This window comes from Aquamicrobium sp. LC103, assembly GCF_001014615.2.
Taxonomy (GTDB): domain Bacteria; phylum Pseudomonadota; class Alphaproteobacteria; order Rhizobiales; family Rhizobiaceae; genus LBCQ02.
The window spans coordinates 230687-344832 of sequence record NZ_LBCQ02000005.1 but is presented as its reverse complement, the minus strand read 5'-3'; the positions used below and the strand labels follow the sequence as shown (position 1 = coordinate 344832).

Below are 114146 nucleotides of genomic sequence, written 5' to 3'. Positions count from 1 at the left end.
GGTATGTCCAGCGATGCAGAGGATGTTCCAGAGTCAGTCCCATGGCTCCCATGAACTGGTGAAGATCGTAGACTACCCGCGTCGAGGCTTCCTGCACGTGACCGAGCGCGATTGCCGTGTCGATCGGATCGAGGCTCTGAGCGGCCTTGAGCGTGAGCCAGTAGCTGGCCTCCACCTTGGTCGCCGCGCCGGCAAGGCGGTGCTGGATGGCCTGGAAGCTTCCGAGCGGGCGGCCGAACTGATGGCGATCGCGGACATGGGCAACGACGGCGTCCAGGCCGCCCTTCAGCGTTCCCGCCATCTCGGCGGCAAGGGCTACGCGCCATGTGTTTCGGACCACAGCTGGATCGGCATCGATCGGCCGCATCGCGACCTCCCTTTCCCCCAGCACTCCCATCGGATAGGCGAAGATGCTCTCGACCGTCTCGACCACGCCCTCCTCCAGAAGCACACCGCGAACGCTTTCGTCCGAAACGAGGATTGCCGAGCGCGCCACCGGCAGGAAGGGGACGGGCCGGCCCCGCTCCTCGATCACCGCGATCGGCCGGGGCAGATCCGGGGCGTAGAGCGAGCGGAGCATGGAGGACGCGGCGCATTCCACAAGCACGGGCAGGCCCGCGATCCGATAGGTCAGCATCGCCGCCGTGACGAGGCCGAGCGTCTCCTCCGCGGCGCAGTCGAAGAAGCCGTTTTCGTCCAGGAGCATGTCCAGTTCCGGAGACCAGTCGAAGCGCGCCCATTCAGGTGCGGCCTTCCATGCGGCCTGCGGTGCCTGCGCAAGCTGGTCGAGCACGGCCAGAAAGGCAGTCTGGTCCTCGTTGGGATAAAAACGCATCAGGAAGCTTCCCTGGGAAGATCGAGCCAATTGCGAGCGATCAACCCGAGCTGGATTTCGGCCGCGCCGGCGGCGATGCTGGTGACGATGGCACGTTCGTGATGCGCCAGGTGGATCGGATGATCCATGCCGGTGAAGGTGTCCGACAGGAAATCGAGCCCGAAATCCGTGACCACGTTGTCGGCCTCGGCCACGGCGATGCGCGCGAGGCTCGCCTCGGAACCCACCGCCTCGCCGCGCGCGCGCTTGTCGACGGCGCGATAGACCAGAAGGCGCGCGGCCTCGCAGGCGGCCGACGCGGCACCGGCGCGCGCCTGCACGAGCGGATCGGAAAAGGCCTGGCGGACGCGCAGTTCCTCGACCATTCGATCGAGGACGCGGGCGGCGAATTCGTAGCGGGGTATACCGATCCGCTCGTTTGCGAGCGAGTAGCTGATGATCGACCAGGCCTGTCCCTCCTCGCCGAGACGGGCCGAAACCGGCACCCTGACATCGGTGAAGAAGGTCTCGTGGATGTCGCCGTGACCGATAAGGCTCGGAATCGCCCGCACCTCTATGCCGGGCGTGGACATCGGAACGAGGAAGATGGCGATGCCCGCCTTGCCCTGCGATGCCTCGCCGGTGCGGGCAAGCAAAAAGCAATGCTGCGCCATCGCGGCATAGGACGTCCAGATCTTCGAGCCGTTGATGACATATTCGTCGCCGGTTCGGACGGCCCGGGTTCGCAGACTACCGAGATCCGAGCCGGCATTGGGTTCCGAGAAGCCCTGGCACCAGACGGCCTTGCCGGCCGCCATCTCCGGAATGTAGCGGTGCCGCTGCTCCTCGGTGCCGAAACGCATCAAGGTGGGCCCGATCCAGTTGACGTTCATATATTGCGCGCCGCGCGGCTCGCCCGCCGCCCACATCTCCTCGCCGAGAATGAAGTGCTCCCATGTCGGCCGGTCTGCCCCGCCCCATTGGGCGGGCCAATGTGGGACGAGCAGGCCCGCCGCCGCCAGCTTTGGGCAGAACTCCAGACTGAACTCGGTCTGCGCGCGCGACCCCGGACCGTGACGGGATATCTCGCTCCAGTCCGCCGGCAGTTCCCGCTCCAGAAAGGCACGCACCCGCGCCCGATAGGCCCGATCCTCGTCGGTCCATTCAAAATCCATTCCAGGGCCTCCCGAGCGTCCATTATGTGGGACTTCATATCCCAACGCTCCCGCTGAAACTGATCAGCTCCTACACAAATGTCAACAAAGAATTCCGAATTTATAGTTGAACAATTCCAAAATTGCCTGATACTGTTGGCGAGAGGAAAAGAAGGGGTATTTCCACATATACCCATATATTGGGACATTAATCAGGGAGGACGGAATGCGTGTATCGGTCGTCACCGGATGCACCGGCGGCATGGGCCGCGCCATCACCGCCGAGCTCAAAACGGCCGGCGACCGCGTGATCGGTCTCGACCGGGCAGCGGCCGCCGCGAGCGAAGATGAAGCGGTGCCGGACGAATTTATCGCCTGCGATCTTTCCGATATGGAGGACGTGCGTCGAACCTTGCGCGTGCTTTCTCAAGAGAGCGCAATTGGCTGCCTGGTGAATTGCGCCGGCCTTTACGAAAGGAAAGCGGTCTTCGAGCTGACGCTGGAAGACTTCGACCGCGTGCTCACGGTCAATCTTCGCGCCCCCTTTCTTCTCAGCCAGGGACTGGCGCGCGGCATGGCGGAACGAGGCGGCGGGTCATCGTGAACATCGCCTCGATCAACGGAAAGCTCGGCAGCCCGATCGTCCCTTATGGAACGTCGAAGGCCGGGCTGATCGGCCTGACACGCAGCCTCGCGCGCACCCTCGCCCCATACAACATCCGCGTCAACGCGATCGCTCCCGGCACCATCGACACGCCGATGGCGGCCGGCGTCGACCCTGTCCAGATGGAGCGCCAGATGTTCAACGTGGCGATGGAAAGAGTGGGCGCGCCACGGGAGATCGCGACGGTGGTACGTTTTCTGGCAAGCGACGAAGCAAGCTATATGACCGGCAGCATCGTCGACGTGGCCGGCGGATGGATGTCATGAGCAAGAGATGCGGCTGAATTTCACGAAAGACGACGAGGCGTTCCGCCATCGGGCGCGCGACTGGCTGATCGCCAACGTCCCCCGAGAGCGCGCCCCGCACGAAGGCATGCCGGCCCGTCGTTTCTCGCTGGACTGGCTTTCCAGCTGCCACGAAGGCGGCTGGGCGGGCATAGGCTGGCCCGCGGAGTATGGCGGACAAGGATTGCCACCGGATCGGCTCGTGCTGTGGTACGAGGAATATGTCCGCGCGCGGGCGCCTTCCATTCTCGACTGCACCTTCGTGGCGCTGAACCATGCCGGGCCGACGCTGATTGCCTGCGGGACGGAAGAGCAGAAAGCTTTCCACCTTCCGTTGATCCTCTCGGGCCGCTCGATCTGGTGCCAGGGCTTTTCCGAACCCGGTTCGGGATCCGACCTCGCCTCGCTCTCCACCACAGGAACAATCGACGGCGACCACCTCGTCGTCAACGGTCAGAAGATTTGGACGAGCTTCGCCGATATTGCCGACTATCAGGAATTGCTCATCCGCACCGACCCCGGCTCGAAACGTCACAAAGGCCTCTCATGGGTCATATGCGACATGACGAGCCCCGGAATCACGGTGCGGCCGATTGAAAACATGGCTGGCGTCAGCCATTTCGCGGAAGTCTTCTATGACGACGTCTGCATCCCGCTTTCCAATGTCGTCGGCGCGCTGCATGACGGCTGGAGCGTGGCGATGACCACCTTGGCCTTCGAACGCAAGACCGCAGCGATGGGCTTGCAGCTCGAGCTTTCCATTCGTATCGAGGACCTGATTGCCCTCGCCGAGCCGCTGCCGGGAACAGCCACCTACGAGCGTTTGTCGGATCTGCGGGCGGAGACTGCGGCGCTGCGTGCGATGACCTATCGCACGTTGTTCCGCGAGCCTCGAACCGCCTCCGACGGCTCACTCGTGCGCCTCTACTTCGCCGAGCTCGCGCAGCGCATCCACCGGGCGACAATGGACGTGCTCGGTCCGGCAGCCCTGGTCGACAGCGCCTGGACACACGACTACCTCGAATCCTACAGCGAGACGATCGCGGGAGGAGCAGCCGAAATCCAGCGCAACATCATTGCAGAACGAATTCTCGGCCTGCCGCGGGAGTAGCGACAATGGGATGCGATCTCAACCACGGCGAGGAGCAGCGCCAGATACTCGATGCAGCTAGCGCCATGCTTACGCAGAGTTTTCCCGTTTCGCGCCTGCGCGAGCGCAGACGCGACGATCTCGATGAGATATCGGTCTTCGGGGCTTTCTCACTTTCCCTGCCGGAAAACGAGGGCGGGGCCGGCTTCACCCTCGTCGAGGAGGTGCTGCTTCATGTTGCCTTCGGCCGCCATGTGATCACCAGCCGTGTGCTGGCGACGGCGGTTGCGGCAAGGCTCGCAAGGTCCGTTTTCGATGCCGGCTTGGCACGGCAACTTGAAGAAGGCACCATCGCGGCATGCGCGGCAGTGCCCGACGGAGACTCCATCCTGTTCATCGACGGCGAGGACGCCGGCCCGGCCGTTCTGTTCGACGGGCGACGGCTTGCGCTCCTCGATCGCGGCGACGGGCGAGGCGAACACCTCAAAGGCTTGGGTCACAGCCTGGCATTGACCCGGATGCCGAAGAATGCCGTGGGTGTTCTCGGCGAAACGTATAACGACACCATCCTCGCCGTCTCGGATCTGCTCGTCTGCGCGCAACTGCTCGGCATCGCGGAAGCCACGCGCGACCTGGCCGTCGCCTACGCACAGCTGCGTCGCCAGTTCGGGCGGCCCATCGGCTCGTTCCAGGCGGTCAAGCATCATTGCGCCAACATGGCCGTTGCCGTGGAAGCAGCGTCGAGCCTCCTCGATTTCGCGGCCGTCGCGGCACGTGATGCGCGCGCCGATGCGCCATTCCAGCTTGCGGCGCTGCGCCGTCTGGCAACGGGAGCAGCTCTTGGCAATGCCCGCACCTGCATCCAGATCCACGGCGGCATCGGTTTCTCGGCCGAAGCCGACGCCCATCACTTCCTGAAGCATGCGCATCTGCTGGCCCGCCTCGGCGGTACCGCCGGGATGCTCGATCTTCCGGCGCCGCTCGCGCCTCACCAGACGATCACGGAAAGGAACTGAACATGCGGGTTGCCCTTATCACCGGCGCTTCGAGCGGCATCGGGCTTGCGACGGCCCGGCTATTTCTGGCCAATGGCGTTGCGGTGGTGGGGATCGCCCGCGATGCCGGGAAGCTCGCCGCCATGAAACGCACTCTTTCAGGGAGCGAAGCGCCGCTGGAAACACTCGCGGTGGACGCCACCGAGGAGGACGCGCCGCGCCGTGCCGTCGACCTGGCGCTTCAATCGTTCGGCAGGCTGGACCACCTCGTCAACAATGCGGGGATCGGCAGTCCGAAGCCGGTGCACGAGACCGACGACGAGACGCTCGATTATTTTCTCGACCTCATGCTGCGCGCACCCTTCCGCTTCTGCCGCCAAGCGCTGACGGCGTTCGGAGCCGAGGCGACCATCGTCAACGTCAGCTCGACCTATTCCCTGCTTGGCGGCTTGCGCGGCGGAGCTTATTCAGCGGCCAAGGGCGGCATCAACGCCCTGACCACGCATCTTGCCTGCCAGTACGGCAGTTCCGGCGTGCGCGCCAGCACGGTCGCCCCCGGCGTGATCCCAACGCCGATGACACAGCACCGGCTGCAGGACGAAGGCTTCCGTCGCATGAACTACGACATGACTCCGGCGGCCCGCATGGGCACGGTCGAGGACGTCGCGCACGCCATCCACTTCCTCTCCTCCCCGGCCTCCGGTTGGATCAATGGCCAGGTCCTGGCTGTCGACGGCGGTTGGAGCTCGACCAAGTTCCTGACCGAGGACGCACTGACGGCGGAGCGGCGCATGGTGGCGCCGGGCTTTTCCCATTCCGGCAAGCCGCGGCCGGCGGAGTGACCTCACGGCTGTTCCGAGAACGTGGCATGGCTTGCATCGAGCACGACCACGCCACGCTCCCGCACGCGGCAACGGAAATCGGCACGTGATCCCTGCCGCCATATCTCGGTGACGATCGTGTCGCCCGGAAAGACGGGAGCCGTGAAACGGACATGGATGTCCCGCAAGCGGCCGGGGTCGTCGTCGCAGCAGGCCCGCAGGATCGCGCGGGCAGCGACCCCCATCGTGCACAGGCCATGCAGGATCGGCGAGGGAAAGCCGGCCCGCGCGGCCACGGTCGGATCGACATGCAGCGGATTCAGGTCACCCGACAGGCGATAGATAAGCGCGGACTGCGGAAGCGTCTCGCTCGATACGACGATGTCGGGGTGGCGGTCCGGAAGAGCGGAGCGCTGCGCCGGCCGGCGCGCGGACGTTTCCGTCTTCCCGTCGCCGCGCAGGATCACGGTGGCACCCAGGCTGGCGATGGGAGTGCCCGCGTTCCGATCGTGAATCGAACGCGACAGGTAGACGAAGACGCCGTGTCGGGGTCCCCTGTCAATGACCGCCTCCACACGATTGCGCGCCACTATGGCGCCCTCCGGAGGCAATGGCGCATGCAGCACGATCGACTGCTCGCCGTGGACTATCTTGCGCCAGTCCGCGCCCAGCGTCGGATCGCGGAGCCAGAAGCCCGGATCGCCGAGGACAGTTGCCATGGACGGCAGAGCGACGAGACCGTCCTCATAGACGAAGCGAAGATCCTCCGGCCTTCCGCCGCAACCCACCCCCAGGGCGTAGAGCATGGTGTCCCGCCTGGTGTATTCGCGGACCTGCTCGTCGAAAACCCAGTTCGCCAGTCGCTCCTGATCAAGCGGCATTGCCGGCCCTCCGGTTATCGACCCGCCAGCGCCCTTGCAATCACGATGCGCTGGATGTCGCTCGTTCCCTCGTAAATCTGGCAAACGCGCACGTCGCGATAGATTCGCTCGACTGGAAAATCTCGCGTATAGCCATAGCCTCCCAATGTCTGGATGGCGTCCGAGCAGACGCGCTCGGCGATCTCCGAAGCGAAGAGCTTGGCCATCGACGCCTCCTTCAATGCCGGCCTGTCGGCATCCTTCAGACTGGCGGCATGCAGCACCATCTGGCGCGCGGCCTCTATCCGCGTCGCCATGTCCGCCAGCCTGAACGCGACTGCCTGGTGATCGATCAGCTTCCGGCCCATGCTCTCGCGCTCCTGCGCGTAGGCAAGCGCTGCGTCGAGCGCGGCGCGCGCCATGCCGACTGATTGCGCCGCGATGCCGATGCGTCCGCCTTCCAGATTGGACAATGCGATACGATACCCCTCGCCTCTTTCGCCGAGTAGATTGTCAGCCGGAATTTCCATATCCTCGAATACGACCTGCGCGGTGTCCGACAGCGCCTGTCCCAGCTTGTGCTCCAGCGATGCGACACGATAGCCGGGAGTCGCCGTCGGAACGATGAAGGCCGAAATGCCCTTCTTGCCGGCGTCGGGATCCGTGACGGCAAACACGATTGCCGTATCGGCGTTCTTCCCGGAAGTGATGAACTGCTTGGTGCCGTTGAGCACCCACCCCTTATCGCTCGGCACCGCCCGCGTGCGAAGGGCCGAGGCATCGGATCCGGCTTGCGGCTCGGTCAGGCAGAAGGCACCGAGATGCTCGCCACGGGCCATGGGGCGCAGGAAACGATCCTTCTGCTCCCTGGTCCCGTAGCGCAGGACCGGCACGCATCCGACCGAATTGTGCACCGACATGATGGTCGAGATCGCCCCATTGCCGGCGGCGATCTCCTCCAACGCCGCGGCATAGGCGACATGGTCGGTCTTGGACCCTTCCCACTCCTCGGGCACGAGCATGCCCATGAAACCAAGCGCACCCATTTCAGCCAGCTCGGCTTTCGGGAATTCATGCGTGCGGTCCCATTCGGCGGATTTGGGCGCAAGCCTTTCCGACGCGAAACGTCGCGCGGTATCACGGATCAGTTCCTGCTCTTCGTTCAGGATCATCGGGGCCTCGCAAACGGGGTCAACCATCTTCTTGTTTCTTGCCCCGGCACCGGAAGCGAACACGCGCCGGGATCACGTCGACAAGATGCCCCTTACCAATGGCTGTTTTCGACCGATCGTACAACGGCCTCCGGTCCGCAAGGTCAAAAACTCAGGTGAACCTTCATCGACCGGCTGCGATCGGTCGCCGCCTCGAATGCCTGAACCGCATTTTCAATCGGGTATATGGCGGAGAGCAAGGGGCGTAAATCCACGCGACGTTGGTTGATCAGGTCGACGGCCAGGCCGAACTCGTCATGGAACCGGAAGGTGCCCTTCATCTCGATTTCCTTTGCGACGACCATGTTCTGCGGGATCGAGACGTCGCCACCGAGCCCCAGTTGGATCAGCGTGGCGCGCGGTTTAAGGACTTCCAGGCCGGCCCTTACGGCGCTTTCATTGCCTGAGGCTTCAAACTGCACGTCGAAATAGCCCTTGTTTGCAGAGTAAGCCGCGAGTTCCCCCGGATCGCTCGCTACATTGACGACCCGGTCGGCGCCCATGTCGAACGCCTTTTCAAGGACCGCATCCATCACGTCCGTCGCCACGATCTCACGAGCCCCGTGCACGCGGGCGGCGACGATCGCAAGCACGCCGATCGGACCGCAGCCGGTCACCAGCACGCGCTTTCCGATGAGGGACCCGGCGCGGGCAACCGCATGCAGCGTGACGGCAAACGGCTCAGCCATCGCCGCTTCGTTGATCGAGACGCCAGCGGCAATCTTATGGCATTGCCATTGTTGGGCGACGAGATGCTTGCGAAACGCTCCCTGGATATGGGGCATCGGCATTGCGCTGCCATAGAAGCGCATGTTCATGCAGTGGTTCTGCTGGCCCTTGAGGCAATAGTCGCACGCGTTGCAGGGACGGCTTGGCGACACAGCGACCCGATCGCCGACGGCGAGGCGCGACACCTCTTGACCGAGGGCCTTCACCGTGCCGGCCACCTCGTGCCCGAGGATCATGGGTTCGCGAATGCGGACCGTGCCGAAGCCGCCATGGTTGTAGTAGTGAAGGTCGGAGCCACAGATGCCGCCGGCTTCGATCTCAATTTCGACCTGGCCGGGGCCCGGTTTCTCCGCATCCCGTTCCTCGATCCGCAGATCCTTGGCGGCATGAATGACGACGGCTTTCATTGCATGACCTCAGGCGACCGGAGTGATGAGAGGAGCGCCGGCGAAATGCGCGGCGAGATTGTCGCGAACGAGCTTGCCCATCGCCTGCCGGGTCTCAACCGTGCCCGACGCATGGTGAGGCTGTAGCACCACGTTTTCGAGGGTGATCAGACGGGCATCGATGTTGGGCTCGTTCCAGAAGACGTCGAGGCCCGCGGCCTTGATGGTGCGCCGCTCCAGCGCATCGATCAGCGCGGTCTCGTCGACCGTGGAACCGCGCGAGATGTTGACGACAATCCCTTCTGCTCCGAGCGCTTCCAGGACTTTGGCGTCGATGACGCCTTTCGTGGAGTCCCCGCCGGCCAGCGTCACCACCATGAACTCCGACTGGCGCGCGAGTTCCACGAGATCGGAGATGAAGGCGTAAGGCAGGTTCTCGCGTCGCGCCAGATCGAAATAAGCAATCTCGCAATCAAAGGCCGCAAGCCGCCTGGCGACCGCGGCACCGACCCGCCCCATGCCGACGATGCCGACCTTCTTGCCACAGACGCGGGTGACGAGCCCCATATTTCCCTTGGACCAACTGCCGTTGCGGACATAGGCGTCGGCCTGCGTAACCCGCCGAGCAGCCGCCAGGAGCAGGGCCACTCCGAGATCGGCGACGTCGGCGGTGAGCACGTCGGGCGTGTTGGTCACGCGGATGCCGTTTTCCCGAGCATGCGAAAGGTCGATCGCATCGGTACCGACACCGTAGCACGAGACGATCTCGAGCCGGGGCAGCGCCTTCATGACCTCGGCGGATGCACCGAGTTCGCCGCGCGTAGCGATCGCCCGAATGTTCGGCGCATGCATTGTCAGGAAGGCATCGCGATCTGGGGCGGCATAGATCTTGTGAACGACATAGCGCTCTTCAAGGTCGCTGAGGTCCCAGTCCGGATACGGGCCCATCAGCAGGATTTCCGGCTTCGTCATCATGCGCTCCCTTGGCTTGAGCTTGATTTCGGCGCAGCGCGTGCGCGCTCGGCGAGATTCGTCATCGCCAGTCCGACGATGGTCTCAAGCGGTTGATCGATTTCTATGGTGACCACGTCCCTCTCCGCCATCGGCGGCTCAAGAGTGGCCAGTTGACTGTCCAGGAGCGAGGGCGGCATGTAGTGCCCTCGCCGCTCCTGCATGCGCGCGGCGATCAGCGCGCGCGTCCCCCGAAGAAAGACGAACGTGACCGGCCTGCCCGCGAGATTTCGGAGGCGGTCACGATAGGAACGCTTGAGCGCGGAGCACGAGATCACCACACGCCCCTCCTCACCCAGCCTGCGGCCGAGCAAGTCCAACCAGGGCCAGCGATCGGCATCGTCGAGGGGCATGCCCGCTTCCATTTTCCTTACATTCGCCGCCGGATGCAAACCGTCGCCCTCCACGAAGGGGCAATCCAAGCGGTCCGCCAGCCGTTCGCCGACCGTCGATTTGCCGCAACCCGACACGCCCATCACGATGACCGGGCCGTGACCCGCTTCATCCTCAGAGGCAGGTTGTGATGCCGCCGTCGACATAGAGTGTGTGTCCATTGACGAAGGAGGACGCCGCGCTCGAGAGGAAGACTGCCGCACCGACGAGTTCTTCGACATTTCCCCAACGGGCCGCGGGCGTTCGCTTCTCAAGCCATGATGAGAATTCCTCGCTGTCGACCAGCGCCTGATTCAAGGGCGTCTTGAAATATCCGGGTGCGATGGCATTGATCTGCAGGCCATGCTTCGCCCAATCTGCGCACATGCCGCGCGTCAGGTTCTTAACCGCGCCCTTGGTGGCGGTATAGGGCGCGATTCCAGGCCGCGCGAGCTCGCTCTGCACCGAAGCGATGTTGACGATCTTGCCGCGCCTGCGTCCGATCATGTGGCGGGCCACCGCCTGCCCCACAAAGAACACGCTGGACACGTTGGTCTTCAGCAATTGCTCCCAGCGATCGGCGGGAAAATCCTCGAGCGGTGTCCGGAACTGCATGCCGGCATTGTTGATCAGGATGTCGATCGCTCCGACGTCGCGCTCGATCGAGTCGACACCCCGCCTGACGGCATCCGCGTCCGTGACATCGAAATCGGAGACGGACACTTCGTGTCCGTCGTGCCGCAGCGACGTGGCCGCACCCTCGAGCTTGTCGCGATCGCGTCCGTTCAGCACTATTCCTGCGCCGTGCTGCGCCAGACCGCGTGCGAGCGCCAGGCCAATTCCCTGCGAGGAGCCGGTTATCAGCGCCCGCCTTCCGCTAAGGTCAAACAAGGGATAACTCATCGGCAACTCCATTCGAAAGGGCAGCCGCTCCGCGCCGGCGCCTGCTCATCCACCGTGAGCCAGATTTCATCAAAGGTCGACGACCAATCCCTTGGCCTTGAGCACCGGCTCCAGATTGCTCACCTCGACCACCGACTTCCCTTGCTTGTAAGCGGCTATGTAACCGGCTTCGGCATCCTCGCGGGCCTGCGACGATTTCGCGACCTCCTGCGCTTCCTGCCTGCGGACGACCACCAACCCGTCGGCATCGCCGATGATGATGTCGCCCGGATTGATCAGCTCGCCGCCGACGATTACCGGGTCATTGGTCGTTCCCAGCGTCTCCTTCACCGTTCCCTTTATGCAAGCGCTCAAGGAAAAGACCGGAAAGCCCAGCTCCCTGAGCTGGAGAGTGTCGCGGACGCCGGTGTCGGTGACAAGCCCGCCTATTCCCTTGGCGAGGCATGCATTCGCCAGCACATCGCCGAACGAACCCGCCTCCTCGTATTCTCCCGCCGAGACCACGATGATGTCGCCCGGCTGGGCATAGTTGATCGCAAGCTGCAGCATTATGTTGTCGCGTGGAGCGCATCTGACCGTGAAGGCCGGCCCGCAGAGCTTCATGCGATAGTCCACCGGCTTGAGGCGTGAGGAGAGCGCGCCACGGCGTCCCTGGGCCTCGTGAATGGTCGCCGGCGAGAATTTCGAAAGAGCTTTCAGATCGTCCCGGGACGGTCTTTCGGCGATGTCCTTTATATGAACCATAACAAACCTCACATGCTGGCGGCGGGCCTTCCCGCCGCCCAATCTCGTCCTGATGGTAGTCGTGCGAAGCGAAACCCGGCGGGTCCGATGATTACGGAATCGGGTCGAACTCGAGTTCGGTCAGCGGCACCACTTTGTCGGTGCGGGTCATCTTGTACTCGGTGCCCTGACCGAGCCATTTCTCCCAGATCTTGTTGATTTCACCGGAAGTATCGAGCTTGTGGAGCACCTCGTTGACCTTGGCGGTAAGTGCCGGCTGATCCTTGGACATGCCGATCCCGATGGGCTGGAACAGCATGGGCTCCTCGATCATCCGCATCTCTTTTCCGCGGGTCTTCGATTCGTTGACGAATTTCGTGGTCGTCATGGTGTTCGCCACCATCCCGCGAGCCTTGCCTTGCTGGACGGCCAGGTAGGCCGAAGCTGTATCCTGGAAGGTCAAAGGCTGTGATTCATTCAGCCTGATCGACAATTCGGAGGTGGAGCCCTTCGCGGAGGCGATCCTTTCGCCGACGAAGTCGGCCTTGCCGGTGCCCGGATCGGCGGCCGGAACGATGAGCATCTCCTTCGCCAGATAGTATGGATCGCTGAACTGGATCTGCTCGGCGCGGCTCAAAGTGTAGGCGAGGTTCGCAACCGTGATGTCGACGCGGCCCAACCTTACCTCGGGCACGCGGGCCTCGACCGAAACCGGCTTGACCTCGGCCTTTACTCCCATCTCCCTGGCAATGGCATTGCAGAGATCGACGTCGAAACCGACCATTTCGCGCGTCTTCGGATCGGGCGCGGCGAACGGCGGAACATCCGCAAACGTCGCGCACCGCAACGTCCCCGCCGACATGATGTTTTCGAGCTGATCCGCGTTCGCCGGCAAAGCCGCGCCCGCGCCGGCCATGGCGATAGCCAGGGTAAAGCATTTCCAGTTCATTGCCGTTCTCCTCTCTTGTTATGATAAATTCAGTGCCGCAGATCCGCGAGGAAACGCTGAGCGCGCGGATGGCGTGGATTCTTGAAGAATTCTTCGGGAGGTGCCGTTTCGAGGATCTGCCCCGCATCGATGAACCAGACGCGATCCGCGACATCGCGGGCGAAGCCCATTTCGTGGGTAACGCAAAGCATGGTCATGCCCTCGGCTGCCAGGCTTTTCATGACACTCAGCACCTCGCCGACCATTTCCGGATCGAGCGCGCTCGTCGGCTCGTCAAACAGCATCACCGGGGGCTCCATGGCGAGCGCGCGGGCAATGGCGACACGCTGTTGCTGTCCGCCGGACAGTTGCGCGGGATATGCCTCGGCCTTTTCGGAAAGTCCGACGCGGTCGAGGAGCGCCAGCGCCTTTTCATGCGCGACAGCGGCCGGAATCCCTTTCACACGGATTGGCGACATCGAAATGTTGTCGACCACCGAAAGGTGCGGAAAGAGATTGAAACTCTGAAACACGAAACCGATCCGGCTGCGAAGAAGATTGAGTTCCTTCATGCGCATCGGGGCATGAATGTTCTGGCCATCGAAGGTGATCGAACCGCTGTTTATCTCCTCGAGGCGATTTATCGTGCGGATCAACGTGGACTTGCCGGAACCGGACGGCCCACAGATGACCACGACTTCTCCGCGAGCCACCTCGGCATCGATGTCCTTCAGTGCCTGATAGTCGCCATAGCTTTTACAGACCTGCGAAAGCCGGACGGTCTGCAACTCCTGCGGCAGTGAAACTGACGCGGTCATGGCTGCTCCGATATGATTTTGGGCGGCGCGGCTACGGCGGCGGCGCGAATGTTGGAGAGACCGGCGCGACGACGTGCGATGCGTCGCTCCACGCGATTGGCGACATGAGTCAGGCTCCAGCAGATTACGTAGTAGACGATCGCGAGGATAAGGAAGACCTGGAAGGGTTGGGTCAGGAGCTGGTTGTTGACCTGGCTCGCCGCGAAAGTGAGATCCGGCACATTGATCACGTATCCGAGCGTCGTGTCCTTGATCGTCGACACGAACGTGGAAATGATGCTCGGGATCATGTTGTAGAGCGCCTGCGGCAGGATGACGTAACGCATCGCGCCGAGATAGCTGTGTCCGAGCGCGCGGGCCGCATCCATCTGGCCCGGTCCAAGCGCGACGATGCCCGCGCGAACCACCTCGCTCAGAAAGGCTCCCTGATAGACGACCAGGGTCGTCAGCATGATGACGAAACTCGGTACATCCGCGCCGGTCCACAGAGGAATCAAGAAGTAGCACCACAGTATGAGCATCAACAAAGGCACGCCGCGGGTGACATAGACGAGCGCGGTCACCGGCCAGCGCAGCAGCGGCCATTTCGACAGCCGGGCCAATGCGAAAATGATGCTGACGGGGAAGGCGAGAGCGATGCTCAGGGCCGAAAGGATCAGCGTGTTGGCAAGACCGCCCAGCGGACCGTTCGGGTACTGACCGATCAGCAGCAGCAACCAGTAGTCCCTGACGATTGCGATGATGTCATTGATCATGCACGTGCCGCCCTCGCCGGGTCGGCGCGCATCGAGATGTAAGCGCCAACCATCATGATCAGGAGCGAGAAGAAGAGGTAGAGAACCGTTCCGATCAGGTAGATCTCGAAAGTCCTGAAGCTGAGGTTCTCGACCTCCTTAACCGCGTGCGTCAGTTCCGGCGCCCCGATGATGAGAGCGAGGCTGCTGTTCTTGAACAGGGAAACGCTGTGGTTGACGAGCGGCGGCAGCGCATTGCGGATGCCCTGCGGCATGATCACGAACCGCATCGCCGAAACATAGCTGTGCCCGAGAGCCTGCGCGGCCTCCATCTGCCCCGGACTGACGGAACGCAGACCCGAACGAAGGTCCTCGCTGAAATAGGCCGCCTGGCAAAGTCCCAGTCCGATAATGGCGAATATCGTTTCGGCGTTGTGGTTCGCCAGCCAGCTCGCCAATCCCTCCGGCATCAGCGTGAATATGCCGAAATACCAAAGCATGAGCTGCACGAGGGTCGGAACGTTCCGGTGATAGGAGACGTAGGCGGCGACCAACGGATTTCCGAAGCGCAGCGGCGAAAAACGGAGCCCAAGGAGCAGGATGGCGAGCGTCATCGCCAAGAGCCATGAGCCTATGAAGATGACGAACGTGATCTCGATGCCATGCAGAAGCATCGCGGCATATTCCGGATTGCCCAGGATCGCCGAGAGATCGAACCCGCTCACGGCTTGGTGTTCCTGGGCCGGGCCGTCTGCAACCCGCCCATCACCTGGAGCGTTGGCGTGATCTCCATATGCCCGATATTGACGGCCACGGGCGCGGCGATGGCAAAGGCGATCGCCTCCGCTATGTCGGCAGCCTGCGGCAGCTCGAAACCGTCGATGAACCTTTCCCGGACTGCCGGGTCGTCACCGTGAACGTGCGCAAAGATGTCGGTCGCAACCCGGCCGGGACAGATTTCCGTCACCCGCACCCGCTTGCCGAACGCGTCGATGCGCAACTGGTTCGACAGCATGCTCACGCCAGCCTTGGTCGCGTGATAGGTCGAGTTGCCCCCGAAATTGTAGGCGCCCGCTATGGAGGAGATGTTGACGACATGACCGCGATCTCGCGCCACCATGCCCGGGACGACCATCCGGCACAGATGCAGCACCGCGCGCAGATTGATATCGACGAGCAGATCGATATCCGCCTCGTCCGCCTCCAGGAACTTCTTCGGGCGATCGACACCGGCATTGTTGACGAGAATGTCGAAATCGACGCGGCTCGTGAGTTCTCCAAGCGCCTGACGGTCGCTCACGTCGATGGCGTGCACCAGGCAACCGGTGCGCTCGGCCAATTGCCGCAACGGCTCGGCGCTGCGCGCCACCGCGTGGACCTCGATGCCTTCGCGACGAAGCCGCTCCACCACGGCCGCACCGATACCGGAGGATGCGCCAGTCACCAGGGCGGTCTTGTAGTCGGAGAATGGCATCTGTGCTCCCCTTTGTTTTTCGAGACACTAGCGAAGCTTTGAAGCCTTGCCTAAGACCGATTATCTTTGGAGCAATAAGGAAGGCTTATGGTGCGGGCTCGTGCATGCTTCGACCTTCACGCGCGCGCGAATTGCGGCGCGCGCACCTCGGAGAAGACACAAGTTCGCGCGGCATATCGTTCGCTTGCATAAGGTCGATCGCTCGGTAAACATGCCCCTCACGCATACGAAAAAGTTTCCAAACACTCATGGACACAAGGCGCCTCAAATCATTCATCGTGATCGTGGATAGCGGCAGCATCACGCGCGCGGCCGATATTCTCCACGTCGCCCAACCGGCCCTGAGCCAACAATTGGCGGCGTTGGAGGAGTATTTCGGCCAGAAATTGCTGATCCGCAGCCAGCAGGGCGTCAGCATGACGGATGCCGGGCATGCGGTCTATCGTCACGCCCAGATCATCCTGCGGCAGATGGAGCAGGCGCAAGCCGACGCGTCGGCCGCGGGCAACTCCCTGGCCGGGCGCGTCTCGGTGGGGCTGGTGCCCTTCAGCAGCGCCGCGACACTGTCCGCGGATCTGCTTGCCGAGACAAGAAAGCGCCATCCGGGCATACTCCTGCATCTAACCGAGAGCGTCGGTCAGACCTACAGCCAGATGATCATGAACGGGCGCCTGGAAATGGCGCTCATCCACGGAACCGGGCCGATAAAAGGGGTACGTTTCGAACCGCTGCTAAGGGAGGAGTTCTTCCTCGTCGCGCACCGAGATTTTGCGATAGAGGCGGATAACAAGCCCGTTCCGATCACCGCTCTGGACGGGATGCCGTTCCTGTTGCCTCCGGCCTACAATTTCGTTCGGCGCGCGGTGGATACGGCGTTCACACGCACGCGCACCAATCTCAAGGTGGTCGGCGAGATCGAGATCGTGCGGACCCTTACGCGCGCCGTCAGCGACGGCCTCGGGGCAACCATCATGCCGAAAGCCGTCGCCGATCGCATCGTCACGGAAGCAAGCGAGCCGTTGATATGCCGTGTCGTCTCGCCAAGAATAGACGAAACGCTATCGCTTTGCGTTTCCGACCAGACCCCGCTGCCCGAACCAGCGGTTGCCGTGAAGGAAATCCTGCTTGAGCTCACCGCCAGGCTGAAACCATAGCCGGGGTTTCCGAGGCGTGAGGCGACCGCTGGCGGGCTGATTGTCGGCTTACCGCATCTCCTTGCAGAACTGGGCGATCCGGGCACATCCTTCGGCCAGTTGCTCCATGCTCGTCGCATAGGAAATGCGGAAGAAGGGGCTCATGCCGTAGGCGGCGCCTTGAACCGTCGCGACGTGATGCTCGTCCACGAGAGCCATGACGAAATCCACGTCTGTCTCGATTTTACGCCCGCCCTTGCTGGTCTTGCCGATAAGCCCGGAAATGTTCGGGAAGATATAAAACGCGCCTTCCGGCCGATGACAGCGCAGTCCTTCGATCTCGGCCAATCTTCCCAGGACGAAATCACGCCTCTCCCTGTAGATGGCGGCACGTTCCTCGAGAAGATCCTGAGCACCTTCCAGTACCGCGACGGCCGCTGCCTGCGTGACCGTGGTGATGCCGCCGCCATTTTGTCCGTTGACGTTGCTGACGGCCGCGATCAGGTCCCTGGGACCGCCGCAGAAACCAAGCCGCCAACCGGTCATGGCATAAGCCTTGGACACTCCGTTCATGGTCAGGACGCGATCGTAGAGCCGAGGCTCGACCTCGGCGATCGTGCAGAATTCGAAGTCGTCATAGACCAGATGCTCATAAATATCGTCGGTCAGTATCCAGACATGCGGATGCCGCAGCATCACTTCCGCGATCGCGGCCATCTCGGCGCGCGAACAGGCCGCTCCCGTCGGATTGTTTGGAAAATTCAGGAAAAGCCATTTGGTGCGTGGAGTGAGGGCGGCCTCCAAATCCTCGGCGCGCAGCTTGAAACCCGCCTGCTCGGGGCACGGGACGGCAACCGGAATCCCGTCTGCCAGCCTCACGATGTCGGCATAGCTGACCCAGGAGGGAGCGGGAATGACGACTTCGTCGCCCGGATCGCAGGTGGCGAGAACCGCATTGAAGATCACCTGCTTGCCACCCCCGGACACGACGATCTGGCTGGCGTCATAGTCGAGATTGTTGTCCCGTTTGAACTTGCGGGCGATGGCCGCCTTCAAGGCCCGGGTTCCGTCCATTGGAGGATATTTCGTATCGCCGGCCAGAGCGGCGGCATGCGCCGCGTCGATTGCATGGGCGGGGGTGGGAAAATCCGGCTCGCCGGATGACAGGCTGACCACCTTCACTCCATTGGCGGCAAGGTCGCGCGCCCGCTGCGTCATCGCGGCGGAGGCGGATATCGAGACGTTCTTCAGTCGGTCGGCTATCGCGGGCATGTTTGTGAACTTTCAGAGTTGGAATGGAGCGGGGCGGCAGTCCGCAAGGTCTCCCATCAACCGACTATCTCGTCGACGGGAGCTATCGTCGAACCCGTGGCCTCGATTTCACTGCGGACCAAGCGCGCGAGTTCGAGCGCGCCAGGCGTATCGCTGTGGACGAGGATGGATCGCGCAGGCATGGCGATCGTCACGCCCTCGATCGTCTCGATGGTCCCGTGGAGCAGAAACTGTCGTACGCGCTCGCGGACCGCATTTTCTTCCTTGACGAGGGCGCCGGGCAGCCCGCGGGCAACCAAGTGGCCGTCTGAATCATAGGCCCTATCGGCAAGGAAAAGCGCATGCGTCCTCAACCCTGCCCGCTTCGCGGCCCTTTCTATCTCGCTGTCGGGCATCGCGAACACGATGAGGTTCGGGACCACCGTGCCGATGGCATCCATCATGAGATCTGCGAGCACGGGGTCCCGGCTGATCATGTTTCCCATCGCCGCGTGGAAGCTGATGTGGGAAACGCGTACGCGCTCGGCCCCTGAGATCGCCGTCAAGGCCCCCAACTGGTAAAGCATCTGCTGACGGAGTTCATCGGCCTGGAACGGCATCTCGCGACGCCCGAAACCCAGTCGATCGGGCAGCCCCGGATGCGCGCCGACGCTGACGCCGTTCGCCTTGGCAAGTCGCACCATGCGCGCCATGGTATCCGGATCGCCGCCATGGAAGCCGCAGGCGATATTTGCCGACGAAACGATCTTCATCATCGCCTCGTCGTCGCATAGCCGGTAGGGACCAAATCCTTCACCCATGTCGGAATTCAGATCGATCTTCATCGGTTCCTCCTGTTGAGTGCGCGATGGGCGCTACGCCATTGCCTTCAGCGCCCGTTTCACCATCTGCGATGTGTTGCGCACGTCTTCGACGTAGCCCGCGACTGCTTTTTCCACCGCGAGTGCCTCTGAATGCGTGGTTCGGACGAACTGCAACCGGCTGCCGATACGGGCTTGGCCGAGCCTCCACAGATCAGCTTCGATCACCCCCGCGATCTTCGGGTATCCGCCGGCGGTATTCGCATCGCTCATTTGCACGATGGGCTCGCCGCTGGGGGGAACCTGAATAACCCCCGGCACGACGCCGTGGGAACGCATTTCTACCGGTGCGGTCGGCTTGATCGGATCGCCGGACAGGCGATAGCCTGTCCGATCGCTCTGGGCGGAGATCTTCCACGTTTGCTCCCAGAAACGCTCGGCATCGGCTCCGAAAAGTTCGTGCTCTCCGGCCGGCAGGGCACGAATGGGCAGTAGCCCGTCCGAGGACGGTGGAAACATCTCGGACAGGGCAAGCCCAGGGTCGATGACCGCAAGGCCGTCCTTGGGCCACGCGGCATCCACTATCTCGCCCAGGCCGATTACATCGCCTGCGGCCAGGGAACGACCCGCATTTCCTCCGAAACCGCCTCGCAACGACGTGCTTCGCGAGCCCATCACTGACGGGACATCAACACCTCCTTGCGCACAAAGATAGGCCCGCGTGGCTGCTCGTGGCTGCGCCAGGTCGAGAACCTGCCCCATCTCGGCTGCGTAGGTGCACCATGGCAGGAGTTCCACGCCATCGAGGGTCGCGCCGCAATCGGCCCCGGTCAGCGCGAAAACGACCCTGCCGGAGAAACGAGCCCGAAAGGGAAAGGTCTGGATCTCGACCGCCGCGGCACCTTCGTCGTTGCCGACGATCATGTTACCGATCTTCAGGGCCAGCGAATCCATCGCCCCGCTCGCCGTGACGCCAATATTCCGATAGCCGGGTCGCCCCAGATCCTGAACCGTGTTGAAGGGGCCGGTATGGACGATCTCGATCATAGCTCGATCCTCTCCGGCACGAAGCGGACCGTGTCGCCCGGCGCCATGATCGCCGGCGTCGACGACAGGGGATCGAACATCTGAAGTTCCGCGTAGCCTATGGAGTTCCAGCCATTGGGTCCGGTGAGCACGGCGACACCGGTCTGCATTCCGCCGATCGTCACGCAGCCCCTGGCCATATTCAGCGACGGCACGGTTTTCCGTGGCATGTAGATTCTTGGATCGAGCCCATGGAGATAGCCGAAACCGGGTGCGCTGCCCAAGGCGAACACCCTGTAGGTGGCCTCGTAGTGAATCCTGACGACCTCGCGGTCGCTGAACCCCGAAAGGTTGCATAGCGCCGGAAGGTCGGCGGCATGTTCGCCGCCATATTGAACCGCGATCTCGATCGTCTTCCCATGCAGATCGATGCTCCGGGCACACTCCCAAGCCTCGACCAGGCGAGCCACGACAGTATCCGGATCTCCTGGCGTCTGCCTGAATATGGCCAGGAGGTTGGTCATCCCCGGGACTATCTCGGATAGGTCTTCCCATTCTCGCAGAGACCTGGAAAGCGCCCATATCCGTCGCTGCGAAGCGAGATCGAAGTCACCGGGGGCTTCGAGCAGGAAAGCCCTCGATCCGATCGCGGAAATACGAGGACGGCCAGATGTCGCCGGAACGATTTCACGCTGCGGCGCATGCAGATCGGACGCAGTCATGAATGAGGCTCGATTTCAAAAAGAGAATCGCCGAACCCGACCATCGCATCATGTTCGGCAACGCATTTTTCCACGCGGCCCGAAACGGCGGTTCTCAAGGGAAGCAGGATGGGGCCGACGCGAATGAAGCCCAGGACGTCCATTCGCGTTACAGGCCGTGGATAGTTTCGAGCGGTGGCGGGCCACGACGGGTGGTGAACCCAGAACCGACCCGCCATCGGCGCCCTTATGACCATGGTCGCGGCACGGCCGCCAGGCTTCGAACCACCGCTTACGAAAGGACGGCTGCCCTTGGCAAGCAAGATGCGCAGCCCGCTCGCCGGCTGCTCGATCTCGACCCCGTCGACCCCGGCGGCCTCGAGGGCGGAAGTCAGCAATGCGATCGTCGCGGGATCACTGAAATCCACGTCGCTCATGCAGCACTCCGCTGCTTCAGCCACTGTTCGAGGTAATGAATGTCTGTTTCGCCGCGGATGAACGCGTCGTCTTCGAACAATGCGCGCAGGAGCGGGATGTTGGTGGAGATTCCATCCAGGCGAATCCTCGCCAGGACGTCGCGCATCTTCGCCATCGCTTCGGCGCGTGTCGCGCCATGGACGATCAGCTTGGCAATCAGGGAATCATAATGCGGCGAGACCTTGTAACCGGCATGGATGTGGGTATCGACGCGAATGCCGGGACCGCTTGGTAGATCAAGCGCGGTGATGATGCCTGCCGAAGGCATGAACGAGACGGGGTCCTCGGCATTGATGCGGCATTCGATCGAGTGGCCCTCGCATTCCACCTCGTCCTGGGAGATTTCCAGAACTTCGCCCTGAGCCACCTTAATCTGGGCCTGGACGATGTCGAAGCCGCTCGTCATTTCCGTGACCGGGTGCTCGACTTGAAGCCGGGTGTTCATTTCGATGAAATAGAACGCGCCGTTTTCATAAAGGAACTCGAATGTGCCGGCACCGCGATAGCCGATCTGGCGGCAGGCCTCGACACAGGCTGCGCCGACCGGCGCAATGGTCTGCCGTGGGATGCCCGGCGCGGGAGCTTCCTCGGCCACCTTCTGGTGGCGACGCTGCATCGAGCAATCCCGATGTCCGAGCCAGACCGCGTTGCCATGATTGTCGCAAAGGACCTGGATTTCGACATGCCGCGGACGCTGGAGGAACTTCTCCATATACAGGGAAGACGAACCGAACGCCTTGCGGGCCTCCTCGCGGGTGAGCGCCACCGTCTCCTGCAACGCATCCGCATTCGGTACCACCCGCATCCCCCGGCCACCGCCGCCGCCGGCCGCCTTGACGATCACCGGATAACCGATCTGCGCGGCAATCTGATCGATGACCGCCGGATCGTTCGGCAGCTCCTTATCCGGTCCGGGAACACATGGCACGCCCGCCGCCATCATTGCGCTCTTGGCCGAAATCTTGTCGCCCATTGTCGCGATAGATGACGGTTCAGGCCCAATGAAAACCAGGCCGGCTTCTTCCACCGCCGCCGCGAACGCGGCGTTTTCCGAGAGGAACCCGTAGCCTGGATGAACCGCGCCGGCCTCCGACAGCCGCGCAGCGAGAAGAAGAGCGTCCTGATTGAGATAGCTCTTCGCCGCACTGGAAGGGCCGATACACAAGGACATGTCGGAGGCCTTGCCATAGGCAGCATCGCGATCAGCCTCCGAGCACACCGTGACGGTCGCCAAGCCGAGTTCCCGGCATGCCCTTTGAATCCTCACTGCGATCTCGCCGCGATTCGCGATCAGTACCGTCTCGAAGCGACGCGCCGGCTGCACGGTTCTGCTCCGCATCTTCCGCATTCACGCAATCTCCGCAAGCATTTCACCCGCCTCCACCTCGCTGCCGTCCATATCGCTCAGGCGGGTGATGCGGCCGGCACGGGGTGCGCTGATCTTGTTGAAGACCTTCATCGCCTCGATGATGAAAAGCGTTTGGCCCTCCCGCACCTCATCGCCCAGCTTGACGAAGGCATTCTCTCCCGGCGCGGGCGCGGCATGAAGCACGCCAAAAATGGGGGCTGTCACCGCGATGACGGATGCCGTCCGTGATCCCGCGGACGCGTTTCGCACGTCGAGGTCAGGCGTGGACGTCTGAACGGCTTCGCGAGCCGCAGCAGCAGGCGGAACCTCAAGACTTGAAGAGTGTGAACGAAAGATCCGGACCGTCGTGCCCTTCTCCGTGACGGTGAGCTCCGCAATGTTCGATCGACCGACAAACTCGATCAGCGTCTTGATTTTCGAAAGTTCCATCAACCCACTCGGTATTCAGAGCGCCCTGTCGCGGGGCTGCGCGATGCAAAGCTGCGATCAGGTTGGCATCTTTCGTAACATGAGGCGCGGACCGATGGGGTCAGACGAAGTTTTGATGGACGGTGCGGCCTCATCGACGGCAGCGCCCAGGGCGACGGGCAGGAGTACATGTTGCTGGCGCGCGCATGCGCATTTCCCGCCGAATCTAGCTTCGATGCGGCTCCAACGCGGATTTGATGGCGTTGGCGAACGAATTGTGATGGTTTGTCATTTCAAGATCGAGCGCGATCCGATATGCGGCGGGCACCATATCGAGCCCGTATGAGGCCTTCTGCCGCCTCGACCGGAGCGGTCGGCAGGCGTTCGCTCGCAAGTAAAGTTGTCACAATCCCAAAGATTATCGAGCAGCGCCTTTCAAGGCAAAGTGCTCTGAAGTCTCCCTTACCACGGCGCTTCAGCCGATGGAGGAGATGTGCAAGGCATAGGTCTTCAGAGCCGCCCCAAATTCCATGAGGTTCCGGCGCAGTTCGGCATAGTCGGCCGTGCGTTCGCGGGTAGCTTCATCCATGTAAAGCCGTCTGTTCAGCTCGATTTGAATGCTGTTGCGCTTTCGCGAGGGATCCGAATAGGCCGAAATCAGCTCGGCGCCCTTGAAGGGAACGTTCAGCGCCACCGAATAGCCGAAGCCCTTCAGTGTTTCCGCGGCGAGCGCCACGAAGCCGGGCTCGCAGCTTGTCCCCTCATAGTCGCCGATCACCATGTCGGCACGAACCGTGCCGGCAGGATCGGGCGACAGCTTGTGGCCGATCGCCGGCATCGAATGGCAATTGATGTGATAGACGCAGCCGAAGGCGGCGTGGTTCGCATCGAGAAGCTCGACGAGCGCCCCGTGATAAGGTCGCCAATAGCGGTCGATCCGGGCCTCCAGTTCGGCCACGCTCATGGGGTGCTCATACATCGGCACGTCGCCCCAGGCGTACCGCCAGACGAGACCCATGCCGCGCCTGGCCGAAGGGCTGTCACGGACCGGATGCGGCCATTGGCCGTTCACGAGCTCCAGATCCACGTCCTTCAGCGAACGGTTCACGTCGAGGAAGCTGCGGGGGAACTGGGCGATCAACAGCGGAGCGCCGAGGTCGGGGGCGAAGCCGAAGAGATCGTCCACATGCGTGTCGGAGGCGATCCTGACCATCTCGGCGGAAACGGCCGGCCTGAAGTCGGCCGGCAGCGACAGGCCGCTATGCGGGCTGTCGAAGACAAGCGGAACGGGCGCGGCGCGAGGCGGAACGACGGAAAGAACGCCGTCGATGTCGAGGGCTTGAATTTCGAGAGACATGTTCGCTTGGTTCACTGCATGTGGGGAATGGCGGCGAAGGCTGCCGGATAGGTGGTATCTGCCATGCCGACGAAGGCCTTGCCGCGCCGCCCGATGGCGCCCGGTGCGGCAAAGGGACGTGGATAGACCGCCCGCTGGAATGGTTTCAGCGGAGCCAGCGCTTCAAGCGCGGCAAGCTGGTCCTCCGGCATGTCGACATCCACCGTGATGTCCCGTGTCGGCCCCGTGCTCATGCGCGGCAGGTTGAGCGCCTCCTCCACGTCCAGCCCGGCATGGATCAGCATGCCGACGAGTTGCGCCATGCACGGCACGATCTGGTTGCCGCCGGCAGCTCCAAGCACGGCGAAGGAGCCATTCTGGTCGGTGATGGCGACGGGGCACATATTGCTTGGCGCATAAACCCCGGGCCTAAGACTGTTGGCGCGTTCCGGACGCGGATCGAACCAGGACATGCCGTTGTTGAGCAGGATTCCGGTGGAAGGAGAAAGCGCGCGCGCGCCGAAACGGTTGAGAAGCGTGAAGGTGATCGTGACCATCCGGCCTTCGCGGTCGACGGCATTGACCTGCGTCGTGCTCGACTTCGGGTTGGTCTCGGCCGGATTGAGACGGCCGCGATGAGCGGCGAAGGCGTCCCAACATGCATCAGCCATGGCCGCAAAGAAACCCGCATCGACCGGTCCCCTGCCGCGATGCTCGTCGAAATGAGCGAGCGCATCGAACAGGCGCTGGCCGCCGCTGGTCTCGCCGGCCACGTGGACCCTTTTTCCGGCGATGCGGATGGAGCGCGCCTCGTAAAGGAGCGGTTCATAGGCGGCGAGATCGTCCAGTGTGACCGGACTACCGCCATGTGCGAGATCCGCGCAGAGCCTCTCTCCGATCGGGCCGGCATAGAGGGCATTTGGCCCGCTCGCGGCAAGCTGCTCCAGGGTTTCGGAAAGAGCATTCAGCGGAAGCCACGTGCCGGGTTCGGGCGGAGCGCCATCGGGCAGGAAGATCGCGCGCGCGCCGGGATCCTCGCGCAGGTCGCCCTCGGCGAGCGCAATCGCCAGCGTCGTGTGCCAGTCGACGAAGAGGCCGCGGCGGGCACGCTCGATGGCTGGAGCCAGAGCCCGGTCGAAGCCGATCGTGCCATAACGATCGAGCGCCGTGGCGAAACCGCGTACGCAACCCGGGACGACGGCGGCGGTGAAGCCCTTGACGTTGGCTTCTTTGACCGAAGCGGGATGGCCGATGAAGGTCTTGATGGCCGGGTCGGGCCTGTAGGTTTCCGGATCGAAGTGCCCCGGTACGCGTCCCGTGAACTCAACCACCTCCACCTTGCCATCCGGCTGGTTCACCATGAGGTAGCCGCAGGCCGCGAGGCTCGTCATCCATGGTTCGACCGTCTGCAGCGTGAAGGCGGCGGTGACGGCTGCATCGACCGCATTGCCGCCGGCGGCAAGCACAGCGGCCCCCGCCTCGGCTGCGACGTAGTGCTGGGAGGTGACGACACCGAACTCGCTGACGCCCGCCGTCTTTCTGGTGATCCAGCGTTCGGCGCGAAGCGCGTCGTGGTTCCGGTCAGCCATTCGCCTTCTCCTCGAGGGCGGCGGCAACGAGGCGGCTTGCGCCGGAGAGGTCGCCGAGCTTTTCGCCCGCCTCGATGCGGCCTCTGTTGCGGCCGGCGCGCGCCTGGCGCGTGAGTGCCTCTTCCGCGACCTCCGCGGCTTCATCCGCCGGGATGACAAGCACGCCCGTCGCGTCCGCCATGACGAAATCGCCCGGCAGAACCGGAACATTGCCGCAGGAAACAGGGACATTGATCGCGCCGCCGAGATCGTTGAGGCGGGTCGTGATCGAGGAGACGCCGCGGCACCAGACCGGGAGGCCCGTCTCCAGTATCTCGTCCGGATCGGTGCACGGACCGTCGATCACGACCCCGATCGCGCCAGCCATCCTGGCGGCGAAGGCAACGCCGCCGCCGAGGCAGGCGTGACGGTCATCGCCGAGCCGGTCGACGATCAGGAAGTCACCAGGACGCACGACGGAGAGCACATGGTGGAGAAGCGTGGAATCGGTTGCCGGGATGGCGACCGTGACCGCGGTACCGACGAGCGTGCCATGGACCTCTTGAATCGGCGCGATCGAGCGGTGGACGAAACCACGATGACGGAAATGGCCGATGGTCGCGAGCTCGACGCTTGCCAGCTTTTCCGCCAGCCCGGGATCGATCTGCGGCGGCGGATTTCCGATGCGGTACTTCTTCATGACTCTGCCCTTGCTTTGGTTTGTCCAGGCGGCGCGGTTTGCCAGTCGCGACCGGGCACCGCGGCGAGGAGTTCGCGCGTGTAGGGATCCTGGGGGTTATCGAAGAGAGTGGCCGGCTCGCCCTCCTCGACGATCCTGCCGGCGCGCATGACGGCGATGCGGTCGCAAATGCGGCTTGCGACGCGCAGGTCATGGGTGATGAACAGCATGCCGAAGCCGAGCCGACGCTGCATGTCGGCGAGCAGGTCGAGAATCTGCGCCTGGATCGATACGTCGAGTGCTGAAACGGATTCGTCCGCGATCAACAGATCGGGCTCGACGGCGAGCGCACGGGCGATGCAGATGCGCTGGCGCTGCCCGCCCGAAAATTCGTGCGGAAATCGGTCGGCGGACGCACGATCGAGCCCCACAGCATCGAGAAGGTCGAAGGCCCGCTGCATCGCCTCACCGGCAGAAACTCCATGAACGCGCGGCCCTTCGGCGATGGCGGCACCGATCTTCTGTCGCGGATCGAGCGCGGTATAGGGATCCTGAAACACGATCTGGACGCGGCGGCGGGCGTCGCGAAGCGCACTTCCTCTCAGACCGGTGAAGGCCCCGCCGGAGATGATCACCTCGCCGTTGTCCGGCTCGACCAGGCGGATGACGCATTGGGCGAGCGTCGACTTTCCAGAACCTGATTCGCCGACGAGGCCGATCGTCTCGCCCTGGCGAATGGTGACGTCCACGGCATCGACCGCCTTGACGCTCCGGCCGCGTCCGAAGAGGCCGTTCCCGGAGAACGTCTTGACGATCTTCCTGGCCAGGAGGACCGGCTTGCCCAGATCGGTGCGGGAAATGCGAGGGTCCAGCGTCGGAACCGCGGCCAGCAGGCGGCGGGTGTAGTCGGCCTTGGGAGCGTGCAAGACTTCCTCGCGCGTCCCGATCTCGACGAGACGGCCCTGCTGCATCACCGCCACGCGATCGGCGATTTCGGCGACCACACCGAAATCGTGGGTGATGAAGACGATACCGGCGCCGTGGCGCTGACGAAGCTCCAGCATCAGCCGCAATATCTGCGCCTGGGTGGTCACGTCGAGCGCGGTGGTAGGCTCGTCGGCGATCAGTACCGCCGGATCCAGGGCGAGCGCGGTCGCGATCATGACGCGCTGGCACTGACCCCCGGAGAGCTGGTGCGGATAGGAATGGACGATCTGCTCGGGATTCGGCAGCCGCACCTCGCGAAAGAGATCGACCACGCGATCGCGGATTTCCGCCGCGGACAGATCGGTGTGCAGACGGAACGTCTCGGCCACCTGCTCGCCGACCCGGTAGACCGGGTTGAGCGCCGCGGTCGGCTCCTGAAAGATCATGGCGATGCGCCGGCCGGTGATGTCGCTGCGCCTGCGCTCGTCCAGGCCGAGAAGATCGGTCCCTTCGAAAACGACCCGACCCGTGGGCTTTGGGAGATTGCGTGGCAGCAGCCCCATCGCGGCAAGCGCGGTCATCGACTTGCCGGAGCCGGATTCGCCGACGATGCAGAGTATCTCGCCTTTCTCGAGCGTCAGCGACAAGCCTTCGACCGCGTGGCTGCGGTCGCTGCCCCGTGGTAGCCGCACGTTGAGATCTTCGATGGCGAGAAGCGGTCCGGTCACGAGGGTTCGACCTCCCTGGCAGGAGAGAACGTGACGTCGCGCGGGTCGCAATGCTGGAAATGTTCGACGAAGCGGGCGGCAAAGCCGACGATGTGGTCGACGATCTCGCGACCGATCTCCGCGGAGGCGAGCGTAGCGTCTCCGCCCAGCATGCCATCCGCATTGATCTCCGTCGCATCGAGCGGCAGTTGCACGGGAATGCCCTCGAACTGTACGCCGGCAACGCCGCCGGTGGGGAGGCCGAGCGCCCGGGAACGGACGGAGGGACGGATAAGATCGGGACGCAGCAGGTTCGGGAACAGGTGCATGTAGACCGATGTGATCGGATCACCGCCATGGCCGCGGGCGCGCGCCGCCTCGCTTCCATGAAGCTTCTTCCACAACGCATCGGGAATCGACTGCCAGATGTTGATCGAGGCGACCGCAACCCCCCGTTCGCGGCGGATGCGGCGCACGGTCTGGTCGATGAGGGAGGCATTCGTCGTGTGCCCGTTGAGAATGACGAGGCGCTCCACGCGATGATCGAGAAAGGCGCCGACCATATCCTCGACAAGCGCGGTGAAGGTCGAGGCGCGCAACTGGACGCCGCCCGGAACCGTGCGGAAGAAATCGGCATAGCCGAAAGGAATCGTCGGCGCAGCCACAGCCCCCGAGGCCTCCGCCACGCGCAGAGCGATGGCTTCGGTCAGCATGAAATCTCCCATCGGCGCGTGCGGTCCCTGCTCCTCCTGGCTGCCAAACGGAAGCAGGACGACGAGATCCTCGGAAAGACGCTCGCGGAACTCCGCGAACGTCATGTCCTTGAGAGCATGCTTCGACCGCATCCCGGTCACGACAGCTTCAGATAGTCGCCGAACATCCGCATCTCGCCGTCGGCGCGCGGCTTCCATTCGATGTCGTCCCGGTGGGCCCAGTTGTAGACGCTCTTCCACATGTAGTAACCGGGCGTCACCCGCTGCCATTCGGCGGAAAGATCCTGGTAGGCCTTCTTGCGAGCCTCGAATTCCGTTTGCCGCTCGAATATATTGCCGAGCTCAATAAACTTCTCGGTTGGATCCCAAGTCTTCCAGGACGCGGTCGAGCGGGAGGCGGTCGGTCCCCAGTCCAGCCAAAGCGGCTGATAGGGATCGCCGGGAATGAAATCCGTCGACATGGACATGTTCATGAGATGGAAGGGTCGGCGATAAACGAGCTCGAAATTGTCGAGCACGATCGCCTGCACGTTGATACCGACCTCGCGCCATTGCTCGATCATGATCTCGGCGGCGGCCTCGTAGTTGGGGTAGAACTGACGGGTTATGTGCCAGCGCAGGGGCCGCCCGTCATAACCGCTTTTCTGGACGAGCTCTTTCGCCTTGACGGGATCGTAAGGCAGCAGCGGCTTGAGAGCCGGATCGTAGAACCGGCCATATTCGGGGAAATTGAACGGCACGGCCGGATGAAAGGTCGCCTCGCCGAAAAGCGCCTGGACGATCGTGTCCATGTCTATCGCCTGCACCATCGCGTAGCGGAGATTGGCATCGACGAGCGGATTGTCTTCCGGATCGGGGCGGGTGTTGAACGCGAAGGCGGGATAGTTGCTGGCGGTGGCGCGAATGAGCTTGACCTTGTCGTAGCCCTCGAGCGTCGCCTCCTGATCGGTCGGTATGTTGACGATGAAGTCGAACTCTCCCGAGACGAGCCCCGCCATGCGGCCGGAGAATTCCGGCACGATCTTCCAGATGACTTGCTTGGCCGGCGGCGCGCCGTCCCAATAGTCGTCGAATGCATCGAGCACCATGACCTCGCCGGAACGGAAGGTCGTGACCTTGTAGGGGCCGGTGCCGACGGGCGCCTGGCCGAAACCGTCGACGCCCTTCTCGAGATAATATTTCTTCGGGACCACAAGGCCCATATAGCCGGTGAGCTTGCCCGGGATGTAGGGATCGGGCCGTTCCGTCTCGATCTCGAACGTGTACTTGCCGGTTGCCTCGACGCGCTTGAAGCCATCGGTGAAAGTCTTGCCACGAGGCTCGAAGGGCTTCGGACCCCAAAGGCGATCGGCAGAGAGGGTAAACGCCGCGTCTTCTGCGGTCATTTCCGTACCGTCGTGGAAGAGAACGCCCTGGCGCAGCTCGAAGGACCAGACATTTCCGTTCTGCTCCCAGCTCGTGGCGAGCTTGGGGGCAAGGATGAGGCCGTTCTCGTCGTTGATGTAGTCGCGGTCGACCAGGCCGTCGTAGAAATTGGGGAAGATTCGCCGCGACGTGGTCGATATCCCGTTGATGGTCGCCATGTTCTGCCAAAGATTGTCGACGGCGATGGTCAGCGTCGGCCGATCCTGAGCGCTCGCGAGCTTGAAGGGCGTGGCGAGCGAAACCGCGCCGGCACCGATGACGAGCTTTCCAATGTCGCGTCTGGTAAACATTTCCATCTCCTGACTTGTTTCCGTGCCTTACGACGTTCTGCTCTTGAGCATCGGGTCGAGGCGGTCGCGCAACCAGTCACCGACGATGCTCATGGAAAGTGTGATGATGAAGATCAGCGCCCCGGGCAGAACCGATATCCACCAGGCGGTCGAGAGATAGTCACGCCCGTCGCCGAGGATCTGGCCGAGGCTCGTCATCGGCGGCTGTATGCCCAGTCCGAGGAAGGAGAGCGACGTCTCCAGCAGGATGATCTGCGGGAAGGTGAGCGTGATCTGGACGATGAGCGCACTCGCCACGTTGGGCAGGATATGGCGGGTGTAGAGCCGCCACGGTCCGGCGCCCAACGCCACGATCGCCTTCGAATAGGGCTGGCTCGTCGCGGAGAGAACCACGCCCCGCGCCAATCGGGCATAGGTCTCCCAGCCGAACAGGCCCATCAGGATCACGAAGAGCGTCATGCTGTTGCCGAAGAAGGCGAGTAGCGTCAGCGCGATGAGAATGAAGGGCAGCGATGCCTGGAAGTCCACCAGCATCATCAGCACCTCCTCTGCCCAGCCGCGCAGATGCGCGGCGATGAAGCCGACGAGCGCGCCGACGACGGCTCCGATCAAGGTGCCGGCCAGCGCCACCGAAAGCGACATGCGCAGGCCCGAGATCAGACGGGCCACCATGTCGCGACCGATCCTGTCGGTGCCGAGCGGATAGTTCGGATCGCCACCGAGGAAGGCGGGAGGCTTCAGACGGGCGAGGAGGTTCTGCTGGGTGACGCCGTGCGGCGTGAAGACGTTGCCGATGATCGCGACGACCACCACGGCGGCAAGGACAACGAGGGCAGCGGAGAGGATAAGCGGCGGACGGCGCATGCTCAAACCTCAGCGTGCGACGCGAATGCGCGGATCGAGAAGCCCGTACAGGAGATCGACCAGCAGATTTGCCACGACCATGGTGGCCGCTATGACGAGAACCAGTGCCTGCACCACCGCAAGATCGCGCGACGAAACCGCTGTGACGAGCAGCCGGCCGACGCCCGGCCAGGCGAACACCGTCTCGACCACGATGGCGCCGGCGATGAGCTGGCCGAGATTGAGGCCGATGATGGTGACGATCGGGATCGCCGCATTGGGAAGTGCGTGCAGCAGGATCCGCTTCCAATGCGGCACGCCCTTGGCGGCCGCGGCGCGCATATACAGCCTGTCGAGGACCTCCAGCATGGCGGAACGGGTGAAGCGCGCGAGCGTGCCCGCGGTGAATGTGCCGAGCGTTATCGCGGGCATCAGGAAGTGCCAGATCGTGCCTGTTCCGGAACTGGGAAGCCATTGCAGGGTCAACGAGAACAGCAGGATCATCAAAATGCCGAGGAAGAAGTTCGGCAAGGCGAAACCGAAAACGGCGAAAGTCATGATCAGCCGGTCGAGCGTGGAACCGCGCTTGAGCGCTGCCAGTATACCCGCCGGAATACCGACGAGAGCGGCAATCAGGTAGGCGACGAGTCCGAGAAGCAGCGTCCAGGGAACGCGCTCGGCTATGATGTCGATGACCTGGCGTCCGTCGCGGTAGGAGATGCCGAACTGGCCGGTCGCCATCTGCGCGATGTAGCGGGCGTACTGCTCGTAGAGCGGGCGGTCGAGGCCCCATTGGCTGCGGAATTGGGCAACTTCGTCGGGCCTCGCATCCGCACCGAGAAGCGCGACGACGGGATCGCCGGAGGTGCGGAGCACGATGAAGGCGAAGGTGAGGACGAACCACAAGGTGAGAAGGGTTCGAACGATCTTCACCAGCCAAAAGCGGGTCATCGGTGGCGCTTCCCCATGCATCGTCCCTCTTGGAGGCGCATCTCGAGCGTGCACCTTCTGCTGAGAGATGTAGACAATCACGGGGATAAATCTTAATCAATACATTAATAGCCGGTATATTTATATGTTCTGTATATGAAACACGGCATCGAGCTGCGCCACATCGCCTATTTCGCCTGCCTGGCGGAGGAGCTTCATTTCGGCCGCGCCGCTGAGCGGCTCGGCATTGCCCAGGCCCCGCTCAGCCAGCAGATCAAGCAGCTCGAGGGACGCCTGGGAACCAAGCTCTTCCACCGCACCACGCGGCGGGTAAGGCTGACCTCGGCGGGAGAGACATTCCTGTGGCACGCGCAGGAGGTGCTCAACAATGTCGATCGGGCGGTGTCGCATACGCGCGCCATTTCCGGCGAGCAGACGGGCAGGATCGTGGTCGGCGGCGTGCACATCGCCATGTCGCACTTCCTGCCGCCGATAATAGCTGCCTTTCGAAGATCCTATCCCGCGGTCATCGTCGACGTGATGCCGCTTGGCACGGCGGAGCAATTGCGCACGCTCGAAAGCGGAAAGATCAATATCGCCTTCATCCGCCCGACCAGCGAAACCGGCTTCATGCAGATGGAAGTCCTGGCGAATGAGGGCTTTGTCGCAGTCCTGCCGCGCTCGCACCCGCTCGCCGCGAAGGCGGATCTTTCACTGAGGGATTTCGCGGGCGAGTCCATGGTCGCCTATGCGCCAATTCTTGGGGCCAGCTACAACAGCGTGGTGATGGAGGCGTTGCGCGCGGCGGGCGTCCATCCGATGATCGTGCAGGAAGGCTTGCATACGCTGTCGGTGACGACTCTCGTCGCCGCCGGTGTCGGGATCGCGGTCGTGCCGTCCTGGGTACAGCACATGGTTTCGCCATACCTGGTGTATCGGCCGCTCGTGGAACTGCCGAAGACGGTGGAACTTGCCGTCGCATGGCCGGCCGGGGAAACATCCGCCGTCGTCCTCGACTTCATCTCGACGTCACGCCGGGTGGTAAAGGAGCTGACCCAACAGCCGGCGAAATGAAGCACAGTTGCTAGTGCGTGGCTGCTTCCCGTTTCGCGGAGCTGCGGTCCGGCCATGCGAGGATGGCGTTCATAATGTGGTCGACCAAGGCGCGCGCCTCCACGCCGACGGCGACGTGGCAATTGTTGCTCGAGCGCGAGCGGATGTTCTCGAGCTTCGCCGATGTCAGGTTACGGAAGTCGCATACGGTCATGCCGCGGGTGATACCGTCGCCGAGCTCGACTTCCACCGGACAGTTCGCATAGGTGATCAGCTCCGGATCGATGAACGGGACCAGAGCGCACGGATCGTGCAGCGACGCAGTGGTCAGCCCGTGAATCTCGTTCAGCCTCTGGCGGAAGAAGGTGAACAGTCCGCCATATGTGCGCGCCACTGCGTTGCCCGCGTTCAGACGGGCGATATCGTCTTCGGTAATACCGACCTGCCGGGTAACGTTCAGCCCCACCATCCACATCGGCACGCCGCTGCGAAAAACGATGTCGGCGGCTTCCGGATCGCACCAGATGTTGAATTCGGCGACGGGCGTCGTGTTCCCGATCTGCGTCGTTCCGCCCATGCAGCTGATGCCGCGCAGCCATTTCGCCAGACGCGGCTCCTTGCGCAGCGCGAGCGCGACATTGGTGAAAGGTCCGATCGGGCACAAGACGAGTTCGTCGCGATATCTGCCCGCCATCTCGATGATGAAATCGACCGCGTGGGCATCGACGGCCTGTCGGCTGGGCACCGGCAGTTCCGCGCCGTCGATGCCGGTCTTGCCATGAACGTCGCCGCCGTGCCGGAACGTACGGATCAACGGCTGCTCGCAGCCGCGCGCGACAGGCACGTCGAGCCCCAGAAGATCCGACAGGGAAAGGGCGTTGGTCGTGGTCTTGTCGACCGACTGATTTCCGTAGACCGTGCTGATCCCGACAAGTTCGAGATGGCGCGCCGCATAGAGGATGGCGGTCGCGTCGTCATGTCCGGGATCGCAGTCGATCAACACTTTGGTCATATCGTTTCCTAAGCCGATTGTATTCGGGTTGAGCCGCGCTCGACGAGATACGGCTTTATGGTGTGGCGCTTGGGCGGCGTGTCGGAGGCGATGACGATCGCGTGCGCCGTCTCGACGGTGAGCGACGTCATTTCCTCGAGGTTCTGGTCGACCGACGTCAGGTCATAGATGGGCCAGGACGCAAGCGCGGAATTGTCATAGCCGACGATCAGCGGCGAAACGGCAGCGGCTGGCGACTGGCGGACCGCATCGATCAGTGCGAAAGCCAGCGTGTCGTTGGCGCAAAAGACGGCCTGCGCGCCGCTGGACAAGAGTTCTGGCGCCACCTTGAGCGCGTGAGCATGGCTATAGCGGCTCGAAACGCGTGCCGACAATGCAAATCCGTTTTCGTTGAGGCGCTTGACGAAACCGGTCTCGCGATCGAGGCTGATCGTGGTGCTGTCTTCACCGGCGAAATAGGCGAATGTCCGCGCACCTTGCCCAACCAGGTGATCTGCGACCATGGCGCCGGCCGAGATGCTGTCGCCGCAGATGACGTTGACCGTCTCGTCCCCGTCGTAGCGATTCATGAGGACCAGCGGCTTGCGACCGGCCTTGCAGGCACGGACGATCTGGCTGCTGAAAGGCGCGGCAAGCGCAATGACGGCATCGACCTGGTAGCTCATCAGCCGCTCGATCGCACTTTCGGCCCCTTCCGCCGTATCGCCGACGAAGACGAGCGGGGCGAGCCTGCGCGCGCCGAGCTTTTCGATGAGAAGTTGCAGCGCGTGGGCGTGATAGGGATTGTTGAGGTCGGTTACGACCACTCCCACGATTCCGGTGCTTTGGTTCTTGAGACCGCGTGCGATGAGATTGGGCTGGTAGCCCAGTTCGGCAGCCGCGGCGAGCACGCGCTCGCGGGTGTCTTCGGAAATACGCGGGTCTCCCGCCAGCGCGCGGGACACGGTCGAACGCGAAATTTGCGCCAGCTCGGCAACTTCGAAGGAACGGATCTTCTTCTTTTCCCTGTCCAAATTCCGTTCTCCCGAAAGTCGAAAGCAGCTGCGCTCCGTTTCGACCAAAACTTCCCTCTTGACTAGTCGTTGCGGTTAATATGCATTATTCACACGTGTGCACAACCGGGAAACAGCGGCTGGCGCAGCCACAATGGGTCCGAAACTCGAATGGGGAACTCGATGCAGATCGGAAGACGTCAATTCATGGCCGGGGCCGCCAGCATGGCCTTCGCCGGTTCGCTGGGGCGCGCGGCCGCCCAATCCGTGACCCTGTCGGCGCCATGGATGGGCTGGCCTGAAAACCAGGTCACACCGCTTATGACCGCCTTCGAAAAGGAAAGCGGAATTCGCATTTCCGCCGAGCGACTGCCGATTGCGGAGCTGTTCCGCACGCTGGAGGTGCGGCTTCAGGCGCGCAACGAACTTCCCGACGTCTATCTTGTCGACGGCCCGCTGACCGCTTCCTACGCGGCACGCGGGCACCTCCTCGCGCTCGACGAGATGCTCGCTGCCGACCGTGATCGTTTCGTGCCGACCACGCTGGTGCAGGGTACCTACGACGACAAGCTCTACGCCATGCCTCTGGGCGCGTCCTCGCAGCTCCTTTTCTACAACAAGAAGCTCTTCGCCGAAGCCGGCATCGCCGAGCCGGCGTCCGCCCCCGATCAGCGCCTGACGTGGGAAGACCTGTTGCCGATCGCGCAACAGCTCACCAAGCCGGAGATCTCGCAATTCGGCTTCGCGTTCGAGAATACCAATCCCTATCAGCTCCTTCCCGTGCCGCTGAGCCGCGGCGCGGAAGTCATCGGACCCGACGGGCTGACGGCCTCCGGGTATGTCGACGGCGAGGGCATGATCGAGGCGATGACGTGGTATCAGGAGCTCTTCCAGACTCACAAGGTAGGTCCGGTTGGGACGTTCCAGACCGGCGTCACCCAAGAAATGTTCGGGTCTGGCAAGCTCGCCATGATCATCGGGGGCACCTGGAATCTCGTGGGATTCGAAAAGTTCGAAGGCCTCGAATTCGGCGTGGCGCCACATCCCTATTTCGCCGGCGGCAAGCAGGTCACGCCGACCGGAAGCTGGCATATCGGCATCAATCCGCGCACCGCTTTCATGGACGAGGCCCAGGCCTTCGTGAAATGGCTTTCTACCCGCGACGCGATGAATTTGTGGTTTGATTTGCGGCAATACCCGCCCTCGCTCGAGGAAGTCTGGGAGGAGCGGGCCGGCACCACCTTCGTCGATCCGGCCTGGGAGATCGTCCGCTACGAGCTCGCGAACACCGCTACTCCGCGCCCCGCCACGCCTGCCTACCGGGAATATGAGGATTTCCTACGCACCGCGATGCAGGACATCCAGACGGGTTCGGACGTTTCAGGCGCACTGACGCAAGCTGCCCAGAACATCGACCGCGAGATGCGTAAGTATCGCTGACCGGCTGACGTCCTCGTCACGTCGATTTGCGGAATGCGGGGCGAAATCGTCGCCCCGCCATGCCACGAGTGAGCCCATGATGTCCTCCCGCTGGACCCCGTTTTTGTTTCTCGCGCCGGCGCTTGCCGGCCTCCTAATCTTCCGGCTCGTTCCCATCGGGGTTGCCGTTGGCGGGAGTTTGACCGGCGTGTCGCTCATGGGCGACCTGCGTTTCGTTGGCGCCGAAAATTTCGAGTACCTCCTGACCGACCCGCAATTCTGGTCATCCTTGAAGATCACCCTCTTCTTCAACGTCATCATCAACCCGCTTCAGCTTGCCGTCGCCTTCGCGCTCGCCATGCTGGTGTTCCGGCCGCTGCCGGGCCTATGGCTCTACCGCACTCTCCTGGTCTTGCCCATGGCGGTTTCCACCGGCATAAGCGCGGTTCTCTTCGGCCTCTTTCTCGATGGCAATCTCGGACCGTTGAACGGCTTTCTGGAGTGGATCGGCGTCGGCGCCCAGCCCTTCCACCGCGGCCAGGACCAGGCACTCTATACACTGATCGGCATCGCCACCTGGAAGGGAGCCGGCTACTGGATGCTGTTCCTGCTCGCCGGGCTCTATTCGATCCCCTCCACCGTCTACGAAGCCGCGACCATTGACGGCGCCTCCGCGTGGCAACGCTTCCGATACGTCACGCTTCCCTTGATGCGCAAGCCGATGGCATTCGTGCTGGTGGCCGACACGGCGATCAATTTCTTGTTCTTTGCGCCGGTTTACATCCTCACCTCCGGAGGTCCCGGCGGAGCGACGTCATTGTTGATGTTCGAAGCCTATCGCTCCGCCTTCACCTTTTCCGACATCGGACGCTCCCTCGCGATTTCGACGATCCTTCTCGGCATCATCCTCGTCATCGTCGTCCTGGAGTTCCGGCTCCTGCGATCACCCGAGGAACGCGCTTGATGGAAGCCCAGTTCAAGAACCCGCATGCACTGATGTTGCGTTACGGGCTGCTGTCGATCCTCGCCTTCATCGTGGTGTGTCCGCTTGCCTGGCTGGCGCTTGCATCGCTCCGTCCACAAAGCGAGATATTCCAGCCGGTATCGGAATTCGGCTGGAGCACCTTCTTTCCCTCGCGGCTGACATTTGACAACTATCGCGCGCTTTGGGCGAGCGATTTTCCGCTGGCGGTTAAGAACTCCACCTTCGTCGCCGTTACCACGGTGATCTTCGGCATCGTCGTGAATGCGCTCGCGGGTTTCGCCTTCGCAGCCTTCGACTTTCGGGGCAAGAACCTTTTGTTCCTGTTGGTGATCGCGAGCTTCATGATGCCCTTCGAGGCGATCGTGCTGCCGCTTTACGTCATGATCCGCGCCTTCGGATGGGCCAACAGCTATCAGGCCCTGATCGTGCCGGAAATCGCCAACGGCATGGTGATCTTCCTGTTCCGGCAGTTTTTTGCCTCCATACCACGCGATTTCTACGAGGCCGCACGGGTCGACGGCGCGTCGTGGCTCTATATCTTCACCCGCATCGCCATGCCGCTGTCCTGGCCCACGATCGCCACGTCAGGGCTCATGCTGTTTCTTTCACAGTGGGATTCATTCTTCTGGCCGGTGGTGGCCGCGAGCAATCCCGACTATGCCGTCGTCCAGGTGGCAATCGCCCGCAACATCAATTTCGAGCAGAGCGACTGGGGCGGCCTCTTCGCCTCCACGAACCTCGCCATCCTGCTCGGCACGATCCCGTTCCTGCTGGTTCAGCGCTTTTATGTCCGAACTCTTATCTCGGGCGGGATCAAGTGACCGATCAAACGTCCCACGGAATCCACCCATGTCCACGATGAACATTGAGAACCTCCGCAAATCCTTTGGCGAAACGGAGATATTGCGCGGTATCGACCTTGACGTCGGTGACGGCGAGTTCGTGGCCCTGGTTGGACCCTCGGGCTGCGGAAAATCAACGCTTCTCCGCCTGATCGCCGGCCTTGAAGTTGCGACTTCGGGTCGGCTCGTCATCGGCGGTCGAGACGTGACCGCGCTTCCTCCCAAGGAACGCGACGTCGCCATGGTGTTCCAGAATTACGCGCTTTATCCACATATGACCGTCCGATCCAATATGGGCTTCTCGCTCAAGCTTCGGGGAGCCGAGAAGGCCGAGATCGAGCGGAAGGTAACCGAGGCGGCGGACGTTCTCGGGCTGGACACGCTGCTTGATCGTTACCCGGGACAATTGTCCGGCGGCCAGCGCCAGCGCGTCGCGACCGGTCGTGCGATCGTGCGCGATCCAAAGCTCTTCCTGTTCGACGAGCCACTGTCAAACCTCGACGCCAAATTGCGGGTGCAGATGCGGACCGAGATCAAGGCCCTGCACCAACGTCTGGGCAATACGATGATCTACGTCACTCACGACCAGATCGAGGCGATGACGCTGGCGGACCGCATTGTCGTCATGCACAGCGGCAGGATCGAGCAGGAGGGCGCGCCGCTCGACCTCTACGACCGCCCGGCGAACGCCTTCGTCGGCGGGTTTCTCGGCTCTCCGTCAATGAACTTCATCAAGGGGCATATTCGAGGCGGCTCCGTCGTCACCGACGACGGCTCGGTTCTGCCTGGAGGCGAAGCGGTTGGCGGTCACGAAGGCCGAACTGTTCTTTGGGGCGCACGCCCGGAATCGATCGTGCCGGCGACCGAAGGGTTTAGCGGCATGATCGAGGTCGTCGAGCCGACCGGGCCGGACACTCAACTGCTGGTGCGCGTTGCGGGCCAGCCACTCGTCGTATTGTTGAGAAGCCGCACGCCGGCAACCCCCGGCGAGAAGATCACGATGACCGTCTCGCCGTCGGAAATCCATCTCTTCGACGCCGACCACGGCAGCCGGATCGAAGCGAAACCCTGACCGCATTATTCGAGGCGCTCAATGTACAATTCGTACGAGACAACCCAACGAATACTGCAAGGCATCCAGCGCTGGGCGGCGATGGAGAGCCCGTCCAACAGGCCGGATCAGGTGGATGGCCTTGTCGGCCACGTCGCCGTGCATCTGGAATCGATCGGAGCCTCCTGCGAACGACCGGATCTCGGGAGTGGCTGTGCGCGGCCACTCGTCGCCCGCTTCAACGCCAATGCGCAAGGCGGCCCGCGCATTCTTGTTCTGGGCCACCTAGACACCGTGCATCCCATGGGCAGCATAGATGGGCCGATGCCGCTGCACGTGGAGGGAGATCGACTCTACGGTCCTGGCGTCATGGACATGAAGGGCGGTGTATATTTGGCCGTGGACGCGCTTGAAAGATTGTCGCGTTCGCAGCAAATGCCCGAAGTGCCGATAACCGTCCTGCTGAACACCGACGAGGAAATTGGCAGCCCCTTCAGTCGCGGCCTGATCGAGGCGGAAGCCCAAGCTCACGATTTCGTTCTCGTCCCTGAACCGGTGCGTGAAGGCCACGTCGTGATCGGCCGCTTTGCATTCGCACGGTTCAGGCTCACGACACACGGCCAGTCCGCTCATGCCGGTGCAGACAATGTCGCTGGCCGAAGCGCGATCCGGGCGATGGCGAACATCATCGAGAGGCTCGAGGACCTTACCGACATGCGTCGGCTCGTATCGTTCAATGTCGGCGTCGTTCAAGGAGGCGAGTTCGTCAATGTCGTACCGCTTCATTGTTCAGCGGACGTGTTGGCGGTCGCGGACAGCGAAGCCAACCTCGCCTACGTCCACGACGTCATGAGCGCCGTGCCGCGCTGGTCGACCGACGTCGAAATCGAGGTGGCGACCGGTCCGCAGCGCCCGCTCTTTCTTCCTTCGACGGGAACGATGTGGATGTTCGATCAGGCGAGGATTATCGGTGCGGAATTGGGGCTGGAACTGAAGGGACGCGTTTCCGGAGGCGGCAGCGACGGCAATTTCACTGGCGCGCTGGGCGTGCCTACCCTCGACGGCCTCGGGGTAGCCGGCAAGGGCCCTCACACCCGGGGCGAGTATCTCGAAATCGGCTGTCTTGCCGCTCGATCGGAACTCCTCAGGCGTTTGATCGAACTACTTGCAGATTCATCCGGGCCATTCCAGAAGAGCAATACAGCCGAGTAGAGCAGGTCGCGGGATCGCGTCGTTGCGGCAGCGCCGCGCGACAGCCGAAACGTTCTTTTCGCGCCCGGACTTCAATCATTCCATGCGCGACCAGCGGCGATCTGCGTCCCCCACCGCGGTTCAAAGCGCAACCTCAATGGCTCGTTTCAGATGAGGGCCCCTCCCCGCGGACCGGCGCCGGTCCGTTTCCTCCTGGCGGACCGACAGCGGCCCCGATCGGCATTCGGATGCCGACATCAAGCATAACACCAGCACATTATAGCATGCTGATTTTGTATTTGACCGGAGCCGCACCGGCGGCTGAAATCACCGCAACAAAAATCCAGATAGCGACAAACTGCTATCGCGATTCCAGGGGAACATGGGATGAAGGAAAACGTAAGTCGTCCGACGACTGAGAAGTCGTCGGATTTTGTAAGTGGAATAGTCTTCTTAACAATTGGATCTTTCTTCTCTATATATGCCTATACATATTCTCTCGGTTCCCTTTCCAGACTTGGACCCGGGGCATTTCCATTTTTCGTTGGAATTATTCTTTCCGTTATTGGTCTGGCGCTGACATTGAAATCACGAGCCTCCGCGGGTGAGGCCGTTCTAGCCTTCAATTTCAAAAGCGTCGTCCTGATCACGCTTGCGCTCATCGTGGGCGGCGCGACCTTGACCTCGCTGGGCGTGATCGTCGCGGTGCCGGCCACCGTCATCATCGCCAGCTTCGCCGCCGACCGCGCGCGCTTTCTGCCGGTCCTTTTGATGGCCGCGCTGTTGACGGCGTTCACCTATCTCGTGTTCGTCGCCGCGCTCGGCATCCAATTGCCGCTCTACCCGGGAGCCCGTTGATGGATATGCTCTCGCATCTGGCTTCCGGCTTCGACACGGCACTGACGCTGCAGAACATCATGTTCTGCTTCATCGGCGTGCTGCTTGGCACCGCCATCGGCGTATTGCCTGGTCTGGGGCCGCTGGCGACCATCGCCATGCTGCTGCCGATGACCTATTCGCTCGAGCCCGTTTCCGCATTGATCATGCTTTCCGGCATCTACTACGGTGCACAGTATGGGGGCTCGACGACAGCAATCCTCGTCAACCTGCCGGGCGAATCCGGTTCGGTGGTCACCTGCCTCGACGGACATCAGATGGCTCTCAAGGGTCGCGCGGGTTCCGCCCTGGCGATAGCGGCGCTTGGCAGCTTTTTCGCGGGCACCGTCGGCACGTTGCTTATCGCGGGTTTTTCACCCTACCTGTCGCGGCTTGCCATGTCGTTTGGCCCTGCCGAGTATTTCTCGCTGATGGTTCTTGGGCTCGTCGCGGCCGTCATGCTGGCCTCCGGCGGATTGCTGAAGGCGATCGCGATGATCCTGGTCGGGCTCTTGCTCGGCACTGTCGGAACCGACGTCACCAGCGGCGTGCAGCGCTTCACCTTCGGTTCCTTCGAACTTGTCGACGGATTGGAATTCGTGGCGCTCGCCATGGGCCTGTTCGCCTTCAGCGACATCATCGCCAACGCCGCCGGCAAGGAAAAGCGCCAGTTGGTGACCGAGAAGGTGGGAGGGCTGTGGCCAAGCCGCGAGGAATTCCGGCGGTCCTGGAAGCCCGTTCTGCGCGGCACGGCGTTGGGTTCCTTCCTCGGCCTGCTTCCCGGCGGAGGCGCCACGCTGTCATCCTTCGCCTCCTACATGATCGAGAAGAAGATCTCCAAGACGCCCGAAAGATTCGGCAAGGGCGCGCCGGAAGGGGTCGCGGCGCCGGAAGCGGCGAACAATGCGGGCGCGCAATCCTCCTTCATCCCGATGCTTACGCTCGGCATTCCCGGCAATGGCGTCATGGCGATGATGATCGGCGCCATGATGATCCACGACATCGTGCCCGGCCCGCAGGTGATGACAGCCAATGCCGACCTTTTCTGGGGTCTGGTGGCCTCCATGTGGATCGGCAACCTGATGCTGGTGATCATCAACCTGCCGCTGATCGGCATCTGGGTCAGGTTCCTGCAGATACCCTATTCTCTGCTCTACCCCGCCATCATCATCTTCTCGATGATCGGGCTCTACACCGTCGAAAACCGCATATCCGCAATCTATATGGGCGCGGGCTTCGCCTTGGTCGGCTACCTCTTCAACCGGCTGAGGTGCGAACCTGCCCCGCTTCTGCTCGGCTTCATCCTCGGCCCGATGATGGAGGAATATCTCCGCCGCGCCATGCTGCTCTCACGCGGCGACCCCAGCGTTTTCGTCACGCGCCCCCTTTCCGCCGCGATGCTTCTCCTCACGGTGCTTTTGCTCATCACGATCGTCTCGCCGTTCGTGCGCAGGAAACGAAAGGAGGTTTTCGTCGAAGACTGAAGCTTTCGCCAAATCCGCATGACGCCGGCAGACCCGCTTCTGCCGCTCCCGACATCATTCTGAGGTTAACTATGCCAGACATTATGGGCGAATACGTCGACAGGCTCGTGACTGTCGAAATGAGAAACCGTGGCATGAACTACGGTATCGTGAAGCAGATCTACGACGCGGCGCGTGAAGAAGGAGGCGGTCGTCCCATCAGCGCCCGCGCCGCCGAGGCACTGGTCGAAACCGTCAAGCCGGGCGATGTCGTCTTCATCGTCACCGGCGCGGGATATTATCCCGAGGTGCCGAATGGCGAGAGCGACGGTCCTCCCGGCGCCGCGGCCCTGGCGCGCGTCATCTATTGGGGATTGAAGGCGATCCCGGTCTTCGTGACCGAGGAATGCCACGCTCCTCCCGTCGTCGCGTCGGCAAAGGCTGCCGCCGTCATGGTGCGCGATTTCGAGCTCGCCAAAAATCGTCGGATGGGCGGCGCGCTCATTACCGCTCCGACCGACCGCGAAAAGGCCGCCGAATGGGCCAGACAGGTCATCGACGAATATCGGCCGGCGGCAGTGATTTCGATCGAAAGGCTCGGCCCCAATGACCAGGGCATCGTGCATGGCTCGACCGGCGTTCCCAAGAACTGCGTCGATCTCGGTCACCTCTTCATCGAGGCAAAGAAGAACAAGATCCTGACCATCGGCATCGGCGACAACGGCAACGAGATCGGCTTCGGCCGCATCTACGACTTCATGCGTGATTTCCACCCCTACGGACGCGAATGCCAATATCCGGGTGGCACGGGCGTCATCACCGTGATCGACACCGATGTATTCCTGCCGGCTTCGATCTCCAACTGGGGCGCTTATGGCATCGCCGCCATGGTCGCCTTCTTCCTGAAGGACCAGGAACTGATCCAAACCCCCGAGATGGAGCGCAGGATTCTGGAGGCCTGTCTCGACGCCGGCGGCTGGGAAATGCGCTACTGCACGTCGCGCTTCATCGTCGACGGCACCGTGGGCGAAAGCTCGATGTCCATCGTCCAGCTTCTGCGCGACATGCTGAGGCTCAACATCGCCACCCCAGACCGTGGCCTTTCGCACGGCAAGATGAAGGAGCAGGTGCAATGAAAGGATTTCTCGGCGCTTGCGCCGCGTCGCTCGGCCTCGTGGCATTGATGGGTTCCGCGTCGCAGGCACAGGAAAGCTATCCGTCCCGCGCCATCCGCATCATCGTGCCCTACGCACCTGGTGGCCAGGGCGATATAACCGCGCGGCTGATAGGCGACAATCTCGCGCCGGCGATCGGCCAACCGGTGACCGTCGAGAACCGCGCCGGCGCCAACGGCGTCATCGGCATCGACGCCCTCGCGAAATCGCCGCCCGACGGCTACACGATCGGCGTCGTGGTGGCCTCCCATGCGCTTTCTCCCGCACTCATCAAGCCGCTTCCCTATGATCCCGTAAGCGACTTCACGCCCGTTACCACGACGGCGATCACCCAGATGGCCATGGTCACCTCGCCGACCCTGGAAGCTGACACGGTCGAGGAGTTCATCGCCTATGCGAAGGAACATCCGGGCGAGCTCGCCTACAAGTCCGCCGGGCCGGGCAGCAATTCGCACCTGTTCGGCGCCTGGTTTGCCGACGCGGCGGGCATCGACATGATCCACGTTCCCTACAAGGGAAGCGGCGATTCCATGCCTGACCTCATGAGCGGTGTGGTGCATATGGGCTTCGACACGCTGCCGGCCGTCAGCGGCCACATCAAGAGCGGCCAGGTGAAGCTGATCGCGGCCGGCGGTCCGGCGCGATCCCCACAATATCCGGATGTGCCGACGGTAGCCGAGGCAGGCATCGAGGGTTTCGTCGCCAATTCCTGGGGCATGGTACTTGCGCCGAAAGGCACCCCTCCGGAGATCGTCGATCGCCTGAACAAGGAGATCGTGGCAATCCTGGACAAGCCCGAGGTGAAAGCCCGGTTCGAGACCATGGGCGCGGATGTCGTTGGAAACTCTCCGGACGAAGCCGGCGAGATGCTGGAATCCGAGGTCAAGCTCTACACCGATCTCGTCGAGAAGCTGAAGATCGACGTCACCAACTGAGCAGTCGGCAGCGAATGCTCCCGCGGCGGATTCCTGACGGAGGAATCCGCCGTTCGTTCTCATGGCCGTTGCGGCCTTGCCGCTTCTCGGCTCATAGTATGGAATGCACCTTATTCCCAGACCGCTGAATGTCCGCCAACTGGAAGCCTTTCGCGCGGTGATGCTGACGGGCAGCATGACCGGGGGTGGGCGCTTGCTGTCCATTTCCCAGCCGGCCGTCACGCGCCTGATCCGCGAACTGGAGGCGGAACTGAAGCTGACGCTGTTCCTGCGCGAGGGCACGCATATAATCCCCACGCGCGAGGGAAAGGAACTTTACCGCGAAGTGGAGCGCCATTTCGTGAGCACCGAGCGCATCCGGGAGTCGGCCGACGCGATCCGGGAGTTCAATGGCGGACAACTGCGCGTCGCTTCCATCCTGGCGCTGTCCACCTCCTGCATACCCAGGACGGTGGAGCGTTTCCTGCGCGACTATCCGAGCATGGCGATTTCGATCCATAGCGGCGCGTCGCTCGACATCATCGATCTGGTGGTGAACGGCAGTGTCGATATCGGCTTCGTGGCCATTCCTCCGGGACGAAACGACCTCATCCACGAGGATCTGCCGGTATCCGAAGCCGTCTGTCTCGTTCCACGCCGGCATCCGCTTGCCGCCAAGCATGTGATCGGCCCTGCCGATCTTGATGGTCAGGACTTCATCGGACTCGGGCAGAGCTCGCTGATGCGGCTCGAACTCAATGCGCTGTTCCAACTGGCCAATTCGCACCCACGTGTCCGGGTCGAGAGCCTGTTCTCCTCGACGGTGGCGCGATACGTCAACAGCGGCATCGGCATCGGGCTCGTGGATCCGCTGGCGGTAGCTCTCGCGGATCAGAACAAGGTTGTCGTCCGCAAGTTCGTGCCGACAATCCGGTACGGCCTGTCGATCGTCTATCCGCGCAGGGTGGAAAGGTCTCCAGCGCTGCGGGACTTCACGAATGTCTTCCTTGCCGCATTCGAGGAGGAACTCGCCTTCACCAACGAGCGTCTCAACGACACGCCGACCGCCGCATAGCCGCCGAGATGCCTCGGTCCGAGCCGGACCACGACTGCCTCATGCGACGACAGTCCCTTCCTTCCCGGCGGCATTCTTGCGACCGCGTTCCATCCTCGCGCTCTCACGACCCGCTTCCGAAATACTTGCTCCGCAGGTCCTCGACGACCCCGGCTTCGATCAGTTCGAGTATCTGCAGGGTGACAGGCCGCGTCAGCTCGCTGTCGTGAGGGAAGGCAAAGCCGTATTTGTCCGGGTGGAAGATGTTGCCGACGACAGTAAGATTGCTTTGCGGCTGACTGTGAGCGAAGTGCTCCAGAATGGGAGCATCGCCGACAATCGCATCGATTTCACCGTCCTGTATGGCCGATGCCGCGGCATCGATATCCGGATATGATTGCGATGCGATGCCGAGATCGCCAACGAAAGTTTCGGCAACGCTTCCCGTGAATACGCCGACGGTCTTGCCCGGCAGGTCGGCGAGCGAGTGAACGCCCCTTTCGAGAGAGACCGTCGTCATGACGCTCGTCACCGACGATGTCACGTAGGCGATCACGCCAACCCCGACGACCATCCAGGCAGCTTGCCAGATCCGACCCATCCAGCCGAACAGGTTTTTGCGGGCAGTGCGGCCGGCGGTTGCGATTGAAATGACGTGATAGAAACTCTCAGCTATCCCATCGCGCCAGCGTCTGGGAAAGTCAGGATCGAATTTCCGGTCGAACAGCGCGAATCCGACGGTCGCAGTCGCGATGACCGCCAGAAGCCAGGCATAGGCGCGCAGGTGCCCGGCATCTCCAAGGCCCAATATGACGCTCCAGAAACCGCCGGAGCCTTCGTCGGACACCATGATCCGCAATCCTGCGTCGTACCAGGGCTGCGTGAAGGATAGAACCTCGGCACGATGGCGTGTGATCGTCAGGTTGGTGACGGCCGCGTCGACCTCGCCGTTGCGCGTCGCGTCGACGAGATCGCGGAAAGTAGGGTAAGCCACGTACCGAGTTGCGAGATCCAGATTCCCCGCGACGGCCTCCCACAGATCAATGGCCATACCGTCATAGGTGCCCTCCCCAGCAACGACGAATGGTGGGCTGACATAAACGCCGACATTGACGACGTGCGTCGATGGATCGGTTGCGGCCTGCGCGAGGGCACCGTGCGGCGCCAGGACACCGATAGCGAAGCACATCCATATTGCCGCCGTCCTCGGCAGGTCCATGATCCGAAAAATTTGCAAAGCCAAGTCCATTCCGGCTGCAAGATAGCGATGCAGCATCTACTCTCCTTATGAGGCTGCGTCGTCAAAAGACGCGGCGGTTGGTCGATCAGTCGTTGATGGCGGTTATCCGCACGGTGTCGCTGTCCCCTATGCCGGAGAACCAGACCTCGCCATCGCCGATCATCACCCCCTGCCAATTGGCGAACAGGTTCGGATAGGTCTGCTTGGCAATGGCATTCTTGACCTTGCGGGTGACGATCTTGTCGTAGTCGGCGACAAAATGCTTTTCATCCCTGATCTTCATGGCCTTGTCGTTGATGCGTGCCTGAAACGGATAATCGACCATGGAGGCGACCGCCTGCTTGTCATCGGCAGCAGCAGCCTTTTTCAACGTGTCGAAAAACTTCACATACGGCGCATGAGCCCCGAACAGATCGTCCAAGGTTTTATTCATTTCGCTGACCGTCTGCGCCCCCGCAGTCGTGATCCCCGCGAAGGCAATTATCAAGGTTGCAAGAAACGTCCGATTGGGCTTACGCATGATCAGTTTTCCTTCCTCAGCATCACCAGCGCCATATGTGAATGCGCGTTGAATCGAATTCGGTCCGGTCTGCGTGCGGACTACCGCTCCGCTTGCACCTATGATTTTCGGTCCCACTCGTCGGGGATGCTGCTCAACAGATTACGTACCGGACCGGACAGATCCGAGCATCGCATGCTTTGCTTGTTCGTGGGCATATGTGAGAAATTTCTAATGGCCCCGGCCTCAGCTTACTCAACACATGATTCAACAACCGGCATCGAATTTCAACCGTCGTTCCCCAGCCCATGTTCAATATAATCCTAATATAATACAGGCGCTGCCACTCGATCTTTCGCGATTTTCTCATCACTCCGCCATACTGGCGTATTTTTGACTTGATTCAGCCTTTATTTTATCAAAAACTATCCATGTATCAAAAAAATGCCATTATATTTACTCCGCCGCCTAAAACAGGTTGGTTTCTATGATCCTTTCTTCAGCCGGCACGAAGCCCACACAGTTACGAGGAGACGATATGATTAGACGACGGTTGGTCACGATTGCCGCGGCAACCATGTTGATCGCAGGCTGCCAGTCCAGTTCAAACCCACAGGTACAGGCACGCAATCATGAATTCGGCTGCATAGCGGGCACAGTTGGCGGCGCAATCGTCGGCGGCTTGATCGGCAGCACGATCGGTGCGGGAAGCGGAGCAGTTCTCGCGACGGCCGCCGGAATTGGCGGCGGCGGTTATCTCGGCAATCGTCTGGCGTGTCGCTAAGAGAGGAGTTTTTTCATGCGCAAGATGATTATGGCGGCCGCATGCGGCATCGTTTTCGGCACGGGTCTGGCCGCTGCTCAGCAGGCTCCGGCCATCCACGAAGGCCATCTCGACCAGATCGACACGAACAAGGACGGCGGCGTCAGTCGGGCAGAGTACCAAGCCTTCATGACTGCGGCATTCGCAAAGCTCGACGCCAATGGCGACGGCTTCCTCGGCCAGAACGAACTGTCGCAAATAACGACCGCCGCTCAGTTTGCGTCGATGGATGCGAACGGGGACGGACGCGTCAGCCGCGACGAATTCATGAACCAGGTCATGGCGGACTTCGCCACCGCCGATCGCGGCGGTGACGGCCATCTGAGATAGGAAAGGCGCAAGGCGGTGACCTACGCCGGTGCCGTCCATAGCGGCGGCGCCGGCGCGTTCGGGCGTTGCCATTGTCCGATCACATCCGGCGGAATCTCGGACCCTTGGCGGCGTGATCTGAATGAGGATCGGAGCGCTGCAAGGTGGGCAGCACCGCGCGGATATGGTCGCCCAAAGCCCTCGCGGCGGACGATGGCCGCGGTTCGGCGAATTCCAAGGCGATGCCGATCGTGGGAAGCGGCGGCAATCCCGCCGAAACGATGTGGAGGTCCGGCGGGACGGCCGATCGGGTGAGAACGCTGATTGCATGACCGGAGCGAGCGATCGCGATGAGGCCGGCGAGGCTGTTGCTGGCAAAGGCCACCCTGTATCGACGGCCGACAGCTTCCATGGCGTCGCAGGCGGCCCGATAATCGAGCGTTATCGGCGCGGAAAGCGCGAGCGGGAGGCTGGCCTGGTCCAGAATATCCGGTTCCATTGAATTGGCCACCCAAACGAAGCGTTCGTGGCGAATGACGTCGCCGTTTTCGGGGTCGGAGAGCGAAACGAGCGCCATGTCTATCTGCCGCCGGTGAAGCAGCGGGCGCAATTCGGAGGTGGGCGCGCAGACCATGCGCAGCTCGACGTCGGGATGCTGCGCGCAAAAGCCTTTGAGCAGATCCGGAAGAAACGCAATCGAATAGTCTTCCGGACAGCCCAGACTTATCGAGCCCTTGAGCGTCGTTCCACTCATTTCGGTCAGGATCTCGTCATGCCTGGCCAGGAGGGCCTCAGCGTGCCCCAGAAGCTTCTCGCCGGCAGCCGTGAGCCGCACGCCCGATCCGATCCTGTGCAGGAGCGCCTGGCCGACCTGATCCTCGAGACGGCGCATCTGCATGCTCAACGCCGATTGCGTGCGCCCGATCTGCAGCGATGCAAGGCTGATCGAGCCCGTGCGCGCAACGACCGCGAAGTTTTTCAGCAGTGCGAGATCGAGAAGCCCCATACTCATCAAGCCAATTGATATCCGAATGAAACAATATCAATTTGCCTGACAAGGCAAGTGCCGCTAGCCATTGAGAAACGGCCATAGCCGAGGTGATCCAATGTCGCTGAATGCCGATCCCGCATTCTGGGCGTCCGCCCGCAAGCATCTGACACGCTACGGACCCGACTTTGAATCGATCATTGTCGAGAGGGCCGAGGGCAGCTTCGTTTACGATGCGGACGGCCGCGGAATCCTCGATTTCACTTCCGGCCAGATGAGCGCCGTTCTCGGCCACACTCATCCCGATATCGTCGCGACCATCGAACGACAAATGCGCTCGGTCGCCCACCTTTTCAGCGGGATGCTGTCCCGCCCGGTCGTCGATCTGGCCGCGCGCCTCGCCGCGCTGGCACCCGGTCTCGACCGCGTACAGCTCCTCACGACGGGAGCCGAATCGAACGAAGCGGCGATCCGCATGGCGAAGCTGGTGACCGGCGGCCACGAGGTCGTAGCCTTCGCGCAGAGCTGGCACGGCATGACGGGAGCAGCGGCTTCGGCGACATACAGCGCCGGCAGGAGAGGTTACGGGCCAGCCGCCGCCGGCTCGCTCGTCATCCCCGCGCCCAACTCCTACCGCCCGCGCTTCACCCGTCCCGACGGCTCCAACGACTGGCAGGCCGAACTCGACGATGCCTTCTCGCTGATCGATCGGCAGTCGACGGGCAATCTCGCGGCGTTCATCGCCGAGCCGATCCTGTCGAGCGGCGGCATTCTCGAACTCCCGCCCGGTTATCTCGCGGCGCTGAAGCACAAGTGCGAAGAGCGGGGCATGCTGTTGATCCTCGACGAGGCCCAGACCGGGATTGGACGAACCGGGCATATGTTCGCTTTCCAGCGCGATCGCGTAACGCCTGACATTCTCACCCTGTCGAAGACCCTGGGCGCCGGGCTGCCGCTTGCCGCCGTCATGACCTCGGCTGAGATCGAGCAGAAGGCCTTCGAGAGGGGGTTTCTTTTCTACACAACCCACGTCTCCGATCCGCTGCCGGCGGCGGTCGGCGTCACGGTCCTCGATGTCGTCGATCGTGAGAAACTGATCGAGCAGGCGGTCACCCGCGGCGAGAGACTCCACAATGGCCTGCTCGCCCTGAAGCAGAGGTTCGAGTGCGTCGGAGACGTGCGGGGGCGCGGCCTCCTTCTCGGGCTGGAGATCGTCATGGACCGCCGGACGAAGGCGCCCGGCTTCGAGCTCGGTGCCCGGATCATGGAGGAGGCCATGCGCCGCGGGCTCAGCATGAACATCGTCAAGCTCCCCGGCATGGGGGGCGTGTTCCGGATCGCACCTCCCCTGACGGTCTCGGATGCGGAGATCGATCGCGGACTGGAGATCATGTCGGACGCGCTCGACGCCGTCACAAGCACTCGCTGAACCGCCAACCCGACCGCACCCTTCCTCAACCGACGGCGTCAAGGCGTCGGTTGAATCTACGGGCGATCGCTGCCAATCACCCGGAATCCGGTATCCGACCGATCGCCACACCTCCAATGCCTAGCAGGGTGCCCCGCGCCGGCAAGTCTGGTGCATTGGCCATCAGCTTTCGTGGACGGTGGAAAAACCGCGCAAACTTGCCACAAGCGTCTCTTGACAGGCAACGCATTCCAGCATCTGATTATCTAACCATTTGGTTAGTTAGGGGAACAGCAATGGGCATCAGAAAACTTGCATATGCGGCGATGGCCGCGGCTTTGACGGTTTCATTTTCGGCATCCGCACAGGAGTGGAAGCCGAGCGAACCGGTCACCATCATCGTACCGTGGGCGGCAGGTGGTTCGACGGATACGGTCACCCGTATCGTCGCGGGCGAACTGACCAAGGCCTTCGGCCAGAATTTCGTGATTCTCAACCAGCCTGGCGCGTCCGGCTCGGTCGGCACGCGAGCCGCGTGGGAAGCCGCCCATGACGGGCTGACCATCGCCGCCGGTGCTGTGGCAGATCTTGGTGCCTACCCGGTATTCGGCACGCTCGACGCGCAGCTTTCGGACTGGCGCCTTTATCTTCATGTAGCAAATCCCGGCCTCATCTCCGTGCCGGTCAACAGCGAATGGCAGGATTTCGGCCAGCTTCTGGAAGCGCTGAAGACGTCGAGCACGCCAATCACCGTCTCCTCGGGCGGCCTGTCCTCGGCGACAGCCATCAGCATGCAGACCCTGGAGAAGGCGACAAAGATCAACTACCGACAGATCGTCTATGAGGGCGGCAACCCGGCGGTGATCTCCACCGTATCCGGCGAGACCCAATTCACTGCCGCGACGGCCACCGAGCAGGTCGACATGATCCGCGCCGGCCGCCTGCGCCCGCTAGCGGTCATCGCCGACCAGCCGCTGGAACTCGAAGGCTTCGGCACGGTCCCGCCGGTCACCGAATGGCTGCCTGAAATCAAGAGCGCGCCGAACTATTTCGGTATCTACTTGCCGGCCGATACGCCGCAGGAGGTGCTCGACGCCATGGACAAGGTCTGGGCGGAGCAGATCAAGGACAATGAAGTCCTCAAGAAGCATGCCGCCGAACGCGGCGCGCTGTTCAACGCGACCTATGGCGACGAAGCCGTGAAAGCGTCCACTCCTTACCTGTCCATCAACGCCTGGCAGCAGTTCGAAAGCGGCGCCGCTCCGAACGATCCGACCGGATTCGGCATCCCGAAGCCGGAATAACCCGCAATACGCACGGAAACCTCCGGGGCATCTGTCCCGGAGGGTCCTATCGCGGATCATCGACAGGCAGGCGGCACATGGACGGGCTTTTTCATTTTCTCAACGCGGTCGCGGCGATCGGCCTGTCGGCCGACATATTCGTCGTGATATGGGCGACGCTCCTGGGCATCGTCATCGGCATGATCCCGGGCCTGACGGCCACTCTGGGCGTCGCGCTGGTCACCACGCTCACTTTCACCATGCAGCCCAACACGGCGATCCTCGTTTTGATCTGCGTCTATATCGGCGCGATCTACGGCGGCGGACGGACCGCGATCCTGCTCAACATTCCCGGCACCCCGGCCAACGCGGCCTCGGTTCTGGACGGTTTCCCGCTTGCCAAGACCGGGCGCGCCGGCGAAGCCATGGCCATCGCGACCACCGGCTCCTTCCTGGGTTCCATCGTCGGCATGCTCGGTCTTGCGATCGTCGCGCCATGGCTTGCCGAATTCGCGCTCGATTTCACCTCCTTCGAATTCTTCTGGCTCGCGGTGTTCGGCATTGTGCTGTGCGGCCAACTCACCGCAATGGACGATCCGCTCAAGGGTTGGATCGCCGGCTTCTTCGGCCTGCTCATCGCCATGGTTGGGCAAGAGAGCCTGCACGCCTATGCGCGCTTCTCCTACGGCGTCCCGAACCTCGAAGGCGGCTTCGGGCTGCTGCCGGTCCTCGTCGGCGCGTTCGGCTGCGCCGAGGTCTTCGTGGTCATGCGCCAGGAAGCCACCCAACTCGTCGCCTCGAAGGTCGGCAACGTGCTGAGTGCCGCACTGTCGTCGCTGCGCTACACCAGAACCTGGCTGCGCTCGGGCGCAATCGGCACGTTCATGGGCGTGGTTCCGGGCGTCGGCGAAGACATGGGCGCATGGGTCTCCTACGCCGCTGCCAAGCGCGCCTCCAAGACCCCCGAGGAATTCGGCAGAGGCTCGCCCGACGGCCTGCTCGCCGCCGAGACCGGCAACAACGCCGCCGTCCCCGGCGCGCTCATTCCGGTCCTCACGCTCGCCATTCCTGGTTCCGCGCCGGCCGCCGTGCTACTGGCAGCCATGATTATCCACGGGCTTCGCCCTGGCCCGCTGATCATGATCACCCAGGCCGATTTTTTCTACTCGGTCGTTGCCATGGTTTTCTGGGCGAGCTGCGCGATGCTGGTCCTGGGCCTCCTTCTGACCCGTCCGCTGCTCTACGTCCTCAAGATCCGCCGCGAATGGCTGATGGGCGTGATCTTCGTCCTGTGCGTGGTCGGTTCCTTCGCCATCGCCGGGCGCATCTTCGATGTCTGGGTAATGATCGGCTTCGGCCTGATCGGCTTTCTGATGCGCGAGACGGGCTTCCCGGTCGCGCCGATGATCCTCGGCGTGGTGCTTGGCCCGATCCTCGACAACAACCTGCGCCGCAGCCTGTCGATCAGCCAGGGAAACCCGGTGGACTTCGTCACGCGCCCCATCAGCGCGATCATCGCAGGCATGGTGCTCCTGATCGTCCTATTCTCGCTGCCGGCGGTACAGCGTGCCGTTCGTGCAGCGCTTTCGCGCATCGCATCACCGGTGAAGAACAATGGCCACGGCTGACACCGTGCTGATCTGCGGCTTCGGCGCGTTCGGTGAACCGCACGCCAAGGCATGGCGTCGGCTCGATCCCGACATCGAGCTCATGGTAGCCGACCCATCGCAAGCCGCGCTGAGACGAGCGAGCCAACTCGGCATCGCGGAAGACCGGCTCGCAGCCGATCCCACGGCGCTGATGGACCGCGCCGACATCGTCGATGTGGTCGCACCTCCTGCCTTCCACTTACCGCTGGCGCTTTCGGCCCTCGAAGCCGGCAAGCCGGTGATGATCGAAAAACCGGCCGTGAAGACGGTTTCGGAAGCGCATCAGCTCATCGACGCGGCCGGCTTGCTACCGGTCCAGATCGGCCTCGTCCTGCGCGCCCATCCGCTTGTCGTTGAGGCACGCCGCCTGCTGAGCGCCGGCGAGATCGGCGAATTGCTCGCCCTCGACGGCGACTTTTCGGGATGGAAGCGGATGCGCGCCGATTCCTCGCTCGCCGAGAACGATGGCGTGCATTTCCTCGACCTGATGCGTCATTTCGCCGGTTCGCCGATCGTGGAGGTCGAGGCGCGCTCGTGGAGCATGCTCGACAGCGAGGTCGCGGACGACATCGTCATCGAACTGGGCTTCGCCGATGGCGCGAAGGGCCGGCTGCGGCTTGGCGTACTTGTCGCGGGCGAGGCCGAGGACGCGTTCGTGCCGGGCGCAGTGACCACCAAGAGGCTGACGCTGATCGGCCGCGCCGGCAACATCGCCATCGACTTCAACCGCAACCGTCTCGTCCTGTCGAAGGTCGCCTATGAGCGCTCGGCAGGCGGCCACGGCGTAGACCCGCGATCGCTTTCGTCACGGACCGCCCTCGCCTCGACGCCGGAGGTGCTTCTATCGGCAAGCTTCGGAATTTTCCGCAACGCGGTGCGCGACGGCGCGCCCGTGATGTGCGACGCATCACAGGGTGCGCTGGAACTCGCCGCGACGCTTGCCGCCATCGACACCTCCCTGGCACGGCAGTTTCGCGAAACAACAAGGATAGATGGAGCCCGCCCATGACCCGCGCCCGTCCACTCGTTACCGACATGATCGGCGGTCTCGTCTTCACCATCATTGGCGTTGCCGGCCTAATCGAGTCACTGCGAATGCCGCGTTTCGAAAACCGCAACGCGGACCCGTTCACGGTGCCTGGTCTCACCCCTGGCTTGCTGAGCACGGTGTTGGCCGTATTGGGCGTGGCGCTGATCGCGCGCGCAATGGCGGGGCGCGGCGGCGCGACCCCGCTGCCGATCCTCAACTGGTCTGCTGGCAGCGCCACCCGCATGATCTTCACCCTGGTGACGGTCATGACCTACGGCTTCGTCCTGTTCGGCAACGTCCCGTTCATCATCGCCACCACGCTTTTCGTGTTCATCTTCACGATTGGTGCCGAGCTGCTCAATCCGCAGCGAAAGCTTTCGCTTCCGAAGCTTTGCATCGGCGCCCTCGTGCTGGGCCTGTGTTCCGCATTCGTCGTGCGCTTCGTCTTCGTGCAGATATTCCTCGTAAGGTTGCCCGGATGAGCGGCTTGCGCATCGCGCTCTGCAACGAGGTCGTGGCGCAGTTGCCGTTCGAGCGCCAGTGCGCGCTTGCAGCCGCGCTCGGCTATGACGGGCTGGAGATCGCGCCTTTCACGCTCTCCGACGAGCCCGCGCTGCTGACTTCCACGCAGCGCGCGAACTATCGACGTGCGGCGGAAAAAGAAGGCATCGCCGTCACCGGGCTACATTGGCTGCTGAACGTACCCGCCGGCCTCTCGCTCACCAGCAACGATCAGGACATTCATCGCCGCACCGGCGACCATATGGCGGCGATGGTCGAGCTCTGCGCCGATCTCGGCGGCAAGGTCATCGTCCATGGCTCGCCGACCCAGCGCGTGCTCGCCCATGCATCGAGCCCGCAGCGCGCCCGCGACAGCGCGCTTGTCTTGCTGCGCCAAGCGGGCGAACGCGCCGGTCAGGCCGGCGTCACCTACTGCATCGAGCCACTATCGCCGGCAATGACCGATTTCGTCACTAATGTCGGCGAAGCACTGGAAATAGTTGAGGAAATCGGCCTCCCCTCTCTCGCGACAATGATCGACACCTTGGCCGCGTGGGGCGGTGAAAGCGAGGGGCCAGACGCGCTCATCCGCCGGCACCTGCCGTCCGGCCATATCCGCCATATCCATCTTAACGACGACAACAGGCGCGCGCCCGGCCAGGGCGAACGCGGTTTCGCGCCGATCCTGCAAGGATTGTTCGACCTTGGTTATGAGGGCGTGGTCGGCGTCGAACCCTTCGACTATCACCCCGACGGGCCTGCCGCCGCCGCGCGCGCCATCGGCTATCTGCGCGGCATCATCGAGACTTTGGAGATCCGCCCATGACCGTGCCCAAGGTGAAGCTGGGCGATATCCGGCTCGGCATCACCAACGCATTCGCGCGCATGCCCTTCCGCTTCGGCGTCGTCACGATGGAGGCCGCAGCCTCGCTGACCCTCGAACTGGAGATGACGGTCGAGGGCCGCAGCGTCGTCGGCTATTCCTCCGACCTGCTCGCCTACAAATGGTTCGACAAGCGACCGGAGAAGACGCCGGCCGACAACGTCGCCGACCTGCTCTGGGTTGTCCAGCTAGCGGCCGGCATTGCCCGCGACCTGCCAGAGGCGACACCGTTCGAACTGTGGCGGCAGCTCGACGTGGCGGTGGATCGTGCTTCCGTCGAAGGCGGCTTCAATCGGCTCGGCGCATCCTTCGGCGTCTCAATGATCGAGCGCGCGATGATCGACGGCGTCGGCAAGGCGCTGGGTCTCGGGTTCCGTGCCATGCTGACCAAAGACGCACTCGGCCTGCGCCCAACTGACGTGTTCCCGGAACTTGCTGGGATGAGCGTGGACGACGCGCTGCCATCGACACCGTTCGGAAAGCTCGACCTGCGCCACACCATCGGCATGGTCGATCCGCTCACGGCGGCCGACCCGTTCGAGCCGGCAGGCGACGGCCTCCCCGAAACGCTGGAAGACTATCTGCGCCAAGACGGTATCCGCTATCTCAAGATAAAGGTCGGCGGCGATCTCGATGCCGATATCGCCCGGCTGGAAGCAATTGCCGGTCTGCTCGCCTCCGGCGGTCGTACGATTGCTGCCACGCTCGACGGCAACGAGCAGTACAAGCGCTTGGAGAACTTCGCCGCGCTGATGGACGCGGTCCGCTCGCGCCCCGCGCTCGACGCCCTCTACAGGGCGACGCTCTTCGTCGAGCAGCCGCTGGAACGCTCCGTCGCCCTCGCCGACACGCTCGACGAAACGGCGCTCGAGACAATCGGCCTGCCTCTGCTGATCGACGAGGCGGACGGCTGGACGAGCGCATTCCGCGAGGCCATCGACCTCGGCTATCACGGGGTCAGTCACAAGAACTGCAAGGGCGTCATCCGCTCGGTTCTGAATGCGATGCTCGCCGCGCGCCACAGCCGCCTTACGGGCCGGCCCGGCGACTATTTCCAGTCGGCCGAAGACCTGACCTGCCTGCCCACAGTCTCGCTTCAGGCCGACCTCGCCGTCGTCGCCGCGCTCGGCATCGGCCATGTCGAACGCAATGGGCACCACTATTTCCGCGGGCTCGATCACCTGCCGGAGCAGGAGGCGGAAGCGGCGCTCGCCGCCCATCCCGACCTCTATGAGCGCGCGGGCGGCCGCATCCAGCTCGCCATCCGCGACGGTGCGCTCTCCGTCGCCTCTCTCGACCGACCGGGACTCGGCTCCACCGTCAAACCCGATCTCGCCCAAAGCATCGCGCCGCAGGACTGGTCGTTCGCGATGCTCAATACAAAGACAGCCATCTGACGCTCAAGGGAAACGCCAGAATGAACGCACTGCCATCGGAAATCCGCAACGAGGAAGAGCTCGAGGAGCTGCTGTCGCGCCCGAGCCAGAAACTCATCGACACCTTCGCCTGCCTCGACGGCGATATCACCATTCTCGGCGTCGGCGGCAAGATGGGCCCGACGCTCGCCCGCATGGCCAAGCGCGCGGCCCCCCACAAGCGCGTCATCGGCGTCGCCCGCTTTTCGGAAGCCGGCTTGAAGGAGAAACTCCGAGGCTGGGACATCGAGACCGTGGAGTGCGACCTGCTCGATCGCACCGCCGTGGATAGGTTGGAAAAGACCGCCAACGTCGTCTTCATGGCCGGCCGCAAATTCGGCTCGGCGGGCAACCAGTCGCTCACCTGGGCGATGAACGTGCAGGTGCCGGCCATCGTAGCCGAGGCCTTCGCGGATGCGCGCATCGCCGCGTTCTCGACGGCCTGCGTCTATCCCTTCGTGGACATCACCGGCCAGGGCGCGCGCGAGGACCTCGACCTGAATCCGCCCGGCGAATACGCCAATTCCTGCGTCGGCCGCGAGCGCATGTTCGAGCATTTCTCGCGCACGCGTGGAACGAAGGTGTCGCTCGTCCGGCTGTCATACGCCATCGACATGCGCTATGGCGTTCTGCACGATGTGGCGAGCGCGGTGCAGGCGGGAGAGCCAGTGCAGGTCGACAGCGGACATTGCAACGTCATCTGGCAGGGTGACGCCAACGATATCGCGCTGCAGTCGCTCGCCCATGCCGACAATCCGCCGTTTCTGCTCAACCTGTCCGGCCCGGAGCTCGTCAGCATACGCCGGCTCGCCCAGAAATTCGGCGAAAAGTTCGGCAGGGAGCCAGCCATTTCCGGCAAGGAGCAGGACAAGGCCTGGATCGTGGACACCAGTCTCCAGCAGCAACTTTTCGGCTACCCTTCGGTGCCGCTGCCGCGCCTGATCGACTGGACGGCGAAGTGGCTTTCGGACGGCCGGCCCTCGCTCGGCAAGCCGACCCATTTCGAGGTTCGCGATGGCAATTACTAAGTATAGGGGCGCAAAGACCATGTCGCGCAGCGATGCATCGTCGGGGAAGGAGAAGCCCCGGCAGACGCGCGATGCGGCGGCCACCCGTGCCCGCATCCTGAAGGCCGCCGAAAAGGAATTCGCCAAGAAGGGGCTCAAAGGCACCCGCATCGACGCCATAGCCACGCGCGCCCGCTGCAACAAGGCGTTGATCTACCACTATTTCGGCTCCAAAGAGGATCTCTTCAGCGCCGTGCTGGAGGTCACCTACGAGAAGATCCGCGCAGCAGAGCGCAAACTCGACCTTGCGCACCGCTCCCCGCGCGCGGCGATGCAGGAACTGATCGGCTTCTCCTTTGACTATGTCAGCGATCATCCGGAATTCATCTCGCTCATCAATGACGAAAACATGCATGGCGGCGTGCATGTCCTGCATTCGGCGCGCGCGCGCGATCTCAACAGTCCGCTCGTGGCGCTGATCGAGGAAATTCTGAAGCGCGGTGAAGCCGAAGGCGTGTTCCGCTCCGGCGTGGACCCCGTACAGCTCTACATCTCGATTGCCAGCATCTGCTACTTCTTCATCGCCAACAGGCACACGCTCTCGGCGATCTTCGCCCTGCCCAAGACCCGCGACGTGCTCGACATGCGCCGCAGGCATGTCGTCGATGTCATTCTCGGCTATCTGCGCCCTGACGCTTCCTCCATCGACATTCCAAGAGTTCAACCATGAAGATCAACGACATCCCCGCCGTTCCCCTTGCAGCACTGCGCAAGGGCGGTGTCATTCCCGCCCATCCTCTTGCACTTGATGCCTCGCGCAAGCTCGACGAACGCCGCCAGCGTGCACTATCGCGCTACTACCTCGACGCGGGCGCGCACGGCATGGCGGTTGCCGTCCACACCACCCAGTTCGAAATCCGCGACCATGGCCTCCTGGAACCGGTGCTGTCGCTCGCCGCTGAGGAAGCTGCACGTCATTCGTCTGAACCGTTCCTCGTCGCCGGCGCGATCGGCAAGACCGAACAGGCGGTGCGCGAGGCGGAGCTTGCCCGCTCCAAGGGTTATCATGCCGTGCTTCTCGGCCTCGCCGCGATGAAGGATGCCAGCGAGGACGAACTGATCACCCACTGCCGCGCGGTAGCGGACGTCATGCCGGTCGTCGGCTTCTACCTTCAGGTAGCGGTCGGCGGTCAGCCGCTGCCCTATTCCTTCTGGAAGCGCTTTGCCGAGATCGACAACGTCATTGCGATCAAGATGGCTCCATTCCACCGCTACCGCACGATCGACGTGGTCCGCGCCGTGATCGACGCGCGCGCGGAAGAGCGCATCACGCTCTACACCGGCAATGACGATCACATCGTCGCCGACCTGATAACGCGCTTCACCTTTTCTCGCGACGGCAAGCCGGTCAGCGTTCGCGTCAAGGGCGGCCTGCTCGGCCACTGGGCCGTGTGGACGAAAAAGGCGGTGGAGCTTCTGGCCGACATTCACGAGCGTCCCGATGCGCGCTCGGCCTCCGAATGGCTGGAACTCGACGCCCGCACCACCGACGCCAACGGCGTGCTGTTCGACGTCGCCAACGACTTTGCCGGCTGTATCGCAGCGATCCACGAGGTGCTGCGCCGTCAAGGGCTGCTCGAAGGCATCTGGTGCCTCGATCCAAACGAGACGATGGGGCCGGGCCAGATCGAGGAACTCGATCGGATCGCGCGCGACTATCCCGAGCTCAACGACGACGATTTCGTGCGCGACAATCTCGGCCGTTGGCTCGCCTGAGCGAAGCCCGCGAGCCGGAATATCCTCGCCGGCCTCGCTAGTTCAGCAATTGACGCAGGAAATGACGGGAACGTTCCTCCCGTGGATTGGCGAAGAAGTCCTCGGGGGGAGCCTGCTCGACGATCAATCCTTGATCCATGAAAACGACACGATCGGCAACGGTCTTCGCAAAGCCCATCTCATGCGTGACGCAGAGCATCGTCATCCCGTCCTGCGCCAGGCTCACCATGACATCGAGGACCTCCCGGATCATTTCAGGATCAAGCGCGGAAGTCGGCTCATCGAACAGCATGATTTTGGGGTTGAGGCATAGAGCGCGGGCGATTGCCACGCGCTGCTGCTGGCCGCCCGAAAGCTGAGCAGGATATTTATCGGCCTGCTCCGGTATCCTGACCCGCGCAAGGTAATGCATGGCGATGTCCCGTGCCTCCTTGCCGCCGATCTTGCGGGATTTCGTCAACGCGAGCGTGCAGTTGCCGATAACCGTCAGATGCGGGAACAGATTGAAATGCTGGAACACCATGCCGACGTCCTGGCGCAGCGCATGTATAGTCCTGGACTGCCCCGTGATCTCCGTGCCGTTTACGAGTATGCGGCCCGCCCCGTGCCGTTCCAGCCCGTTTATGCAGCGGATCAATGTCGATTTGCCCGAACCGGAAGGTCCGCAGATCACGATCCGCTCCCCACGTCCGACTGACAGATCTATGCCGCGAAGCACCTGGAAACTGCCATACCATTTGTCGACGGCAACGAACTGAACGGCGGGATCGCCCGCCATCCCATTTTTGTCTTCCCGATCAACTGTCACGCCAATCCCCTGTCTGAACGCTTACCGCCTGTGCGATGCCATGAGCCGGCGCTCCATTTGGGCGACGAGCTGCGAGATAACGAATGCCAGGCCAAGAAAGATTACCGCCGAAACGAAGAGTGGCTCGGCATAGCGGAAGGTCTCGGCCGCGATGTCGAGCGCGCTTCCGAGCATCTCGGGCACGGCGATGACTGCAAGGTAAGGCGTGGCCTTCAGGATCGATACGAAATAGTTGCCCAGCGGGGCCGCGATGTTGCGCAGCATTTGCGGTGCTATGATGAAAGCGATCGTGTGGCGGCGACTCAGCCCCAGCGCCTTCGCCGCTTCCATCTGGCCATGATGGATCATGTCGATGCCGGCGCGGAATACCTCAGCCAGATAGCCTGAATAATAGAAGCTGAGGCACAATATGCCGACAAGCAGAGCCGGCAACCTGATCCCGTAATAGGGCAAAACGAAATAGATGAAATATATCTGAGCCAGCACCGGCGTGGAGCGGATGCAGTCGATGACGAAGCGCATCACATAGGACATGATCCGGCCGGATCTGCGAAGGATTTCCCATGCGAAGCCAAGCAGAGCCGCGCCGAAGCAACTGGCGACGGCAACACCGATCGTCGTGCCTGCCGCCTGCAGAATGATCGGCACCGTCTCGAGCGCATATGCAGTATCAAATTGCATCCGACGCCCTCCTGCCTTTGGTGACACGCTTCTCGATGTGGCGACCCATCACCGTCACCGGGTAACATATGATGAGGTAGGCCAGCAGGAGCGCCGAATAGACGGCCACTGGATCGAAGACGATCTGCGAAATTTCCTTTGCGCGATAGGTCATGTCGGTCAGCGTGATCAGGGACACCAGCGCCGTTGATTTGATCAGTTGGATGAACTGATTCATGAAGGTCGGGACCATCGCCATTATCGCCTGCGGCAGCTCGACATAGGCCAGCACCTGACTGCGCGTGAGCCCAATAGCGAGGCCGGCTTCGGTTTGGCCGCGGTCAAGCGCCTGCAATGCCGCGCGCACCGCCTGACTTCCATAGCCGCCGATATTCATGCCCAGCACCATCGCCGCCACCGAAAGCGCCGAAAGCGTGACGCCGAACAGCGGCAGCGTGTAGTAAAAGGCAAAGAGCAGGACGATGACGGGAGACGAGCGCCAGAACTCGATGAAAATCGTAACCGGCGCTCCTTTCCAGCCTGTCGCGATATGCTGCAGGATGCCGAATATGAAGGCGAACGGAATTGCGTAGGCGAGACCGAGGACAGTCACGAGCCCGGTGACACGGAATCCCTCGAAAATGCCCCAAAGAATTTGGCCGTAGGTCACGCCCTACCCTTTCTGCGAGGTTTATCCCTTCAGCCTGACGCCATGGGGAAACTGCGTGAGACATTCAAAGCCTGCCGTGGTCACCCGCACGGTTTCCGAAAGTTCCAGCCCCCACCCCTCCATCCACATGCCCAAGATGATGTGGAAGGTCATGTTGGGCTTCAGGATCGTGTTATCGCCGCGGCGCAAGCTCACCGCGCGCTCACCCCAATCCGGCGGAAACCCGACACCGATGCCGTATCCGATGCGGCTATCCTTTTTCAGCCCATGCCGGTCGAGCACCTTTTGCCATGCGGCGTGCACGTCCTGAGCTTCAATGCCCGCGCGCAAGCATTCGAGGACGGATTGCATGCCTTCCTCAACCGCGGCTTCCGTTCGGCGCACTTCATCCGGCAAACCGGTACCCAAATGCATGGTACGCGCCAGGCCACTGCAATAGCGCCGCCGGGCTCCGCCAAGCTCGAGAGCGATTGTCTGGCCGCTTTCGAATTTGTCGTCGTTCCAGGCGGGGTGCGCGGTCGCAGCCTTCTCACCCGCCAGAATGATCGGGCTCAAACCGGTGATGGTGCCGCCGAAACGCTCGTCCGGCGCAATCTGTGTCTTGAATATCTCCGCCATCACTTCGCTTTGCCGGACGCCGGGTGCGATCAGTTCCATCGCATGGCTCATCGTGCGCGCGGCAATGCCCGCGGCGTCGCGCATATAGGCGATCTCGGCGTCAGACTTCTCCATCCGGAGCCGGTTGACGAGGAGGTCGCAATCCAGGAATCGAGCGTTCGGCAATCCTTTTCGCAGATGATCGAAAGCCCGGATGGAGAAATAGTAGCTCTCCGATTCATATCCCACCGCGCTGCGTGCATGACCCAGATCCGCGATGACCCCGACGAGATGATCGCTGGGATGACGGTCGGTCTGCTGGACGTAATCTTCCGGATAGCCGATGACGTGATCGGCATCGAGCCAAGTGCTCATTTGCGCGCCGGGGCGGTCCATGGCGCGCCCGTACCAGAACGGCATCGAATGTTTCGCCGAAACCAGGACATAGAGCGGGGTGTAAAACGCCCAATCTTCCGCACCAGTCAGCCAGTAGATATGGTTTGCGTCGGTCACCAGAAGCAGGTCCACGCCGGCGGCGGCCATCGCCTCCTGCACCCGGTTGGTCCGGCTCTGGAATTCGTCGCGTGAGAATGGAAGGTTCACTGGATGCTCCGTTATGCCTGATAGCTGCTTTGGTCGAGATCGCGCGCAACAAGTCCGATGAAGTCGCCCCGTACCGTGACGCCACCGTGCAGGCGTCCGATGAACAGCCCCTCGCACGGGGAAGTGATGGGGCGCCCCGGCATATCCAGCACGTCCAAATCGTGTAGCGTGGCGATCAGATCGCCTTCCCGCACTTCCTGTCCCAATTCGATCTGGTATTGAATGAGGCCGCCTGCCGGCGCGCTGAGATAGCCCTTGTCGAGATTCGCCAGCATGCGAGGAGGCTCGACGGGCACGAAACGATCGCGCGGAAGGATACCGGTGAACGCCAGGAAGTTCCGTATGCCGCGAACCGCCATGCGAACCAGGGACGGTGTCGTGGAGCCTCCGCCGCCAAGCTCGGTCGTCACGAAGAGTTTGCCGCGGCTTTCCACGGCTGTGTCGAGCATGCCGACCATGTCCAACTCTTCGAGCACCATCGCATAGGGGGCACCGAAGAGGGACACCGCCTCGATCGCGCGGCGCTGGTCTGCCGGTTTCGGCAGGCGATGGGTGGCGGCGAAGGGCGAGAACATCATCGTGCGCCCGCCCGAATGAATATCGAGAACCGCGTCCGCTCGCTCCACGAAGCAAGCCTCGACGAAATGCGCCACCTGTTCGGTCAATGTCCCGTCCGCGCGCTGCAGAAATGCCCGGTTCATGTTCCCGCCATCGATCGGAGACGTGCGGCGGCCAGCGACAACGGCGGCATGGTTCAACGACGGCATGAAAATGGCAGTGCCGTGGACATCCTTCGGATCGAGCTCCGCAAAGACCTGGCGGATCGCAAGCGGACCCTCCAGCTCGTCTCCATGGTTGCCGCCGGCGAGAAGCACGGTCGGGCCCTCGCCATTCGATACGACGCCCACGGGCGTCGAATAGGACCCCCATGCGGATTCGTCACGAGACCATGGGAATACGAGATGGCCACTCGATTTGCCGCTGGCCTGCGGATCGATGGTCAGATGGCCTCTGCTGCCAGGGACCGGCCGCACGGTCATGGCGCGTTTCCAGCCGGTGTTCTCGCGCCGGTGCCCAGCAGGGCAAGCGTGCGGTTCATTTCGTTGCCGAGGATCATCAGCGCTTCGTCGCCACCCAGGCCGGGCTTCGAGAGAAGGAAGTTCGGCCCCGTGGCGAGCGCGACATGGGAGGTTATACGCGCGGACTGGTCGGTCTCATTCGCCGTACCGCCAAGGCAACATCCCATCCCGATCTCGTGGCAATACAGAACGGCATCGATCGTATTGTCGAGGGATCCCAGGTCGGGAGCCTTGATCTGCACCGCGTCAGCGGCGTCGGCTTCGCCGAAGGCGCGAATGTCGTCGATCGTATTGCACCATTCGTCCACGATCACCGATGCCGCCGTTCCGGCTTCGCGCATCGCGCGCCTGAGGGTCGCGTAAAGGTCGATCTGCTCCTGTCTGGATTTCGCGATGATGGGCGACTCGATCAGGAGATCGAAGGGAGCGGCCGATTCCGCCACGGTCCCAATGAAGGACGCGATCGCCTTGACGTCGTGGTCGAAGAGTTCGCCGATGGTTCCGTAGGTGTCCAGGTGGATCTTGGGCCGATAGCCGGAGGCGCCAATCTCCCGGATTCGACGGGACAATGCGCCTGCAAAATCCAGGAGCTTCTCGCCACCATGCCCGAGATCGTTCGCGACATGCGTGAAGCTTGCGTGCGGCAGGAGGTCCACCTGCTTCATGATCATGCGGTCGATCAGGGTCCAGTCTGTCTTGGGAACCGAAACCAGGATTGGAATCGGTTTTTCGGCGATGGCCGTGCCCCATTCCGCGGCGACGACCTCGGCGATCGTCTGCCGGCGGGCCAGCGCGGCAGCATGAAGAAGCGCCTGGCTGAGGCCGTATTGCAGTGCCGTATGCAAGGGCCGGCCATTGCTGCTGTATCGGCAGATACGATCCATATTGGTGCGCAACTGCCGTGGATCCAGTTCCCGGAAGATCGGCGCCAATTCCTCGGCGACGAAGGACGCGTGCTCCTGCGGACGGAACACGGGGTCGCGACCGGCAGCCCCGGCAAAGATGACGTCGACGCAGTCGCCGAAGGCCACATTGCCATCATCGAGAACCAGCATGACGGATAGAACCGAACCCGGCTGCACGATGGCATCGAAACCCACCGTGGCAACCGGCCCGTCGAACAGAAAGCCGTTGGGTGCGGCCCCCTGCTTGATCGCTGCCAAGTCCTTGTGGGCAAAGCCATTGCGGCCGACGGCCGTGACGAGCCGTTCAATTTTCATGCTTGTAGCTCCTGACTGGAATTGGTTGCCGCCATGACGCTTTTCGCCACGGCGGCAAGAACATCACTCGGCCTGGCAAAGCGTCTGATGGGAAAGGTCCGCTGCCATTTCAGTTTCGGTGAACCCATATTTCTTCATGATTTCCAGGAGTTCGCCGTTGGCCTTCATTTCAGCGATGCGCTCGTCGAAAAAATCGCGCAATGCGGCGTGATCGGCGCGAAACGCGAGGGAGACGTTGCCGAAGACCTCGTTGCCCTGCTCGTCCTGTACGCCCTCGAAGGGCACGGCGCGTTCCAGCCGCTCCCCCGTCGCCGGATCGGACAGGATTGCGATTGCCGCACCGGCCGAGGAAACACCCACGTCGACACGCCCTCCAAGAAGCGCGGCAAGGGTGGACGCATTGTCCTGGAAGAGAACCTGACGCTCCTTCGGCACGCCTGCCATGTCGGCATGCTTGGCGGTGATGCTGCCGCGGGTTGCGGCGAAGATGACGTCCTCCTTGGCGGCGATATCGGCGAAGCTGTGGATGTTCTTGGGATTGCCCTTCAGCACAATGGCCGCGTCGGGCACCTTCAATGTCGGGTTGGTGAATTCCACCAGCTCGCAGCGCGCCGGCGTGATGTATAGGCCACCGGTCGCAACATCGAAACGGCTGGCCTGAAGCCCCGGGATGAGGGCCGGAAACTGGGTTACCGAGAACTCTATGCCCTTGTTCTCGGTGGATTCCAGCACGGCACGGATGACGTCGACATCGAACCCCCTGACCTCGCCATTGGCGTCCTTGAAGCCCCAGGGAGCCTGATTGTAGATGCCGACGTTCAGGGTGTTGGAGGCGAGATATTCTTGCGCGGATTCTTCAGCGATGCTCCATGTCGCCGCGGTCAAGCCAACCAACAAGCCGCCAACGGCGCCAACAAGGCTCCGGATTCCAACCATGATCGTTCCCCTTTAGTAATATTTGTGTTTTGATACGATTCTCTGAAAAGAATTTCAGGTCAATATTTTTATTGATCTATATCAATAGATTGATCTCAGGCAGCAGCGGGGCGCGAGCATGTGGACACCGGTCCTGGACACCAAGCAGCATGGAGGAAAGTCGAAAGCGCTGCTTCGCGCGCTTTCTCAGGCCATCGAGAATGGCGAGCTTTCCTTCGGAGAAAGACTTCCGCCACAGCGCGATCTCGCCCACGCGCTCAACCTCTCTTTCCAGACGGTCAACACTGCCTATAGAGAGGCCCAGATGGCGGGATTGATCCAAAGCGTCGTGGGCCGAGGCAGTTTCGTGAACGCGCGCGGGTCAAGCGGCACGGGCAGCTTCATCCTTGCACCGGGGCCGGGAGATCAGATTGATCTGTCGGTAACCTTTCTCGCGCACCACCCCGATCTCGATCGGATGTTTCACGAAACGATCTCGAGTATTTCGCAGGAGCGTTCGCCTGCATGGATGTATCAGTCCCGGCCGGTTGCGGGTGCCCATGCGCATGTGGCGGCGGGACTCGACTGGCTGCGGGGGATGAACGCCGGCGCGACGATGGACCGTCTCTTCATCGTCAACGGCGCGACCCACGGTGTTTTTCTCGCGCTTTCGGCCGTCGCCAAGGCCGGCGACACGGTATTGACCGAGAACCTCACCGAAAACGGAACCATAGGCGCGGCACATATTCTGGGTCTGGAACTCCACGGCGTGGAAAGCGACGAACAAGGCATCATTCCCGAGGCCCTGGAGGAGGCATGCCGTCGCCATCGCCGCGTTGCCGCACTCGTGTGGGTGCCGACTTTCGGCAATCCGACGGCCCATCTGGCAGGCCCCCGCCGCCGCGAGCAAATCGCGGAGATCGCGGATCGTTACGATATCGCGGTGATCGAGGACGAGGTCTACAAACCGCTCGTCGACGCCGATCTGCCTGCGATCACGACCATGTTGCCCAAGAAGGGCTTCTTCACCACCAGCTTCACCAAATCAGTGATGACCGGGCTGAGGGTCGGGTACCTCGTGACGCCCGGCCCCTACACTTATCGCGTCGCATCCGCGATGCGGTGCACGACCTGGAGCTGCGCGCCGCTGATGAGCGAGCTGGCCACCCGCTGGCTGGCTGATGGAGATATCGATGACATAATTCGCATCCGGCGGACGGAGGCCGTGGCGCGTCAAGAACTCGTCAGCAAGTATCTGGAAAAGCATGTGCGGGGATCGCATCCCCTGGCGCCTTACTGCTGGCTGAAAATACCCGAGGGCTGGACGGAAACCTCGCTTGCGGCCGAGCTCCAGGAACGAAAGATCCTCATCAACACATCCGCACCTTTTGCAATTGATCCGGATGCCGAGCCGGGAATTCGCGTCAGCCTTTCCGGTGCTCCCGATCGCCAGACGCTGGAGCGGGCGCTGACGATCATTCGCGACACGTTTGAAAAGCTTCCGATCTAACGGACCAGGAATGGTATCACAGCGGCATGAGAGACACGAACCACTCCGATAGGGGCAATGGCGTGTAATGAAGAGATTTGTCGCTCCGCTGCTTTCCATGGCCTTCCTGGCGATGCTGCTCGCCTACATGCAACTGGAACATGACCATGAGCGGATCGATCGGGAGACGGTCCTGCTCACGAACCATTGGACGGGCGAAGTCCGGCATTGCCACCGGTCTCGGAATTCCGAATTGAGCTGCCGACCAACCACTTTGGAGCCAAGGTCGTGGTATCTGGCGCTCAACCCTTTTGACAGCCCTGCGGAGCGCGCGGCAAAGCGGGGCGACAGGTCGAACCTGCTTGCCGAGCTTATCCTCTATGGCGGCTTCGGTCTCGCCATCCTTATGATCTTTGCCGGACCGGTCTGGGATTGGCGCAAAGACCGAAATCGCGCTTCCAAACGCGCCGATGGCGGATCCATGGTACATGGGGACGCAGGTTCCGGCGGCGACGGCGGCGGGGATAGCGGCGGCGATGGAGGTGGTGGTGATGGCGGCGAGTGACCGGAGAAATCGCAATGCTTGCACGCGTTTCGTGGACCTGGCGCGCAATCGTGCGCTATGTTCTTCCGCCACCCGCAAGCCGGGTCTCTGGAAAATGCGGGCGACCGGCACGGTAGGCCCAAACCAGGTCAAAGCCATAAAGAAACATTGCCTGGACGCGACCTCCGATCGCGTCCTTCACGAGCTCGAGATTCTGCGCAAGGAATTGGAAGTGGTCCACAGCGACATCGCGTGCCAAGCACCGAAATTTTCCTTGGACGGCAACGTCATGACCGGCGAGATGGGCTGCGGGAACAATTCGCTGGATGACGACGAAGCGGCCGGTATGGATTTCCGCTGGACGACGACATTCAAGAGCGACAGTGAAATTGTGAACGAGGAACATAGCCTGCCTCGCGACGTGATCTTTCATAGGGAAAACAACATGGTCGAAGAGCAGCGGTGGATCGGTGATTGTCCGGCCAATTTGAAACCGGGCGACATCGTGGATCTCGGTTTCAACTGCAACAGCGATCTGTGGCCGAACGAGAATCGCCCCGCCGACAACATTCATGAAGCTTTGAACCGAGTGGAAAAGCTGCGGCAGGAAGGCATCGAGATCAACGAGCGTCTGGGGGCGATGTGACCCATCTGGCGCGCTCGATCATGATCCCCCTCGCCGCGGTTCTCGCCCTCGGCTCGTTTCCCGATGCGCTCGCCTTCGAGCTTCCATCCGATATGCCCGCGCGCAATGGAGGGCTTTGGATTCTCGATCAGACCAGCACGATCAGCGATGGCAAGACCACATTCGCGATTCAGAAGATCTGGAATGCCTGCCTCGACACCAAAGCCGACCTCGCCCTGCATGAGCTGGAAATGCGCGAGCAGGAGGCGAGCGTTGCCAGCCTGGATGAGGCCTGCGAGGAACCGCGGCCAACGATTTCGAGCAACATCCTCTCCTGGACGATGCAATGCTCCGGCCCATCCAAGACCGAAAACAAGACAAGAAAGACGGAAGTCCAGCACACGACCACATTCGTGAGCAGCGACGAAACGCGAGCCGAAACCGTCATCGTCAATCGTGGCAATATCGCCGAAAGCCACGGCCGGTTCCTCGCACGTATGAAGCGCTTCGGGAAATGCGAGGGCGGCTTGAAGCCTGGCGAAATGACATTGGTGCATTGGCGGGTGAACGGCGAAGAGACGCTGAAGGCCCGCCAAAGCCGAAACATCTATGAAGAGATAGAGAACCGAAAAGCGTTCACTGCATCCCGGCTGGCCCGGTAATCCACTCCTTTCACGCCACCACCGCTTCGGCGGCCCCACTGTCCTGTCTTCGTAACACGGCCCACCCAGCCGGTTGTTACGCCGCAGGCGAGATGGAGACCCCGCACCCCATCTCGATGAAAAGTTGGACAAATGGGATGCGGTCCTCGAGCGGGTTCGCATTCTGATAACCCAGCTTGCCGTCGTCCGAATTCGAGGATGCTTTTCGTCAGTAGCGCAGCGGATCAACCGGATGAGAAGCCATGGGATGAACCTGCAGTTGCATGTACGGCCAGAACGGAAGACCGGTAATGATTTCGTGCAGATGCGTCGCGTCTCGCGCACGCCACAGGCCCCAGTTTTCACGGCGGCCCGGAACCCTCCACATGCGAACCAGATGTCCTTGTTCGGCCAGCACCGCGGCGTGGGCACGCTCCTTCGCAATCAAGGCCGCCACATCCTCCTCCGGCCAGCCCACAGGCCCGATAAAGCTGATATTGACGAGGAATTCGGCAAGTTTTTCATTGGCCATGTATGCTGCTCCAGTATCAGCCATTCGTTTTGATGTGCCCGGCGCTCAGGTCGCACAAAACGGCTTGAGCCGTGTTGTGTCCCGGAATTCCGGAGAAATAAGAGCCCGGCCACGTGCCCACTCCGCTAAGGTAGAGGCCGTTCATGGGCGTGCGGTATCGGTGCAGGCCCGGCTGTGGCCGCATCCAGAATTGATTGATCGGCATCATGTCGAGATGGGCGATGTTCGCGCCGAAAAGGCCGTGATCCGCTTCAAACGTCGCGGCGTCTATGCAGGTATATTGCTCCACTATGCCCGGCAGGTTTGGGATCCATTCGGACATGATCCGGATCACGTTCGCGACCACCTTGTCCTTGTCCACGATGACTGGCTCCCCGCCGCCGCGGTGGGGAGCTCCGCCAAGGTTGATGCTCAATATATGCTTGCCGTCGGGCGCCATATCCGGCGAGGTCATCGAATGGCACAGCCCCCAGATCAGAGGCCGTTCCGGCATGGACCCGCGAAGCATGTCGGCATGGCAATCATCGAGATAATCGAGCGTGGGAGCGATACGGAGCTGTGCGGTCGCGAGTAGCCTGGCCTCGTCGTCATCGCGCGCCGCCGCATAGCGCGGAACGTCGCCAAGCGCGAGCACGATCTTGAAGGCGCTTCCTGCAGGCGGAGTTTGCCGCGCGGCGCATTTGATGGCTTTCCAGTCTTCGTTCGCGCTTTCCACCGCCCGGATCGTCAGATGGGGGTGCATCGCGGAGACGACGATCGGGGCGGTGAAGCTGCATCCATCCGAAAGAAGGACGACGGGGGCTCCGTTTTCGTCGAAGATGCCCGCGACCTCGGCTTCGCGATGGATTTTCACTCCCATCGCCTCGACCGAGCGGACCAGGGCCGCGGCGATGGCACCCATGCCGCCTATCGCGAGACCGGTCGAGCCCCGCAACGGCATTCGTCGCGGATCATCCGCTGCATCGCTCTTCAGGGACGCAAGCGACAGCGGACGCATCATGAGATTGAACGGGGTACCCGGTGTCGAAGGCCCCACGAGACCACTTACGACGGAAAGCGGACCCATGATTGCCTGGGTCTCGGGTGCCAACCCGAAATGTTCGAACAAGCCTCGTACGCTACCGAAGAATATCCGGGAAAACGCTTCCTCATCCTCGACAGTGCGAAGATTACGCGTCAGTTCCTGCAACGTGGGAGGTTCGCGATATATCGAAATGCCGAGGCGTTCCGCGAACGCATTCAGGTACTCGAAAACAGCGTGATATCGGCCGCTCTCGCCCTTGGCGAAGGTCTCCAGTTGCGCATCCACCCGCTCCCGTTCCCTCCAGCCGACGAAGAGGCGCCCCTCCGTCAGAGGATGAACCAGTGTCGGGTTCGGCCGCACGAATTGAAGGCCGTGCTTTTCGAGCGCAAAGTCGCTGACGATACGAGGTTCCAACGATCCGGGGGAATTGGCGATCGCGGAATAGTACCCGGGAAAGAATTCCCGGGTTGCCGCCGGCCCTCCCAGAAATGACGACCTTTCGAGCACGGTGACGGCCAATCCCGCGCGGGCCAGGTAGCCCGCGCAGACGAGGCCATTGTGTCCGCCGCCGATCACGATCACATCTGGATTGCCCAATGGTCAGCCCCCTCGTTCGGATTTCAGAGTTATTCGGCGGGTACGAATTCGTTGGTGTAGAAATCCGTCACCTCGTAGCTTCCGCCGATCTCGCCGACCTCGGCGAGCGTCTTCAGCAGATCCACCCACATCTGCTCCGACTGCTGCCCCCAATCGGGGCTTTGCGAGTCGGCCGAGATAGCGAGCAGGCCGTTGAAGTAGTCCACGCAAGCCTCCTGCTTGTGCGTGAGCTGGAGTTTTTCGCGTGCAAGCTCGCATGCGGCCGGCACGTCCGAAGCCGCGTCCTGCCACGATTTTTTCACCGCGCGCAGAAATCCTTTGACGAGTTCGGGATGGCGTTTTGCGAAATCCGTGTTCACCGAATATCCAAAGCCAAGCAGCGGAACTCCGTAATCGGCAAGGGCGAAGATTTCCGGTTCCTGGCCTGTTCCGCGAACGATGGCTCCATACGCAAATCCGTCGCCGCTGATGACGTCGATGCTGCCGGACAAAAGTGCGGCCTGCTTTGCGTTGGCGTCCAGGGAGATGACGTTCAGGTCGAACTCGGAGAGGTCGTTGACGGCGCGGAATATCCTCAGGCTCAGCTGGTCCGAACCTCCTGGCGTACTGCCTATACGGTAGCCTTTCAGCGCTTCAACATCGGCCAGATTGACCTTGTCGGCGAGGCCGATGAAGGAAGCCGCCGTCTTGATTTGATAAACCGCGGCGACCTCGATCGGAACGCCCTTCGATATCGCGACGGCTGCGTTCGTCGTGTTGATGTGGGCAATGTCGTAATTGCCCTCCCCCAACATGATTGCAGTCGTGCCCGAGCCACGGCCGGGCTCCATGACCAGATCGATCCCTTCGTCCTTGAAGTATCCCTTTTCCTGACCGATCACGAGCGGTGCGTGATAGGGTAGATAACCCCAATCCAGTCCGAGGCGGATTTGCTCCTGGGCGAAGGCAGGTTGGCAGAAGGCGACGGTTGCAAGCAGATAGGCAGAAATGCGCGACATGGCGTTGTCCTTTCTGTTCATGAGATTGCCTCACGAAACATCCACTGAAGGCCTGAGATGAGAGATTTCACTAGTGTTGGCCGCGTTGGCTCGCGTGCCAGGGAATGCATTTCTTCTCGATGAGCTCGGCCGTGTACCAGGCGGCGATGCCGAAGGCCGAGACGAGAAAGACGGCGGCGAATGCGAGATCGATGGACATGCTGCCGACGGCCTGGATCAGCACGTAACCGAGGCCGCGGTTCGAAGCCACGAATTCTCCGATGACCGCCCCCACCGGAGCAAGCGTGGCGCCAAGTTTGATGCCGGTGAAAATATTCGGAAGTGCATTGGGCAGCTTGATCTTCCACATCACCTTCATCGGCCCCGCTCCCATCGAACGGACCAGATGCAGAAGATCGGGGTCGGCCGATTTCAGCCCCATCACCGTATTCACCACGATGGTGAAGAAGGTGAAGAACACGACGAAGATGATTCCGCTCTTGATGCCAAAGCCGATCCAGACGAGCAGCAGCGGCGCGACGACAACTTTCGGGACCGCATGGGAAATCACCAGCCACGGATACACGATGCGATCGACGAGCGGAGATGCTGCAATCGCAATCCCGAGGACGACGCCAAGCACGAGCGCCATCGTAAACCCCGATACGGCAGAGAGCGCCGTGTATCCCAGATTGGTCATCAGGAACGACCAGCGAGCAATCAACGCCTCGACTATGGCGGTCGGCGCCGGCAGCAAGTAGGTCGGAACTTCCAGCGTTCTGACCAATAGTTCCCACAGGATCAGGCCGACGAGGGCGCTTGCAATCGGAAGCCCCGCATTTCGCAACATCTTTCGCCGCCTTCGCGCGGCAATCGAGAGGCCTGATGACGTGTCGATGATCGCGCTCATGCCGCCAGAACTCCCTCTTTCTCGAAGAGAACGCGTATGCGCCGCGCAATTGCGGTGAATTCCGGTTCCTCGCGAATGCTGAGCGGTCGCGGCTTCGGCATCTCGATGTCGATCACGTCCAGGACTCGTCCGGGTCTCGCCGACATGACGACGACCCGATCGGACAGATAGACGGCCTCGGCGATGCTGTGCGTGATCAGAAGCGTGCTGACCTGTTCATGCTGTTGCAGGCGTTGAAGGATGACGTTCATCTGGTCACGCGTCATCGCATCGAGCGCGCTGAACGGCTCGTCGAGCAGGAGCAGCGACGGCTTCAGCAAGAGCGCACGTGCTATTGCCACGCGCTGCCGCATGCCGCCCGACAATTCATAGGGAAAGCGATTGAGGAAATCGCCAACCCCGAGCTCTGTCAGAAGTCCGATGGCTCGTGCGCGCATTTCACCATCGTTGCGGCGCGCCAGCTCCGCCGGAAGCATGACGTTGTCGATGACGTTGCGCCAATCGAGGAGCAGATCGCGCTGAAAGACGATGCCCATATCGGGCACCGGCCCGGTTATCGCTCGCCCATCGATGACGACCCGACCTCCACTGGCGGGGTCGATGCCGGCCAATATGCGCAGCAGCGTGCTCTTGCCGCAGCCGGATGGTCCCACGACGCTCAGGATCGCGCCCTTCTCGAAGCCGAAGCTCACCGGATCGAGCGCCCTGACATTCCCCGTGTCCGTCACATAGGTTTTTTGAACGCCAAAGAGTTCGACGACGGGCCGAGTGTCACCGATAGATAAGCTATTCACCGTTGTTCCCCCTTGTTCAGCCGGCTGACTTGCGCAGCCGTGGAGCCGTTCCTTCCAGTTATGCTGCTTCGTAACCAACCATTCCTTTGACTTCGAGAAACTCCTCGAGTCCGAATTCGCCATATTCACGGCCATTGCCGGATTGCTTGTAGCCGCCGAAAGGTCCGTTGAGATCGACCGGCGCATAGTTGATCAGCACGCTGCCGGCGCGCAGGCGCCTGGCAACGCGACGTGCACGTTCCCTGTCGCCGGATTGAACGTAGGCCGTCAGACCGTAGACGGTATCGTTGGCAATCCGCACGGCATCATCCTCGTCCTCGTAGGACAGGATGGACAGGACCGGACCGAATATCTCTTCCCTGGCGATGCGCATCCATGGCTGGACATCCGCAAAGACGGTCGGGCGCACGAAGTAGCCACGCGTAATTCCCTCAGGCATCCCGGCGCCTCCTGCTACCAGCGTCGCGCCCTCTTCGATGCCTGATCTGATCAATTCCTGGATCCGCTCATATTGACGCTTGCTGATGACCGGCCCGATCTCGGTGGCCTCGTGCAGCGGGTCGCCGACGCGCAGCGCGGAAGCGGCAGTTCCTGCTATAGCTGCAACCCGCTCCTTTTCATGTACCGGCACCAGCATTCGCGTGGGCGCTGAACAGGACTGGCCGGCATTGCGCATGCACGCCAGTGTTCCGCGCGACACCGCCTCATCCAAATCGACGTCGGGCAACAAAATGTTCGGAGCCTTGCCGCCGAGCTCCAGGCTCACACGCTTGATCGTCCTCGCGGCCGCCTCGGAGACGGCAACGCCCGCGCGTGTCGATCCGGTCAAGGATATCATGTCGATGTCGGGATGCGCCGCCATGGCCTGGCCGATGGTTTCGCCGGTGCCGTTGACAAGATTGAAGACGCCCGGCGGAACACCAGCCTCGTCGAGCACTTCGGCAAAGGCGACCGCGCTCAAGGGGGCCAGCTCGCTCGGCTTCAAAACCATCGTGCATCCGGCCGCCAGCGCCGGAAGGACCTTGCAGACGATCTGGTTGATCGGCCAGTTCCACGGCGTGATCAGACCGACAACGCCGATCGCCTCGCGACGCCTCATCGTCGTGCCCTTGAGGCTCTCGAATTCATAGGCATCGAGAACCTCGATCATCTTGTTGAGATGCGAAATACCGGTTCCGGCCTGGACATTGCGCGCAAACATCCCGGGTGCGCCCATTTCCAGGGTGATGAGATCGCCGATCCGCTCTCGTTGAGCGGTGTAGACGGCAAGCACCCGCTTCAAAAGGGCAAGCCGCTCCTCCTTGGTCGTTGCGGCGAAACCGGCTTGCGCCCGACGGGCGGCCGCAACCGCCTTGTTCAGGTCGGCCGGGCTTCCGGACGCTATCCTTGCGACGATTTCCTCGTTCGCGGGATTGATCACGTCAATGCAATCGGGCTGTTCGGGTGCGACCCATTCGCCATCGATGTAGAATTTCAAAAGGTTCAACATTGGTCTGTGGCCACCCGCATTTCTCAGGCACTCGCCTGCAGTCCGACAAGGCTTTTTCGTCCTTCACGCTGGCAGGGTTGCAATTTAGGTTTGATCAGTCAAACTCAAACTTATGCACATTTGTTCATGTAAACTGAACACTTCGGAGAGTCATAAATGCTGAGCCTGGGCAATTTGCGCGTATTGGTTGCTGTTGCGGAAACAGGCGGTGTACGCGCGGCCGCAAAGCGGCTGAACAGAACCCCTTCAGCGATTTCGATGAGCTTGAAACAGCTTGAAGACTCTCTCGGCTCTCCCCTCTTCGAGGGGGATCGCAAGATACACCCGACCAAGTTCGGTCACTTCACGATCGAAGCGGCGCTCGATCTCCTCAAACACTACGACAATGTTTGCGCGAGCATCCTGGCCTATTCGCGCGACGAGATAAGCCGCTGCACGGCGGCGAGCGTTACCTCGTTCGCCGCGGCCGTCCTGCCGGAGGCGATACGTCTTGTTAAGGCGCGTTCGAAAAATTTCGAGGTCATGCTTCGCGAGATCCATTCCAACCGAATGGCGGACGCGGTTGCGGAGGGGCTAGTCGATGTCGGGTTTGGCAGAATAGGGATGGTTCGGCCCGATGTCCTCGCCACGCCCCTTTTCACGGATAGATACAGCCTCGTATGTCATGCCGGACATCCGCTCACGAAACTCTCGCGGCCGCTTGAATGGTGCGAGATCGAGCGGGAGCCATTCATCAGTTTTGACAGCTACGCGGACCACGATTGTGCAGGACTTGCAAAATTATCCAAGTCCGCTCGCTTCTACGTTTCAAGCGCCTCTTCGGCATTTGCTCTCGTGAGTGCCGAAATCGGCGTCGCGATCCTGCCGCAGATGGCATCCCACGTCGCGCCTACCACCGTTCGGTTCCTGCAGATCAACGATCCCGCCGCCTCCAGAGTCGTCGGCGTTCTGGTACGCCGGGGCAAGAAGCTGTCGCCGGCGACAAAAATGCTCATCGAAACCAGCAGGGAAGTCCTTTCCAGAACCGACAGCTCACTCAAGCAGCATGAAGCCTAGATTGGTTCGAAGCCCACCCCTGCCCCATTGCCGTCGCTTACCACGACGTGATCGGGGAAACCGGGCGAGGCGGTCATCAAGCGGAAACAGTGAGGGAATATCGTTGGCGATGGTCCTGACACTGGATTCGTTCCATGAACCCCACCGCCACCAAGCTCATCGATGTCTGCGAACAACTTCTCTGCGAGATAGACAGCATTGACGAACTAACCGCCCGTCGTCTTGCGACGCGCGCTGGAACGACGCCCTCGTCCGTCAGCTATCATTTCGGCTCACAGGAACAACTGGTCATCGCCACCGCCGAGCGCGTCTACAAACGGCTCAATGCGGAGCGGCTGTCGCAGCTCAACGCGGCCGCGCAGCACGCATCGCCTAATCCGCCGGCGCTCGAGGACATCATCGCGGCGCTGATCGGCCCCTCGGTGCGCTGGAGCCTCGAACCGGGCTCCAGATATCCGGTGCTTTCCCATTTCACGGCAATGGCGCAGCGCGGCGGCAATCCCGAACTCTACCGTCACGTCATCGAAGGTATTGAGCACCATCGTGTGTTCATGCCCTATTTCCGGCTGCTTGCCCCTTGGCTTAGCGAAGCGGAAATCGGCTGGCGCATGAGTTGCGCCCTCGGCATCCGCTCTCAGGTTACACGCAGCCGTCTGCGCAACGAGGTGCTGACCAATCACACCATCGACTTCTCCAACGCCGGCGAAGTCATCGATCATATCGTCGCCGTGGTCGCTCCCATGTTCCGCAAACCTGCCTGACACCGGCCAAGTTTTGCACAGCCTCGAACAGCGTTCGAGAACCGTCATTCAACCATCAAGAGGCCCCGGTATCCCAACGCCATCGCTGAATCGCAAATGGGCATCCGGCAATGGCATCGATAGACATCCGCTCCGTTCACAAGCTCTACGGCAAGACGCCGGCCGTGCGGGGCGTGGACCTTAGCGTGAACGACGGCGAGTTCGTCGTCATCCTGGGCCCGTCGGGCTGTGGCAAGTCCACGCTTCTGCGCATGATCGCCGGCCTCGAGGACATCAGCGCCGGCGAAATCGCCATCGACGAACGCGCGGTCAACGAGGTGGAGCCGGCGCGGCGCGGCTGCGCCATGGTGTTTCAGAACTACGCGCTCTATCCCCACATGAGCGTGGCGCAGAATATCGGCTATGCGCTCAAGGTTTCGGGCGTGCCGCGCAAGGAGCGCGAGGAGCGCGTCGCCCGCATCGCCGCCATGCTGGGTCTGGAACATCTGCTCGACCGCAAGCCCTCAGCCCTGTCGGGCGGGCAGCGGCAACGCGTGGCGATGGGCCGCGCCATGGTGCGCCAGCCGGGCATCTTCCTGTTCGACGAACCGCTCTCCAATCTCGACGCCAAGCTGCGCATCCAGATGCGCCTCGAAATCAAGCGCCTCCATCGCGAACTGAAGACCACCAGCGTGTTCGTGACCCACGACCAGATCGAGGCGATGACGCTGGCCGACAAGCTGGTGGTCATGAGGGACGGGCTGATCGAGCAGGCAGGTACGCCCGCAGAGGTCTATCGCCAGCCGCAAAGCCGCTTCGTGGCGAGTTTCCTCGGTTCGCCGCCAATGAACTTCCTGCCTGCCACCATCGACGCGACCGGACGTGCCCACGTCGCCGGTGACATCGTTCCATGGCCGCAACTGGTCTGGAACCTGCCCAAGGGCACCCGCATCGACATCGCCTTTCGCCCGGCGGCAACGCGGCTTTCGAGCAATTTCGACCGCGCGGACGTGCTGCCGTTCACGCCCGAGATGGTCGAGGACCTGGGCAGCGAACTTCATCTTCACGGAATGGTCGCGGGCACTTCGGTCGCAATCGCGCTGCCGCTCGACACCGATCTGCCGTCCGATCCATTCGGCATCGTCGTGCATGACGGTGCCGTCCACGCCTTCCTGAACGAGGACGGCCGCCGGGTCGACCCTCAGACCACCGGCATCAGGATCATCGAGAAAACCGGAGCAGACACATGTCTCGAGAAGTCACTTTCATTCATCTGACCGACCTTCACATCGGCGATCCCGCTACCGACGATCACCTGTTCAACAACACGGTGGACACACTCAGGCAGGTGCTTGCGCAGGTTGCCACGATCGAGCCGAAGCCGAGCTTCCTCGTCGCCAGCGGCGATCTCACCAATCGCGGCGACACGGAAAGCTATGCCCTGCTCAAGCAGGTCATGGAGGCTACAGACCTGCCGGTCGTCTACGCCATCGGCAATCATGATACGCGCGACGGCTTCTATACCGGAATGGGCATTGAAGCCGGCCCACCCGGTGCGCCCTACTTCCATGACCGCGTGATCGACGACATCCACATCATCACGCTCGATTCAAGCACGCCGGGCTATATCGGCGGCTCCATCGAGGACGAGCAGTTCGAATGGCTGGCATCCGCGCTCGATACGCATCCGGAGCTTCCGAAGCTGATCGTGTCGCACCACCCGCCGGCACTTGGCGAAGGGCCCGACGATGCCCACTGGCGTCACATCGCCTACGAGCATTCCGCGCGGCTGGCAGGCCTGCTCAAGGGCCGCAACATCATCGGCATTCTGAGCGGTCACATCCATCACGACCGTGTCTCCATCTGGAACGGCGTGCCGGTCGTCGTCGGAATGGGCCAGCATGCGGCCACCGACATCCTGCGTGCGGACGTCCTGCGGATGGTGCGCGGCTCATCCTTCGCCATCGGCACGATCCGCAGCAGCGGGCTGTCGGTCGCATTCGTCCCGTTGCCCACCGACCGCGCCGAACTCAACGTCTACCCGCTGGAGATGCTTCGCCAGCGGGCGGCGGCCGTGCCAGTGGCGGCCGAATAGGTTCTCCCTTGTCTGAAAGGACGCCCTTATGATCCGCAGAAAATTCCTCGCCATCGCGGTTTCGGCGTGCATGGCGCTGTCCGGCACGCTCGGCACCGCCAGCGCTCAGATGGCCGAGAGCGTCACCGAGCCGGTGACGATTTCCTTCTACAACTACAACCTGGCTACGGCCGGCATCGGCCGCGAGGCGACGCTCGAACTCATAGCGGCGTTCGAAAAGGCCAATCCGATGATCAAGGTCGAGCCCATCGGCGCCCCCTCCAACGAGGTGCTGAGCCGCGTGCAGGCCGACATGGTGGCCGGGCAGGACGTCGATGTCGCGCAACTCGTCTTCCGCGACCTCATCTACGCCGCCGAACAGCTCGGCGCGCAGCCTCTCGAAGATATCGCCGGCGAGGACCTGACGGCCCACGCGGCCGGCTTTGTGCCGTCCGGTCTCGCTCTTGGCCAGGTGGACGGCAAGACCTACGGCCTTGCCTATGTTTTCTCCACGCCGGTGATGTTCATCAACCGGGATCTGTTCCACGAGGCGGGACTCGATCCCGATCAGCCGCCGCGCACCTGGGAAGAGGTCAAGGCTGCCGGCAAGGCGATCGCCGAGAAGGCCGGCAAGCACGGCTTCTTTCCGGGCGCCTATGGTCCGACCGACGGCACCTTCGTCTACCAGTCGATCGTGATGTCCAATGGCGGGAAGGTCCGTGAGGGCAACATCCTCGCCTTCGCCGAGAAGGATCAGGCGGATGCCGTGGCTATGCTGCGCGACCTGATGGATGCCGGCGCCCATGCGCGCATCGATGTCGGCGCTCATCTCGATACGTTCCAGTCAGGCAATCTCGGCATGTTCCTTTACACCTCCGCCGTGCTGAATCGTCTGGAAAGCGCGGCCGAAGGCAATTTCGAGCTGGGGCTTGCTCCGATGCCCGCCTTTGGCGAGAAGCCGACCGCGCCGACCAATTCCGGCTCCGCCATCTTCATGTTCTCGCAGGATCCGGTAAAGCAGCGCGCGGCATGGGAGTTGATGAAGTTCCTCACCTCCGATGAGGCCTACACCATCATCACCACCAAGATCGGCTATCTGCCGCTGCGCCTCGGCACGCTCGACGACCCGCGCTATCTCAAGGCGTGGATCGAGACGAATCCTAAATACCGCGCCAATCTCGAGCAACTCGAACGCCTGACCCCCAATGTCGCCTTCGGCGGTCCGAACTATCGTCAGGTCGAGAACATGATGAAGGATGCGATGACCGAAGCGGTCTTCGGCACCGGTGATCCCCACGAAGTGCTGCGCGCGGCCCAGGAACGCGCCCAGCCGCTGATGCCGAACTGAGAGCGCCAACCAGCGCCGGAGCCTTGCGCTCCGGCGCCAGATTTTTCCGATCGAGATGACCGATACCGTTCTCGCCGTTCCTCACGCCGTACCGCGCCGGGCCCTACCCTTTCGGCTTCGCGCCGCCGAGCCGTGGCTCTATCTGGTGCCCGCGCTCGCCGTGCTCGTGATCTGGACCTATGTGCCGCTGCTGAAGGCTTTCGAACTGTCCTTTTACCAGTGGAACATGCTGCCGCGCTCTCAGCCGCGCTATGTCGGCTTCGATAACTACGCCAATCTCCTCACGCTGCCGGACATGCGTCGGGCGGTGGTCAACACCGTCCTTTATACGCTCGGGCTGCTGCCGCTTTCGGTCGGCGTGCCGCTTGCGGTCGCACTTCTGACGGCAAGCCTGAAAGGACCGATGCGCAACGTCTACCGCGCACTCATCTTCGTGCCGATGATCGTCGCACCGATCGTCGCCGCCATCGTATGGCGCTGGCTGCTGAACGAAGATCATGGGCTGGTGAATGCCTGGCTGCGTGGACTGGGCTTCGACGCCGTGGGCTTCCTGCGCGATCCACAAGTGGCCTTGTGGACGTTGGTGTGGATCACCGGCTGGAAGCTGATCGGTTTCTCCACGCTGCTGTTTGCCGCCGCCGACAGCGCCATCAGTCCGAGTTATGTCGAGGCGGCGCGCATGGACGGCGCGCGACCGTGGCAGATCTTGCGCGACATCCGCCTGCCGCTGCTGTCGCCAACCATCCTGCTGCTCACCATGATGACCATCCTCTTCGGGGCGCAATGGAGCTTCGTCTACATCAATGCATTGACCGGCGGCGGGCCGCTGGGGTCGACCACCAACGTCTACTACCTGATGTGGGAATATGGCTTCATGACCATGTCGGCCGGCTGGAGCACGGCCGCGGGCGTCCTCGTCTTCCTCGTCTTCGGCTTTATCGCGCTCGCCTGTCTCGCCCTCATGAAGAGGCTCGCCGTCTATGACGAATAACGACCGACTGACGCGTCTCAGCGCCCATGCCGTGATGGTGGCGCTGTCGGCTCTCGCTCTCTTTCCGGTCTATTGGATGGTTCAAACCTCCTTTCGGCCGCCCAACGAAATCTTTTCGACCAGCTTCTGGCCATCCGCTCCGACGCTCGACAATTATCGCGACGTCATGGCCGCGATGCCGATCCTGGCGATCCTGTGGAACACCTTCGTCATGGCGACGGCCACCACGCTGGCGCAGGTTGCCACGGGGCTGCTTGCGGCCTGGGCGCTGGTGCGTTGGCGCTTTCCTGGCGGGCGGCTCGCTCATTCGCTCATCGCGCTGTCGTGGCTGGTGCCGTTCCAGGTGGTGATGATCCCCAATTACGTGCTGGCGACGAAACTTGGCCTGCTCGACAGCCTCGCGGGCCTCGTCATCCCCAATGCGGCAGCGGCCTTCGCGGTGCTGGTGCTCTACAATGCGATGCGCGGATTTCCCCGCGAGGTCGTCGAGGCCGCCCGCATGGACGGCGCGGGCAGCCTGCGCACCTTGCTGGAAGTCGTCATCCCCAACCTGCGCGCGCCCCTCGCCTCGATCGCGATCCTCTGCTTCATTTCGGCATGGAACGACTATTTCTGGCCGCTGCTGCTCATCCGCAAGATCGAGAATTCCGTCGTACAGATCGGCCTGCAGTTCTTCATGACCCAGGAAGGTAATGACTGGGGGCTGCTGATGGCGGCCGCCACACTGGCATCATTGCCGATACTCGGCATATATCTCGCCCTGCAGAGGCAAGTCGTCGAATCCTTCATGAAATCCGGTATACGCTGATGACCCCTTATGAACGTCACATCCGCCTCGACGGCGCCCACAATGTCCGCGACCTTGGCGGTTACGCCACCGCGGCGGGCGGCACGACACGCTGGCGCTCGTTCCTGCGCGCCGATGCGCTGCACGAACTGAACTCCGACGACATCCAGATGCTGCTGCAACTTGGGCTGCGCACGGTCATCGACCTGCGCAGCGACGGGGAAATTGCGCGCCAGCCGAGCGTCTTCGCCGATCACGAGGAAGTGCGCTATCATCACGTCCCGCTGTTCGACGGGCTTGCGCCGGTCGACGCGATGATGACCGACACGAGCGGATTCGATCTCGCTGCCCGCTACATCGAAGCAGCCGACCGATGCCATCCGGCGATCGCCAGGGTGGCGCTCACCATTGCGCATGCGGAAAAGGGCATTGTCCTCTTCAATTGCACGGCAGGCAAGGACAGAACCGGCATCGTCGCAGCCATGCTCCTGTCGCTGGCGGGCGTCGATGATGACCAGATCGCGGCCGACTACGCGATGACGGCCACCATAGCCGGCGCGCTGATGGAGAAGCTCAAGGGGCATGCCGTGGCGCGAGGCCTCGACGAAACAGTGTCGAGCAGGCTTCTGGCCAGTGAACCAGCGGCGATGTTGAGCTTCCTGCGGCATATGGACGAGCGCTATGGCGGCTTTGCCGCCTATCTGACCGATCGCGTTGCAGACGCCGACGGCATCCACATCATCAGGAAACGGATGTTAGCCGGCATCGCCCAGCCATTCGCCAACAACCGTTGAGATTGTCTCCGCCTTGGCGATTCACGCAGATCCGGTGGGCCGACCCCTCGCACCGTCCATCGCCGTCGCGGCCGAGGCGGCCGCATCGAGCCCGGCATGGACCGCTTCGGCAAACCCGTCATGCATCATCCGCCTCAGCCCCGCCGCGGTCGTCCCATCGTAGTCGATGAAGGTCCGAACCGCCTGCTCGGGCGTGGCATCGCCCATGGTCAGAAGGCGGCTTGCATTGCAGACGACCCCAATGACCGCTCGCCGCGCGATTTCAGGCGGCAGTCCCCGCGCCTGCGCATGAGACATCATCGCGCTGGCAAGCAAGGCGGGAAACGCAGGACCCGATCCGCTGAGCCCGGTCAGATAATCGAGCTGGTCCTCGCTGGCGACCTCGTCGGCCGTGCCGCAGCTCTCGAACAGCGCGCTGATGAAGGCGCGGTCCTGCTCTGTCACGCCGGCGCCGGCCAGCCACGGCGTATACGACAACCCTATCTCGGCAGCGGCGTTCGGCATCGACCTGACCAAACGGGCCGTTCCCAGGCGGGATCGAAGCGTGTTCATCGACACGCCGGCCATCACCGAAATCGCAAGCTTTCCAGTTAGGTCGAGCGCAAGCTCGAAGAACTGGTGAGGGCGCACGGACAGAATGACGACATCGCTTCGTCGAATCAGATCCTCGTTGTCGGCCGTCCACTCCACGGCAGGCCATTGCGCAAGCCGGCCAGCCCTGGGAGATCGCGATGAGACGATCAAGGCGTTCTCGGAGACCGCGCCGGCGGCGAGCGCCTGCGAGGCGATGGATCCGCCGAGCCACCCGCCTCCGCCGATTATGCCGACCGTGGGCGCCCGGCTCATCGTTTCCTCCGCGGCTTTCCGCTTTCTGCCGCCGCGTCGAGCGAAAAACCATGTCTTGCCGCGAATCTCTCCATCTCGCGCCGCTCCGGAACCTGTCCCGTGAATATCTCGACATAGTCCGGGATGCGCTTCATGCGTTCGGCGATCTCCTCCTGCGTATTCATCGAGATATAGCCGATCTGGACGAGATAGATGGTACGGGCGCGGACGTCCGCGGAGTGCTCCGGATAGCCGAAGCGGACGAACATCTCCCTGAGCGCGCCGATCCTGGCGGCATCCGCCGCCTCGACTTCGGCCGCGACTTCGGAGGACTGAAGCGCCCAACTACGGACTGCGAACTCGAACTGCGAGTCGAAGAGGGACCGGTCAAGCCAGCAATCGAAGACGTTCAGCATGGCTTCCGCGACGCTCTCTGCATAAGCCGCGCAGCGCCGGCCTATGCCGTCGGTATTCTTCGACTTCCAGCTCTGCAGGAGGGCGGCGAGCAAGGCTTCGCGATCAGCGAAGAACCAGTAGAAGCTGGTGCGCGAAAGGTTGAGCTTGTTCGCGAGCGGAAGGATTCTGACCGCATCCACTCCGGAATCGATCAGCGCCTCATAGGCAACGGACAGCCAGACCTCCCTGGACCCTCGCCAGGTTACCTCATTCACGCGCATCTCCCTTCGCATTCAACGACATAGCAAGATGAGCCCGCTGTACAGCTATGTCAACAAACTCGACCTAGGGTGATCTAAAGCGAACACTTATGACTTGATACTTGACATCGGTGTACAGCGTGCAATCAATAATCGGGACAATCGGAGGCACGCAGGCTGGCCATGACCAACGATCCTCTCTTGCAGCCCTATCGGCTCAAGCACCTCACGCTGCGCAACCGTATCATGGTCACCTCCCATGAGCCTGCCTATCCCGAAGACGGACTGCCGAAGGAGCGCTATCGGGCCTATCACGCCGAGCGCGCCAAGGGCGGCGTGGCGCTGACCATGACGGCGGGATCGGCGGCGGTGTCCCGGGACAGCCCGCCCGTCTTCAACAACATCCTGGCCTACAAGGACGAGGTCGTGCCGTGGCTCAGGGATCTGGTCGATGCCTGCCACGAACATGGAACGGCGGTGATGATCCAGCTCACCCATCTGGGCCGGCGCACACGCTGGGACAAGGGCGACTGGCTGCCAGTGGTCGCGCCGTCCCATGAGAGGGAGGCCGCGCACAGAGCTTTTCCGAAAAAAATGGAAGACTGGGATATTTCCCGCGTCATCAAGGACTTCGCCGATGCCGCCGAGCGCATGCAGGCGGCGGGTATGGACGGCATCGAGCTGGAGGCTTACGGGCACCTGCTGGATCAGTTCAACTCGCCCCTGACAAACACGCTCGAGGAGCCGTATGGCGGACCGCTTCAGAACCGCATGCGGTTCATGTTCGACGTTCTTCATGCGATCCGCGAACGGGTGGGCCGGGAGTTCATCCTCGGCATTCGCTACACCGTCGACGAGGCGCTTCCCGGCGGCAACGGGAAGAGCGAGGGCTTCGAGATATCGAAACGCCTGAAGGACAGCGGCCTTGTCGACTTCCTGAACGTCATACGCGGCCATATCGACACCGACGCGGGCCTGACCGACGTGATCCCGATTCAGGGAATGGCGAGTGCGCCGCATCTCGATTTCGCCGGAGAGATCCGCGCGGCGACCGGGTTCCCCACTTTCCACGCGGCGCGGATTCCGGATGTGGCAACCGCCCGGCACGCGATCGCGACGGGCAAGGTCGACATGGTGGGCATGACGCGCGCCCACATGACGGATCCGCACATCGTCCGCAAGATCATGCAGAAACGCGAAGATGAAATCCGTCCCTGCGTCGGCGCGAACTACTGCCTGGACCGCATCTACCAGGGTGGAGCCGCCTACTGCATCCACAACGCGGCCACGGGGCGCGAGCTGTCCATGCCCCACGACATTGCCAGGGCGGCGGCAAAGCGCAAGGTCGTGATCGTCGGAGCCGGTCCCGGCGGACTGGAGGCGGCGCGTGTCGCAGGAGAGCGCGGCCACGACGTGATTGTCTTCGAGGCTGCGGGTTCCGCGGGAGGCCAGATCAAGCTGACCACCCAGAGCACACGGCGCCAGGAGATGATGGGCATCATCGACTGGCGCCTGGCGCAATGCGAGAAGCTCGGCGTCACGATCCGCTACAACACATGGGCGGAGCGCGACACGGTTCTCTCGGAAGAGCCCGACACGGTGATCGTCGCGACCGGCGGGCTACCCCACACCGAAGTGCTCGTTGCGGGAAACGAGCTCGTCATTTCCTCGTGGGACATCATCGCCGGGGACGTGAAGCCCGGCTCGAACGTCCTCGTCTATGACGACGCGGGCGACCATGCAGCCCTGCAGGCGGCGGAGGCGATTGCCAAAAGTGGCGCGAAGGTCGAGATCATGACTCCGGACCGGTCGTTCGCGCCGGAGGTGATGGCGATGAATCTCGTTCCCTACATGCGCTCGCTGCAGAAGCTGGATGCGAGCTTCACGGTCACGTTCCGCCTCGAGGAGATTCACAGGGACGGCAATCAGCTTCGGGCGGTCATCGGCAGCGATTATGGCGGCGTTCGCAAGGAACGCTCATACGACCAGGTGGTCGTCAACCACGGCACCATCCCGCTCGATGAGCTCTATTTCGAACTCAAGCCGATGTCACGCAATCTGGGCGCGGTCTCGCATGAGGACCTCATCGCCGGGAGGCCTCAATCGCGCGCGGGCAACCCGGACGGCTCGTTCCAGCTGTTCCGCATCGGCGATGCAGTCGCCGCGCGAAACACCCACGCAGCCATCTACGATGCGCTGCGTCTCGCCAAGGATCTGTAGCCGGGTCCTAAGATTTCCCGCACGATACATGCGAGGGATCCCGAACTGATGGATTTAGAGCGCCGCACTCTGACGAAAACGCGGCGCTCCATGAGCTTCGTCAGTTGGCGGCCTGCTTCGCCGCCTCGATCCAGCCGTCGAAGGCCTGCTCGTTCGCCTTGATCCACTCGTCCGCCTGACGCTCGAGATCCGCGGGCTTGTCCGCGCCCTCATACATCTGCGCGTTCTGGGCGAAGATATCTTCCAGAGGAATGCTCATCACCTCGAAAAGCTTCTTGGCTGCGGGATTTTCGTCAAGGAACTGCTGGTTGGCGACCACCTGGATGTCGTTGGCCGGCCAGCCCATCTGGCAGGGATCACTGGCGCATCCCTTCACGCCGGGAATGGCGGTATGCGCCTCCATGTCTTTCTGCTCTTCCGGCAATGAAGGTTGCGAGACCTCCAGCCACACCACGTCCTCGTCCGGCTTCAGCATGCCCACCGTCCAGTTCGGCGTCCAAGTATAGAAGAAAATGGGCTGGCCCTGTTCGTACCGGCTGATGGCGTCGGCCATGGACACCGAGTATGCCGCCTGGATTGCGTTGACGCTCTCGCCCAGCCCGTAGGCTTCCATCTGATGGGTGATGGTGAGTTCGCAGCCCCATCCGGGAGGGCAGGCGACCAGATCGGCCTTGCCGTCGCCATTGCTGTCGAAAAGCTTCGCGACCTCGGGTTTCTTGAAGTCGTCTATCAGGCGGATGTTGTGCTCTTCGGCGGTTTTCTTGTCGATCAGATAGCCCTGCAGCGCGCCACCCTTGGCCACGAAGCCGACGCTGCTGGCCTTGCCTTTGATGTCCTCCAGATAGGTATTGTGCAGAGGGAACCAGCCGCTCGCCCAGAAATCCATGTCGCCCTGCGCGACTGCCTGGTAGAAAGGCGGATTGTCGAGCGCGGTCGGTCCTTCGACCGTATAGCCGAGCGCCTCCATCGCCTTCTTGTAGATCTGCGCCTGAAACCACTCGGTGTCCCAGGTCGGCTGCCCCATCTTCACGGTCTTGCCTTCGCCGGGCAGCGACTGGGCCCAGAGAGGCGAGGCACTCAAGGCCATGGTTGCTACCGCCAGGCCCAATCCGAATACAAATTTGCTTCTTGCCATGTCATTGCTCTCCCATTGTTCTGTGTATTTCAGCCTGCTCCCGGATCAGCGACTATGCGGCCTCTCCAGCCACGGCGTCCGGCGTTCGTTCTCCCGCAGTCCGGCCAGCTTTGCGCCGGCGGGCGTTGTCGCCGTCGCCCATCGCCTGGGTGATGCGGTCGAGGATGATCGCCAGCAGCACGATGCCGAGCCCGCCGATACTCGCATAGCCGACGTCAAGGCGCCCAAGGCCGGTATAGACGACGAGGCCCAGACCACCGGCGCCGATAAGCGCGCCGATCACCGTCATGGAAAGCGCGAGCATCAGCGTCTGGTTTACGCCGGTCATGATCGTGCGAAGCGCCAGCGGCAGTTGGATCTCCCACAATATCTGCCGGGGCGTGGAGCCGAAGGCGCGACCGGCCTCGACGAGCTCACCCTGCACCTGGCGGATACCGAGATTGGTGAGGCGCACCAAAGGAGGAAGCGCAAAGACGATCGTGGCAATCACGGCGGGAACCATCCCGACCCCGAACAGCATGACGATGGGAACGAGGTAGACAAAGGAGGGTATGGTCTGCATGACGTCGAGGATCGGGCGAAAGACCGCCGCCGTGCGGTTGCTGCGCGCGGCTGCGATGCCGAGTGGAATGCCAACGACGATGCAGAAGGCCACCGCCGTGACGATCATCGCCAGCGTGATCATGGTCTCCCGCCAAAGCCCGATCCAGTCGAGCAGAAATAGCGAAACGAAGGTAATGATGGCGATACCCCGCCCCGCCGCGCGCCAGGCCGCGAGCACCGCGATGATGACCACGACGGCGAAGGGGATCGCCAGCAGCACAGACTGCAGCCCGTCGAGCACCTGGGCGATCGGCCATTGCAGCGCGCGAAAGATCGGCCGCAAGGTCGGAACGAACCAATCCTTCACCACGGCTTCGATCCAGTCGTCGAGCGGCAGTATCCGGTAGCTGGACGGCCGGACCGCATCCGCGGCAGCCCGGAGTTGATCGAAGACTTCCGTCGCCATGATCACGACCTCCCTTGCTGCGGGTTGCCTGCAAGCAACGCGGTGACGTCGGCCGCAGAGATTGTGCCTTCCACTCGCCCTTCCGCGTCGACCACCACGACCGGCGCCGGGCCGGAGGCGAGGGCGAACACTTCGTGAAGCGGCTGGCCGCCTTCGATCGAGACGGCTCCTTCGGGCAGCACCGCGCCCGCGCCTGCCGATCCTGGCTGCCGTATCGCCGCGCGAACCGGCAGCGCGCGGCCGCGGTCGATGTCGCGCGTGAACGCGGCGACATAATCATCCGCCGGGTTCAGCACGATATCGGCCGGCCGGCCCACCTGTGCAAAGCGCCCGTCCTTCATCACGGCGACCTGGTGGCCCAGCGTCAGCGCCTCGTTCAGGTCGTGGGTGATGAAGATGATGGTGGTGCGGTAGCGGCGTTGGAGTTCCAGCAGCTCTGCCTGCATGTCACGCCGGATGAGTGGATCGAGTGCGCTGAACGGTTCGTCCATCAACAGGATTTCGGGATCGAGCGCCAGGGCCCGTGCCAGCCCGACACGCTGCTGCATGCCGCCGCTGAGATCGGCAGGATGGCGGTCGGCCCAACTGGCCAGGCCGACGCTTTCGAGAGTCTTCAGGGCCTTGGCGCGGCGCTCCGCTTTCGCTAGCCCGCGCATCTTTAGGCCATACTCGACATTTTCCGCGACGGTACGGTGCGGCAGCAGGGCGAAATGCTGGAAGACCATAGTGATCTTTTCCAGCCTCAGCGCCCGCAGCCTCTCCTCTGTCGCGGCGACGATATCCTCTCCGTCGATCTCGATCCTGCCGGCAGTCGGCTCCTGCAGGCGGTTGAGGCAGCGCACCAGGGTGGATTTCCCGGAGCCCGACAGACCCATGACGACGAAGATCTCGCCCGCATCCACCGAGAACGAAACCTCGTCGACCGCCACGACGGCACCGATCCGCTCGATGATCTCGGATTTTGAGAGCCCTTGCCGTCTCAGCGAAAGCGCCTGCGCGACGTCTGCTCCAAACACCTTGCTCAGGCCGCGGACTTCGATGCGCCTGGGTACGGATGTCACCTCGGCGGAGGCGTGACCATCACCGCGCGTGCCATCCATCAGCAACGGCCCTGCCCGGTGCGCCGGCACAAGCTGGCGACGCACTGGATTTTGGAGTTGGTCCTGCTTGTTCTTTTAGCCATGCCGCTCCTCCCGACTGCGATGATTTCAGTTCGGGGGGCAGCGTGTAAACCACACCGCTGCGAATGTTTGGCATGATTCAGCGTAATGCGAACGCTTTGTGCCTGCTAGGCCTGGGCGAGCTTCGGCCCCGCATATGTCTCCGAGCGTATCCATGTCAGGAACGACTGGACGGCGGGTTTGCGGACCGGCGCCGTCTTCAGGACGATGTAATAGGCGTCTCGCGTCCGCACCGATTCAGCCATGACACGGATGAGCTGCTTATGCTGCAGGAGGTCGGATACGAGCCGCTGCCAGCCGAGCGCAATGCCCTCGCCGCGCAAAGCCGCGTAGATCGCATCCGTATAGAAATTGCAGCTGAGTGTGATCTTGCAGTGATCGCTGCTATAACCGAAGGCGCCCATCCATTGCTTCCAGCCGGTCCAGCTTGGATTGAGGGAATCGCTGGCGATGAGATCGTGCTGAAAAAGATCGGCGACGCAGTCCGGCGCGCCATGCTCGGCCAGGTAGCCAGGGCTGCACACCGGAAAGATGTCGTCACCGAAGAGCTTGATCGCCTTGCCGTCGGGCCAGTTTCCGTTCCCGTAGCGAATGGCGATGTCGATGTCTTCCCCGAGCAGGTTCGCGGAGCTGTCCTGTGCCACGATCTTCAGCTTGATTTCCGGGTTCGCACGTCTGAAATCGGATATGTTGGGCAGCAGCCAGAAATGCGAAAAGGCCACCGATGCCGAGATCACCAGTTCCGCCGGTCTGGTCTGGTCGGTGATCCCCTGGACCGTCTGGGAAATCAGGCCGAGCGCCTCGGACATGGTTTTTGCCAGGCTGTCGCCATGCACCGTCAACTCGATCGAACGGTGGCGCCTGCGGAAGAGCTGGAGATGCAGGGTTTCCTCAAGCGCCTGAACCTGCCGGCTCACCGCAGCCTGCGTGATCCCGAGTTCCGAAGCAGACTTGGTGAAGCTTCCATGCCGCGCGGCCGCCTCGAAGACCACGAGCGATGTCATCGAAGGAAGATGGCGGCGATAACCAGACATGAGCCTGCCTCATGCAAAGCGGACGAAAAAGTGACCTTGACGCTTGTAGTGCATAACGGATGCTCATGCACGTAGCCGTTTTCGGGGTCGCGCCTTTCCTCGAACCGGTGCAATCGCGACGTCGCTCGAACGGAGGTCCAGCATGGTTCAAGCCTTCTCAACGGCAGACAGGCCCCGTCAAGGTCGAGAGCGAGCCGGACGCGATGCGCGCAGGGAGCAGCGAGCACAGGGCCCACGCGGCTTGGGCCGACCCTATATCGTCCGCAACATCCCGACCTACGATATCCTGTCGGAGGAAAATCTGGTCCGTATCGAGGAGACGGCGGATCGCATCCTTGCCGAGATCGGCATCGAGTTCCGCGACGACCCGGTCGCGCTCGATCACTGGAGGCGCGCTGGAGCCGACGTCGAAGGCGTCCTGGTGAAGTTCGCGCCGGGCATGTTGCGCGAGCTTTTGAGGACCGCCCCGGCCGAATTCACCCAGCATGCCCGCAATCCGGCAAGATCCGTCCGCATCGGCGGCAGAAACGTCGTCTTCTCGCCGGCATACGGATCGCCTTTCGTGATGGATCTCGACAAGGGCCGCCGCTACGGCACGATCGAGGACTTCCGCAATTTCGTGAAGCTCGCGCAGTCCTCCCCCTGGCTACACCATTCCGGAGGCACGATCTGCGAGCCGGTCGACGTGCCGGTCAACAAGCGCCATCTCGATATGGTCCATGCCCATATCCGCTACTCCGACCGTCCCTTCATGGGCTCTGTCACGGCGGAGAGCCGTGCCGAGGATTCGATCGAAATGGCGCGGGTCGTCTTCGGGCGCGATTTCGTCGAGGAGAACTGCGTCATCCTCGGCAATGTCAACGTCAATTCACCGTTGGTCTGGGACGGCACGATGACCCTGGCGCTGCGCGCCTATGCCCGCGCCAATCAGGCGGCCGTCATCGTCCCCTTCATCCTGGGGGGCGCCATGGGGCCGGTGACGAACGCCGGCGCGATCGCCCAATCGCTCGCCGAAACGATGGCCGGTTGCGCGCTGACGCAACTGGAGCGGCCCGGAGCGCCGGTGATCTTCGGCAACTTCCTCTCATCCATGTCGCTGCGTTCCGGCTCACCGACTTTCGGCACGCCGGAGCCGGCGATAGGCTCGATGGTGATAGGACAGCTCGCGCGCCGCCTGAACTTGCCTTTGCGATGCTCCGGCAATTTCACCACCTCGAAACTGCCCGACGCCCACGCCATGAACGAAGGCACGATGTCGATGCTGGCCGCGGTCCATTGCGGAGCGAACTTCATCCTGCATTCGGCCGGCTTCCTCGACGGGCTGCTCTCCATGTCCTACGAGAAATTCGTCATGGACGCGGATTTCTGCGGCGCGCTGCACACCTATCTCGACGGCGTCAAGATCGACGACAATCAGCTCGCCTTCGACGCCTTCCGCGAGGTAGGACCGGGCCACCATTTCTTTGGCTGCGCCCACACGATGGCGAACTACGAGACAGCCTTCTGGGATTCCGAGGCCGCCGACAACGAACCCTTCGAGAAATGGGAGGCGGCCGGCTCGCAGGACGCCGCGACCCGAGCCAACCACAAGTGGAAGAAGATGCTGGCGGAATACCAGGCCCCGCCGCTCGACCAGGGCATCGAAGAGGCGCTGCAGGATTTCATGGCACGTCGGAAGTCCGAGACAGCGGACGCGTGGTATTGATCCAAAGCCACATGGGATGGAAGCTCCCAAGGGTAGCGCGATAGATCCGGATATCGCCGATCGCTTCTTTCAGGTGACGGAGTTGGCCCCGGCATCCTTTGCCGGCGCCGGTGTTTTTCCGCCTTCGAGAATATCTGTTCGCTTGCGGCTCCCCCACCCCCGGCAGCCCATGATGCTCCTCGCTTCAGCGAGCGGTATAAACGTTTGTTATAGGATGGCCGGATTTCATCATTTGACACATGTGCCCCTACGGCCTGTTATCGGCGGAACAGTCTTGGGAGAAATCATGAAAATCAAAATTATCGCCTTGCTGCTGGGTTTGTCGGCTTCGCTGCTCGCCACCGCGAGCCATGCCGAAACCCTGCAGGTAGCCGTTGGAACCTCCGACATCACCAACATCGACCCGCACCGCGCTAACGGCTTCGACTCGATGCTGCTCAGCAACGTGTTCGATGGTCTGGTACGGTTCCCGCCCGGAAGCGCCGATCCGGCACGGCTGGAGCCGGATCTGGCGGAGAGCTGGGAAATTTCCGAGGACGGCAAGTCGTGGACGTTCCATCTCCGCTCCGGCGTGCAGTTCCACGGCGGCTATGGCGAGCTTACCGCCGACGACGTCGTCTATTCGCTCAAGCGCGCTTCAGATCCCGCCACGTCGTCCTTTGCCGGCAACTTTTCCTCGATCGCCGATGTCGCGAAAGTGGACGACAAGACGGTTCGTATCGATCTGAAATATGCTGATGGAGGCCTGCTCGGCCTTCTGTCCAACTTCCATGGCGGCCTCATCGTCAGCAAGAAGGCCGCCGAGGAGATGGGTAGCGGTTTCGCGTCCAAGCCCATCGGCACCGGGCCCTACGCGATCGCCGAGCACATGCCGCAGCAGCATGTGAAGCTCGTGGCGCATCAGGACTACTTCCGCGGCAAGCCGGAAATCGATGAGGTCCTGTGGCGCTTTGTTTTGTCCGACAGCAGCCGTGACCTCGCGTTCCAGTCGGGGCAGATCGACATGATCTACGGCAAGCGCGAGCAGCGCTGGGTCGAGCAGGTCAAGGAGCGTGCCGATACCAAGGTGGATGTGTTCGGACTGGGTGAATTCCGCACGCTGCACATCAACAAGAGCATCAAGCCTCTCGATGACATCCGTGTTCGTCAGGCGATTGCCGCCGCCATCGACATCGACCAGATCGTGCGCTTTGTCGGAAGCGACATCGCACGCAAGGGCTGCTCGGTGGTGCCGCCCGGTTATCTCGGCGAAAGCTGCAGTTGGACGATCGAGCATGACGTCGAGAAAGCCAAGACCCTGCTTGCCGAAGCCGGGCATGGAGATGGCCTGACCTTGCCGGTTGTGGTCTCCAACATCTCGTCGCAACTGCCGATCATGGAGATCATCCAGAGCCAGTTGGCAAAGGCCGGCATCTCGCTCGACATGAAGGTCGTGGATCATCCAACCTACCAGCAGCTTATCCGGCAGAACGCCAGCGCGCTGGTGTTTTACGGCGCGGCCCGCTTCCCGGTGGCCGACACCTATCTGAGCGAGTTTTATCACTCGAACGCTATCGTGGGGCAGCCGAACGCTATCACCAACTTCTCGCATTGCTCGGCCGGCGACGCCGACATTGAGGCCGCTCGTACCCAGACCGATGAGGACCAGCGGCTCGCCAGCTGGAAGGCCGCCCAAGAGAAAATCAGCGAAGACGTCTGCTCGGTGCCCCTGTTCGAGCTGCTTCAGGTCTGGGCACGCAGTGCAGCGGTCGATCTCGGCTACGATCTCAAGGGAGCGATCAACATCGCCCCTCAGATCACAGAGAAAAGTCGCGTCAATCGCTAAACGATTCCCGCATGATCTCCGCGCCGGTTTCCGTGGCGCAGCGGATGAAGGTTTCCAGAAGGCCCGCATTGCGGGCCTTCTGTGATTTTGCCAGCAGGAAATGGTTGCTGATCGCCGGCTCGAAGCGCCGGATTGCCACCCGTCCGCGAACCGTCGTTGCCATGAGCGGATGGACCAGCGACACACCCAGGCCGCCGGCGACGAATTCGCAGACCGTTGGCGCGGTGGTCGCCTCCAGCACGATGCTCAGGCGGACGGCATGATCGTCCATCAGCGCTTCCGTCGCGCGGCGTATTTCCACGGACTTGTCGAAGGCGACGAATGCCTGACCATTGAGATCCCTGGGGCCGATCACCGTTTTGCCGGTCAACGGGTGGCCGAGCGGCAATATGCATACCAGCGACTGCGCCAGGAAGGGTTCGGTGTCGAGATAAGGATGGTCTACTCGCGCATTGAGAATACCGACATCGATTTCACGCGTTGTCAGCCAATCGGCAAGCCCCGGGGAACCCTTGATGATCAGCGAGACAAACACGTCCTTTTCTTGTTCCATAAACCGCATCGTCGCTCTCTGTATGAAGTGACCCGACAAGGCCGGCAGGACGCCTACCAGAAGATGCCCGCGCTCCTCGCGCCTTACCGTTTCCACCGCACGTTCGAGCTGGTGCAGCCCGGCAAAAATGCGATCGACCTCCTCATAAAGCCGCATGCCCTGAGCCGTCGGCGAAAGCTTGCCCTTGACCCGATCGAACAGACGCAGGCCGGTGTCGCTTTCCAGATTGGAAACCAGCTTGCTCACCGCCGGCTGTGTGACATGCAGCGCCTCGGCCGCGCCACTGACGGTTCCGTTCTCGATTACCGCGCGAAACGCCTCGACCTGTCGCAAATTGATGCTCTTGACCATAACCGTATGGAATACCATTCGCTAAAACTATTGTTGGACGTTTTAGCATGGGTGGAGATAATCACCACCGCGAAAGTCAACAGCGTACCGTTCGGGACTAATGTCTTACGTCATCAAACGCATTCTGCTGGGCATCCCCACGCTCTTTGCGATGTTCACCGCGATCTTCGTGATCATTCGAGTCGTGCCGGGCGATGCCGCCGCGGTCATTCTGGGCGATCACGCGACACCGGCAGCGCTGGAAGCCTTGCGGACCGAGCTCGGCCTCGACCGGCCGCTCCTCCAACAATATCTCGAATTTCTCGGCGGCCTCCTGCAAGGGGATCTCGGCACGTCGCTGGTCACCAGAAGGCCTGTGCTGCAGGAGGCGTTGCTCGTCCTGCCGAACACGCTGGAGCTTGCTTTCGCCTCCATTATCGTGGGTTTGGCACTCGGAATTCCGCTCGGCGTCTATGCCGCCATCAATCGCAATTCGTGGCCTGATTATTTCGGACGCCTCTTTTCGCTGGTCGGGCTTTCGCTGCCCGCATTCGTATCCGGCATCCTTCTGCTCCTGGCTTTTGCGATCCAGTTGCGCTGGTTCCCGGTGATCGGCTCCTCGCAGCCGTCGAGCCTTGCCGATCGCTTCTTCGGGGTAGCGCTGCCGGCGCTGAACCTCGGCATCATCATGAGCGCCTATGTGGCCCGCGTGACGCGAACTTCCATGTTGGCGACGCTGGGTGAGGACTATGTGCGGACGGCCCGCGCCAAGGGCGTGCGGTCCACCCGGCTCATCCTACGGCATGTCCTGTCCAACTCGCTGCTGCCGATCATCACCGTGGTCGGCCTGTATTTCGGAACGCTGATAGGCAATTCGGTGCTGACCGAAATCGTCTTCAACCGGCCCGGCATGGGGCGGCTCATCCTCGGGGCACTCAACACGCGCGATTACACGTTGCTGCAGGGGCTGATGATCATCTTTGCGTCATTCGTCGTGCTCGCAAACCTCCTGACGGATCTGGCTTACGCGGCTGTCGATCCACGCATCCGGACTTCGTGACATGAAAACCATCCTTCTGGCGCTTCGCGACGCGGCGCGTTTCCTTTCCCGTGGCGGCGCCTTCACCTGGCTGGGTTTCGGATTGCTTTGCGCCATCGTGCTGATGGCGGTCTTCGCACCGCTGATCGCGCCATACGATCCACTCGAGCAGGACATCGTCAACCGGCTGTTGCCGCCATCGCCGGAGTTCTGGCTCGGCACCGACTCCTATGGCCGCGATGTGCTGTCGCGCCTGATCTATGGCGCGCGCGTATCCCTGGTGGTCGGCATCGTCGCCATCGCGATCGCCATGGTCATCGGAACCGCGATGGGCATTCTTGCCGGCTACATCGGTGGCCGCTTCGATGCATTCGTGATGGCCATCGTCGATATCATGCTGTCCTTCCCGAGCCTGCTTCTCGGCATGCTGGTGGCGGCCGTTCTGGGCGCCAGCCTGGAAAATCTCATCATCGCGATCGCGATTACCGAAATTGCGCCTTTCGCCCGCTTGGCGCGCGCGCCCACGCTCGTCCTAAAGGAACAGGACTTTATCCAGGCGACGCGCGCAATGGGCTGCAGCCATTCGCGGATCATGGGTGTCCACATCGTTCCCAACATCATGTCGGAAATTCTGGTCATGGCCTCCCTGTGGATGGCGACCGCGATCCGGACCGAAGCGTCGCTGAGCTTCATCGGCCTGGGTGTGAAGCCGCCCACTCCGACCTGGGGCGGCATGATCCGCGAAGGTTTCGAGAACATTCTCGAAGCGTGGTGGCTTGCCGTCTTCCCAAGCATTTTCGTGTTCGTGACCGTTCTCGCGCTCAACCTTCTTGGCGACGGCCTGCGCGATGCCACCGATCCAAAATTGCGGCAGAGAACCTGATCGCTCCTGCCCGACGAGCATATAATCCCCAGGAGACTACAATGAGCGAAGCCAGCTTTATCTACCTCAGTCAGGAGGATGCGGTTGCGTGCGGCGCGGCCGATGTGTCGGCCACCGTCGCCGACACCGAGCGCACCACCCTGCTTGCCTATCAGGGCAAGGCGATCGAGGCACCGACTGCCACCCTGTTCTGGGGCGTGCCGGCCGAAAAGCTCAAAAACTTCGTTGGCTATCCCAGCAAGAAACGCGCGAACATCCATGCTGGCTACATCGATGACGATGGTGTCGAGAAGGTCGCGCTGAAGAACATTCCGAGCAATCCGGACAATCCCGCCAACAACAAGGGGCCGCGCGCTTCGGGCCTCGTGACGATGCTCGACCCCGAGACCGGATATCCGATCTCGGTCATGGACGCGATGGTCATAAGTTGCATGCGCACCGGCGCTCTCGGCGCGATCGGCGTCAAGCACCTGCGTCGTGCGAATTCTTCCAGCGTCGGCCTGATCGGCGTCGGGCCGATCAACCAGGCAGCGCTTGCCTGCACGGCTGAAGTCATGCCGGAGCTCAAGACGGCGTTCGTCTACGACTTCAAGGCAGAACGTGCCGCCGCCTTCGCCAGCGAATATTCCGAAAAGCTCGGCATAGACGTCGTCCCGGTAAAGACCGCGCGCGAGGCGGTTGCGGATGCCGACGTCGTTATCCCGGCTACCAACGTCCAGACCATCGACGACGCCTATATCGACGAGGACTGGATGAAACGCGGCAGCTTGCTGGTCGATCTGTCGATCTGGGATGCCACCTGGGACACGCTGGCGCGAGCCGACCGCTACGTCATGAACTCGGAGCTGAGCCTTGAACGCAAGACCATGACGCCTCACGTGCTTGTCAGCAAGGGCATCGCGAAGGAGAGCGATATCCTTGACCTCGGCAAGGTGATCGCAGGCCAGGCGCAGGGACGCGAAAACGACGATGACATCATTGTCTATTTCGCCCGCGGAATGGCGATCTACGATGTCATGTGTGGTTACCGCGTGTACGAGACGGCGCTACAGAAGGGCATCGGCCAGACACTCGATCTTTGGAAAGCCCCGTTCTGGAGTTAGTCGCCAGGGAGCGCCGTCGGCGTTGCACCGCCGGTGGCTCACCTTTCGATGCCCGGCTAGCGTATTGAGACCTGATCCATGACCGATCCCGTATTGAGCGTTTCCGATCTTTGCACCTCCTTCAAGGTGAATGGCGCGTGGAATCCCGTCGTAAAGGGCATCTCCTTCGAGATCGCTCCGCGGGAAACGCTCGCAATCGTCGGTGAATCGGGTTCGGGCAAGAGCGTGACCGCTTTCTCGATCATGCAGCTCATGCCGCCGCACAACAGCAGGATCGAGGGTTCCATCCGCCTGCGCGGACGAGAACTCGTCGGCCTTCCGGAAGTGGAGATAAGCAAGGTTCGCGGCAATGAGATCGCCATGATCTTCCAGGAGCCGATGACTTCCCTCAACCCGGTTCTCACCATCGGATCGCAGATCGCCGAGGCGCTGATCCTTCACCGGGACATTTCCCGCCGCGAGGCGGAGGCCGAAGCCCTGCGGCTGTTGGAAAAGGTGCGCATCCCGGCCGCTCGCCAGCGCTTCGACGAATATCCGCATCGTTTTTCCGGCGGCATGCGCCAGCGTGTGATGATCGCCATGGCATTGGCGTGCAAGCCAAAGCTGCTCATTGCCGATGAACCGACGACCGCGCTGGATGTGACCATCCAGGCGCAGACGCTGGAACTGATCAAGGCCCTTCAGGAAGAAGAAGGGATGTCGGTGTTGTTCATCACGCACGATATGGGAGTCGTCGCCGAGATCGCGGATCGCACCATCGTCATGAACCATGGAGTCGCGGTTGAAACCGGGCCAACGACGCAGATCTTCTCAGCGCCCGCCCATCCCTACACACGCGCGCTCATTTCGGCGGTGCCGGCACTCGGCTCGATGACGTCGCATCCGCGTCCGAAGCCGTTTCCGGTCATCGATCCCGAGACGGGGCTTCCTAACAAGGATCCGGAGCCGTCGCCTCCCATTGAGGTCGGACCGAAACCGGTTCTCGAGGTTTCGGGGTTGACCACACGGTTCAACATTCGATCCGGCATGTTCGGACGCATGTCGGGCCGCGTTCATGCGGTCGAGAACGTTTCGTTCAGTGTCGCCCCAGGCCAGACACTGGCGATCGTCGGTGAATCGGGGTGTGGCAAGTCGACAATCGGTCGCTCCTTGATGCGGCTCGTCGAACCGGATGCCGGCTCCGTGAAACTTGAAGGCGTTGAGATTCTCGATCTTGCTTCCCGCGCTCTGCGCGAGCAGCGCAAGCGCATGCAGATGATCTTCCAGGATCCGTTTGCAAGTCTTGATCCTCGCATGAACGCCGGGGCCGCAATCGCCGAGCCGATGATCGTCAATGGTCTCGCAACCCGCCGCCAGGCGCTCGACAAGGCCGGCGAACTGTTGGAGGCCGTCGGGCTTAATGCCGACATGGCCAGTCGCCTGCCGCATCAGTTTTCGGGCGGCCAGCGCCAGCGCATCTGCATAGCCAGAGCGCTTGCAGTCGACCCGAAACTCATCATTGCCGATGAATCGGTTTCAGCACTGGACGTTTCGGTCAAGGCTCAGGTGGTCAATCTCATGCTTGAGTTGCAAGCCAAGCTCGGCCTCTCCTACCTCTTCATTTCGCACGACATGGCCGTTGTGGAACGCGTCAGCCACCGCGTCGCGGTCATGCATCTCGGTGAGATCGTCGAAATCGGCTCGCGCCAGGCGCTCTTCAACAATCCGCAACACGCCTACACGAAAAAGCTCCTCGCTGCGGTGCCGGTCGCCGATCCAGCGCGTCGCGGCGAGCGACGCATCGTCGACAGCGAGGAACTCAAGAGCCCGATCAGGCAGCCGAATTACGTTCCGCCGGTGCGCGAGTACAGACAAGTTTCCTCGGATCACAGCGTCATGATCTGAGAAAAAGCGGCTGGGTCGCAGGTGCCTCGCCGGCCTCAACCGTTCAACGTTTCCAACGCGTGGATCCTGTCACCCGGCAGCACGGAACGTGCGTTCATGTCGTTTCTCCGGCGGCTTTGAAAAGCTGGGGCGGGCAGCGGCGGCCTGGGGACCGCCGACAGCAAACGGCGCGTATATTCATGTCGCGGTGCGCCGAGAACGTCGTCTGTCCGCCCCGTTTCGACGATCTCTCCACGGTACATGACGGCGACACGATGGCTCACCCGTTCGACCACGGCGATGTCATGGCTGATGAAGAGGAGGGAAACGCCTTCACTACGCTGGAGTTCGAGCATCAGGTCGGTCACCTGCCGCGCGATGGACACGTCGAGGGCAGAGACGGCCTCGTCGGCGATGATGAGCTTCGGCTGGACCGAAAGCGCGCGAGCGATCGCAAGCCGCTGGCGCTGGCCGCCCGAGAACTGATGCGGAAATCGATCGACCGAATCCGCGTCCAGCCCCACCCGCTCGACGAGGCGAACGGCAAGGTCGCGCGCATCACGCGCGCTCACGAGTTTGTGGATCTGAGCCGGTTCGGTGATCGCATCCCTGATGGCCATGCGTGGATTCAGGGATGCGTAGGGGTCCTGAAACACCATCTGCGCGTCTCGACGGGCCGCGCGCAGTTCGTCGCTGGAAAGGCGCAGCCAGTCGCGGCCGGCGAGGTGAATCTCGCCGGTCTCGGGCTCCACCAGGCGCAGGATGGAACGGGCAAGCGAGGATTTTCCGCAGCCGGATTCTCCCACGAGACCCAGCGTCTCACCCTTGCCGAGCGTGATCGAGACATTGTTGACCGCCATCGTGCGCGATGAGCCGCGCAAGGCGGATGCGGCAAAGCTGGTCGAGAGGGACTTGACCTCCAGCACGGGGGCCGAAAGCGCAGGCGCTTCGGGCGCGCCCGAGCCGAGTTTGGGTGTCGCGGCCAGAAGCTGACGTGAGTAACTGGTGCGCGGATTCGAGAAAAAAGTGGCAACGTCCGCCGCTTCGATGTGCGCCCCCTTGCGCATGACGACGACACGCTCGGCGATCTCGGCAACCACGCCCATGTCGTGCGTGATGAACAGAACCGCCATGCCGATCTCCTTCTGGAGCGAGCGGATCAGCGTCAGGATTTCTGACTGAGTGGTGACGTCGAGCGCCGTGGTGGGCTCATCCGCGATCAGCAGACGGGGACGGCAGGCAAGCGCCATGGCGATCATGACGCGCTGCCTCAGGCCACCGGAAAGCTCGTGGGGAAACTGGTGCAGGCGTTTCTTCGGATCGGGAATATGTACGTGCTCGAAGGCACGTTCGGCTTCGGCAAGCGCGTCCTTGCGTGACAGTCCACGGTGGCGGATCAACACCTCCGCGACCTGATCGCCCACGCGCATCACCGGGTTAAGCGACGTTATCGGCTCCTGGAAGACCATCGCGATGCGATTGCCCCTAACGCGCCGCATCGTCGCCTCGTCGGCAGTCGCAAGGTCGATCCGTTCGGCCTCCCCGAACTGCATGCTGCCATTTACGATGGAGCCGCCCTCGCGCTCGATAAGCCGCATGATGGCAAGCGAGGTGGCAGACTTGCCCGACCCGGATTCACCGACAATGGCGACGGTCTCGCCCGGCGCGACGTCGAAGGACAGGCCCTCGACGGCACGGTGTGAGCCGAAGGCGATGGAAAGATCCCGAACCGACAGAAGCGCGCTCATGCTGGTTCATCTTCCTTGCCTGCCGGAATTTCAGCGAGGCTATGAAAGGGTGGAACGGGCGGCGTCCAGCGGGCGACGGTCGGGCGGAAGCCGAGGGAAAGAGGGTCCCTGCCCTCGACGCGCCAGTTCACCGTCTCGCCCAGTTCGATCAGCCCCATCGCTTCGGCCGGCTCGCCATCGGTCGTGAAGCTTTCCGTCAGCGATTGCTGGGTGAGGTGGACTATGCCGTTGACCGATGTCACCGTGTTCCAGTGGACGTGGCCAGAAAGGAAGACGACGGGAAAACGCGCCTGCTCGACCATGGCGCGAGCACGGGCGGCCTGCGGATAGGTGGAGGCGGCCGAATTGTTCTCGAAATAGTAATTGCCGACCTGCGAATGGCCCGAAATGGGCACATGGCTCGCGATGAGCATCGGCCGGTCCGAGTTGCGGACGGTCCGCGACAGCCACAGCAAATCGGCCTCAGGCAAGTGGAAGCTGCCGAATTTCGGGCCGCGGTGGATATGGGTGTCGGCTCGCCAGATCACGATGCGCCAGCCGCCGATGTCGATCGTCTGGTGACCGAGCGCCTGTCCGAGGACGCGCTCGTTGTCCTCGACATCGAGATGCTCGCGATCGTGATTGCCGTTGATGTGGCAGACCGGCGTTTCGATGGCGCGAAAGGCTTCCGCCACCTCGCGCTCAAGCTCGAGGTCACGGTCGCGATCGATGTCGGAAATGCGATCGCCCAGATCGAGCACGAGGTCCGGTCGAGCGTCGTTGGTGAAGCGGGCGAACTCTTCCATCAGCGCAAGGGCCGCGTCCCCGCGCTTCGTGAGGGAAGGAGCTCCGTGATGGATGTCTGCGACGATTGCAATGCGGGCGGTCATGATCGGCTCCTGGGAAGAACGGTGAATTGACGGGCGGGACATGCGCCCCGCCCGCTGGCCATGCGGATGTCAGTTGCTGGCGAAATCGATGGAGCCGGCGCGGAAATCGAGCACGTAGGGGATGTGACCCGGTTTCGGTGCCCAGTTCACATTCGTGCGCATGGCCCAGCTTTCATAGGGGCGATAGAGCGGCAGGAAGGGAGCATCCTGCTCGATCCGCTCCATCAGTTCGCCATAGGCCTGCTTGCGGGCGCCGGTGTCCGAGGAATAGCGGAAGCGCTCCCAGATCCCGGCATATTCCTCGTCCGTATTGAAGCGGCCTTCCGATTCCGACGGGCCTTGCGGCGCCCACATCACGCCGAAGGAGCCGAACGGATCGGCGAAATACATCGGGTTCGACCAGCAGCGCACCATCATTTCCGGCTTGCCGCCGGTCCATTCCTCGATGACGTTGACGCGGCCGTTGACGCCGACGGCACCCCACATCTCCACGATCGCCTGAGCCGCGAGCATGCCGTTGGTGTAGTAGGTGGACTGGCAGTCGTAGACGATCTCCTCTCCGTTATAGCCCGCCTCGGCCAGCAGTTCCTTGGCACGCTCCGGATTGTATTCGAACGTGTTGAGCTCAGGCATATGGAACTCGCCGAACTCTTCCATCGTGTGCGAGGCAGGCACGACCGCCTTGCCGAGCCACAGGCCTTCATTGAGCGCGTTGCGGTCCACCGCGAGGCTGAGAGCCTGACGCAGACGTGCATCCTTCATCCGCTCATGATTCTGGTTCATGATCATGACGTGGAACAGCGCGGTCGGCGCCCCGACGACCTTCACCGAAGGGTCGGCTTCGAGCATGGCGAGCTGGTCGGGCGCGACATTGGTGATGATGTCGGCTTCGCCGGTGCGCAGCGCTGTCACGCGCGATGCGGTCTCGGGGATGCGGCGGACGGTGGCCCGTTCCAGCGGCGCCTTCTCGCCCCAGAAGCCGTCGAAGCGCTCGTAGACGAGGCGCTCACCCGGGACGAACTCGGCGACGCGGTAGGGGCCGGTGCCGACCGGAGCCAGCGAAAATGCCTCGAAATCGCTGTCTTCCGCGACTTCCGGATCGCCGGAGAGAGCCTTGGTGTATTTTTCGGGGATAATCATGACCTGCTGAAGGTTGATGAGCGTTTCCCAAAGCGGCTCCTCGCGCTTGGCGTGGATGCGGATGGTGAAGTCATCCACCTTTTCGGCACGGTCGAAGTTTTCGAGGCGGTCGCGGGCGCGCACCTGATAGGGCGGGAAACTGGCCTGGTACATGCGATTGAGCGAGAAGACGACATCGTCGGCGGTCATGCGGTCGCCATTGTGGAAGACGACGTCGTCGCGCAGCTTCAACTCCATCACGGTGGGCTCGATGATGCTCCACTCCGTGGCGAGGCCCGGTTTCCATTCAACCTCGAGCTTGTCGTAGTCACGCTCGATCAAAACATCGAACGTGTTGTAGTAGAACTGGGAACCGACGTTGGAATGATCGCGCCCCGGATCCAGATAGGGAGCGACATTGGCCGCGCCGACTGTGATTTCCTGGGCGAAGGCGGGCATGGCGGCGATCAGCGCGAGCGCCGTGGTCACAAGAAGACGTTTCATGGTCTGAGCCTCTTTGGTGTTGGCCTGGGTTGTAAGCGTGGGCCGCTGCCGGCCTCTCGTTCTGGAATTTGGGTTCAGCGCGACCTCAGCCGCACGTCGGCGCGGTCGCGCAGCCAGTCGCCGAGGATCTGCACGGCGAAGGTTACGGCGAGGATTGCGAGCGCTGGAACGACGACGATCCATGGCGCGGTGGGCATGTAGTCACGGCCGACGCCGACCATGGAGCCGAGCGTCGCGGTGGGCGGCTGGACGCCGAGCCCAAGGAAAGACAGCGTCGATTCCAGGAGCACGATGTTCGAGAACGACAGCGTGAACTGCACGACCAGCGGCGACACGATGTTGGGCAATATGTGGGCGCGGGCGATGCGCATGTTGGTTGCGCCGGCCGCATGGGCGGCTTCCACGAAAGGCAAGGTTTTCAGTCGTTTTACCTCGCCGCGGACGATGCGGGCATATTGCTCCCAGCCGTAGAGGCCGAGAACGCAGACCATCACCAGGAGGCTCGATCCGAAGATCGCAAGGAAGAGAAGGGCGATCAGCGTGAACGGGATAGCGATCTGGGTATCCACCGCCCCCATGATGATGTCTTCGCAAATGCCCCCGAAAAGTCCGGCGACGAGCCCCATGATAGCGCCGACGATCAGTCCGATGATGGAGCCGAGAAAAGCCAGAGAAAGCGTGAGCCTGAGGCCGTAGAGCATGCGCGAAAGGATGTCGCGACCGAGCTCGTCGGTTCCTAGAAAGTAGCCTGGACGGTAGCGCTCGAAGCCAATGGGCGGAGCCAACCGGTTGAGCAGGCTCTGGTCGAGCGGGCCATGAGGAGAGAGAAGCGGCGCGGCGACCGCCACGAGCACGAGCAGTATGCCGGTCAGCAGCGCCAGGCGCTGAATGGCATCGCCCTGCCGCCAGAGATCGAGCGTCCGTCCGAGGGCGGCCGGACGCGTCATTGCACGCGGGGAGATCGGGACGTCGGCCACGGCTCAAGCCTTTCCGAACCGGATTCGCGGGTCGGCGAAGCCATAGGCGATATCGACCAGCACGTTGATGAGAAGGACTGCGGCGGAGACGGCGATCACCCCGAACTGGAGCACCGGATAGTCGCGCAGGATGGCCGAGCGGACGAGCAGCTCGCCGATGCCGGGCCAGGAAAAGATCGATTCCACGACCACCGAGCCTGCGGCCGCCAGCCCGGCGACCTGCAGGCCGATGACCGACAGGATCGTAATCGATGCGTTGCGCAGCCCATGACGGAAGATCACTTCCGTTTCCGTGAGGCCCTTGGCGCGCGCGGTGCGCATGAAATCCTGCCCGAGTACGTCCAGCATGGCGTTGCGCGTGAAGCGGGTCAGACCGGCGATCAGGATGCCGGACATGGCAATCGTCGGCATGATGAAATGCGCCCAGCTTCCGTTTCCGACCACGGGCAGCCAGTTGAGCCAGTAGGCAAAGACAAGGATCATGAAGGTCGCGAGCACGAAATTCGGCACGGCGTAGAACAGGAAGGCGAAGGACATGATCGCGCTGCCGACCCAGGAGTTGCGCCAGATCGCGGCCAGCACGCCGAGCGGGATCGACAGTGCCAGCGTGAGCGCAACGCTCGACAAGAGCAGTTGCAGCGAGGGCCAGATGCGTTCCGCGACGACCACCGAGACGGGCCTGCGCTCGACATAGGAGAGGCCGAACTCCCCATCGAAGAAGGATTTCAGGAAGGCGAGATATTGCTCCGCGACAGAGCGGTCCAATCCATAGTACCGGATGAGGAGAGCCCGGTCTTCCTGTGTGAGACCCTGGCCGGCGATGTAATCGATGGGATTTCCCGACAACCGGGTCGCGGCGAATGCAAGCGTGATGACGACGAGGAAGGTAAGGAGGATGCGCGCGGCGGCGCGTGCGATATAGCTCAGCATGCGACCCACTCCCGCGCGCCGTTCGATGCGTTATCGGTGCGAAGCTCGGACGAAACGGGCGGATGGACGATACGGATAAACGCTACTCCGGCAGCGCGTGCAGCCTCTCCATCCGTTGCGAGATTGTCGCCGATGAAGACGGCGCGGGTGCGCTCGACGCCGCTTCGTGCGAGCGCGATCTCGATCAGGTCCGGAGCGGGCTTGCCGATAGAGCGGACAGCGAAGGGACCGGCGCACGCTTCGACCGCGCGCAACAGCGCGCCTGTTTCCGGGACCGGGTAACCGGTCGCTGCCGGATGACTGAGATCGAGATTGGCCGCCCACAGCTCGGCGCCATCGACCACATGAGCAGCCAGCTCTTCCAGGGTGCCGAGCCCGAAACACCTGTCCCGTCCCATGACGACGATTTCCGGAGTAGCCGAACCGTTCGTGAGGCCAAGCTCCTTGGCCAGGGTTCGCAGCGGCGCGTCGACATACACCGCCAACGCCTTGTGGCTTTGGTCTTGCGCCAGGAAGCGCAATGTCTGTTCGCCGGCAAGCAGGATGCGATCCGCGAGGATCGGCAGGCCGAGCCCGACGAGCCGCGCCGCAAGCGTCGCGCTCGTGTCGGAGGAGTTGTTGGAGACGATCCACAGCCTGTCGCCGCAAGCGCGGACGAAGTCCCGCGCCCCGTCATAGACATGGCCGCTGGAGAGCAGGCAGCCGTCAAGGTCGCATAGTATCGCCGACCGGTCGGCGAGGTCGATCTCGGCGAAGCTGCTGACTGTCTCAGGTCGTTGCATCAGGCGATCCCACGTCGTTTTCATGTGGGCGGGACCATGTGGGCGGTCTGTGACACGCCTGTAACAGGCCAAGGCTAGAACTTGGCAATACCGAGGAAAAACCTTGTGAGGCTCCATCCTTGTCTCTTACGCTCGCCCGCATCCGCGCCATCAATACCGTCGCGCAGACAGGTTCCTATGCCGCCGCCGCACGGCTCCTGGGCATCTCCCAACCGACAGTCTCCCAGCATGTGAGGGAAGCCGAGGCGCTCTACTCGGTGCGCCTTTTCATGCGTCGCGACGGTAGCCTCCACCCTACGCCGATATGCGCCCAGCTCTGCGATATCGCCGAACGCATGGTGGAAGAAGAACGCGAGGCCGAGCGGCTGCTGACGCGCCATGCCACGCTGAAGGACGGGCGGATCACGATCGGACTGGGAAACTCGATGCCAGGCATGGCCGTGATCGCATTGTTTCGCCAGCGCCATCCCGGTGTCGAGATCGGCGTCGAGACCGGTTCGTACGAGCGCATCATCAAGGCAGTGCTGTCACGCAGCGTCGATGTCGGGGTCCTGCCCGATGTGCCGCGCGATGGCCGCTTTCGCTCCGAGCTGCTTGTCAGCCAGGAGGTCGTGGCGGTGCTCCACGCGGATCACCCGCTTTCCGGGCGCGCGCAACTGACATGTGCGGAACTGGCGCGGCAACCGCTCATCTTCAGGGCAAAGGGATCGTCGACGCAGCGCGTGGTGGACCGGGCCTTCGCGCAGGTCGGCCTGTCTCCCAAGCCGCTCCTCGTTCTGGATGCGCGCGAGGCGGCATATGAAGCCGTGGCCAACAATATCGGCATCGGCTTCATCTGGCGGCATGGTACGGGAAGACACGATGCCGTGCGCCGCGTGCCGGTGAACGAGATGAACAGCAGGCACGACGAAGTCGCCTTCGCGCTCGCCGACGAGACATCCGTGGTCACGCAGGCATTTCTGGCGGCCGGTTCGGACTATCGGCGTCATAGCCAGGTCATCGGCAGGAAGCCCGATTGATGCCGCCGCTGCATCCTGTCATCGAGCCGTTATGTGTCGCGGCTAAAAGGGCGACTTCATTGACCGCGCCGACGACCTTGAGCTCCGCGCGGCTCTAAAATGGGGTTGAACGATGCGCACTTTCCTTGCAGCGCTGCTGGTTGCAGCAGGTGTCTCTCCCGCCCTCGCGCTGGAAGGCAAGCTGGTTCTCTACACCAGCCAGCCAAACACCGACGCCCAGCAGACCGCGGACGCCTTCATGGCGAAAAATCCAGGCGTGACTGTCGAATGGGTGCGCGATGGTACGCCAAAGATCATGGCGAAACTTGCCGCGGAGATCGAAGCCGGCCACCCGCAGCCCGACGTCCTGTTGATAGCCGACATCGTGACCATGGAAGGTTTGAAGAAGGAAGGCCGTCTGCTTGCGTTTCCCGAAGCCGAGATCGCCGGCATCGATGAGACACTGATCGACGCCGACCGCACCTATTTTCCAACCAAGCTGATCACCACCGGTATCGTCTACAACACCAACGCGCCGATGGTGCCGGCAAGCTGGCTCGACCTAGCCAAGCCCGAAGCCAAGGGCCAGATCGCCATGCCAAGCCCGCTGACCTCGGGCGCGGCGATGATCCACACCGTGACGCTTACTGGCAACCTGGAACAGAGCTGGGATTTCTACGCCGGGCTCGCCGAAAACGGCGCGCAGGCTTCGGGTGGCAATGGCGACGTGCTGAAGGCCGTCGCCGGCGGCGACAAGCTCTACGGCATGATCGTCGACTTCATGCCGATCCGCGAGAAGGCCAAGGGCGCGCCGGTCGAGTTCGTGTTCCCCACCGAGGGCGTTTCTGCGGTGACCGAGCCCGTCGCGATCCTCTCCACCGCGCGGAATCCCGAAGCCGCCAAGTCCTTCGTCAATTTCCTGCTCTCGGAAGAAGGTCAAAAACTCGCCGTCGACCAAGGTTACATCCCGGCTCGCGCCGATGCCGGCCTGCCGCAGGGCTATCCGGATCGCTCGGCGATCAAGGTGCTCGGCTATGACGCCGCCGCCGCGCTCGCCAACGACATGGCGAACAAGGAGAAGTTTACCGAGGTCATGGGACAGTAGGGCCGCTCGGGCTGTATCCCGTCGGGCTTCAGCGATGTCCCCGTTTCCGGAGTCCCTCCCAGGACGCCCCGCATCCGTTGCCTTCGGCCGGGTGCGGGGTTCGGATTCGCTGAATGCCGCGGGATGGCGCCTCGCGGCCGTCATTGTCATCGCGGTGATCCTGCTGCTGGGGCTGCTGCCGGTCGGCCGCCTCGTGATGACAGCGATCGCGCCGGGCGGCGAACTCGACTTCTCCGCTTTCCTCGACAGGTTGACGAAGCCGGCGGCGTTGCGTGCGGTCTGGAACACGCTCGACACCGCATTCTTCGGCGCGGCACTCGCTCTCGCCATCGGCGCACCATTCGCCGGCGCGGTGGCGATCACCGATCTGCCGACGCGCCGGTTTCTCGGCTTCCTGCTGTTGATGCCCCTGATCATCGCGCCGCAAGTGACCGCACTCTCGTGGCTGCACCTGACCGGCCCGTCGAGCACGCTGCTCAACATGCTCGGCATTGCGCCGCCGCCCGGCACGCCGAATCCGATCCTCGGCCGCACCGGCATCATCCTGCTTTATGGCGTGCAGCACGCGCCGATCGTCTTCATCACGTTGCGTGCCGGCCTTGTCGGTCTGCCCGGGGATCTGATCGAAGCCGCGCGCGCCTCCGGCTCCAGCCTGCCGCGCGCGTTCGTCACCATCATCCTGCCGCTGATGCGACCGTGGATCGCGGCGAGCGCGGCGCTGGCCTTCGTTTCCGGCATCGGCAATTTCGGCATACCGGCCCTGCTGGGCCTGCCGGTGAACTATCTCACTCTGTCGACGCTGATCTACCGCCAGATGTCGAGTTTCGGTCCCGGCGTGCTTCCGCAGATGGCCAGCCTGTCGGTACTGATCGGCGGCCTCGCACTCGTCGGCATCGCCGTTCAGTCGCTGGCCCTGCGCGGCCACCACGCGCGCTACGCCGCCGGCCGCACGGTGCAGTTCTTGCTCGGGCGCTGGCGCGTGCCGCTTGCAGCCCTGTGCTGGCTGGCACTGATCGTCATGCTGTTCCTGCCGGCGCTGGCGCTGGTGGCAACTTCGCTGGTGCCGGCCTTCGGGGTGCCGCTGACCTGGCAGACCGTCACGCTCGCCAATTACGAGGAGGTGATGCTGCGGCAGGCGGCGACCGTCCGCGCCTTCATCAACTCGACATTGCTGGCCGGCAGCGCGGCGCTGATCCTCGCGCTGGGCACCATCCCGGTGGCCATCATCATGGAACGCTTCGGCGCCCGGAACCGCAGACTGCTTCAAGGCGTCGCCGAGCTGCCCTATGCGCTGCCGGGCATCGTGCTGGCCATCGCCTGCATCCTGTTGTTCCTGCGGCCGTTGCCGCTGATCGGGAGTCTCTATGCAACGGCGTGGATCATCCTGATCGCTTACCTGATGCGGTTCCTGACCCTGGCGCTGAAGCCAGTGGCGAGCGCGGTTGCGCAAATCCCCGCGGATCTCGACGAGGCCGCGGCTTCGTCGGGCGCTTCACCGTTGCGGCGCGTCATCACGATCAGCGCGCCGCTGGCCGCCCCGGCGGCAGTGGCCGGCGGGCTCCTCGTTTTCATGAGTGCCTTCAACGAGCTCACCGTATCGGCGCTGTTGTGGTCGAGCCGCAACGAGACGCTAGGCGTCGTCCTGTTCAGCCTGGAGGAAGCCGGCCTCGGCACGCAGGCGGCCGCCGTCGCCGTCGCAACCGTCGTGGTGGTCGTGACGTTGCTCGCGGTGCTCGACGGCTTTGCAAGGCGGTTGCCTGCGGGCGTTCTGCCCTGGCGATGAATGTTCAGCCGGGAATTACCCAGGCATCGCAAACAGCAATGCGTACATCCGTTCCGACGGCGGGTGCTTCGACGCAGTCGATGACGACATCATGTTGCGTACCGGCAAGCGCCAGCACCACCTCGAACACCGGCCCGCGATAGACCGACGAGACGACGCGTGCCGGCATGCCGGTCTCGGCGAGCCTCAGGCCTTCCGGCCTCAGCAGGATGCGCGCGACGCTGTTCCGTGGCGTTCCCGAACAGCGCGCTTCAAACCGGTGGCCGGCGATCTCGACCACCGCCATGCCCCGATGCTCGCCGATGATTTCGCCATCGAGGATCGCGCCACGTCCGACAAAGCCCGCAACCTTGTCGCACGCGGGTGAGCGGTAGACATCCGTCGGCGGCGCGGTCTGCAGGATGCGCCCGCCGTCCATCACCGCGATCCGGTCGGACAGCGCCAGCGCTTCGGCCTGATCGTGGGTCACATAAACCATCGTGGCACCGGTGCGGCGATGGATGTCGCGAAATACCTCGACCATCGAGGCGCGCAGGTGCATGTCGAGATTGGCGAGCGGCTCGTCGAAGAGGATGATGCGCGAATTGGCGATC

General features: G+C 62.4%; 112 protein-coding genes (2 of these 112 running past the window's edge). 51 read left to right on the top strand and 61 right to left on the bottom strand.

The genetic code is table 11. The annotated features are described in order from the left end of the window. Together XW59_RS12255 and XW59_RS12250 are read right to left on the bottom strand one after the other, a co-directional pair. Positions 1-835: the 5' portion of an acyl-CoA dehydrogenase family protein gene (locus XW59_RS12255; RefSeq protein ID WP_047145043.1), read on the bottom strand. The gene continues 83 nt to the left of window position 1, outside the view; 835 of the gene's 918 nt are visible here — the first part of the coding sequence; it begins with the start codon at positions 833-835; its stop codon lies beyond the left edge, outside the window. Continuing rightward, the gene (locus XW59_RS12250) at positions 835-1989 is read right to left on the bottom strand and encodes an acyl-CoA dehydrogenase family protein (protein WP_047145044.1); all 1155 of its coding nucleotides are present in this window, start codon (positions 1987-1989) and stop codon (positions 835-837) included. The genes XW59_RS12255 and XW59_RS12250 overlap by 1 nt, the downstream gene beginning before the upstream one ends. Before the next feature lie 205 nt (positions 1990-2194). Here XW59_RS12250 and XW59_RS12245 point away from each other — a divergent pair, with 205 nt between their 5' ends. Genes XW59_RS12245 through XW59_RS12225 form a run of 5 tightly spaced genes read left to right on the top strand, consistent with a single transcriptional unit; the run spans position 2195 to position 5843 of the window. After that, positions 2195-2572 (top strand): SDR family oxidoreductase, encoded by a 378-nt coding sequence (locus XW59_RS12245; RefSeq protein ID WP_052958095.1) that lies wholly within the window; start codon positions 2195-2197, stop codon positions 2570-2572. Beyond that, entirely contained in the window at positions 2569-2898 is a 330-nt protein-coding gene (locus XW59_RS12240; RefSeq protein ID WP_052958096.1) for an SDR family oxidoreductase, read from the top strand. Before XW59_RS12245 ends, XW59_RS12240 begins: the two co-directional genes overlap by 4 nt. Positions 2899-2905: 7 nt before the next feature. After that, positions 2906-4027 (top strand): acyl-CoA dehydrogenase family protein, encoded by a 1122-nt coding sequence (locus tag XW59_RS12235; RefSeq protein WP_047145045.1) that lies wholly within the window; start codon positions 2906-2908, stop codon positions 4025-4027. Between the two features lie 5 nt (positions 4028-4032). Further along, positions 4033-5022 (top strand): acyl-CoA dehydrogenase family protein, encoded by a 990-nt coding sequence (locus XW59_RS12230; protein ID WP_052958097.1) that lies wholly within the window; start codon positions 4033-4035, stop codon positions 5020-5022. A 2-nt stretch (positions 5023-5024) separates the two neighbouring features. Continuing rightward, the gene (locus tag XW59_RS12225) at positions 5025-5843 is read left to right on the top strand and encodes an SDR family oxidoreductase (RefSeq protein ID WP_047145046.1); all 819 of its coding nucleotides are present in this window, start codon (positions 5025-5027) and stop codon (positions 5841-5843) included. A 2-nt stretch (positions 5844-5845) separates the two neighbouring features. Here the strand turns inward: XW59_RS12225 and XW59_RS12220 are convergent, their stop codons facing one another. From XW59_RS12220 to XW59_RS12165, 12 genes are all read right to left on the bottom strand, one after another. Then, complete coding sequence (locus tag XW59_RS12220) at positions 5846-6703, bottom strand: MaoC/PaaZ C-terminal domain-containing protein (RefSeq protein ID WP_047145047.1); 858 nt, start codon at positions 6701-6703, stop codon at positions 5846-5848. Between the two features lie 14 nt (positions 6704-6717). Continuing rightward, complete coding sequence (locus XW59_RS12215; protein ID WP_170990137.1) at positions 6718-7854, bottom strand: acyl-CoA dehydrogenase family protein; 1137 nt, start codon at positions 7852-7854, stop codon at positions 6718-6720. 143 nt (positions 7855-7997) lie between these two features. Further along, complete coding sequence (locus tag XW59_RS12210) at positions 7998-9029, bottom strand: L-idonate 5-dehydrogenase (RefSeq protein WP_047145048.1); 1032 nt, start codon at positions 9027-9029, stop codon at positions 7998-8000. Between the two features lie 9 nt (positions 9030-9038). Next, positions 9039-9980, bottom strand: coding sequence for a 2-hydroxyacid dehydrogenase (locus XW59_RS12205; protein WP_047145288.1), 942 nt, complete (start codon positions 9978-9980; stop codon positions 9039-9041). Then, a complete protein-coding gene (locus tag XW59_RS12200) occupies positions 9980-10558 on the bottom strand; it encodes a gluconokinase (RefSeq protein WP_052958098.1) in 579 nt (192 codons plus the stop codon). Before XW59_RS12200 ends, XW59_RS12205 begins: the two co-directional genes overlap by 1 nt. After that, positions 10527-11294, bottom strand: a complete 768-nt coding sequence (locus tag XW59_RS12195) for an SDR family oxidoreductase (protein WP_047145289.1) — start codon at positions 11292-11294, stop codon at positions 10527-10529. The genes XW59_RS12200 and XW59_RS12195 overlap by 32 nt, the downstream gene beginning before the upstream one ends. 69 nt (positions 11295-11363) lie before the next feature. After that, positions 11364-12038: a 4-carboxy-4-hydroxy-2-oxoadipate aldolase/oxaloacetate decarboxylase gene (locus XW59_RS12190; RefSeq protein WP_047145050.1), complete on the bottom strand. Its 675-nt coding sequence runs from the start codon at positions 12036-12038 to the stop codon at positions 11364-11366. 91 nt (positions 12039-12129) lie between these two features. Next, positions 12130-12966 carry an ABC transporter substrate-binding protein gene (locus XW59_RS12185; protein WP_047145051.1) on the bottom strand — a complete coding sequence of 279 codons (837 nt, stop codon included), beginning with the start codon at positions 12964-12966 and terminating at the stop codon, positions 12130-12132. 29 nt (positions 12967-12995) lie between these two features. Further along, entirely contained in the window at positions 12996-13763 is a 768-nt protein-coding gene (locus XW59_RS12180) for an amino acid ABC transporter ATP-binding protein (protein ID WP_047145052.1), read from the bottom strand. Next, the gene (locus tag XW59_RS12175) at positions 13760-14518 is read right to left on the bottom strand and encodes an amino acid ABC transporter permease (protein ID WP_047145053.1); all 759 of its coding nucleotides are present in this window, start codon (positions 14516-14518) and stop codon (positions 13760-13762) included. The genes XW59_RS12180 and XW59_RS12175 overlap by 4 nt, the downstream gene beginning before the upstream one ends. Further along, positions 14515-15222: an amino acid ABC transporter permease gene (locus tag XW59_RS12170; RefSeq protein ID WP_047145054.1), complete on the bottom strand. Its 708-nt coding sequence runs from the start codon at positions 15220-15222 to the stop codon at positions 14515-14517. Before XW59_RS12170 ends, XW59_RS12175 begins: the two co-directional genes overlap by 4 nt. Then, positions 15219-15971, bottom strand: a complete 753-nt coding sequence (locus XW59_RS12165) for an SDR family oxidoreductase (RefSeq protein WP_047145055.1) — start codon at positions 15969-15971, stop codon at positions 15219-15221. Before XW59_RS12165 ends, XW59_RS12170 begins: the two co-directional genes overlap by 4 nt. A gap of 248 nt (positions 15972-16219) precedes the next feature. On the opposite strand from XW59_RS12165, the gene nac reads away from it, so the two are divergent. Further along, positions 16220-17125 carry a nitrogen assimilation transcriptional regulator NAC gene (gene nac, locus XW59_RS12160; RefSeq protein ID WP_047145056.1) on the top strand — a complete coding sequence of 302 codons (906 nt, stop codon included), beginning with the start codon at positions 16220-16222 and terminating at the stop codon, positions 17123-17125. A gap of 48 nt (positions 17126-17173) precedes the next feature. On the opposite strand, the gene XW59_RS12155 is transcribed toward nac, so the two are convergent. The 15 genes from XW59_RS12155 to XW59_RS12085 all read right to left on the bottom strand — a co-directional run bounded on the left by XW59_RS12155 (position 17174) and on the right by XW59_RS12085 (position 32596). Beyond that, positions 17174-18376, bottom strand: a complete 1203-nt coding sequence (locus tag XW59_RS12155) for a pyridoxal phosphate-dependent aminotransferase (RefSeq protein WP_047145057.1) — start codon at positions 18374-18376, stop codon at positions 17174-17176. Between the two features lie 56 nt (positions 18377-18432). Beyond that, positions 18433-19200, bottom strand: a complete 768-nt coding sequence (locus XW59_RS12150; RefSeq protein WP_047145058.1) for a 5-oxoprolinase subunit PxpA — start codon at positions 19198-19200, stop codon at positions 18433-18435. 30 nt (positions 19201-19230) lie between these two features. Continuing rightward, positions 19231-20223: a biotin-dependent carboxyltransferase family protein gene (locus tag XW59_RS12145; protein WP_047145059.1), complete on the bottom strand. Its 993-nt coding sequence runs from the start codon at positions 20221-20223 to the stop codon at positions 19231-19233. Beyond that, positions 20220-20924 (bottom strand): 5-oxoprolinase subunit PxpB, encoded by a 705-nt coding sequence (gene pxpB, locus XW59_RS12140; protein WP_047145060.1) that lies wholly within the window; start codon positions 20922-20924, stop codon positions 20220-20222. Before pxpB ends, XW59_RS12145 begins: the two co-directional genes overlap by 4 nt. Next, a complete protein-coding gene (locus tag XW59_RS12135; RefSeq protein WP_047145061.1) occupies positions 20921-21340 on the bottom strand; it encodes a hypothetical protein in 420 nt (139 codons plus the stop codon). Before XW59_RS12135 ends, pxpB begins: the two co-directional genes overlap by 4 nt. After that, positions 21337-22719 (bottom strand): acetyl-CoA carboxylase biotin carboxylase subunit, encoded by a 1383-nt coding sequence (locus XW59_RS12130; protein WP_136068162.1) that lies wholly within the window; start codon positions 22717-22719, stop codon positions 21337-21339. The genes XW59_RS12135 and XW59_RS12130 overlap by 4 nt, the downstream gene beginning before the upstream one ends. 9 nt (positions 22720-22728) lie before the next feature. Further along, positions 22729-23178 (bottom strand): acetyl-CoA carboxylase biotin carboxyl carrier protein subunit, encoded by a 450-nt coding sequence (locus XW59_RS12125; protein WP_047145063.1) that lies wholly within the window; start codon positions 23176-23178, stop codon positions 22729-22731. A 454-nt stretch (positions 23179-23632) separates the two neighbouring features. Continuing rightward, the gene (locus XW59_RS12120) at positions 23633-24514 is read right to left on the bottom strand and encodes an N-formylglutamate amidohydrolase (protein ID WP_047145064.1); all 882 of its coding nucleotides are present in this window, start codon (positions 24512-24514) and stop codon (positions 23633-23635) included. An 11-nt stretch (positions 24515-24525) separates the two neighbouring features. Next, positions 24526-26082 (bottom strand): gamma-glutamyltransferase, encoded by a 1557-nt coding sequence (locus XW59_RS12115; protein ID WP_047145065.1) that lies wholly within the window; start codon positions 26080-26082, stop codon positions 24526-24528. Continuing rightward, entirely contained in the window at positions 26075-26761 is a 687-nt protein-coding gene (locus tag XW59_RS12110) for an RraA family protein (protein WP_047145066.1), read from the bottom strand. The genes XW59_RS12115 and XW59_RS12110 overlap by 8 nt, the downstream gene beginning before the upstream one ends. Further along, positions 26758-28395 carry an ABC transporter ATP-binding protein gene (locus XW59_RS12105; protein ID WP_047145067.1) on the bottom strand — a complete coding sequence of 546 codons (1638 nt, stop codon included), beginning with the start codon at positions 28393-28395 and terminating at the stop codon, positions 26758-26760. The genes XW59_RS12110 and XW59_RS12105 overlap by 4 nt, the downstream gene beginning before the upstream one ends. Next, the gene (locus tag XW59_RS12100; RefSeq protein ID WP_047145290.1) at positions 28392-29192 is read right to left on the bottom strand and encodes a creatininase family protein; all 801 of its coding nucleotides are present in this window, start codon (positions 29190-29192) and stop codon (positions 28392-28394) included. Before XW59_RS12100 ends, XW59_RS12105 begins: the two co-directional genes overlap by 4 nt. Positions 29193-29224: 32 nt before the next feature. After that, complete coding sequence (locus tag XW59_RS12095; protein WP_047145068.1) at positions 29225-30802, bottom strand: ABC transporter substrate-binding protein; 1578 nt, start codon at positions 30800-30802, stop codon at positions 29225-29227. Positions 30803-30829: 27 nt separating this feature from the next. Next, positions 30830-31666 (bottom strand): ABC transporter permease, encoded by an 837-nt coding sequence (locus XW59_RS12090; RefSeq protein ID WP_047145069.1) that lies wholly within the window; start codon positions 31664-31666, stop codon positions 30830-30832. A 9-nt stretch (positions 31667-31675) separates the two neighbouring features. Beyond that, positions 31676-32596 (bottom strand): ABC transporter permease, encoded by a 921-nt coding sequence (locus XW59_RS12085; protein ID WP_047145070.1) that lies wholly within the window; start codon positions 32594-32596, stop codon positions 31676-31678. Positions 32597-32731: 135 nt separating this feature from the next. Between XW59_RS12085 and XW59_RS12080 the strand changes: the two genes are divergently transcribed. Further along, positions 32732-33649 carry a LysR substrate-binding domain-containing protein gene (locus tag XW59_RS12080; RefSeq protein WP_047145071.1) on the top strand — a complete coding sequence of 306 codons (918 nt, stop codon included), beginning with the start codon at positions 32732-32734 and terminating at the stop codon, positions 33647-33649. Between the two features lie 10 nt (positions 33650-33659). Here XW59_RS12080 and XW59_RS12075 read toward each other — a convergent pair whose 3' ends face one another. Beyond that, positions 33660-34640: a nucleoside hydrolase gene (locus tag XW59_RS12075; protein WP_047145072.1), complete on the bottom strand. Its 981-nt coding sequence runs from the start codon at positions 34638-34640 to the stop codon at positions 33660-33662. Positions 34641-34648: 8 nt separating this feature from the next. Further along, positions 34649-35653: a LacI family DNA-binding transcriptional regulator gene (locus tag XW59_RS12070; RefSeq protein ID WP_047145073.1), complete on the bottom strand. Its 1005-nt coding sequence runs from the start codon at positions 35651-35653 to the stop codon at positions 34649-34651. A 162-nt stretch (positions 35654-35815) separates the two neighbouring features. Between XW59_RS12070 and XW59_RS12065 the strand changes: the two genes are divergently transcribed. The 10 genes from XW59_RS12065 (at position 35816) to XW59_RS12020 (ending at position 46623) form a co-directional block, all read left to right on the top strand. Next, the gene (locus XW59_RS12065; RefSeq protein ID WP_170990136.1) at positions 35816-37072 is read left to right on the top strand and encodes a sugar ABC transporter substrate-binding protein; all 1257 of its coding nucleotides are present in this window, start codon (positions 35816-35818) and stop codon (positions 37070-37072) included. A 76-nt stretch (positions 37073-37148) separates the two neighbouring features. Beyond that, positions 37149-38015 (top strand): sugar ABC transporter permease, encoded by an 867-nt coding sequence (locus XW59_RS12060; protein ID WP_047145074.1) that lies wholly within the window; start codon positions 37149-37151, stop codon positions 38013-38015. Then, positions 38015-38857 carry a carbohydrate ABC transporter permease gene (locus XW59_RS12055; protein ID WP_047145075.1) on the top strand — a complete coding sequence of 281 codons (843 nt, stop codon included), beginning with the start codon at positions 38015-38017 and terminating at the stop codon, positions 38855-38857. Before XW59_RS12060 ends, XW59_RS12055 begins: the two co-directional genes overlap by 1 nt. Before the next feature lie 28 nt (positions 38858-38885). Further along, positions 38886-39950, top strand: a complete 1065-nt coding sequence (ugpC, locus tag XW59_RS12050; protein ID WP_047145076.1) for a sn-glycerol-3-phosphate ABC transporter ATP-binding protein UgpC — start codon at positions 38886-38888, stop codon at positions 39948-39950. 21 nt (positions 39951-39971) lie between these two features. Continuing rightward, positions 39972-41141 carry a M20 family metallopeptidase gene (locus XW59_RS12045; protein WP_047145077.1) on the top strand — a complete coding sequence of 390 codons (1170 nt, stop codon included), beginning with the start codon at positions 39972-39974 and terminating at the stop codon, positions 41139-41141. Positions 41142-41507: 366 nt separating this feature from the next. Continuing rightward, positions 41508-41978, top strand: a complete 471-nt coding sequence (locus tag XW59_RS12040; protein WP_047145078.1) for a tripartite tricarboxylate transporter TctB family protein — start codon at positions 41508-41510, stop codon at positions 41976-41978. Beyond that, positions 41978-43480 carry a tripartite tricarboxylate transporter permease gene (locus XW59_RS12035; RefSeq protein ID WP_047145079.1) on the top strand — a complete coding sequence of 501 codons (1503 nt, stop codon included), beginning with the start codon at positions 41978-41980 and terminating at the stop codon, positions 43478-43480. Before XW59_RS12040 ends, XW59_RS12035 begins: the two co-directional genes overlap by 1 nt. Positions 43481-43614: 134 nt before the next feature. After that, the gene (locus tag XW59_RS12030; RefSeq protein ID WP_246666075.1) at positions 43615-44595 is read left to right on the top strand and encodes a glutamate cyclase domain-containing protein; all 981 of its coding nucleotides are present in this window, start codon (positions 43615-43617) and stop codon (positions 44593-44595) included. Further along, the gene (locus XW59_RS12025) at positions 44592-45569 is read left to right on the top strand and encodes a tripartite tricarboxylate transporter substrate binding protein (RefSeq protein ID WP_047145081.1); all 978 of its coding nucleotides are present in this window, start codon (positions 44592-44594) and stop codon (positions 45567-45569) included. The genes XW59_RS12030 and XW59_RS12025 overlap by 4 nt, the downstream gene beginning before the upstream one ends. A gap of 103 nt (positions 45570-45672) precedes the next feature. Beyond that, positions 45673-46623 (top strand): LysR substrate-binding domain-containing protein, encoded by a 951-nt coding sequence (locus XW59_RS12020; RefSeq protein ID WP_082137524.1) that lies wholly within the window; start codon positions 45673-45675, stop codon positions 46621-46623. Between the two features lie 103 nt (positions 46624-46726). Here XW59_RS12020 and XW59_RS12015 read toward each other — a convergent pair whose 3' ends face one another. Then, complete coding sequence (locus tag XW59_RS12015; protein ID WP_246666073.1) at positions 46727-47878, bottom strand: transporter substrate-binding domain-containing protein; 1152 nt, start codon at positions 47876-47878, stop codon at positions 46727-46729. Between the two features lie 49 nt (positions 47879-47927). Beyond that, complete coding sequence (locus tag XW59_RS12010) at positions 47928-48362, bottom strand: hypothetical protein (RefSeq protein WP_047145082.1); 435 nt, start codon at positions 48360-48362, stop codon at positions 47928-47930. Positions 48363-48918: 556 nt separating this feature from the next. Between XW59_RS12010 and XW59_RS12005 the strand changes: the two genes are divergently transcribed. Beyond that, positions 48919-49125: a hypothetical protein gene (locus XW59_RS12005; RefSeq protein WP_246666081.1), complete on the top strand. Its 207-nt coding sequence runs from the start codon at positions 48919-48921 to the stop codon at positions 49123-49125. A gap of 15 nt (positions 49126-49140) precedes the next feature. Then, positions 49141-49494, top strand: coding sequence for an EF-hand domain-containing protein (locus XW59_RS29855; protein WP_047145083.1), 354 nt, complete (start codon positions 49141-49143; stop codon positions 49492-49494). A 79-nt stretch (positions 49495-49573) separates the two neighbouring features. Here the strand turns inward: XW59_RS29855 and XW59_RS11995 are convergent, their stop codons facing one another. Then, positions 49574-50479: a LysR substrate-binding domain-containing protein gene (locus tag XW59_RS11995; protein ID WP_047145084.1), complete on the bottom strand. Its 906-nt coding sequence runs from the start codon at positions 50477-50479 to the stop codon at positions 49574-49576. A 100-nt stretch (positions 50480-50579) separates the two neighbouring features. Here XW59_RS11995 and XW59_RS11990 point away from each other — a divergent pair, with 100 nt between their 5' ends. From XW59_RS11990 to XW59_RS11945, 10 genes are all read left to right on the top strand, one after another. Further along, complete coding sequence (locus XW59_RS11990; RefSeq protein ID WP_047145085.1) at positions 50580-51890, top strand: aspartate aminotransferase family protein; 1311 nt, start codon at positions 50580-50582, stop codon at positions 51888-51890. 155 nt (positions 51891-52045) lie between these two features. Beyond that, positions 52046-53173: a tripartite tricarboxylate transporter substrate binding protein gene (locus tag XW59_RS11985; protein WP_170990134.1), complete on the top strand. Its 1128-nt coding sequence runs from the start codon at positions 52046-52048 to the stop codon at positions 53171-53173. A 77-nt stretch (positions 53174-53250) separates the two neighbouring features. Then, the gene (locus XW59_RS11980; RefSeq protein WP_047145087.1) at positions 53251-54780 is read left to right on the top strand and encodes a tripartite tricarboxylate transporter permease; all 1530 of its coding nucleotides are present in this window, start codon (positions 53251-53253) and stop codon (positions 54778-54780) included. Beyond that, positions 54767-55810 (top strand): Gfo/Idh/MocA family oxidoreductase, encoded by a 1044-nt coding sequence (locus tag XW59_RS11975; protein WP_047145088.1) that lies wholly within the window; start codon positions 54767-54769, stop codon positions 55808-55810. The genes XW59_RS11980 and XW59_RS11975 overlap by 14 nt, the downstream gene beginning before the upstream one ends. Then, positions 55807-56313, top strand: a complete 507-nt coding sequence (locus XW59_RS11970) for a tripartite tricarboxylate transporter TctB family protein (RefSeq protein ID WP_047145089.1) — start codon at positions 55807-55809, stop codon at positions 56311-56313. The genes XW59_RS11975 and XW59_RS11970 overlap by 4 nt, the downstream gene beginning before the upstream one ends. Continuing rightward, the gene (locus XW59_RS11965) at positions 56310-57158 is read left to right on the top strand and encodes a sugar phosphate isomerase/epimerase family protein (protein ID WP_206077704.1); all 849 of its coding nucleotides are present in this window, start codon (positions 56310-56312) and stop codon (positions 57156-57158) included. Before XW59_RS11970 ends, XW59_RS11965 begins: the two co-directional genes overlap by 4 nt. Continuing rightward, entirely contained in the window at positions 57155-58612 is a 1458-nt protein-coding gene (locus XW59_RS11960) for an enolase C-terminal domain-like protein (RefSeq protein WP_047145090.1), read from the top strand. Before XW59_RS11965 ends, XW59_RS11960 begins: the two co-directional genes overlap by 4 nt. 20 nt (positions 58613-58632) lie before the next feature. After that, positions 58633-59658: an NAD-dependent epimerase/dehydratase family protein gene (locus XW59_RS11955; protein ID WP_047145091.1), complete on the top strand. Its 1026-nt coding sequence runs from the start codon at positions 58633-58635 to the stop codon at positions 59656-59658. Between the two features lie 19 nt (positions 59659-59677). Further along, positions 59678-60367, top strand: coding sequence for a TetR/AcrR family transcriptional regulator (locus tag XW59_RS11950; RefSeq protein WP_047145092.1), 690 nt, complete (start codon positions 59678-59680; stop codon positions 60365-60367). Further along, a complete protein-coding gene (locus tag XW59_RS11945; RefSeq protein WP_047145093.1) occupies positions 60364-61413 on the top strand; it encodes a dihydrodipicolinate synthase family protein in 1050 nt (349 codons plus the stop codon). Before XW59_RS11950 ends, XW59_RS11945 begins: the two co-directional genes overlap by 4 nt. 37 nt (positions 61414-61450) lie before the next feature. On the opposite strand, the gene XW59_RS11940 is transcribed toward XW59_RS11945, so the two are convergent. The 7 genes from XW59_RS11940 to XW59_RS11910 all read right to left on the bottom strand — a co-directional run bounded on the left by XW59_RS11940 (position 61451) and on the right by XW59_RS11910 (position 67944). Beyond that, on the bottom strand, positions 61451-62191 hold the full coding sequence (locus XW59_RS11940; protein ID WP_047145094.1) for an amino acid ABC transporter ATP-binding protein: 741 nt from the start codon (positions 62189-62191) through the stop codon (positions 61451-61453). Positions 62192-62242: 51 nt separating this feature from the next. After that, complete coding sequence (locus XW59_RS11935; RefSeq protein WP_047145095.1) at positions 62243-62902, bottom strand: amino acid ABC transporter permease; 660 nt, start codon at positions 62900-62902, stop codon at positions 62243-62245. Then, complete coding sequence (locus tag XW59_RS11930) at positions 62892-63551, bottom strand: amino acid ABC transporter permease (RefSeq protein WP_047145096.1); 660 nt, start codon at positions 63549-63551, stop codon at positions 62892-62894. Before XW59_RS11930 ends, XW59_RS11935 begins: the two co-directional genes overlap by 11 nt. Before the next feature lie 21 nt (positions 63552-63572). Beyond that, positions 63573-64703 carry a Xaa-Pro peptidase family protein gene (locus XW59_RS11925; protein ID WP_281406227.1) on the bottom strand — a complete coding sequence of 377 codons (1131 nt, stop codon included), beginning with the start codon at positions 64701-64703 and terminating at the stop codon, positions 63573-63575. 59 nt (positions 64704-64762) lie between these two features. After that, positions 64763-65791 (bottom strand): succinylglutamate desuccinylase/aspartoacylase family protein, encoded by a 1029-nt coding sequence (locus XW59_RS11920; protein WP_047145098.1) that lies wholly within the window; start codon positions 65789-65791, stop codon positions 64763-64765. Continuing rightward, positions 65788-67050 carry a methylaspartate ammonia-lyase gene (locus XW59_RS11915; RefSeq protein WP_047145099.1) on the bottom strand — a complete coding sequence of 421 codons (1263 nt, stop codon included), beginning with the start codon at positions 67048-67050 and terminating at the stop codon, positions 65788-65790. Before XW59_RS11915 ends, XW59_RS11920 begins: the two co-directional genes overlap by 4 nt. 63 nt (positions 67051-67113) lie before the next feature. Then, complete coding sequence (locus tag XW59_RS11910; protein WP_052958103.1) at positions 67114-67944, bottom strand: transporter substrate-binding domain-containing protein; 831 nt, start codon at positions 67942-67944, stop codon at positions 67114-67116. Between the two features lie 160 nt (positions 67945-68104). Between XW59_RS11910 and XW59_RS11905 the strand changes: the two genes are divergently transcribed. From XW59_RS11905 to XW59_RS11890, 4 genes are all read left to right on the top strand, one after another. Next, positions 68105-69475, top strand: a complete 1371-nt coding sequence (locus tag XW59_RS11905) for a PLP-dependent aminotransferase family protein (protein WP_047145101.1) — start codon at positions 68105-68107, stop codon at positions 69473-69475. 97 nt (positions 69476-69572) lie between these two features. Beyond that, a complete protein-coding gene (locus XW59_RS11900; RefSeq protein WP_136068140.1) occupies positions 69573-70019 on the top strand; it encodes a hypothetical protein in 447 nt (148 codons plus the stop codon). After that, on the top strand, positions 69943-70644 hold the full coding sequence (locus XW59_RS11895) for a DUF3617 family protein (RefSeq protein WP_170990133.1): 702 nt from the start codon (positions 69943-69945) through the stop codon (positions 70642-70644). Before XW59_RS11900 ends, XW59_RS11895 begins: the two co-directional genes overlap by 77 nt. Next, positions 70641-71285, top strand: coding sequence for a hypothetical protein (locus XW59_RS11890; protein ID WP_047145104.1), 645 nt, complete (start codon positions 70641-70643; stop codon positions 71283-71285). The genes XW59_RS11895 and XW59_RS11890 overlap by 4 nt, the downstream gene beginning before the upstream one ends. Positions 71286-71493: 208 nt before the next feature. Here XW59_RS11890 and XW59_RS11885 read toward each other — a convergent pair whose 3' ends face one another. Genes XW59_RS11885 through XW59_RS11860 form a run of 6 tightly spaced genes read right to left on the bottom strand, consistent with a single transcriptional unit; the run spans position 71494 to position 77587 of the window. Continuing rightward, positions 71494-71796: a muconolactone Delta-isomerase family protein gene (locus XW59_RS11885; protein ID WP_047145105.1), complete on the bottom strand. Its 303-nt coding sequence runs from the start codon at positions 71794-71796 to the stop codon at positions 71494-71496. Positions 71797-71812: 16 nt separating this feature from the next. Next, positions 71813-73417 (bottom strand): NAD(P)/FAD-dependent oxidoreductase, encoded by a 1605-nt coding sequence (locus XW59_RS11880; RefSeq protein WP_047145106.1) that lies wholly within the window; start codon positions 73415-73417, stop codon positions 71813-71815. A 29-nt stretch (positions 73418-73446) separates the two neighbouring features. Further along, positions 73447-74436 carry an ABC transporter substrate-binding protein gene (locus XW59_RS11875; RefSeq protein WP_047145107.1) on the bottom strand — a complete coding sequence of 330 codons (990 nt, stop codon included), beginning with the start codon at positions 74434-74436 and terminating at the stop codon, positions 73447-73449. A 49-nt stretch (positions 74437-74485) separates the two neighbouring features. Continuing rightward, positions 74486-75304 (bottom strand): ABC transporter permease, encoded by an 819-nt coding sequence (locus tag XW59_RS11870; RefSeq protein WP_052958104.1) that lies wholly within the window; start codon positions 75302-75304, stop codon positions 74486-74488. Beyond that, complete coding sequence (locus tag XW59_RS11865; RefSeq protein WP_246666071.1) at positions 75301-76233, bottom strand: ABC transporter ATP-binding protein; 933 nt, start codon at positions 76231-76233, stop codon at positions 75301-75303. The genes XW59_RS11870 and XW59_RS11865 overlap by 4 nt, the downstream gene beginning before the upstream one ends. Next, positions 76157-77587: an aldehyde dehydrogenase family protein gene (locus tag XW59_RS11860; protein ID WP_047145108.1), complete on the bottom strand. Its 1431-nt coding sequence runs from the start codon at positions 77585-77587 to the stop codon at positions 76157-76159. Before XW59_RS11860 ends, XW59_RS11865 begins: the two co-directional genes overlap by 77 nt. A 156-nt stretch (positions 77588-77743) precedes the next feature. Here XW59_RS11860 and XW59_RS11855 point away from each other — a divergent pair, with 156 nt between their 5' ends. From XW59_RS11855 to XW59_RS11820, 8 genes are all read left to right on the top strand, one after another. Further along, positions 77744-78643: a LysR family transcriptional regulator gene (locus tag XW59_RS11855; RefSeq protein WP_082137527.1), complete on the top strand. Its 900-nt coding sequence runs from the start codon at positions 77744-77746 to the stop codon at positions 78641-78643. A gap of 134 nt (positions 78644-78777) precedes the next feature. Beyond that, on the top strand, positions 78778-79404 hold the full coding sequence (locus XW59_RS11850; protein ID WP_047145109.1) for a TetR family transcriptional regulator: 627 nt from the start codon (positions 78778-78780) through the stop codon (positions 79402-79404). 110 nt (positions 79405-79514) lie between these two features. Continuing rightward, positions 79515-80660: a sn-glycerol-3-phosphate ABC transporter ATP-binding protein UgpC gene (gene ugpC / locus XW59_RS11845; protein WP_082137528.1), complete on the top strand. Its 1146-nt coding sequence runs from the start codon at positions 79515-79517 to the stop codon at positions 80658-80660. Then, positions 80630-81478 carry a metallophosphoesterase gene (locus tag XW59_RS11840; RefSeq protein WP_047145110.1) on the top strand — a complete coding sequence of 283 codons (849 nt, stop codon included), beginning with the start codon at positions 80630-80632 and terminating at the stop codon, positions 81476-81478. Before ugpC (XW59_RS11845) ends, XW59_RS11840 begins: the two co-directional genes overlap by 31 nt. Positions 81479-81506: 28 nt before the next feature. Beyond that, on the top strand, positions 81507-82805 hold the full coding sequence (locus tag XW59_RS11835) for an ABC transporter substrate-binding protein (protein ID WP_047145111.1): 1299 nt from the start codon (positions 81507-81509) through the stop codon (positions 82803-82805). Between the two features lie 55 nt (positions 82806-82860). Continuing rightward, entirely contained in the window at positions 82861-83796 is a 936-nt protein-coding gene (locus tag XW59_RS11830; RefSeq protein ID WP_047145112.1) for a sugar ABC transporter permease, read from the top strand. Beyond that, a complete protein-coding gene (locus XW59_RS11825) occupies positions 83786-84604 on the top strand; it encodes a carbohydrate ABC transporter permease (RefSeq protein WP_047145113.1) in 819 nt (272 codons plus the stop codon). The genes XW59_RS11830 and XW59_RS11825 overlap by 11 nt, the downstream gene beginning before the upstream one ends. After that, positions 84604-85377 (top strand): tyrosine-protein phosphatase, encoded by a 774-nt coding sequence (locus XW59_RS11820; protein ID WP_052958106.1) that lies wholly within the window; start codon positions 84604-84606, stop codon positions 85375-85377. The genes XW59_RS11825 and XW59_RS11820 overlap by 1 nt, the downstream gene beginning before the upstream one ends. Before the next feature lie 21 nt (positions 85378-85398). Here the strand turns inward: XW59_RS11820 and XW59_RS11815 are convergent, their stop codons facing one another. Continuing rightward, entirely contained in the window at positions 85399-86223 is an 825-nt protein-coding gene (locus XW59_RS11815; RefSeq protein WP_047145114.1) for a pyrroline-5-carboxylate reductase dimerization domain-containing protein, read from the bottom strand. Beyond that, positions 86220-86873: a TetR/AcrR family transcriptional regulator gene (locus XW59_RS11810; RefSeq protein WP_246666070.1), complete on the bottom strand. Its 654-nt coding sequence runs from the start codon at positions 86871-86873 to the stop codon at positions 86220-86222. Before XW59_RS11810 ends, XW59_RS11815 begins: the two co-directional genes overlap by 4 nt. 168 nt (positions 86874-87041) lie before the next feature. Between XW59_RS11810 and XW59_RS11805 the strand changes: the two genes are divergently transcribed. Then, positions 87042-89078 carry an NADH:flavin oxidoreductase gene (locus XW59_RS11805; RefSeq protein WP_047145116.1) on the top strand — a complete coding sequence of 679 codons (2037 nt, stop codon included), beginning with the start codon at positions 87042-87044 and terminating at the stop codon, positions 89076-89078. A gap of 100 nt (positions 89079-89178) precedes the next feature. Here XW59_RS11805 and proX read toward each other — a convergent pair whose 3' ends face one another. The 4 genes from proX to XW59_RS11785 all read right to left on the bottom strand — a co-directional run bounded on the left by proX (position 89179) and on the right by XW59_RS11785 (position 93437). Beyond that, the gene (gene proX, locus XW59_RS11800; protein ID WP_047145117.1) at positions 89179-90213 is read right to left on the bottom strand and encodes a glycine betaine/L-proline ABC transporter substrate-binding protein ProX; all 1035 of its coding nucleotides are present in this window, start codon (positions 90211-90213) and stop codon (positions 89179-89181) included. 52 nt (positions 90214-90265) lie between these two features. After that, positions 90266-91222 (bottom strand): proline/glycine betaine ABC transporter permease, encoded by a 957-nt coding sequence (locus tag XW59_RS11795; RefSeq protein WP_082137529.1) that lies wholly within the window; start codon positions 91220-91222, stop codon positions 90266-90268. A gap of 2 nt (positions 91223-91224) precedes the next feature. Next, complete coding sequence (locus XW59_RS11790; protein WP_047145118.1) at positions 91225-92322, bottom strand: betaine/proline/choline family ABC transporter ATP-binding protein; 1098 nt, start codon at positions 92320-92322, stop codon at positions 91225-91227. Between the two features lie 188 nt (positions 92323-92510). Then, complete coding sequence (locus tag XW59_RS11785; protein ID WP_047145119.1) at positions 92511-93437, bottom strand: LysR substrate-binding domain-containing protein; 927 nt, start codon at positions 93435-93437, stop codon at positions 92511-92513. Between the two features lie 142 nt (positions 93438-93579). Here XW59_RS11785 and XW59_RS11780 point away from each other — a divergent pair, with 142 nt between their 5' ends. Further along, positions 93580-95142: a trimethylamine methyltransferase family protein gene (locus XW59_RS11780; protein WP_047145120.1), complete on the top strand. Its 1563-nt coding sequence runs from the start codon at positions 93580-93582 to the stop codon at positions 95140-95142. A 286-nt stretch (positions 95143-95428) separates the two neighbouring features. Beyond that, the gene (locus XW59_RS11775; protein WP_047145121.1) at positions 95429-96967 is read left to right on the top strand and encodes an ABC transporter substrate-binding protein; all 1539 of its coding nucleotides are present in this window, start codon (positions 95429-95431) and stop codon (positions 96965-96967) included. On the opposite strand, the gene XW59_RS11770 is transcribed toward XW59_RS11775, so the two are convergent. After that, a complete protein-coding gene (locus XW59_RS11770; RefSeq protein WP_246666069.1) occupies positions 96957-97889 on the bottom strand; it encodes a LysR substrate-binding domain-containing protein in 933 nt (310 codons plus the stop codon). The two genes, XW59_RS11775 and XW59_RS11770, sit on opposite strands and share 11 nt — an antisense overlap. 82 nt (positions 97890-97971) lie before the next feature. Between XW59_RS11770 and XW59_RS11765 the strand changes: the two genes are divergently transcribed. The 4 genes from XW59_RS11765 to XW59_RS11750 all read left to right on the top strand — a co-directional run bounded on the left by XW59_RS11765 (position 97972) and on the right by XW59_RS11750 (position 102759). After that, positions 97972-98910 (top strand): ABC transporter permease, encoded by a 939-nt coding sequence (locus XW59_RS11765; protein WP_047145123.1) that lies wholly within the window; start codon positions 97972-97974, stop codon positions 98908-98910. Between the two features lies 1 nt (position 98911). Beyond that, entirely contained in the window at positions 98912-99772 is an 861-nt protein-coding gene (locus tag XW59_RS11760; protein WP_047145124.1) for an ABC transporter permease, read from the top strand. A gap of 41 nt (positions 99773-99813) precedes the next feature. Next, on the top strand, positions 99814-100875 hold the full coding sequence (locus XW59_RS11755) for a hypothetical protein (RefSeq protein WP_047145125.1): 1062 nt from the start codon (positions 99814-99816) through the stop codon (positions 100873-100875). A gap of 78 nt (positions 100876-100953) precedes the next feature. Next, positions 100954-102759: an ABC transporter ATP-binding protein gene (locus tag XW59_RS11750; RefSeq protein ID WP_047145126.1), complete on the top strand. Its 1806-nt coding sequence runs from the start codon at positions 100954-100956 to the stop codon at positions 102757-102759. Positions 102760-102794: 35 nt separating this feature from the next. Here XW59_RS11750 and XW59_RS11745 read toward each other — a convergent pair whose 3' ends face one another. The 6 genes from XW59_RS11745 to XW59_RS11720 form a co-directional block, all read right to left on the bottom strand. Beyond that, positions 102795-104486 carry an ABC transporter ATP-binding protein gene (locus XW59_RS11745; protein ID WP_047145127.1) on the bottom strand — a complete coding sequence of 564 codons (1692 nt, stop codon included), beginning with the start codon at positions 104484-104486 and terminating at the stop codon, positions 102795-102797. After that, positions 104483-105355, bottom strand: coding sequence for a metallophosphoesterase (locus XW59_RS11740; protein ID WP_047145128.1), 873 nt, complete (start codon positions 105353-105355; stop codon positions 104483-104485). Before XW59_RS11740 ends, XW59_RS11745 begins: the two co-directional genes overlap by 4 nt. A gap of 69 nt (positions 105356-105424) precedes the next feature. Next, positions 105425-106978: an ABC transporter substrate-binding protein gene (locus XW59_RS11735; protein WP_047145129.1), complete on the bottom strand. Its 1554-nt coding sequence runs from the start codon at positions 106976-106978 to the stop codon at positions 105425-105427. A 74-nt stretch (positions 106979-107052) separates the two neighbouring features. Continuing rightward, a complete protein-coding gene (locus XW59_RS11730; RefSeq protein ID WP_246666068.1) occupies positions 107053-107955 on the bottom strand; it encodes an ABC transporter permease in 903 nt (300 codons plus the stop codon). 3 nt (positions 107956-107958) lie between these two features. Then, positions 107959-108885, bottom strand: coding sequence for an ABC transporter permease (locus tag XW59_RS11725; RefSeq protein ID WP_047145130.1), 927 nt, complete (start codon positions 108883-108885; stop codon positions 107959-107961). Next, on the bottom strand, positions 108879-109667 hold the full coding sequence (locus tag XW59_RS11720; RefSeq protein WP_082137557.1) for an HAD-IA family hydrolase: 789 nt from the start codon (positions 109665-109667) through the stop codon (positions 108879-108881). Before XW59_RS11720 ends, XW59_RS11725 begins: the two co-directional genes overlap by 7 nt. A 119-nt stretch (positions 109668-109786) precedes the next feature. Between XW59_RS11720 and XW59_RS11715 the strand changes: the two genes are divergently transcribed. The 3 genes from XW59_RS11715 to XW59_RS11705 all read left to right on the top strand — a co-directional run bounded on the left by XW59_RS11715 (position 109787) and on the right by XW59_RS11705 (position 113553). Further along, a complete protein-coding gene (locus tag XW59_RS11715; protein ID WP_047145131.1) occupies positions 109787-110686 on the top strand; it encodes a LysR family transcriptional regulator in 900 nt (299 codons plus the stop codon). A gap of 112 nt (positions 110687-110798) precedes the next feature. Further along, entirely contained in the window at positions 110799-111770 is a 972-nt protein-coding gene (locus XW59_RS11710; protein WP_047145132.1) for an ABC transporter substrate-binding protein, read from the top strand. 91 nt (positions 111771-111861) lie between these two features. Continuing rightward, positions 111862-113553: an iron ABC transporter permease gene (locus tag XW59_RS11705; RefSeq protein WP_348639309.1), complete on the top strand. Its 1692-nt coding sequence runs from the start codon at positions 111862-111864 to the stop codon at positions 113551-113553. A 4-nt stretch (positions 113554-113557) separates the two neighbouring features. Here XW59_RS11705 and XW59_RS11700 read toward each other — a convergent pair whose 3' ends face one another. Beyond that, a protein-coding gene (locus tag XW59_RS11700) for an ABC transporter ATP-binding protein (RefSeq protein ID WP_246666078.1) crosses the window boundary here: on the bottom strand, positions 113558-114146 show its 3' portion. 431 nt of this gene lie beyond the right edge of the window; 589 of the gene's 1020 nt are visible here — the last part of the coding sequence; its start codon lies beyond the right edge, outside the window; the stop codon is at positions 113558-113560.

Coding starts and splice junctions, on each gene's coding strand:
- XW59_RS12250 (WP_047145044.1), bottom strand. CDS start 1,989: ATGGATTTTGAATGGACCGACGAGGATCGGGCCTATCGGGCGCGGGTG.
- XW59_RS12245 (WP_052958095.1), top strand. CDS start 2,195: ATGCGTGTATCGGTCGTCACCGGATGCACCGGCGGCATGGGCCGCGCC.
- XW59_RS12235 (WP_047145045.1), top strand. CDS start 2,906: ATGCGGCTGAATTTCACGAAAGACGACGAGGCGTTCCGCCATCGGGCG.
- XW59_RS12230 (WP_052958097.1), top strand. CDS start 4,033: ATGGGATGCGATCTCAACCACGGCGAGGAGCAGCGCCAGATACTCGAT.
- XW59_RS12225 (WP_047145046.1), top strand. CDS start 5,025: ATGCGGGTTGCCCTTATCACCGGCGCTTCGAGCGGCATCGGGCTTGCG.
- XW59_RS12220 (WP_047145047.1), bottom strand. CDS start 6,703: ATGCCGCTTGATCAGGAGCGACTGGCGAACTGGGTTTTCGACGAGCAG.
- XW59_RS12215 (WP_170990137.1), bottom strand. CDS start 7,854: ATGATCCTGAACGAAGAGCAGGAACTGATCCGTGATACCGCGCGACGT.
- XW59_RS12210 (WP_047145048.1), bottom strand. CDS start 9,029: ATGAAAGCCGTCGTCATTCATGCCGCCAAGGATCTGCGGATCGAGGAA.
- XW59_RS12205 (WP_047145288.1), bottom strand. CDS start 9,980: ATGACGAAGCCGGAAATCCTGCTGATGGGCCCGTATCCGGACTGGGAC.
- XW59_RS12200 (WP_052958098.1), bottom strand. CDS start 10,558: ATGTCGACGGCGGCATCACAACCTGCCTCTGAGGATGAAGCGGGTCAC.
- XW59_RS12195 (WP_047145289.1), bottom strand. CDS start 11,294: ATGAGTTATCCCTTGTTTGACCTTAGCGGAAGGCGGGCGCTGATAACC.
- XW59_RS12190 (WP_047145050.1), bottom strand. CDS start 12,038: ATGGTTCATATAAAGGACATCGCCGAAAGACCGTCCCGGGACGATCTG.
- XW59_RS12185 (WP_047145051.1), bottom strand. CDS start 12,966: ATGAACTGGAAATGCTTTACCCTGGCTATCGCCATGGCCGGCGCGGGC.
- XW59_RS12180 (WP_047145052.1), bottom strand. CDS start 13,763: ATGACCGCGTCAGTTTCACTGCCGCAGGAGTTGCAGACCGTCCGGCTT.
- XW59_RS12175 (WP_047145053.1), bottom strand. CDS start 14,518: ATGATCAATGACATCATCGCAATCGTCAGGGACTACTGGTTGCTGCTG.
- XW59_RS12165 (WP_047145055.1), bottom strand. CDS start 15,971: ATGCCATTCTCCGACTACAAGACCGCCCTGGTGACTGGCGCATCCTCC.
- nac (WP_047145056.1), top strand. CDS start 16,220: ATGGACACAAGGCGCCTCAAATCATTCATCGTGATCGTGGATAGCGGC.
- XW59_RS12155 (WP_047145057.1), bottom strand. CDS start 18,376: ATGCCCGCGATAGCCGACCGACTGAAGAACGTCTCGATATCCGCCTCC.
- XW59_RS12150 (WP_047145058.1), bottom strand. CDS start 19,200: ATGAAGATCGATCTGAATTCCGACATGGGTGAAGGATTTGGTCCCTAC.
- XW59_RS12145 (WP_047145059.1), bottom strand. CDS start 20,223: ATGATCGAGATCGTCCATACCGGCCCCTTCAACACGGTTCAGGATCTG.
- pxpB (WP_047145060.1), bottom strand. CDS start 20,924: ATGACTGCGTCCGATCTGCATGCGCCGCAGCGTGAAATCGTTCCGGCG.
- XW59_RS12135 (WP_047145061.1), bottom strand. CDS start 21,340: ATGAGCGACGTGGATTTCAGTGATCCCGCGACGATCGCATTGCTGACT.
- XW59_RS12130 (WP_136068162.1), bottom strand. CDS start 22,719: ATGCGGAGCAGAACCGTGCAGCCGGCGCGTCGCTTCGAGACGGTACTG.
- XW59_RS12125 (WP_047145063.1), bottom strand. CDS start 23,178: ATGGAACTTTCGAAAATCAAGACGCTGATCGAGTTTGTCGGTCGATCG.
- XW59_RS12120 (WP_047145064.1), bottom strand. CDS start 24,514: ATGTCTCTCGAAATTCAAGCCCTCGACATCGACGGCGTTCTTTCCGTC.
- XW59_RS12115 (WP_047145065.1), bottom strand. CDS start 26,082: ATGGCTGACCGGAACCACGACGCGCTTCGCGCCGAACGCTGGATCACC.
- XW59_RS12110 (WP_047145066.1), bottom strand. CDS start 26,761: ATGAAGAAGTACCGCATCGGAAATCCGCCGCCGCAGATCGATCCCGGG.
- XW59_RS12100 (WP_047145290.1), bottom strand. CDS start 29,192: ATGACGTTCGCGGAGTTCCGCGAGCGTCTTTCCGAGGATCTCGTCGTC.
- XW59_RS12095 (WP_047145068.1), bottom strand. CDS start 30,802: ATGTTTACCAGACGCGACATTGGAAAGCTCGTCATCGGTGCCGGCGCG.
- XW59_RS12090 (WP_047145069.1), bottom strand. CDS start 31,666: ATGCGCCGTCCGCCGCTTATCCTCTCCGCTGCCCTCGTTGTCCTTGCC.
- XW59_RS12085 (WP_047145070.1), bottom strand. CDS start 32,596: ATGACCCGCTTTTGGCTGGTGAAGATCGTTCGAACCCTTCTCACCTTG.
- XW59_RS12080 (WP_047145071.1), top strand. CDS start 32,732: ATGAAACACGGCATCGAGCTGCGCCACATCGCCTATTTCGCCTGCCTG.
- XW59_RS12075 (WP_047145072.1), bottom strand. CDS start 34,640: ATGACCAAAGTGTTGATCGACTGCGATCCCGGACATGACGACGCGACC.
- XW59_RS12065 (WP_170990136.1), top strand. CDS start 35,816: ATGCAGATCGGAAGACGTCAATTCATGGCCGGGGCCGCCAGCATGGCC.
- XW59_RS12060 (WP_047145074.1), top strand. CDS start 37,149: ATGATGTCCTCCCGCTGGACCCCGTTTTTGTTTCTCGCGCCGGCGCTT.
- XW59_RS12055 (WP_047145075.1), top strand. CDS start 38,015: ATGGAAGCCCAGTTCAAGAACCCGCATGCACTGATGTTGCGTTACGGG.
- ugpC (WP_047145076.1), top strand. CDS start 38,886: ATGTCCACGATGAACATTGAGAACCTCCGCAAATCCTTTGGCGAAACG.
- XW59_RS12045 (WP_047145077.1), top strand. CDS start 39,972: ATGTACAATTCGTACGAGACAACCCAACGAATACTGCAAGGCATCCAG.
- XW59_RS12040 (WP_047145078.1), top strand. CDS start 41,508: ATGAAGGAAAACGTAAGTCGTCCGACGACTGAGAAGTCGTCGGATTTT.
- XW59_RS12035 (WP_047145079.1), top strand. CDS start 41,978: ATGGATATGCTCTCGCATCTGGCTTCCGGCTTCGACACGGCACTGACG.
- XW59_RS12030 (WP_246666075.1), top strand. CDS start 43,615: ATGAACTACGGTATCGTGAAGCAGATCTACGACGCGGCGCGTGAAGAA.
- XW59_RS12025 (WP_047145081.1), top strand. CDS start 44,592: ATGAAAGGATTTCTCGGCGCTTGCGCCGCGTCGCTCGGCCTCGTGGCA.
- XW59_RS12020 (WP_082137524.1), top strand. CDS start 45,673: ATGCACCTTATTCCCAGACCGCTGAATGTCCGCCAACTGGAAGCCTTT.
- XW59_RS12015 (WP_246666073.1), bottom strand. CDS start 47,878: ATGCTGCATCGCTATCTTGCAGCCGGAATGGACTTGGCTTTGCAAATT.
- XW59_RS12010 (WP_047145082.1), bottom strand. CDS start 48,362: ATGCGTAAGCCCAATCGGACGTTTCTTGCAACCTTGATAATTGCCTTC.
- XW59_RS12005 (WP_246666081.1), top strand. CDS start 48,919: ATGTTGATCGCAGGCTGCCAGTCCAGTTCAAACCCACAGGTACAGGCA.
- XW59_RS29855 (WP_047145083.1), top strand. CDS start 49,141: ATGCGCAAGATGATTATGGCGGCCGCATGCGGCATCGTTTTCGGCACG.
- XW59_RS11995 (WP_047145084.1), bottom strand. CDS start 50,479: ATGGGGCTTCTCGATCTCGCACTGCTGAAAAACTTCGCGGTCGTTGCG.
- XW59_RS11990 (WP_047145085.1), top strand. CDS start 50,580: ATGTCGCTGAATGCCGATCCCGCATTCTGGGCGTCCGCCCGCAAGCAT.
- XW59_RS11980 (WP_047145087.1), top strand. CDS start 53,251: ATGGACGGGCTTTTTCATTTTCTCAACGCGGTCGCGGCGATCGGCCTG.
- XW59_RS11975 (WP_047145088.1), top strand. CDS start 54,767: ATGGCCACGGCTGACACCGTGCTGATCTGCGGCTTCGGCGCGTTCGGT.
- XW59_RS11970 (WP_047145089.1), top strand. CDS start 55,807: ATGACCCGCGCCCGTCCACTCGTTACCGACATGATCGGCGGTCTCGTC.
- XW59_RS11965 (WP_206077704.1), top strand. CDS start 56,310: ATGAGCGGCTTGCGCATCGCGCTCTGCAACGAGGTCGTGGCGCAGTTG.
- XW59_RS11960 (WP_047145090.1), top strand. CDS start 57,155: ATGACCGTGCCCAAGGTGAAGCTGGGCGATATCCGGCTCGGCATCACC.
- XW59_RS11955 (WP_047145091.1), top strand. CDS start 58,633: ATGAACGCACTGCCATCGGAAATCCGCAACGAGGAAGAGCTCGAGGAG.
- XW59_RS11950 (WP_047145092.1), top strand. CDS start 59,678: ATGTCGCGCAGCGATGCATCGTCGGGGAAGGAGAAGCCCCGGCAGACG.
- XW59_RS11945 (WP_047145093.1), top strand. CDS start 60,364: ATGAAGATCAACGACATCCCCGCCGTTCCCCTTGCAGCACTGCGCAAG.
- XW59_RS11940 (WP_047145094.1), bottom strand. CDS start 62,191: ATGGCGGGCGATCCCGCCGTTCAGTTCGTTGCCGTCGACAAATGGTAT.
- XW59_RS11935 (WP_047145095.1), bottom strand. CDS start 62,902: ATGCAATTTGATACTGCATATGCGCTCGAGACGGTGCCGATCATTCTG.
- XW59_RS11920 (WP_047145098.1), bottom strand. CDS start 65,791: ATGACCGTGCGGCCGGTCCCTGGCAGCAGAGGCCATCTGACCATCGAT.
- XW59_RS11915 (WP_047145099.1), bottom strand. CDS start 67,050: ATGAAAATTGAACGGCTCGTCACGGCCGTCGGCCGCAATGGCTTTGCC.
- XW59_RS11905 (WP_047145101.1), top strand. CDS start 68,105: ATGTGGACACCGGTCCTGGACACCAAGCAGCATGGAGGAAAGTCGAAA.
- XW59_RS11900 (WP_136068140.1), top strand. CDS start 69,573: ATGGCCTTCCTGGCGATGCTGCTCGCCTACATGCAACTGGAACATGAC.
- XW59_RS11895 (WP_170990133.1), top strand. CDS start 69,943: ATGGGGACGCAGGTTCCGGCGGCGACGGCGGCGGGGATAGCGGCGGCG.
- XW59_RS11885 (WP_047145105.1), bottom strand. CDS start 71,796: ATGGCCAATGAAAAACTTGCCGAATTCCTCGTCAATATCAGCTTTATC.
- XW59_RS11875 (WP_047145107.1), bottom strand. CDS start 74,436: ATGAACAGAAAGGACAACGCCATGTCGCGCATTTCTGCCTATCTGCTT.
- XW59_RS11870 (WP_052958104.1), bottom strand. CDS start 75,304: ATGAGCGCGATCATCGACACGTCATCAGGCCTCTCGATTGCCGCGCGA.
- XW59_RS11865 (WP_246666071.1), bottom strand. CDS start 76,233: ATGGCCGTGAATATGGCGAATTCGGACTCGAGGAGTTTCTCGAAGTCA.
- XW59_RS11860 (WP_047145108.1), bottom strand. CDS start 77,587: ATGTTGAACCTTTTGAAATTCTACATCGATGGCGAATGGGTCGCACCC.
- XW59_RS11855 (WP_082137527.1), top strand. CDS start 77,744: ATGCTGAGCCTGGGCAATTTGCGCGTATTGGTTGCTGTTGCGGAAACA.
- XW59_RS11850 (WP_047145109.1), top strand. CDS start 78,778: ATGAACCCCACCGCCACCAAGCTCATCGATGTCTGCGAACAACTTCTC.
- ugpC (WP_082137528.1), top strand. CDS start 79,515: ATGGCATCGATAGACATCCGCTCCGTTCACAAGCTCTACGGCAAGACG.
- XW59_RS11840 (WP_047145110.1), top strand. CDS start 80,630: ATGTCTCGAGAAGTCACTTTCATTCATCTGACCGACCTTCACATCGGC.
- XW59_RS11835 (WP_047145111.1), top strand. CDS start 81,507: ATGATCCGCAGAAAATTCCTCGCCATCGCGGTTTCGGCGTGCATGGCG.
- XW59_RS11830 (WP_047145112.1), top strand. CDS start 82,861: ATGACCGATACCGTTCTCGCCGTTCCTCACGCCGTACCGCGCCGGGCC.
- XW59_RS11825 (WP_047145113.1), top strand. CDS start 83,786: ATGACGAATAACGACCGACTGACGCGTCTCAGCGCCCATGCCGTGATG.
- XW59_RS11820 (WP_052958106.1), top strand. CDS start 84,604: ATGACCCCTTATGAACGTCACATCCGCCTCGACGGCGCCCACAATGTC.
- XW59_RS11815 (WP_047145114.1), bottom strand. CDS start 86,223: ATGAGCCGGGCGCCCACGGTCGGCATAATCGGCGGAGGCGGGTGGCTC.
- XW59_RS11805 (WP_047145116.1), top strand. CDS start 87,042: ATGACCAACGATCCTCTCTTGCAGCCCTATCGGCTCAAGCACCTCACG.
- proX (WP_047145117.1), bottom strand. CDS start 90,213: ATGGCAAGAAGCAAATTTGTATTCGGATTGGGCCTGGCGGTAGCAACC.
- XW59_RS11795 (WP_082137529.1), bottom strand. CDS start 91,222: ATGGCGACGGAAGTCTTCGATCAACTCCGGGCTGCCGCGGATGCGGTC.
- XW59_RS11790 (WP_047145118.1), bottom strand. CDS start 92,322: ATGGATGGCACGCGCGGTGATGGTCACGCCTCCGCCGAGGTGACATCC.
- XW59_RS11785 (WP_047145119.1), bottom strand. CDS start 93,437: ATGTCTGGTTATCGCCGCCATCTTCCTTCGATGACATCGCTCGTGGTC.
- XW59_RS11780 (WP_047145120.1), top strand. CDS start 93,580: ATGGTTCAAGCCTTCTCAACGGCAGACAGGCCCCGTCAAGGTCGAGAG.
- XW59_RS11775 (WP_047145121.1), top strand. CDS start 95,429: ATGAAAATCAAAATTATCGCCTTGCTGCTGGGTTTGTCGGCTTCGCTG.
- XW59_RS11770 (WP_246666069.1), bottom strand. CDS start 97,889: ATGGTATTCCATACGGTTATGGTCAAGAGCATCAATTTGCGACAGGTC.
- XW59_RS11765 (WP_047145123.1), top strand. CDS start 97,972: ATGTCTTACGTCATCAAACGCATTCTGCTGGGCATCCCCACGCTCTTT.
- XW59_RS11760 (WP_047145124.1), top strand. CDS start 98,912: ATGAAAACCATCCTTCTGGCGCTTCGCGACGCGGCGCGTTTCCTTTCC.
- XW59_RS11755 (WP_047145125.1), top strand. CDS start 99,814: ATGAGCGAAGCCAGCTTTATCTACCTCAGTCAGGAGGATGCGGTTGCG.
- XW59_RS11750 (WP_047145126.1), top strand. CDS start 100,954: ATGACCGATCCCGTATTGAGCGTTTCCGATCTTTGCACCTCCTTCAAG.
- XW59_RS11745 (WP_047145127.1), bottom strand. CDS start 104,486: ATGAGCGCGCTTCTGTCGGTTCGGGATCTTTCCATCGCCTTCGGCTCA.
- XW59_RS11740 (WP_047145128.1), bottom strand. CDS start 105,355: ATGACCGCCCGCATTGCAATCGTCGCAGACATCCATCACGGAGCTCCT.
- XW59_RS11735 (WP_047145129.1), bottom strand. CDS start 106,978: ATGAAACGTCTTCTTGTGACCACGGCGCTCGCGCTGATCGCCGCCATG.
- XW59_RS11725 (WP_047145130.1), bottom strand. CDS start 108,885: ATGCTGAGCTATATCGCACGCGCCGCCGCGCGCATCCTCCTTACCTTC.
- XW59_RS11720 (WP_082137557.1), bottom strand. CDS start 109,667: ATGCAACGACCTGAGACAGTCAGCAGCTTCGCCGAGATCGACCTCGCC.
- XW59_RS11710 (WP_047145132.1), top strand. CDS start 110,799: ATGCGCACTTTCCTTGCAGCGCTGCTGGTTGCAGCAGGTGTCTCTCCC.